Raw genomic sequence first — 98,644 nt, 5'->3', positions numbered from 1 at the left:
CCCGTCCGCTCCGCCACTTATATAGAAACCTCGCTAAGGCGAGGTTTTTTCGAATCTACAATTTGCAAGATTCTACAGGGGTGTAGCTCCAATTGGCAGAGCAGCGGATTCCAAATCCGCGTGTTGGGAGTTCGAATCTCTCCACCCCTGCCATCTTCAAGGCCTCAGTCTTTCGACTGAGGCCTTTTTGCTTCCACCAGTAATACAATATTGAGTCCTGGCAAGGCAGCGGATTCCACTGATATTCAAAGAAAGCACGTGCTAAGAGTTAGAATTTCTTCATATCTATCATTAACAAGTTATGTGCAGTTTTGCGTTAGTGTCGCTTGTTGAGAATTATTCTTACCAATCTGTTACAGTGAGTTACTTATTCACTTAATTTAATTGCCTTCAGTTTTTATGGAAATCTCTCGTCGTCATTTCGTTAAATCGGGGTTAGCGCTGTCAGCGCTTAGCATATTGCCAGCTTGTACTTTGACTCGTAAGGGCAAATGGACCTACGAACTTACCGCACAGCCTGCTAGCGCCGAATTGGTACCTGGCTATAAAACAGATGTTCTTGGTTTCAATGGTGAGATTCCTGCACCGACGATCCGTTGCCGTCAAGGGCAGGAAGTCATTATAAGATTCACCAATAAGCTCGCCGAACCAACCACCATCCATTGGCATGGTCTTAGAATTCCGATTGAAATGGATGGCGTACCATTTTTGAGTCAAGCTCCTATTATGCCGGGTGAAACTTTCGAGTATCGCTTTACCCCACCAGACGCAGGAACATTTTGGTATCACCCACATATGAACAGCGTCAAGCAACTGGGAGTGGGGCTAGTTGGTTTGATCATAGTTGAAGAAGCGAATCCTGTAGAGTTTGATGAGGAACACTCGTTGATGCTCAAACATTGGCATCTTGACAAGCAAGGTCAGTGGAAGGACTTAATGATTCCTCGCCTGAGTGCTCGCATGGGCACTCCCGGCGAGTGGAGTAGTGTCAATGGTATCCACGAGCCCAAATATCAACTGAAAGAAAATGCGACTACTCGTTTACGTATTGCGAATGTAGACAACACGATAACCTATCCGATTACAGTTGAAGGTGCAGATGCGTGGGTTGTAGCTATTGATGGTAATCCAATTAAAACGCCCTATCAGCTATCTCAACACAAAATTGGCCCCGGAATGAGGGTTGATATTGCTCTAATTGCTCCAAAGCAAGGAGAGCGTGTTTATGTTCGTTATATGAAGGGTAGATTTCCATTTCCTCTGTGCGAATTTGAGGTGATCGGCTCAGATCTTAACGATCAGCGAGCGATCCCCAAGTTACCGTTAAATCCAATTTCAGCACTTGATTTGCGTAATGCAGAAAATATTGATTTTGTCTTCGAATGGGAAGGGGCGGTCACGCCAGCAGCTAAAGATGGGAAAGCCGTACCTAAGTTCTGGTTAACCAATAAACGCGCTTGGGAGGGAATGACAAAGGAGAGTATTCCTGCACCACTGGCTTCGCTAGAACTAGGTAAAACCTATATATTCACTTTAAGGAATGTTACTCAATATCATCACCCGATTCATATTCATGGTCACACCTTTACTGTACTCGAGCTTGACGGTAAAAAGGTTGAACAACCATTCCATACTGATACCGTTTTACTAGGCAAAAATGGCACAGCGAAGGCGGCGTTTGTCGCTGACAATCCTGGCCGCTGGATGTACCACTGCCATGTGATTGAGCATATGAAGACTGGCTTAATGGGCTATATAGAGGTTAAGTGACAGCTGTAACTTTTAAAATCTAAAACTTTGATTGAGGTAAGTTCACTGAATTATTATCGAAAATCTAGTGTTAAAAGTTACAATAGAAGTAGTTATACAATTGGGGGAATCATGGGGCAACTTTCTATTCTCGGATTTATTGCACTCGGCGGGGCATTTGGTGCATGCTCTCGTTATCTTGTATCTGAACTGTGTGTTGCTTTGCTTGGGCGAGGGTTTCCATATGGTACGTTAACAGTTAACGTCGTTGGCTCATTTATTATGGGGCTGCTCATTGCCGCGTTTGAAAATGAAATTCTAGCTACAGAGCCCTGGCGACAAATCGTCGGTTTAGGTTTTTTGGGTGCTTTGACTACATTTTCTACCTTCTCAATGGATAATGTACTTCTTATGCAGCAGGGTGCATTTTTTAAGATGGGGTTGAACGTTTTGCTCAATGTCGTATTGAGTATCTCCGCTGCATGGATTGGCTTTCAATTACTAGTCAAAAGTTAACTTTGGATAGAATTTAGCTAAATAATATGCAATGCGGCTTGGTTTCACCAAGCCGTTTTTATATACTGATTTCACTTGTCGGAGTGCCATAAGGCTGAGACCGTTAATTCGGGATCCGTTGAACCTGATCAGATTAGTATCTGCGAAGGGAACAAGAGAAGATATCTACACCAGAATCTAATCTGGTTTACCTATCAAATAGTCGAATGTCGTTGTAGACCCATAGCATCAGCTTATCCGTCCATAATTCGATTCCTCTTGTCGCATCTTTCCGCCAAGCATTTTTATTACTTTTTATCTTAGAATAACAAAGCAAGGAAAAATGCTATGTCGAGTCGCAAGCAAGCGAGACTGGAAGCAAAACACTTTATTGATACCCTCTCGGTACAAGCCTACCCAAATTCAAACAAAGTTTATGTCGTGGGATCACGCCCTGATATTCGGGTGTCTATGCGTGAAATTTCACTGGCAGATAGCCTTGTTGGCGGTAGCAAAGATAGTCCCATTTTCGAGCCCAATCAACCTGTGCGAGTGTACGATACCTCTGGAGTATATACAGACCCTGAGCACACAATTGACCTCTACAACGGTTTACCTAAACTACGAGAAGCGTGGATTGAGGAGCGCAGTGATACCGAGCGATTAGATGATGTTAGTTCGGTGTACACCAAACAGCGCCTTGAAGACGACACGCTCAATGATCTACGTTATGGCAATTTGCCACGTATTAGACGTGCAAAAGAGGGTCGGTGCGTCACCCAGTTACACTATGCCCGCCAAGGTATCATCACTCCTGAGATGGAATATATTGCGCTGCGTGAAAACATGGGCCGTGCAAGATATCGTGACGATGTTTTAAATCAGCAGCATCCAGGTCAAAGCTTTGGCGCAAATTTGCCTAAAGACATTACCCCTGAATTTGTGCGTAAAGAAGTTGCCGAGGGCCGTGCAATTATTCCCTCAAATATCAACCATCCAGAGTCTGAGCCGATGGTCATTGGCCGCAATTTTCTCGTTAAAGTTAACGCCAACATTGGTAACTCTTCTGTCACTTCGTCAATTGAAGAAGAGGTCGAAAAGTTGGTGTGGGCGACTCGTTGGGGGGGAGACACTGTCATGGATCTCTCTACTGGCCGCAATATTCACGAAACCCGCGAATGGATTCTACGTAATAGCCCAGTTCCGATTGGTACTGTGCCAATGTATCAGGCGCTAGAAAAAGTCAATGGCATCGCTGAAGCACTCAATTGGGAAGTGATGCGAGATACCCTGATTGAGCAAGCAGAGCAAGGGGTTGATTACTTCACTATTCACGCAGGCTTGCTTCTGCGCTACGTCCCGATGACGGCGAAACGCGTCACTGGCATTGTCTCTCGCGGCGGGTCAATCATCGCTAAATGGTGTTTGGCGCATCATCAAGAAAGCTTCCTATATACGCACTTTCGTGAGATTTGTGAAATCTGCGCCAAATACGATGTGGCGCTTTCTCTAGGTGATGGGCTTCGACCGGGCTCTGTTGCCGATGCCAATGATGAAGCTCAGTTTGCTGAACTACGCACCCTTGGTGAGCTGACCAAGATCGCATGGGAATATGACGTACAGGTTATCATTGAAGGGCCTGGGCACGTACCTATGCACATGATCAAAGAGAATATGGAAGAACAACTAGAGCATTGTCATGAAGCGCCGTTCTACACACTAGGTCCACTAACAACAGATATTGCACCTGGTTACGACCACATAACCTCTGGCATTGGTGCTGCAATGATTGGTTGGTATGGTTGCGCGATGCTTTGCTACGTAACACCCAAAGAGCACCTTGGCTTACCCAATAAAGAAGACGTTAAGACAGGGCTTATCACCTACAAACTTGCCGCACATGCGGCTGATTTAGCCAAAGGGCATCCGGGAGCTCAGGTACGCGATAATGCAATATCTAAAGCTCGTTTCGAATTCCGTTGGCAAGACCAGTTCAACTTGTCACTTGATCCAGATACCACTCGTGCTTTTCATGACGAAACACTTCCTCAAGAGTCTGGTAAGGTCGCGCACTTTTGTTCTATGTGCGGACCTAAGTTCTGTTCAATGAAGATCTCTCAAGAGGTTCGTGAGTATGCGAAAGATACTGAGCAAGTTGCAGCAGACCAGGCTATTTCGATAAAAATGTTAGACGATCCACTGGAAGGGATGCGCCAAAAGTCTCAAGAGTTTAGAGCATCAGGATCTGAGTTGTACCATCCTGCGGCACATGCAGAGGCGAGTGAACAATGAGTAAAATATTAATCCCTTCGTCATTGATGGAATTAACCGGGTTAGTTCAACAATGTTTGTTGCTGGCGAAAGAACAGGGCTTTAGCATCGAAGAAGTTGAGTTAGGGGTTAGCGCAACACAATCTATTCAGCTTGTGGGTGACCAACAAGCTATTGAGATTGGTACCGACTTAATCGACGGATATAACGAACTATCTACCTATAGTTTTGCGCTTTTGTACCAAAGTGAAATATCACCAACGCAGTTTGAAAAACACTCATCACAGTCGATATTTGTCGGCATTGCTGACAATCAGATTGTCGATGGTAACGGCAATATTGGCCAGCTTGATATCTGGCGCCACCCGTTTAGCAATGAGATACGCGCGCTTTCTATCAAAACTGAGTTTACAACCACGTTTGTTCCGCAGCAGCATCTTGCTTGGGTCATGTGTTTGTTGGCTTTAGATTTCCCAATTGAAGATGCTTTAACGCTTGCCCGAGCTATGACAAATCAGCAGGCGCATGTTTCACGTGAAACACATTTTCCAGGAAATTGCGATTCACAACATTCAACCTTATTGGCATGTCAGTATACAGATTTCCCTACGCCTGTACTTGAAGACAAGCGTTTAGGTATTCAAGTGGGTTGGTCTGCGCAGGGTGAAACTGTCAGCTTTCCAACGTTACCTAAGCATAGTCTTGGTCTTTATCCAGTAGTTGATGATGTGAGTTGGATCGAACGTCTATTACCGCTTGGAATTAACACTATACAGTTGCGGATCAAGAACCCACATCAAGAAGATTTAGAGCAGCAAATCATGCGGGCGATTGAGCTTGGCCGACAATATAAGGCGCAAGTATTCATCAATGACTATTGGCAGCTAGCGATCAAACACGGTGCTTACGGCGTTCATCTTGGCCAAGAAGATATTGAGGAGTCAAACCTTGCTCAACTGAGTAAAGAAGGTATTCGCTTAGGGCTTTCAACCCACGGCTATTATGAGTTACTGCGTATTGTGCAAATTCATCCTAGCTATATTGCGTTGGGGCATATCTTCCCAACCACGACCAAACAGATGCCTTCTAAGCCGCAGGGATTAGTTCGTTTGGCTCTCTATCAAAAGCTCATCGATAGCATCCCTTATAGCCCAGTGCAAAACGGCGATCTGAAAAGTCGTTGCGTACTTGGTTATCCAACAGTTGCTATCGGTGGGATTGATCAAATAAATGCTGACCAAGTTTGGCAGACCGGGGTATCAAGCTTGGCGGTGGTGAGAGCCATTACATTGGCAACATCACCTCAAACTGTGATTGAGTATTTCTCACACTTAATGCAACCACGACGACTGGAGTTCATCGACGCAAACAGAAACTCAGCAGAGATTGTGAGAGGTGAGCATGTTGTCGGATAAAGCGTTTCTTCGTTACCAGCGCCAGATAGCGTTAGCTGACATTGGCGAACGTGGCCAAGATAAGCTTGGTAAATCGCATGTGTTGCTTATTGGTTGTGGTGGGCTAGGCAGCGCAGCGAGTTTGTACTTAGCAGCTGCAGGTGTCGGTAAGCTCGTCGTTGTTGATGACGATGAAGTTGATAGCAGCAACTTACAACGGCAGGTGATTTATCGTGAATCAGATCTACAGACTGAGAAAGTTTCAGCCACGGCGAAGCAACTCTTGCAGCTCAACCCTATGGTCCAAGTGCGTGCTCTGAACAAGCGATTGGACAAAGCTCAGTTGCAACTTGAAGTCATGCTGGCAGATGTGGTGCTGGACTGTAGCGACAACATGCCAACGCGTCAGCTAATTAATCAAGTCTGCTTCGAGCAAAGCACAGCGCTGATTTCTGCGGCGGCGATAGGGTGGCAAGGGCAGTTCGCTGTTTTTGATTACTACAAATCGCTAGACGGCAAAGGCTGCTATCGTTGCTTGTATCCCTTTGATGAAGTGGAGCAGAGACAAAAGTGCAGTGAGAGCGGCGTTGTTGGCCCAGTGGTCGGCACGCTTGGGAATTATCAGGCACTTGCGGCGATTCAAAAGCTGGCGTCAGGCAAATTCCATGTCGAGACAGGAAAGCTACATCTATTTGATGGCTTAAGCATGCAGTGGCAAATCATGGGAATAAGTCAAGATAAACAGTGCCAAGTTTGTGCTCTCAGCGAGAAGTAGAGTTTAGCCAGCAAGGTTAAGCAAATAACTGAAATAAACGTCGAATTAACAGAGTTGAAGCAATGACATTATCAGAGCAGCAAACATCACAACAACTTGTGACAGAGAAAGATGTCGTCACCATAGTCATTAATGAACAATCACATCAAGTCGAGTTCCAGTCGAATCTACAGCAAATTATTCGCCAATTTGATCTGCCTGAAATCGGCTGTGTGTTCGCGATTAACAACAATGTCGTACCGCGCAGCGAGTGGGCAAACACAATACTTTCACAGGGAGATAGCATCTCTTTGTTTCAAGCTATCGCAGGGGGATAAGAGCAATGCTAACCATTGGTGATAAACAATTTCAGTCAAGGCTATTCACGGGAACAGGTAAATTTTCCAACAGTCGCTTGATGGCACAGTCGATTCAAGCATCAGGTTCTCAATTAGCGACCATGGCCTTGAAGCGCGTTGATGTGAATAATCAACAAGATGATATCTTACAACCTTTAGTTCAAGCTGGGATTAATTTACTGCCCAATACATCGGGTGCCAAGAACGCCAAAGATGCCGTATTTGCAGCGCAGCTTGCTCGCGAAGCATTAGGCACAAACTGGCTAAAATTGGAAATTCATCCAGACCCTAAATACTTAATGCCCGACCCCATCGAAACCTTGGCCGCAGCCGAGCAGCTAGTCCGACAAGGATTTATTGTGCTGCCATATTGTCATGCTGACCCGGTTTTGTGTAAACGCCTCGAAGAAGTGGGGTGTGCTTCGGTAATGCCATTGGGTGCACCGATTGGCTCGAATAAAGGTATAGCATCTCATGACTTTCTAGAAATCATCATCGACCAAGCAAACGTACCTGTGATTGTGGATGCGGGTATTGGCGCACCTTCACATGCCGCGCGAGCGATGGAAATGGGTGCGGATGCCGTGCTGGTTAATACGGCGATTGCTGCTGCAAGCAACCCCGTCGCGATGGCAAAAGCATTTAAGATGGCAGTTGAGTCAGGGCGTATGGCATACGAGTCAGGACTTGCCGGTAAAGTTTCGCATGCAGTTGCATCGAGTCCGCTAACGTCGTTTTTAGATGAGTTATAAGCGCGAAGGGGGTAAGCATGAGTTTTGTTGAGCAATTCAGGCATCTCAATTGGGATGATATCTCTATGTCGATTTATGCCAAAACTAGCCAAGATGTTGAGCGTGCACTTAGCAAGCCGAAGCGCGATCTGGAAGATTTCAAAGCCTTGATATCTCCTGCCGCAGAGGCTTATTTAGAGCAGATGGCGAAGTTGTCATATTCGGCAACCCGTAAGCGCTTTGGCAACACCATGTCACTGTACATCCCGCTGTATCTTTCTAACCTGTGCGCTAATGCGTGTACCTATTGTGGTTTTTCTATGGAGAACCGTATTAAACGCCGCACGCTTAACAAGCAAGAAGTCGCAGCGGAAGTCGAGGCTATTAAACGGATGAAATTCGATAGTATCTTGCTGGTAACGGGTGAACACGAAACCAAGGTGGGCATGAATTACTTCCGTGACATGGTGCCGATGATCAAACAGAAATTCAACTATCTGGCTATGGAAGTTCAGCCGCTTGACCAAGATGAATATGCCGAATTAAAAATCTTAGGTTTAGATGCGGTGATGGTTTATCAAGAGACCTATCACCCGTCGACCTACGCAGAACATCATTTGCGTGGCAACAAAATGGACTTTGAATATCGATTGGACACGCCGGATCGTTTAGCGAAAGCGGGCATCGATAAGATTGGGATTGGCGCGCTAATCGGGCTAGAAGAGTGGCGCACAGATTGTTTCTATGTTGCAGCACATTTGGACTATTTAGAGCGCACTTACTGGCAAACGCGCTACTCGATTTCTTTCCCGCGCCTGCGTCCTTGCGAGGGGGCGCTTCAGCCAAAATCTGTAATGACGGATAAGCAACTGGTGCAATTAATCTGTGCATATCGCTTGTTGAACCCTGAGGTTGAGTTGTCGCTCTCAACTAGGGAGGCCCCTAAGCTTAGAGACAATGTTCTACCGCTGGGTATCACAAGTATGTCTGCTGCGTCTAAAACCCAACCTGGGGGGTATGCAATGGATGATGTTGAACTAGAGCAATTTGAAATCAGTGATGAGAGAAGTGCAGCATCGGTCGAGGAGATGATTAGAGCAAAAGGGTTTGACCCTGTATGGCGTGATTGGCACTCGGCATATTCGGGATAGAGTTAATCCTCAAAATGTGTTTCACGTGAAACACTGCGAAGAACATGTAGTAAGTTTTGAACTAACGTAAGGTTAGGCGAAATGAAATGGCTCTCCATCAGAGAGCCATTTTTATATAAGTAAACAAGTCGAAGGGTTATGAATGTGCGACTGGTGTTGTTGCTGCGCGAAGCCACTCTTTAACTTCACCTTCTACCAATGGGCCAATTTCGTCCCATACTTTTTGGTGGTAGTTATTCAGCCACGCGAGCTCAGGACGAGTCAGCATATCAAGGTTGATATTGCGCTTATCAATTGGACAGCGAGTTAACGATTCAAATGATAAAACAGGGAAGTCACCATTAGTTGGAGTTTCCACGACTAGTTCTAGGTTCTCAATACGAATACCAAATGCATCTGCACGGTAATAGCCGGGCTCATTTGAGAGTACCATCCCTTGTACAAGAGGCACATCAATCAGCCTTTTCGAAATGCTTGCTGGCCCCTCATGTACATTAAGGAAGTGGCCCACACCGTGACCAGTACCATGATCGTAATCATAACCTTCGGCCCATAAATGTTGTCGAGCTAATGTGTCGATTTGGAAACCACGTGTACCTTTCGGGAAACGTGCACGCGCTACGCCGATATGCCCTTTGAGCGCTAATGTAAACTGCTTGATCATTTCATCGGAAGGCTGCCCAATTGCGATTGTACGAGTGATGTCTGTTGTACCATCTAAGTATTGACCGCCTGAATCCACCAAGTAAAGCGTATTGAGCTCAAGCTTGCCAGGTTCTGGTTGGTTTTCATGGCTGTAGTGGCACATTGCTGCGTTGCTACCAGCGGCTGATATGGTATCGAAGCTCAAATCCATTAGAGTTGGATCTTCAGAGCGGAACGCTTCCAGTCTGTCTGATAGCGTGGCTTCGTCGTGTAGATTCCCTAAAGCAACTTCACTATCCAGCCAGCACAAGAATTTAGCCATCGCCACACCATCGCGGATATGACAAGCTTTCATCCCTGCAATTTCTACGTCATTTTTCGCGGCTTTGGGCATTAGACATGGGTCGGCTTTGCTTACCACTGAAGCGCCCGAATTTTGTAGCACCAGCTTAAACCATGCATTGCTGGTTGCTGGGTCAACTAAGACTTTTTTACCTGTCAGCGCTTCTAATCGAGCTCGCAGTGCGTCTGGGTGGTGGACGGTTACACCTACGCCAACATGCTCATCAAACTGAGCTGGCAGGCGAGCAGGGTCAAGGAAATACTCAACGCTTGAATCTGAATGGACAATCGCATGTGAGAGCAAAACTGGTAGGCGAGATACGTCGAGACCACGAACATTGAGTAGCCAACAGATTGAATCTAGCGCTGTGATCACTGCGCTGTCTGCGCCCGCTTGTTGGATTAAGTTGGCGATTTCTTGGCGTTTGTCAGCGCTCGATTGACCCACCGATTCGGTCGCCATCAGGAGAACGTCAGAAACCACAGGAGCAGGGCGATCATGCCAAAGCTTATCAATTGGGTTACTGTCAAGAATCTTGAGTTCAAGTGAGCCAGCAAGTTTAGCTTGTGCCATGTCTAGCCAAGCTGAACTGTGCATACGAGGGTCAATGGCCACAGATGCACCTTTTGCAAGATGGTCTTTAATCCAACCTAAAGCGGGTTCTTCAATTAGGTGACGGTATTCGAACAGTTCTGCTGGAACTTGTTTGGTCACTTGCACCGTATAACGACCATCAACGAAGATGGCGGCTTTGTCTTTAGTAATGACGGCGGCGCCTGCAGAACCGGTAAAACCTGTTAGCCAAAGTAAACGTTCGTTGTGGGCGGGTACGTATTCACCCAAGTACTCATCTTCATGTGGGATAAGTAGGGCGTCAATATTGTGTTGCGCTAACCATTGGCGAATGGCTGTTAGGCGCTGCTCTGTCGTTGTAAGCATCTAGGCTGATCCTTCAATTATTATGGTGTCCATGTCGATGAAATGACTTTTGGAGGACGTTGCGAATAAGCTACTCTTTTTACCTTCAGCCTGCAAATTATCTCAGTGAAGTGGTCTTATCGAGAATAATTTGTCGTAGCCAGGACAATGCTGGGTCATTCTCTCTATCTCTATGCCAAAACAAGGTATACGCCATTGGCGGAAATTCCAGTGGTAGCGGTAGAACGGTTAGATCAAGTTGTTTTGAGGCTAACTTGACGAAATGACTCGGTGCGGTAAAAACAAAATCGGTGTAGGAACACAGACTCGCGGCGCTGTTAAAGTCGGGTACGGTAATAGCGATGTCTCGCTCTTTGCCTATATCGGCAAGCCGGTAATCGAGCAGCCAACGTTCATTGCCATCGCATCTAACTTGCACGTGTCGTTGGGACAAATAGTTATCCAAATCCCAATTTTGACTCAGCGCAGGGTGTTGTTTACGCACCAAGCACATCTGTTCATCTCGATATATTTCCTGCTCACAAACATCGGATGGTGGCAGCAGGGTCAATTTGGCATCGTTGATATCTATGTCTTTGCCGGTAATACCAAGGTCGATTTCACCGCGTTGTAATTGCTTGAACGTTTCTTCCGCCCAGGCATGGGTGCTGATTGTTACCCCTGGTGCGCGTTTGAATATCTCGGGTAAAAAATGGGGCAGTATCAAAGGATATACGCTTTCAACCGCGGCGATTTGATAGCGATAGTCACTGGAACTGGGCGAAAACTGCTCAGGTTGAGTCAGCTGTTCGAGCTGATTAATTAGGATTTCCAGCTTTGGCTTTAAAAACAAAGCTTTTGGTGTCGGTTTTAGCCCGTGAGCGTGGCGTACAAAAAGTGGGTCATCAAACTGCATTCTGAGCTTAGCTAAACTTTTACTCACTGCCGATTGGCTTAAGCAAAGGCGATGTGCCGCACGCGTTACGTTTAGCTCTTCAATCAAGACGCGCAGACACACCAATAGGTTAAGGTCGATACGTGCTAACTTTTCTATGTTCATTTAGAAATTCTCATATGGAATAACATTGATGAGTATATGTCATTGGTTGGCATATCTAGTTTAGCTTAGTATGTCGCCAATTTCATCAATGCATCGGAGTCAAACGTGCAAGTGGCTAACACAATTCATCCTCGTAAATCACAATTAGTGTTACTTACACTATTGGTTCTGTTTAGCCCTCTGGCGATAGATATTTATTTGCCTGCACTTCCAATGATCTCTACTACGTTCCACGTGGAACACGCATTGGCGCAAGATACAATTACATGGTTTTTGTTTGCTATGGGTGTTGGCCAACTATTTGCTGGACCTTTAGCGGACAAATTTGGACGTCGAGCTGTTGCATTGGGAGGCGTGAGCATTTATGCATTGAGTGCTTTATTGGCGTGGAGTGCTCAAAACATTGAATGGATGCTTGTTTCTCGTTTGCTACAAGGCTTAGGTGCGTGTGCGACATCGGTAGCGGCCTTTGCAACAGTTCGCGATATTTTTGGTCCACAGAAAAGCGGGAAAATGATCAGCTACTTAAATGGAGCGATATGTTTTATACCTGCTTTGGCGCCAATTCTTGGTAGCTGGCTAACGCAACAGTTTGGTTGGCGTGCAAACTTTAGCTTTATGGCCGGATTTGCAGCGCTAGTTTTTGTTCTGTTATGGTCTGGTTTAAAAGAAACTAATCCTGCGTTAAGTAAGGAGCCTGTGTTTAAGCTCAATCGATATCTTGATGTGGTAAAAACGCCTTCATTCTTATTTCATGCGACGTTGTGCATGTTAGCGATGGCTGTGATTTTAGGATATGTAACGTCGGCACCTGTCGTGTTAATGGAAAACTTGGGTTTATCAATGGATCAGTTCACCTTCTGGTTCGGCATCAATGCTGTCATCAACATTGTCGCCTGTTTGAGCGCACCTAAGTTTATGGATAAGTACGGTACCCATAAAGCTCTCTCGGTAGGTATCATTACTCTCGCCATTGCTGGGGTAACTATGCTCGCACTGAGGGGGCAATCAACCGCTTTTGCATTTATGCTGCCTATCTTTATGTCGTCGATCGGTTTTGCTTGGATCTTAGGTGCTGCCGCTGGTAAGGCGTTGGCTCCATTTGGTGACAAAGCTGGGACTGCGGCTGCGCTTCTTGGCCTGTTTCAAATGAGTGGCTCTGGTTTGGTCGTTGGTACGGTGCAGCGCCTGAATATGGAACCTCAGATCATGATCGCGACCTTGATGTTAATCGTTATTCCGGCACTTGTTATCTTATGGTCTAAAGCAGGAAAAACTTGGCATCATGCAATGGCTTAGCGTGATTGCTAAGCCTTGATAATCTATAAAAACGCTGTATATTTGACCTTCCTACTTCGGGTTCCGCGGATTAAACATAGCGATGTCAATGACAACATACGAGATGGCTCGTGTATTGGAGCAGTTGGAAGACACTCCAGAAAAGATCATGTTTGGTAAACTCCTAAGTGAGTTAGGTAGCCAGAGCGGTGAGCGTATCCGCAGTGCTGCAAAGCAAGTACCGTTACCAGTGTTGCGTGATATGGTTTATCAGTTTCAGCAAGTGATTGATTCACGCAAAGGGGAGCTGGTTGAGTCTCTGGCAAAAGAGATTGCTGAGCAAGGCATTTCCGTTGATGACCTAAAGACGTATTTAGAATCGAAGTAGCGGTTTAATACTGCTGATAAATAACTCGCTGCGGCGAGTTTTTTTATGGGTTTACGTTACGATTAATCGGGTTTTGCAAAGAGATTAAGGTTTCCGTTGACTGAACTTCATCAATAGCTTGCAGCTTATCAATCAACACATATTGTAGCTCTTCAATTGAACGGCACATCAGTTTGACAAAAATGTTGTATGCGCCAGTGGTGTAGTATGCCTCGACGACTTCTTCCAGCGCGTTGAGTTTCTCAAGAGCAGAGTGATAATCACGAGCCGCATTAAGATTAATGCCGATAAAGCAGCACACATCGTAACCTAGCTTTTTGGTATCAACGATAACTTCAGTACCTTGAATAATGTCGGCTGACTTCATTTTTTCAATACGCACGTGGATGGTCGCAGGGCTAACCTCAAATTGTTTGGCCATTTCCGCGTAGGGTGTGCGAGCATCTTCCATGAGAGTCTTTAATATCGCCTTGTCTAAGTCGTCGAGTTTGATACCGTGTGCTTGCATGTCAGTCCTTGTAAATCAGCTTAACTTTGTTGATTAAGTACAAATTATCACCAGTAGTGATACAATTATATTCATACTTCCTTGATTTAGAGACTATTTTAGTGCGTTTTTGTCTCCTCCTTCTAGCCTTTATCATCAGTTTTTCTGCCCTTGCGGACGAGAAAGACGTGCTAGTTGTGCACTCATACCATCAAGGTTTGTTTTGGACAGACTCCTTTCAAGATGGCCTCGAAAAGCAGCTTAAAAGTGCTGATGTTGCTACCATTCGGGTTGTATATCTCGATACCAAACGGACACAAAGCGATGCTTACTTTGATCAGCTCTATTCTTTGTACAAAACGAAGTTTGAGCAAGAGCGTTTTAGGGCGGTAGTCGTCAGTGATAACAATGCGTTAAGCCTGATGAATCGCTTGGCCCCAGAACTTGGTAATACGCCAATCATTTTTGGTGGTATCAACGACTATGACCCTGCAATGTATCGCGCTCTCAATGCAACAGGAGTAACGGAAGATCTCGATTTATACAGCAATATTTCACTTATCGAGCGTATTCAGCCACATGTGAAATCCATCTATGTCATTACTGACCATTCTGTGACTGGTGAAGCTGGTCGTTCACTGGTGAAAAAATTTCTTGTACGTTACCCCCAGTATCAAGGCCGCGTCATTGCCTACACGCCAGATAAGTCTGAAGATCTTATTCAGTTTGTTGAGCAACTTGATGCGACGGCAAGCTTGTTGTTTGGCATGTATTATCGCGACAAAGATGGCTTGATCGGTAGTCAAAAGGATCAGTGGGAGCGCTTAAATACGATCTCTAAAGCGCCGATCTATATGGTTCATGATCTCGGTTTTGGCTACGGTGCCGTGGGAGGTGTTCTTCAGAGCGGTTATCAGCAAGGTCAACAGGCAGCACAGCTCTTATTGCGCGTGTTGGAAAACCCGACAGCGCCACTGCCAGAGGTAGAAGTTGGCAATCCGGAGATTCAGCTCGACTATCAAGCGGTTGTGAAATGGGGACTGGGCATTGAAGAGGAAGCCACATCTGTCGTCTTCAATCAGCCCCAGTCTTTTTCTGACCGCTATCAACAAGAGATTAAGCTTGTCGGCGGGTTAGTGGTACTGCTGTCATTTATTATCTTGGGGCTGATTTACTATCTGAGGCGTATCAAGCGCAGCGAGCAACAGGCCAGAGAGAGTCAAACCTTAATCGAAATGGTGTTTGACCAAAGTTATCATTTCATCGGTGTGCTTGATGGTGAGGGTTATATTGTTTCAAGTAACCGTAAACTGCACGACCTACTTTATGATCAAAACTTTAGTATTGAACGTCCAATATGGCAGCATCGTCATTGGGAGCAAAGAGCATCAGAGCAGCTCAAGCAGTTCTTTTCTGCGCAGCAGAATGATGCAATGGCACAGTTTGAAGCAGAGATTTGGCATGCTGATCAGGGCGCGATGATCCTAGAGCTATCGCTACGATTGATTCCAATGCTCAACGGCGAGAAGCAGTATTTGCTAGAAGCTCGTGATATTACTTCTCGTAAACTCACCGAAGAGCGATTGTTTCAACGTGAGGCCAATCTGAGCCATTACTATGATCAACAACCGGTGATGATGGTGACCCTTGATGAGCGCAATCGCATTCAGCAAGTAAACCAATTTGCCGAGCAGTTGCTTGGTTATCGCTCAGACCAAGTATTGGGTCATAGATTAAGTGAATTCTATTTTCACGATACGTCACTGGCACCGAGACAGGTATTACTGCAGCCGAAGCAGGCTATGAAAGGCGTATGGCGGCGTGAGATAGAATATCGACATGCGGACGGACACATCGTTTGGGTGCGTGAAAATATTCGCCCGTTAGCTGAGTCAGGCCACTTACTTATCGTCGGCGAGGATGTGACGGAGACGAAAACCCTCTCTGAACAATTACAGTATCAGGCAGAGCATGATTTGCTAACGGGAGCGTACAACCGTAACTACTTTGAAGCCCAGCTTGATAAAGCACTTCGTGAAGTTGAGAGTTATACCCGAACTCATGCCATGCTCTATATCGATCTCGACCAGCTCAAAGTTCTCAATGATACTGCAGGGCACGAGGCAGGGGATGCGGCAATTCAATTCTCAGCCAGCATGTTGGAAGAAATTCTGCCATACAATACGATTCTCGCCCGCATGGGAGGTGACGAGTTCGCTATTTTACTCAAGGATTGCACCGAACTCGATGCCAAGAAACTGGCGGCGACCATCATCAAAACGCTCAGTGAACACGCATTTGTCTGGGAAGAGATTAGCATCAACTTAAACTGCTCGATCGGTATTCGTCTGATTGACCACACGGCTTCTTCGCCACAAATGGTTCATGCGCAAGCTGATACAGCTTGTCATGTGGCGAAAGAAGAAGGGCGCAATCGCTACAGTATGTATTGTCTAGACGACAAAGAATTGCGTCGTCGTGAGCAAGAGATGGAGAGCGTCAATTTAGTCCACAACGCACTAGCCAACCAACGCATTGAACTTTTCGCTCAGCAGATTCTTGATCTGACGGGTGAAGAGCAGGGCATGCACTTTGAGATATTGATTCGAATTAAAAGCGCGGCTGGGGAATACATCTCGCCGGGGATCTTTATGCCAGCCTCCGAGCGTTACAACATTGCCCACTTGCTTGATAAGCAGGTGGTACATCAAACCTTAACTTGGTTTGAACAGCACCCACAGGCTTTGGCACAACTAGGCCTGTGCGCAATCAACTTGTCTGGTCACTCGATGGGCAACAAAGAGTTCATCGCTTATCTATTAGACAAACTCGAACAGAGCCCTGTACCATGCAACAAAATCTGCCTTGAGATCACCGAAACTGCCGCGATGAGCAATATGAATCAATCGATAGAGTTCTTCAGCCAACTCAAATCCCTTGGTTGCCGAATCGCACTGGATGATTTTGGCTCGGGTCTCTCCTCGTTTGGCTATTTGAAAAAGCTCCCAGTTGATATTGTTAAGATTGATGGGCTTTTTGTTCGCGATATTGATGTCAATGAAATGGACCATCTGATGGTACGTTCAATTAATGATCTCGCCAAACAGATGGGCAAACAAACGGTCGCTGAGTTTGTTGAAAATGCGCAAATTCTTGAGCAATTGATGGAGTTGGGTGTCGACTATGCTCAGGGGTATGTCATCGGCAAGCCGAAACCTCTGGCCGAGTTAGTGGCTGAACTTTCCCTCGCACAGAATGCTTAGTGAAGTGGCTCAAAATCCAGTACACTGCGGCGCAAAACTACGACCACTTTTAGGAGCACTGCGTGCAACTACAACTGCTTTGTGAAGACCAAACCCAAACGGAACGCTTTCTACAGCTGACACAGCGTTGGGGGTTAACTCATTGCGATGAGAGTGTGTTTGCTCTGGTACTGACAGAGCAACGCCTAGAACTTCGCAAGCTAGATGAACCCAAATTGGGCGCAATATTTGTCGATCTGGCTGGTGGTGCGGTGGCGCATAGACGCAAGTTTGGTGGTGGCAAAGGTCAGGCGATTGCCAAAGCAGCAGGGTTGAACAAAGGTGCGACACCAACCATTTTGGATGGTACGGCAGGGTTAGGGCGAGATGCGTTTGTCCTTGCGTCTCTAGGGTGTAAGGTGCAGATGGTTGAACGACATCCGGTTGTGGCGGCATTACTTGATGATGGTTTGGAGAGAGCGAAAGGCGACTCTGAGATTGGAGATTGGGTTACGGAGCGCATGTCGTTGATTCACGCCTCTAGCCACAATGCGCTTAATCAGCTTGCTCAAGATTCCGAATTTGTTAAACCCGATGTAGTGTATCTCGATCCCATGTACCCACATCCAGAGAATAAGAAAAAAAGCGCGTTGGTTAAGAAAGAGATGCGTGTATTTCAGTCTTTGGTCGGCGCAGATCTTGATGCCGATGGGCTGTTGGAACCTGCTTTAGCCCTTGCGGGTAAAAGAGTAGTAGTGAAAAGGCCAGATTACGCTGGCTGGCTTGATGAGCAAAAGCCAACGATGGCGATTGAGACGAAAAAGAATCGTTTTGATGTTTATGTTAATGCATCAATGACTTAGAAATTGTAGCTGTACTAGACTCAGTTTTATTCTTGCTAATTAGTCTTTGAACGGGTATATCTTACTAAGAACTATTCGTATTCTTAGCTGGAGTGGTCGTGTGGCTAAACGTTTTTGTAAGATGAACCGTAAACAGATTGCGGATAATTTGGGCGAGATTCATCGTTTGGTGGTTGAGCCTAAATACATCTGTCGTTCGTGTGCTCGTTCATCCGCTTCGAAAAATTCATTATGTAAGCCTGCTGCTATCCCTCCTCAAGTTTGCCAAGATAAACCTGCCGAGCTACAACAAAACTCTGCACTACTCGCGGAAGCACTGCCTGCAGCAACTTCGATTGCTGAACAACAGAAAGCGCTAGCGGTACGACGTGTGATAGACAGAGTCAAGCAACGAGCACAGCAGCAAAAAGGCGAACTCATGTTGAGCCAAGTCCCGCAAATAACGATAGACGCCGTTGATTTAGCAGATAAAAAATCACTTAAGCAGGCGAAAAAAGCGCTTAAGAAGCACTATAAGCAACAGAAAAAGCTCATTAAACTGGCGAAGAAACAGAACAAATTGATGCAAAAGCAGAAGAAACTTGAAGCTAAGGTTGAGCGAATTAACCTAAGTTCCGAGGGGGGAGAGCTGCAATTGACTAGCAACCTACACTAGCAATACTTACCAAAACCATGCCTTCACCAACCGAAAGCATGGTTTGGAAAGGCACTACCTTGTTGATGTCTGGTAGCTCTGTTCAACCTTACGCTTGACCCAAGTTTCGTTTACCCACAAAGAGAGCAAAATAATCGCTCCACCAATCGCTAACTGAGTAATATCGACATCTCGGTTCCAAATCACAATGTTGACGATAAGGCCTGCTGGTACCAAGGCGTTGTTCATGACGGCAAGCGCACCAGCATTGACCATAGTTGCGCCTTTGTTCCAAGCAAAATAGCCCAAGCCTGATGCAATAAGCCCAAGATAGATCAATACGCCCCATTGAGTGTTGGTTGTTGGCATCTTGTCTATGTTACCCATTAAGGCGAAAGCAACCGTTGCGACGCACAGTGCACCCAAGTAGAAGTAACCAAAGATAGCGTGCTGAGGCAAATCAACCTGATATTTCTCCATAAGATACTTGTAGCCAACCTGGCCGATCGCGAAACAGATATTTGCCCCTTGTACCACTAAGAAGCCGACAATGAAGTTATCATTGATGCCAGCAAATTTGATAAATGCAGCGCCTGCAACCGCAATGACAGCGGTCACCAAATACCAAGGGGAAAAACGACGCTTAAGCAAATCGTAGATCAGAGTGACATAGATAGGTGTAAAGACGGTGAACAGAAGCACTTCCGGTACCGAAAGCAGAAGGAAAGATTGGTAGTAGAAGCAGTACATCAAGCCGAGCTGGAAGCCACCTACCACCATTAATTTGGCAATCAACCCTTTATCGACTCCTTTAAATTTAAGGAATGGCAGGAAAACCACGCTCGCCAATGCGACACGCATCAGGACTGAGAACCAAGAATCAACCTGACCAGCAAGATAAACACCGATCAGGCTAAACGAGAACGCCCACAACAAGGTGACCGCAGATAAATACCCCATGATTAAGACTCATTATCAAAAACTATTGGGGCAGTGTATACCAAAGTTAGCGATCAATCAGTCTTTGAGTGGTACTACCAACATATCGACGGGTGAGCAGTTGATCAATTGGCGCGTTGAAGAGAGCAATTTGCTCCAAAAATCTTGATGATGACCACACACCACTAGATCGATATTGAATTCGTTAATCGTGTCACACAGCTCATTGCTTAAATCACCACTGCCAACCAGCGTATGTTTAATCGGGTAATCAGCATGGTCAGCGAGATCTTGCAGCTGTTTCTGTGACGCTTCAATCGCCTGATGTTGTGTTTCGGCTAGATTGATATCGATCAGCCCTGTGTAAAGCTCGGCGTAATTGACATCAATGTGGACAAAAGAGACAGAGGCATCCAGTGGTTTCGCCAACGATACCGCTTTCTCAACCAGTAATCTGCTGTCTTCTGAAAGGTCGATGGCCACCAAAATATGTTGATAACTCATAGTGCTATCTCCTGATATGGGTTCTAATTAAAGATTAGCACCTTGCATGAATAAATTTTGCTGAAGTGATCTCAGATCCACATTTGGTATACAAAGTGTTATGGTGATAAGCAGATGGTCAATTTAACTTCATAGACTTAGTAGGAGTAGTAGATGCTTTCTCAAGCAATGGTCGATCAATTGAATGAGCAAATTAATCTCGAATTTTTCTCATCCAATCTATACTTACAAATGAGTGCTTGGTGTGAAGACAAAGGTTTCGACGGTGCCGCGGAATTTTTACGCAAACATGCCGTAGAAGAGATGGAGCACATGCAGCGTCTTTTCACATACGTGAGCGAGACAGGTGCAATGCCAATCTTAGGCGCCATTGAAGCACCTAAGCACGAATTTAATAGTCTGGGCGATGTCTTCCGCGAGACATTTGAACATGAGCAGATGATTACTGAAAAAATCAACAAACTTGCCCATGTCGCGTTTACATCACAAGATTATTCTACTTTCAACTTCTTGCAGTGGTACGTTGCAGAGCAGCACGAGGAAGAGAAGTTATTTAAAGGGATCTTAGATAAGTTAGATCTAGTTGGCGAAGACGGCAAAGCGCTGTTCTTTATCGACAAAGATTTAGCAGCTTTGGCAAAAGAAGGTTCATCTTCGATCATGGATGCCCCAGCTGGATAATGTTCAGCAATAAGACACTCTAAGTAGATCGTCTTTTTCTCCGGGCATGCGCGAAGATGTAGGGAGGAAAAGATGATCAACGCTGACACAATTCTATTTGCGCTAATGATGGTGACGCTAGTAAATATGGCGCGCTACCTGACGGCGCTGCGTTCTCTGATTTACATCATGCGTGAAGCCCACCCGTTGCTTTATCAGCAAGTAGACGGCAACGGTTTCTTTACCACTCACGGCAACGTTACTAAGCAAGTGCGCCTATTTCACTACATCAAGAGTAAGGAATACCATCATCACCATGATGAAGTCTTTACCGGAAAGTGCGACAGGGTGAGAGAGTTATTTATTCTATCGACTTCGCTTCTCGCGGTTACCTTGCTGGCTGCGATGATTCTTTAGCTCAATTGGCATTCGGCATAAATGTCGTTAAAATAGCCGCGAAAATTGCTAAGGATGTGCACCACGCACATCCTTTTTTATTGGTTTTGGTTGAGTAGTTGTTCATGACAGAAAAGTTTGATGTCGTCATTATTGGCGCAGGTGCCGCTGGACTCATGTGTGCCGCACAGGCGGGTAAGCGTGGTCGTAAAGTCTTGGTGCTGGAGCACGGCAAAAAACCAGGGCGAAAAATCCTGATTGCCGGTGGTGGTCGATGTAATTTCACTAACTATGACGTGTCGGCAAACAATTTCTTATGTCAAAACCCTCACTTCGTTAAATCTGCGCTTTCTCAGTACACCAACTGGGACTTTATCGCTATGGTCAGCAAGCATGGTATTGAGTTTGAAGAGCGCGATCATGGTCAGCTATTTTGTGTCGGTGACTACAATTCCAAAGACATCGTCAAGATGTTGCTGGCTGAGTGTGACTTACCAACGGTAACGCAACGCTACCAGCAAGACGTCCACCATATTGAAAAAACCACGACAGGATTCGTGCTGCACTCAAACACCGATGTGATTGAGTGTGACTCCTTGGTGGTGGCAACGGGAGGGCTTTCCATGCCTAAACTCGGTGCGACGCCATTTGGTTACAAGATTGCAGAGCAATTTGATTTAAACGTGGTACCCACCAGTGCAGGCTTAGTGCCATTTACGCTCCACAAGGAAGACAAAGAGGCGTTTGCCGAATTGTCGGGCATCGCCATACCCGCAGAAATAACAGCCCAAGACGGCACAGTATTTAAAGAGGCGTTGCTGTTTACTCATCGTGGTTTGTCGGGGCCTTCCGTGTTACAAATTTCGTCGTTCTGGAAAGCGGGTCAAGCGGTTACCATTAACCTAGTTCCTGAAGTGGATGTTGATGAATTACTGCAACGTTCATTAGAGAAGCACCCCAATCAGAGTTTAAAAAACACCTTGGCGAAAGTGCTACCTAAGCGTTTAGTTGAGGTGCTAATCGAGCGTAAAATCTTCGAAGACAAGCCACTTAAACAATTTAATTCCAAGCAGCTCAGCGCCATAACGAGCCAACTAGAGAACTGGCAAATTGCACCCAATGGCACCGAGGGTTACCGCACCGCGGAAGTAACACTAGGTGGTGTGGATACTCAGCACATCTCTTCAAAAACCATGGAATGCAATCAAGTGCAAGGCTTGTATTTCATTGGCGAAGTTATGGATGTCACTGGCTGGTTAGGTGGATATAACTTCCAATGGTGTTGGAGTTCTGGTTTCGTGGCCGGGCAGTGGGTGTAATTTTCATCAAGGAATTGTGATTAGAGTTTATTCATTAGTACTACACTTATCTTATAAAAAAGTGAAGGGCATCTAAGGAGTAAACTCTATGAGTCAACAAGCACTGATCTCACGTATTAACGAGCTACCACGTATCGAAAGTGTTCTCCAAGAATTGCTTGAGATGGTAAACCGAGATTCAATCAATTTTGGCGAGCTAGCCCATAAAATGGCAATGGATCAGGTACTGTTGGCCAGAGTGCTAAGAATGGCTAACTCGGCACAATTTGGTGGGGTTAAAGGAGTAGCCAACATTAATGATGCAATTGTGCGCATCGGGATTGGTGCGATTCGCAATCTTATCTCTTCATCAATTCTCGCTTCAAGTTTCCCCAAAATTGAAACCCTCAACATTAAAGATTATTGGGCAGCGACATTTGAAATCGCCACCATCGCCAGCACAATCGCTAAAGATATTAAGCTAGACCCCAACGAAGCCTTTACTACCGGTATATTGCACAACATCGGCGAGTTAATGATCCACACGCTCGAACCGGAAAAAGCCATTTTAATTAGTCAGCGCGTCGCGAGCGGCGAAAATCCGGCTCAGGTTCAGCGCGAAGTACTGGGTGTCGATGCTCAACAGCTAGGCGCAGTGTTAGCAGAAAGTTGGAAATTCCCGACAGAGCTGGTGGATGCGATCGCCAATGTGAATCACCCCGGCAAAGCGGTTGAGTCAAAGCGCTTGGCGTGTTTAATGTATTTAGCCCGAGATGCTCACCAGCGCTGGGATATGATGTTCGATGAGAGCGAAAAGCAGGCGTATTTAGCGCGCAGCAAGGCGGCGGTGGCATTGCATGTTTCTCCGCAATTGGCGGTAAAAATTGATGCGGTACGTGGTCAAGGTAGTGAGCTAGCCTATCAACTGTTTTAGCTAGGCCAGCTTATGTTACGAGTTTGTTATGCTGACTGTTTGGTGAGATCTTTTTTGCCAAATTTGATCTGCTGGATCACTAACCCAGTAATAATCAACACTAAGCCGACAAGCGTAGATGAATGAATCTGCTCGCCAATAATGGTCGCCAGTAGCATCAGTGAAATAAACGGAGAGGCAAAGATCAGATTGCTTAGGCGCGACGTGTTCTGAGTGAGTTTCAGAGCGCTTAACCACAGCACGAAGGTGATACCCATCTCAAACAAGCCGACATAGCTCACTGCAAGCCAGCCTTGTAATGTAATCTGACTAAAACTCTCACCCTCATAGATGGTTAAGCCAAGGGCAAACGGAATCGCGACCAGAAAACCAAGTAAGACACCAACAACCGGATCGGCTTTGTTTTTGGTGTTAAGGATCCAATAGCTTGCCCACAATAAAGTGGAAAACAACGCCAATCCTACCCCAAGCGGGCTCTCAAAGTTGAGGCCGAGAATATCACCTTGCGTGGCGATAACAATCACACCTAAATAACTGAACGAGCACGCCGCCCAATCTTGCTTACGAATCTTCTGCCCTAAGAAAACCGCCGCCATCAACGTAAGAGTAATGGCCCAACTGTAATTGATTGCCTGCGCTTGGGAGGCAGGCAGCAGCTCATAGGCTTTAAATAAAATCACGTAGTACGCAAGCGGATTGATCAGACCCAGCAGGAGGTAATAGCCGGGGTTAGAGATAAAAGTCGTCGGCAGAGTTTTCAGTTTGCCTTGTGCAGCACAGATGACTAATAAGGCCAGAGCAGAGACGACACTAGCCACGGTGAGCATTTGAATGGGAGAAAACTCCGCGAGAGTAATTTTGAAAGCTGTGGCGACTGTTGACCAGAGTAAAACCGCTGATAAACCTAAGCCCAAAGCACGGCGCTCGTTCATGATCGTCCTTTAATAATGCCAACCCGTTTGCCAACTGGTGACGAGTTTGTCGTAGGGATAAAGCGCCTAGTCTAGCTGTTCGATATTACACCGACAAACTGGACATTTATCCAGTGCTAAAATACCATTGAAAGTATCTTATTCTGAATAGTTAAATCATTATTATGCAATGGATTCTTGAGCATCAAGGCATATTGATCAGCACCTTGGCCGGGGCAGTGACAAGCGGTGTCGCTGTTGGATGGTGGGTCAAACAAAAAATGCGTTTTGACAATCAGCTCCTTGAACAACAGTTAGAATCAAACCAGCAGTTGGCAAGTAATCAAATTAACCAGCTACAACAAGCGCTTAATGACGCACAACAAGAATTAGATCAACTGGATAGTGAGCGCGACAAAGCGGCGTATGAGATAAAACAGTCTCACGGTAAGCTCATGGCGGTGTTAGAAAAGTTACGCTATTTCGATGCGGTAAAACAGGAGCGCCAGCAATATGCACAAGACCTTAATCAGGCGCGCGAACAAAAGTCTCAGCTAGAAGCGCAGTTGCGTGAGCAAGAAGCGCGTCACGAACAACAAAACAAAGCTAATCAAGAAAAGTTGCAGTTACTCGAGCAAGCGGAAGAGCGTCTTAAGCAGCAATTTGAGCAGTTGGCTAATCAGCTATTTGAGGCGAAAACCGCTAAGGTCGATCAGCAGAATCGCCAAAGCCTAGACATTTTGTTGTCTCCGCTCAAAGAGCAGTTAGAAGGGTTTAAAAAGCAGGTCAATGACAGCTTTAACCAAGAGGCAAAAGAGCGCCACACCTTAGTGCATGAACTTAAAAACCTGCAGCGCCTCAATGAACAGATGACCAAGGAAGCGCTTAACTTAACCCAAGCGTTAAAAGGCGACAACAAACAGCAAGGCAATTGGGGCGAGGTTGTACTTGCTCGTGTCTTAGCTGAATCAGGCTTGCGTGAAGGGCATGAATATCAAACCCAAGTTAGCTTACAGAACGAGGCGGGTAAGCGCTATCAACCCGATGTGATTGTTCATTTACCGCAAGAAAAGCAGGTGGTGGTGGACTCTAAGATGGCGTTAGTCGCGTATGAAAGATACTTTAATGCAGAAACCGACGCACAGCGTGACAAGGCACTAAGTGACCACTTGCTTGCTCTTCGTGCTCATATTAAAGGGCTTTCACAGAAGGATTACCATCAACTCAAAGGGATTCAGAGCTTAGACTATGTGCTGATGTTTATTCCGGTTGAGCCCGCATTCCAAGTGGCGATTCAAGCGGATCCAAGTTTGGTCAAAGACGCGATGGAGCAGAACATCATTTTAGTCAGCCCGACGACCTTGCTGGTGGCGCTACGTACCATTGATAACTTGTGGCGCAATGATCGCCAGAACCAAAACGCTAAGTTGATAGCTGAGCGAGCAAGCAAGCTTTACGACAAACTACGCTTGTTTGTTGATGATATGGAAAATTTAGGTGGAGCCTTGGATCGCGCTAATCAAAGCTATCAAGGGGCGATGAATAAACTCGCCACAGGCCGAGGGAATGTTATTCGCCAAGCCGAAAGCTTTAAACAGCTCGGTGTAGAGGTGAAAAAGCCAATTTCAAGCGATCTAGCACAGCTTGCCCAACATGACCAAATCACAGAAAAGCCGCTGCTAGACAAAAATGACTCTTTCGCCCAAAGACATCCGGATGAGGATAAAGTAAACTAATCGCCCGCAGTGCTAGGCCTGTTGAATTACAGCACTGCTCGAAGAGGAATCATCATGACGGATACAAGCGTGCAATCGAATACAGCTTTAGAATCAAATGAAACCACGCATTTTGGTTTCACCACCGTAGCCAAAGAAGAGAAAGTGGCTAAGGTCGCTCAAGTGTTTCACTCTGTGGCGGCTAAATACGACATTATGAATGACCTGATGTCGGGTGGTATTCATCGCTTATGGAAGCGTTTTACTATCGACTGCAGTGGTGTTCGTCCTGGTCAGCGCGTGCTTGACCTTGGTGGTGGTACGGGTGACCTAACGGCAAAATTCTCGCGCATTGTCGGTGAGAAAGGTCACGTGGTACTCGCCGATATCAATAACTCAATGCTTAATGTCGGTCGCGACAAGCTGCGTGATAACGGTATCGTTGGCAATGTGCATTACGTGCAAGCCAACGCAGAAGAGTTGCCGTTCCCTGATGACTATTTTGATGCTATCACCATCAGCTTCTGTTTACGTAACGTGACCGATAAAGATAAAGCGCTGCGCTCGATGTTCCGTGTTCTGAAGCCGGGTGGTCGTTTGTTGGTGCTTGAATTTTCTAAGCCAGTGTTAGAGCCACTATCAAAAATTTACGATACTTACTCATTCCACCTTTTGCCAAAGATGGGCGAGTTGGTTGCCAATGATGCCGAAAGTTACCGCTATCTTGCTGAGTCGATTCGCATGCACCCTGACCAAGAAACGTTGAAAGGCATGATGGATCAAGCTGGTTTTGAACAGACTAGTTATTACAACCTCACAGGTGGCATAGTTGCGCTGCACCGTGGTTACAAGTTTTAAGGTTGGTTGATATGCCCTTTGAGCCTCTTGTGACCGCTGTCATTGAAACAACACTCAACACTCTGATTAACGATGACCCTGAATTGGGTCGTCGTCTTGCCAGACTTAAAGGCCAGGTTATTCAAGTTCACTTTAAAGAGCTGGATAAAACGCTGACTTTCATCTTTAGTCAGCAGATCGATGTGTTGGCCAATTATGAAGGCCAACCTGACTGTTACTTATCTCTCAACCTTTCGATCTTGCCTGAGTTACGTGAACAATCGAACATCACCAAATTGATTAAGCAAGACAAGTTGGTGTTAGAAGGGGATATTCAGTTAGCGCAGAAGTTTTCTCAGCTTATGACCGACTGTAAACCTGATGTCGAAGAGTGGCTGTCGCGAGTTACCGGCGATGTTGTCGCTCATACCGTGGTTCAAGGCGTTGCGAATGTCGGTCAGTTTCTGAAATCTCAAGCTCAAAAGCATCAAAGCCATATGGCTCAAGTGTTAACGGAAGAGTGGCAGATCGCCCCTGCGCCATTAGAAGTGGCGCATTTCTGTGACCAGGTGGATGAGGTGAAAAGCCAAGCATCACGTATTGAAGCTAAATTGAATCAATTGCTGGAGCGTGCATGACCCCAACAGAGCTGCGTCGCTTATATCATATCGTTCGAGTCCAGCTTGAATATGGGCTTGATGAATTACTGCCAACCCATCAACTGACCAAAGCGCCCCTGCTGGCGAGAAAAAGCCTCTTTTGGATTAAGAATCAACACCCAGATAAGCCACTAGGTGATAGGTTGCGCCTCGCCCTGCAAGAACTTGGTCCGGTATGGATTAAGTTTGGTCAGATGATGTCGACTCGCCGCGACCTTTTCCCACCGCAGATTGCCGACCCATTGGCACTCCTTCAAGATCAGGTATCACCATTTGATGGTCACTTAGCTAAGCAGCAAATCGAGAAGGCACTCGGTGGCCCACTGGAAACTTGGTTCGATGACTTTGCCATTAAGCCACTGGCTTCGGCTTCGATTGCACAGGTGCATACAGCGACGCTGAAATCGACTAACCAAGAAGTGGTATTAAAGGTTATTCGCCCAGATATTCGTCCGGTCATTGATGCAGATCTAAAACTCATGTATCGCATGGCGCGTATAGTCGCCAAAGCGCTGCCTGAAGCACGTCGTTTAAAACCAGTTGAAGTGGTGCGTGAGTATGAAAAAACGCTGCTTGATGAGTTAGACCTGCGCCGTGAAGCGGCCAACGCCATTCAGCTCAGACGTAACTTTGAAGGCAGTGAAGAACTCTACGTTCCTGAAGTTATTACTGATTTCAGTAATGAAACTGTCATGGTTTCTGAGCGAATATATGGCATCCAAGTTTCTGATATTGAAGGCTTGAAAGCCAACGGCACCAATATGAAGCTGTTGGCAGAGCGCGGTGTGAGCGTTTTCTTCACTCAGGTTTTCCGCGACAGCTTCTTCCATGCAGATATGCACCCTGGTAACGTTTTTGTCGAGCCTGAACACCCAGAAAACCCACGTTGGATTGGGCTAGATTGCGGTATTGTTGGTACGTTAAATAGTGAAGATAAGCGCTATTTAGCCGAAAACTTTCTCGCTTTCTTTAACCGTGATTATCGACGTGTTGCGGAATTGCATGTTGAATCAGGTTGGGTTCCACGTGAAACCAATATTGATGAATTTGAATTCGCGATACGCATCGTGTGTGAACCGATTTTTGCCAAACCGTTGTGCGAAATTTCATTTGGCCATGTGTTGTTGAACCTCTTTAACACCGCACGTCGCTTCAATATGGAAGTTCAACCACAGTTAGTGCTGCTGCAAAAAACACTGCTTTATGTCGAAGGTTTGGGTCGCCAGTTGTATCCACAACTCGATCTGTGGGAAACCGCAAAGCCTTTCTTAGAAGAGTGGATGATGAATCAAGTTGGGCCTAAAGCGGTGATTAATGCGGTTAAAGATCGTGCGCCGTTTTGGGCCGAGAAACTCCCTGAGTTACCTGAGTTGCTTTATGACAGCTTACGTCAAGGCAAGATGATGAATCAGAGAATGGACCAGCTTTATCAAGGCTATCGCTCAAGCAAAAGGCAGCAGGCAACTGGTAAATTTTTATTTGGTGTTGGAGCCACATTAGTCGTATGCTCGGCAATATTGGTTAACAGCACATATGAGCAGCTTTCGCTGGCCAGCGCCCTAGGTGGGGTCACATTTTGGCTGCTTAGTTGGCGAGCTTATCGTCAATAGACGCTAAACTCTTGAATTAAATTTGTTTAATAAGACCCGAGGTAAAAAGAATGGGTGGTATTAGTATTTGGCAACTTCTGATTATTGCTGTCATCGTCGTTCTACTATTTGGTACTAAAAAGCTACGTGGCATCGGTGGCGACCTAGGTGGTGCGGTAAAAGGCTTTAAAAAAGCGATGAGCGAAGATGAGTCTGACAAGAAAAAAGACGCAGACTTCGAACAGAAAGCGGTAGAGCAGCAGAAAACAGACGCGACTGCTGAAACTAAGAAAGACAAAGAGCAGGCGTAAATCGTGTTTGATATCGGTTTTTGGGAACTGGTATTGATATCTGTCGTCGGGTTGGTGGTTCTAGGGCCTGAGCGTTTACCTCATGCAATTCGCAGTGTGTCAAAGTTTATTGGTGCGGCGAAAAACATGGCGAATAGCGTCAAAGATGAACTCTCACATGAGTTAAAGGTGCAAGAACTGCAAGAAAACTTGCGTAAAGCTGAGCAAATGGGGATGGAAGATTTGTCGCCAGAGCTGAAGTCTTCAGTTGAACAACTCAAGCAAGCGGCGCAAGATGTGCAACGCCCTTATGCGAAGAAAAGTGATTCAGGCGACGCCACCAATAGTGATGTGGTTAATGTAGCGTCTGAATCCGTGCAAAACACTCATGACTCGCAAGGCGCGGTGGAAAGTATTACCACTCAAACTGCGCCACAGGCAGATAAAAAAGCCGAATAGTCTCACGTTTATAGGAGCTGCTATTAAGTGGCTCCTTTTCGATCTTATTGAATTGAGGTTTCCATGTCTTCTGTCGAGCAGACACAGCCTTTGATCAGCCATTTGCTTGAGCTGAGGAATCGCCTGTTACGCGCACTTGTCGCGGTGTTGGTGGTTTTTCTTGGTCTGATCTATTTTGCAAACGACATCTATGAGTTTGTCTCTGCGCCTTTGGTAGAACGCCTACCAGAAGGGGCGACTATGATTGCAACCGATGTCGCATCTCCATTTTTTACACCACTTAAACTGACCTTAATCGCGTCAATTTTTGTTGCGGTTCCGTTTATTCTTTATCAGGTATGGGCCTTTGTCGCACCGGGCTTGTACAAGCATGAACGACGTTTAATTATGCCACTTATGTTTTCAAGTTCGCTGTTGTTTTACTGCGGCGTTGCTTTTGCCTACTTTGTGGTTTTCCCATTGGTATTTGGCTTTTTTACCGCGATCTCATTAGGCGGTGTTGAGTTTGCCACTGATATTTCGAGTTATCTTGATTTTGTCTTGGCGCTATTTTTGGCGTTCGGTATTGCGTTTGAAGTCCCTGTGGCGATTATCTTGCTTTGTTGGACGGGGGCGACAGACCCTCAGAGTCTGAGTCAGAAGCGACCTTACATCGTAGTGGGTGCTTTCGTGGTGGGCATGATGCTAACGCCGCCAGATATGATCTCACAAACGCTACTTGCGATTCCTATGTGTTTACTGTTTGAGGTAGGGCTGTTCTTTGCGCGTTTCTATGTGCGTAAAGACAAGGACATTGAAGAATAAAAACTGTTGTGATTGAAAAAGAGCGGGAACTATCCCGCTCTTTTTTTGCTATTTACCAATTCTCTCAGCGAGAGGTTTGGCGGTAATACCATGTAATACCAAACTAAGGATGACCGTGCAGGTCACCGTCAGGGCGATAAACTTTCCACCCGGTAAATCGGCATCTAATACTATGATGGTGAAAACGATACTGGCTAACCCGCGCGGCCCAAACCAACCCATAAACCAGCGATGTCCTGCTGAGACAGACGTTCCTAAGAAAGATAGATAGATAGGTAGTATGCGAACCACAGTCAGGCTGACCAGTGCGTATATGATCATGTTGGCAGAGAAAAGACCGATCACTTGACCAATCACCGCAGCGCCAAACAATATCCAGGTTAGCATCGCTAATAGCTCGGCAATACTTTCGGTGGTTAATACCAACTGGTGTTTATGACGTGACGCTAAATGGCCGAATAGCAGGCCACCTGTAAAGGCGGCGATATAGCCACTGCCGTGTAGGGTTTGTGCTAAACCGAAGCTACAGAGGGCGATTGCTCCAACGGTAAGTTGTGCCCACACTTCACTTAACCAATCTTTACTTGCGCTCCATTGCAGTAGTTTGGCGCCGATAAAGGCCAGACTTAGCCCGACAATTGCACCAATACCCAGCTCCTCAACAAACACCATTAACGCATGGCTGGTGGTCAGTTCTGCATCGGAAGAACTGGTTGCGACGGCGATAAGAAGAAGTAATACAGGTACGCATAAGCCGTCATTGAGGCCACTTTCTACATTTAAGCCTTCACTCACAGGGGCGGGCACCTTAGGGTTAGAGATGACCGCTTTACCTAATGCTGCATCGGTTGCGGCTAACATAGTGGCGAGAATGGCCGCTTCGACAAAAGACAAAACATCCAATAACACCACCGCCGCAAGCGTGCCCAAAACAATCGCACCAGGCAGACCAAGCAGCAGCATTCTGATTGGGTACATGGCCTTTTGCTTTAATACTGCGAGATTGGAGTTGGCCGCGTCTGAGAATAGAATCAAGGCAAGGGTTAAGTCGGCAAACAGTCGTATCTCATTGGCTTGCGCTGAGCCGCCAATGACACCAAATCCATATTCACCCAGCAGTAAACCTAAACAGACATAGACAATCGGGCCAGAAATACCTGAATTCTCGATCCGCTTTGCTATCAGAGTGTAGAAAAACACAATTCCAGCGATCAGGCTCATTACGGCGTATATGTATTCCAGATCCATCGTCACTTCCTTATTTGATGGGCTTGGTGTGGCTAAAGATTGTTTAAGTTAAACAATATTTGAGCATTCTTGGTCGTTTGTTTATCAAGATCGGCAATGCTTGTTTCACGCAATTGAGCAATGCGTTCGGCAACCAACCAAGTATAAGCAGGTTCATTGCGCTTACCACGATGCGGCACAGGTGCTAGGTAAGGGCAGTCAGTCTCAAGGATGACGTAGTTCATATCTAAATGAGGGATAACCTTATCCATACCGCCATTTTTAAAAGTTGATACCCCACCGAGACCAAGATGAAAGCCAAGCCCATTGATCGCCTGCGCTTCTTCGAGACTGCCACCAAAACAGTGAAACACACCAGAGAGTGAACCATCTTGTTCTTGGCGCAATAGGGTAAGTGTTTCTTCAATCGAGTCGCGCGTGTGGATCACGACTGGAAGTTTCAGCTCTTTCGCCCAATTAAGCTGAGTAATAAACGCCATCTCTTGCTCTGCTTTAAAGGTTTTATCCCAATATAAATCAATACCAATTTCACCTACGGCGATAAAGTTATGCTTCTCAAACCATGAATGGATGATCGCTAGGCTTTGTTTAACGTCGCCATCAACATAGCAAGGGTGCAGACCCATCATAGAGCGGCAAACATCAGGATATTGAGCTTCGGTTTGCAGCATGGGAGCGATGGAATCTAAATCAATATTTGGCAAAAGAATCTTATCAATACCTTGTGCCAACGCACGCTGGACGACTTGGTCACGGTCAATATCAAACTCGGTGGCATAAATGTGTGCGTGGGTATCAATCATCATTTTTCTCGCTATCTGCTGTTGCTGAGAGTATACGGCAGTGTGAGCGTTTGGTCATTTCTTGCATTTTTCTGGGCTGACTCTGGCGTCATGATTTGGGAATGATATGATGCAAACCAAGCACTTTCACCACACAAGGAGAATAGAGTGTCAGTTTCGATTCAAGGCCAATTCCCTGGCCGTCGTATGCGCCGCCTGCGCAAGCATGACTTTAGCCGCCGTTTAATGGCCGAAAACCAATTGTCTGTAAACGATTTGATTTATCCTATGTTTATTCTGATGGGTAAAGATCGCCGCGAAACCGTGGAGTCGATGCCAGGTATCGAACGTCTATCGATTGACTTGATGCTTGAAGAGGCGCAATACCTCGCGCAGCTTGGTGTGCCAGCGATAGCGCTCTTCCCTGTGGTGAATCAAGATGCCAAAAGCTTGTGCGCAGCAGAAGCGTATAACCCAGAAGGCTTAGTTCAGCGTGCGGTGCGCTCACTCAAAGAACATGTGCCGGAAATCGGCGTGATCACGGATGTCGCACTTGACCCATTTACCACTCATGGTCAAGACGGCATCATTGATGAAGAGGGTTACGTACTGAATGACGAAACAACCAAGGTTCTAGTCAAGCAAGCGCTATCGCATGCTGAAGCTGGAGCTGATGTTGTTGCTCCGTCAGATATGATGGATGGCCGCATTGGTGAAATTCGTAAAGCGTTAGAGCAGGCTGGTCATATAAATACTCAAATCATGGCTTACTCTGCTAAATATGCATCGTGCTACTATGGCCCATTCCGTGATGCAGTTGGCAGTGCAAGTAACCTCAAAGGTGGCAACAAGAAAAACTACCAAATGGATCCGGCCAACAGCGATGAAGCGATCCATGAAGTGGCAATGGATGTCAATGAAGGGGCTGACATGGTGATGGTTAAGCCAGGTATGCCATATCTTGACGTTGTACGCCGTGTTAAATCTGAGCTTGAAGTGCCCACTTTTGCTTACCAAGTGTCTGGAGAGTACGCGATGCACAAAGCCGCATTTGCTAATGGTTGGCTAAAAGAGCGTGAAACGGTAATGGAGTCATTATTGTGTTTTAAGCGTGCTGGGGCAGATGGCATTTTGACTTATTTTGCTAAAGACGTCGCAGAGTGGCTAGCAGAAGAAAATGCCCAAGCGGCTACTTTCTTAAAAGACAGCTAACTACCAACACCGCAAAGACTTTAAAGGTTGGCCGTTGTCAGCCTTTTTTCGTTTTGGAGACCATTATGAGTGTGACTTATCGCTTAGGTACATTAGCAGAGTGCGTACAAGTGGTAGAGCAGATTACTGAATTTGCTCACAAAGAAACGGTTGAGAGCTTGTCGGCACGCTTAGCGGAAAAAGATCGCTCTCTGATTCAGATCGCACAACAAGGTGAACATTTACTCGGCTTTAAGATTGGCTATCAGATCGATTCGTCGACATTTTATAGCTGGTTTGGTGGCGTAACGCCTCTCGCCCGTAAAAAAGGTGTTGCGCAAAAACTATTAGACATTCAAGAAGCTTGGGCATTAGAGCAGGGCTGTAAACAGCTCAAAGTGAAATCGCGTAATCAATTTCCTGCCATGCTGAGTTTGTTGATAAAGAATGGTTATATCATTGAAAATTATGAAAAAAAAGAACCATTGATCGACAGTCGCATCCACTTTGTTAAGCCGCTTGAGCAGTGCCATAAAAATTAAATGATATTTATTCTTATTTAACTGTTGACGGATTAAATGAGAATGGTTATTATTTGTCTCGTCTTAGGGAATGAGAGAAGTTCACAAGGACGTGCTATTACCCAATTCATACTTGGAGCAGGTAATGACACCGAACTTAATTGAACTTGTACAAGTTCTTTTTGACACGACATTGCTCACATTGCTTCCAGTGTAATTTATAGCTTTATGGCAAAGCACCTCATTCACCTGAATTGCTTTGACCCCTTTTTGCTAGGCGACATCGAAAGATGTCGCTTTTTTTATGCCTGCTATTTTTCAGTGAACAAAAGGACACCAACAGTCTTTTCCACAATCAAAGATCGTCTTTAGATCGATCTTGGTACGATCGATCTAATTATTATCTTTTTTATTACAGTAGCTTATGTTGAATGACTGGTTGTTTTTAGCCATCTTTATATCCTGTGGGTAAATAATATAAACAGAGTTATCCACAGTCGTGGGGTTGGTGTGGTAAAGGAATAACCAAATGTGTGAGTCGAGATCAAAGAGTTAAAATGGATTCGCTGCAGCAGTCATGGCATCCTAAGCAGATCTTTTTGCATTTTCTTTGGATACGTAAAGACTATGGCTCACATTCCTGATAATCCGTTAATTCTAATCGACGGCTCTTCTTATTTATATCGCGCATTCCATGCTTACCCAGAAACCATGAGTAATGGCGAGATTCCGACCAATGCGGTATACGGTGTAGTCAATATGTTGCGCAGCATGATGCGTCAGTTTGCTTCAGACCGAATTGCCGTTGTGTTTGATGCGAAAGGTAAAACCTTCCGTGATGATATGTATCCAGAGTACAAAGCCAATCGCCCACCCATGCCTGATGATCTTCGTTGTCAGATCGAGCCACTGCATAATGTGATTCGAGCAATGGGGTTGCCATTGATCTGTGTTCCAGGGGTTGAAGCTGATGATGTGATCGGCACATTAGCTTATCAAGCCTCACAAGCCGGTATGCCTGTATTGATCAGCACCGGTGATAAAGATATGGCTCAGTTAGTGGATGATAACGTCACCTTAATTAACACCATGACCAATGTTGTCATGGATCGTGAGGGTGTGGTTGAAAAATTTGGTATTCCTCCTGAACTTATCATCGACTACCTGGCTTTAATGGGAGACAAAGTCGATAACATTCCTGGTGTTCCTGGAGTTGGGGATAAAACGGCCACTGCCTTGTTGCAAGGAATTGGCAGTTTAGAAAAGATCTACTCTAACCTTGATGATATCGCGCCACTTGGCTTCCGTGGTTCGAAAACCATGGCGAAGAAGTTAGTTGAAAACAAAGAAAATGCCATGCTTTCCTATGAGTTAGCAACCATAAAGCTAGATGTCGAGTTGGAAGAGAAATTCGACACATTAACCAAGAGCCTGCCGAACACGGATGAACTGGTTAAACTCTATGGTGGACTGGTATTCAAATCTTGGCTAAACGAGCTACTCGATGGCGGCACTGGTGTGGTTGAAGCCGATGAAAAATCAGGCGCGGCACGTCATTCCGCTGCAAGTGAAAAGGCTCCAGAGTTGAATGTCTCAGCGGTGAATATCGATCGCAGTCAGTACCAAACCATCCTCGATCAAGATAGCTTCAATACTTGGCTAGAAAAGCTTAAGGCCGCTGAGGTGTTTGCCTTTGATACCGAGACAGACAGCCTAGATTATATGGTGGCGAATCTGGTCGGTTTGTCATTTGCGACCGAAGAGGGGGTTGCTGCTTACGTCCCTGTAGCGCATGACTACCTTGACGCGCCACAGCAGTTAGATCGTGACTGGGTTCTTGCCCAACTCAAACCCATTTTGCAAGATGATACTCAAGCTAAGGTTGGGCAAAACCTCAAGTATGATGCCAGTGTACTCGCTCGCTATGGCATTGAAATGAAGGGCATTAAGCACGATACCATGCTGGCTTCCTATGTATATAACAGTGTTGGCGGCAAGCACGACATGGATAGCCTAGCACTGCGTTTCTTGCAACATAGCTGTATCTCATTTGAGCAAATTGCAGGTAAAGGTAAAAATCAGCTGACATTCAACCAAATCTCCCTCGATGAAGCGTCTCCTTATGCGGCCGAGGACGCAGATGTTACCTTGCGCCTACATAACCGTTTAATGGAAAACATTGAACAAGATGAAAAGCTTAAATCGATTTACCAAGATATCGAAGTGCCATTGGTGCCAGTGTTATCTCGCATCGAACGAACGGGCGTGTTGATTGATGATATGAAGTTGTCGGCACAGTCTCAAGAGATCGCTCAGCGCCTTGATGAGCTAGAGCAAAAAGCGTATGAGATTGCCGAGCAAGAGTTCAATATGAACTCGCCTAAGCAGTTACAAGCATTGTTATTTGAGAAGATGGGTTTACCTGTTATTAAGAAGACACCATCAGGCACGCCATCGACCAATGAAGAAGTGCTGCAAGAGCTTGCTCTTGATTACCCGTTGCCCAAATTGATTCTTGAGTATCGAGGCTTGGCAAAGCTCAAATCAACTTACACAGATAAACTGCCTAAAATGATTAACGCTGAAACGGGTCGAGTGCATACCTCCTATCATCAAGCGGTGACGGCGACAGGGCGTCTGTCGTCAACTGATCCAAACTTGCAAAATATCCCTATCCGTAACGAAGAAGGGCGTCGTATTCGTCAGGCATTTATCGCACCACATGGCTACAAGATCATGGCTGTCGACTACTCTCAGATTGAGCTACGTATTATGGCGCATCTGTCCGGTGATAAAGCGCTGCTGGAAGCCTTCCAACAGGGTAAAGATATCCACGCGGCGACTGCGGCCGAAATCATGGGCACCAGCATAGATCAAGTGACTTCAGAGCAACGCCGTCGTGCCAAAGCCGTTAACTTTGGTCTCATCTACGGTATGAGCGCATTTGGTCTAGCGAAACAACTGGGCATTCCACGTGGTGAAGCACAAGACTATATGAACAAATACTTCGAGCGTTACCCTGGTGTAATGCAGTATATGGAAGACACACGCAGTGCTGCCGCCGAGCAGGGGTATGTCGAAACTATCTATGGTCGACGTTTGCACCTTCCTGAGATCAAATCGCGTAACGCAATGCGCCGAAAAGCAGCAGAGCGTGCAGCGATCAATGCACCAATGCAGGGCACTGCTGCGGACATCATTAAAAAGGCAATGCTAGTGGTGGACGAGTGGATTCAAAATGAAGGCCAAGGTCGAGTTAAGTTATTGATGCAAGTGCATGATGAACTTGTATTTGAAGTGCAAGAGTCAGCTTTAGCCGAAATTGAAAGTAAAGTACAACAATTGATGGAATCGGCTGCCCAATTAGATGTCCCCTTAATCGCCGAAACAGGGCATGGTGACAACTGGGATCAGGCACACTAAGCATTATTTGCACTAAACTGGTGAAATAAGTTGAGTCAGCGCACAAACGCTGGCTTTTTTTTATCTCTAAATAAGATTCGGCATGGTAGGGCCAAATGTTGTTTAACAAAACTTTAATGAAAAAAAATTACAAAAAAGGGTTTTTCTTTCTGACCAATTGTTGTACATTAACAGGCGTAGGGTACAGAGGTAAGATGTTCTATCTTTCAGACCTTTTGTTTCACGTTATTGGATTAGGCTGATTCAGCCGCCCCAGTCAGTTTTTGACTGGGGCGTTTTTTATTGGGCGAAAGAAAAAATCCATAGCTATCAAATTATTATCTATATTCTCTCGTTTTCCTTAGCTTGCCTTTATTTATTCTCCACCACTTATTGTAAGTTTGCCGACCGCACGGTGAGCTGTAATCCAACGAAAATTTGTAAATTAATACCAATCACAGTTTGGTTATTTTGATAAAAAAACCAAATCTCAGAATTTATACTCTAATTTTTGATTAATCTTTTTATTTCAACTGGTTAGTCTGGGTTTTGTTTTCGGCAAGTGTTGAGGCGGCTAGATTTTAAGTGATTGATTTATAGCGTGGGATACATAATGCTTAACGCATAATAATCAATAACGACTATTTCTCTCCCGTTGCCCCGCCAGGATGGTGGGGCTTTTATTTTTTGATGGCGATAAAAAGCCCCGCCGTAATTAGGGCAGGGCCTTTGAGAGGAAACGAGGCGAGTTTACTCTTGTTCGCTATCGAGCTTCTCTTCTTCAGCAATCTCTTCGCTAATCGACTCTGCTAACGCTGGAGCAAACCATTGATCCAATTTATTACGTAGCGTATCCACGCCAATCCCTTTTAAGGACGAAAAAGCCGCAACGCTAACGTCGCCACCAAAACCTACCGCATCCTTCTTGATTTTCAGCACTTGCGCATTGCGAGCGCCACTCTTGAGTTTATCCGCTTTGGTTAATAGCACTTGAACGGGAATACCGCTATCAACGGCCCAGAAGATCAATTGTTGGTCGAGATCTTTCATTGGATGACGAATGTCCATCAGAACCACCAAGCCTTTAAGGCATTGGCGCTTTTGCAGATACTCACCTAAAGACTTTTGCCACTTCTTTTTCATTTCTAGAGGCACTTGGGCAAACCCGTACCCCGGCAGATCGACGATATGACATCCGTCAGTGACTTTAAAAAGGTTAATAAGTTGTGTACGCCCTGGTGTCTTACTGGTTTTCGCCAGACTGCGTTGGTTAGTTAAGCGATTTAACGAACTAGACTTACCCGCATTGGAGCGTCCTGCAAACGCAACTTCGATACCTTCATCTTCAGGCATATGACGAATATCAGGTGCGCTGGTGATGAAATGGGTGTTTTGATAATGAATTTTTACGCTCACTGTTAACTCCATCTCGACTTTGTGTAGTCGATTGATTACTTTTTTGTGAAATTGTGTAAAATAACCGTGCTCGGCATAAGGTCGCCTATTGTACCATGAGTGGCAACGCAGAGTGGTACCGGAAGCTTGATAATTATAATGGAATGTCATGAAGAAATTAGCGCTAATCTTGAGTCTTTTAGCCAGCTGCTCCGTGTGGGCCCAAGGTAACATTGAAGCTGGTAAAGCAAAATCCCAAACCTGTGTTGCCTGCCATGGTGCTGATGGCAACAGTCAACTTGCTATGTATCCTAAACTTGCAGGTCAGCATGCGAAGTATATCGAAAAGCAGCTGAAAGACCTCAAGCTAGGTATGTCTAGCAATGGTAAGCAAGGTCGTTATGACCCAGTGATGAGTGGTATGGCTATGCCGCTGTCAGAGCAAGATATGCAAGACCTTGCAGCTTACTACGCCTCTCTGCCTATTTCTAGCAATTCAACGCCAGAAAACGTGGTAGCGAAAGGCAAATCTCTTTATTCAGCAGGTGATGCAGAGCGTGGTTTAACCGCTTGTATCGCTTGTCATGGTCCACGTGGTAACGGCACTGAGCTTTCAGGTTTCCCTAAAATCTCTGGCCAGCACGCTGACTACATCAAAGCTCAGTTAGAAAAGTTCCGTGACGATAAGCGCGCGAATGATATGAATGAGATGATGCGCGATATCGCTAAGAAGCTGACTGATGATGATATCGATACTCTGTCTAAATACGTCGGTGGCCTACACTAAGCCCTACTGATTTGTTCGAGCATAAAGTGGTATTGAAAAGGTCCAGGCAGTTGTCTGGACTTTTTCGTTTGCGCAGGATCACAGTGTACAAAACGGGCTAAGGGTCATTATTTCCCTGACATTTGTAAGAGATCGACCATGCCTGTTGTCGTGAATCGCCAATGACTTGTTTTAAATTATTGAAATATAGAATGGGAAAATTGGAAGATAAAAAAAGTGACTTTTTTTATCTTGAGTGGATTGCCCCATTTTACCAACGCGCTAAAGTGTGTTCATCGGCGGGACGCTGATAAAGGATTCAAGACGAGGACGTCTCCACGGATGCAAGTAACGGACGCTTGGCAGTTGTTGGATGGATTCAAGGTAGGTAGGAAACCTATTTGATAGGGATGGTCGACTTGTCTAATGGTTTAAGACAGTGAAACGGATCAGGCTAAGGATTAGCCCAGACAGCAGGAAGTAAACGGAAAGCCAAAATTCACCAGGATGGTGGCAAACAACACTTTTGGCAGGGAAAGCACTAAAAACAAATGGAATATTGGTGCGCTGAATTCAGTGCCACACAGTTTTGCCGTCAGGCATTTAGAAAGCGATAGATAACTCTATCGCTTTTTTTATTGTTATTTTTTACGAATTGATGATTATTTGCGCAATAGTGCTCCACTCTAAGGCGACTTTCTGGTATGTTGCGCATCCCCGATTGAGGATAAGTTTAACGCACCCAATATGCACAGTTGCCCCCTTTGTCAAAGCTTGGAGACTCAGCACTACCATCAAGACAAACGTCGTGAGTATCTTCAGTGCCAACAATGTGAGCTTGTTTTTGTTAATCCAGAGCAACGCTTGGATGCAAAATCAGAAAAAGCCCACTACGATTTGCATGAGAATGACCCAAGCGATCAAGGGTATCGACGCTTTTTATCTCGGGTCGCCGACCCCATATTAGCGCGTATTGAGCCAAATTCTCACGGGTTAGATTTTGGTTGTGGCCCAGGTCCGACATTGTCTTTGATGTTGGAAGAGCAGGGACACACCATGAGTTTGTACGATATCTACTATCATCCAGAAGCCTCTGTGTTAGAGAGATCGTATGACTTTTTGACTGCCACGGAAGTGATTGAGCACCTTTATGAGCCCAATACGGTGTGGCAGCAATGGTTGAATTTAGTTAAGCCAGGTGGCTGGATTGGTTTAATGACCAAGTTAGTCATCGATGCTGAAGCGTTTGCCTCGTGGCACTACAAAAACGATCACACCCATGTGGTGTTCTTTAGTCGTAACACGTTTCGCTATTTGGCAGAGCGGGATCAGCTCAAGCTTGAATTTATTGGTAATGATGTAATTTTACTGAGGAAAGTCCAGTAATGAGCCGTAGTAAGAAATCTAGATCCGGTGGCAATGGCGATATTGTCGTTGTTCGCAACCGTAGTCAATCAGACGTTGAAGGACGTCTGCGTAAAAAAGAGAAAAAGCGCAAAGGTCTTAAGACAGGCGGGCGTAACTCTGAATCGAAAGAGCAGCAGCAACGTAGCGCTGGTCAAAAGCGAGATCCGCGCTTAGGCAGTAAAAAGAAAATTCCGCTGATTGTTGAAACAGCGAAGAAGCCATCTAAGGCTGAGCGTCGTGTCAGCGCCGAGAAAGAGCTGGAAATGCTAGAAAATGACGCGCAGCTTAATGTGTTGCTCGATCGTTTAGACAATGGCGACAATTTAGGTGCTGGTCTGCAAAAGTACGTCGATGAAAAACTTGCGCGTATCGAAGTGTTGATGAAGCAGTTAGGTATCTACGAGGATGAGCCTGAAGAAGAGCTTGAGCCAGAGATCGTTGAGCCTGTTGCTAAGAAGAAGCCAAAGCAGAAAGCGGAGTCAGATGATGAGCTTCTTTCTCAATTTGAAGACTTAGACTTGGACCAATTTAAAGGATAAGTGAGCACAATGAATGTAACCTTGTTAGCCATTGTTGGTGGAGCCATTATTCTGGGCTTAGCATCTTATGCGGGTTACCTTCTGCTCCAGCTAAAAAAGCAAAAGGAATTGCAGTTACAGCATCAGAAGTTGGCAATTGAAAAGCGCAATGCCAATATTTTTGAAAGCGTAAACGTCCTTTGTTTAGCGGGCATTCAGGAGCAGTGTGACCTGTCTGAAATCAGCATTCGCCTATACAACATCATGGATTATGTCCAAGGTGATGATCGTGTTGATTTTGAAAAAGAATTTCCAGCGACATCAGAGCTGTTCCATATTGTCACAGACATGGCTCGCGGTGAAGAGCGGCAAAAGCTCGCTAAGCAAGAGCGCATGAAGCAAAATCTTGAACGCCATAAAGCAGAGTCTCGTCTGCAAGAGGCGATCACTGAAGAGCTGAAACGACTGCAGAAAAAAGTTCAACCGCTCAACAATCAGATCAATATCCAAATGATCTAGATGGTGACTTTAGCTCGGTCACTTATCCTTTAGTGGGAGTGATCGAGTTATCAATTCTGAATTTTGCTACTCAAAAAGCAGTTTGTCCCACAACCAGTGTTAGCGAGGTGTGGCAAAATAGCCTGCTAACCATAATGGCTCATGTAGCCCAACAAAGTATTACAGCCCAAACGGAAATACCATCATGTCGCAGCATGTCGCAAGCCAGCAAATAGTCTGGGATCAAGCTATTCTTGATAAGTACAACTATTCGGGGCCTCGTTACACATCATACCCAACGGCTTTAGAGTTCCATGAAGCGTTCACCGTTGCTGATTACGACATGGCATGCACTCAGTATCCAGAAAGGCCACTGTCGCTTTATATCCATATCCCATTTTGCCATAAGCTTTGCTACTACTGTGGTTGTAACAAGGTGATCACGCGCCATGCGCACAAAGCTGATGAGTATTTGGATGTATTAGAGTTAGAAATCCGTACTCGTGCTGCATTGTTGCATGGGCGCGAAGTGACTCAACTGCATTTTGGTGGTGGTACGCCGACGTTTTTGACTAAAGCGCAAATCAGTCGTGTGATGACTATCCTCCGTGATGAGTTTAACTTCACGGGTGAGGCTGAAATTAGTATCGAAGTTGATCCACGTGAAATCGAACTGGATATGTTGGATCACCTACGTGAAGAAGGCTTTAATCGCTTAAGTATTGGTGTTCAGGATTTCAACAAAGAAGTGCAAAAGCTGGTTAACCGCGAGCAAGATGAGGCGTTTATCTTTGCTATGGTTGAGCGTGCTAAGCAGCTTGGATTCCGTTCGACTAACCTTGACCTTATTTACGGTTTACCAAAACAGAACAAAGACTCTTTTGCTCAAACGTTAAAGCAAGTGCTGCAAATGGAGCCGGGCCGTTTGTCGGTGTTTAACTATGCCCATATGCCTCAACTGTTTGCTGCGCAACGTAAAATCAAAGATGAAGATTTGCCATTGGCAGATGAGAAGATGGCCATTCTGCAAGATACCATCGCTACACTGACAGGGGCGGGTTATCAGTTTATCGGTATGGATCACTTTGCTTTGCCAGATGATGAGTTGGCTGTCGCGCAGCGTAATGGCGTTTTGCACCGCAACTTCCAAGGTTACACAACGCAAGGTGAAGCCGATCTGGTTGGCTTCGGCGTGTCGGCGATTTCCATGATTGGAGATGCTTACGCACAAAACCAAAAAGAGCTTAAGAAGTATTACGAGCAAGTGAATGACCTGCGTCATGCATTATGGAAAGGTGTTGCATTAGATAGTGATGACTTACTTCGTCGTGAAGTGATCAAGCAGCTAATCTGCAACTTTAAGTTGGATAAAACCCAGATTGAGTCAGAATTTAAAGTGACATTTAATGATTACTTTAAACAAGACCTGCAACTGCTTCAGACTTTTATCAACGATGAGTTGGTGCAAGTGGATGACAAACAAATCTGCGTGACCTTGCGTGGCCGCCTGCTGATTCGAAACATCTGTATGTGTTTTGATAAGTATTTAAGAGCGAAAGCAAGGCAGCAGCAGTTCTCTCGCGTTATCTAAATCTCGCCATTTATGAAAATATATTAAGCCACCTTAATCGGTGGCTTTGTTGTATCAGATACAAGGTTATGGTGCGATATAGGTGTCGTGCGCCATTTCCCATAACGCTTTGACCAATGGATTATCGAGTTGAGAGCGTTTGCAGCATACACCGAGCTTGAAAGGTTTAATAGAAGCCACTTTTAAACGCTCTATTTTCTCTTTGACCGGACTATTGTTGATCACCACATCCGGTGCGATACCAACTCCGCAACCTAGCGCAACCATACTAACGATAGCTTCATGCCCTGAAACTTGTGCATAAATATTAGGTTTGATCTTCATTGCTTTAAACCAAGCATTGGCTCGTTCTCGGGCCGTGCCAGATTCGGGTACGATAAATGGAATCAACGACCAATCGGGCTTATCTTTTTGCAACTCTTGGGCAAAATTGCTCACACCAACTGGCGCAATCACTGAAAGCGGGATTTCACTGATGGTTTCAAACTCAATTCGGGCAGGCAGTTGCTCTGGTTGGGCGGAAATGGCGATATCCACTTCATCGCTCAATACCTTATCGATCGCCTGAGCCGGATCGCCTGTGGAGAGTTTAAATTCGATAAACGGATGCTGAAGACGAAACTCAGACAGTAAGTCGGGGAGATGGCTATAGCTGGCGGTGACCGAGCAAAACAAGCGTATTTCACCTCTGAGCTCTTGTTCATGACCTTTTAACTGCGCATTGTAGTTTTGCCATTCACCAAGAATGTTTAATGCGACAGGCAGAAGCTTTTTGGCTGCTGGTGTCAATTCTACACTGCGGTTATCACGTACAAACAGCACCTGACCAGTGTCGTTTTCCAGCTTCTGGATTTGCCGACTTAGCGCGGAAGGGCTGATGTGCATGGCAGACGCGGTTTTTGCGAAGCTCTTACTATCACACAAATGAATGAATAGCTGCAGACATTTAATGTTCATGAAACAGTTATATCCTTGTTGCATTAATTGCAATTACTAATTGTGAATATATCACTTTAAGCAATTAAATGCCTGTTTTAGTATGAACTCATTCGGTCCACAAGCGACCGACCTCAACGGAAAAATTCTTTAAAGGAGCGCCCTGATGGCTAACTATTTCAACACTTTAAACCTACGCGAGCAGCTAGACCAACTAGGTCGTTGTCGTTTTATGGATCGCAGCGAGTTTGCAACAGAAGCGGATTACCTTAAAGGTAAAAAAGTAGTTATTGTTGGTTGTGGTGCTCAAGGCCTTAACCAAGGTCTAAACATGCGTGATTCGGGTCTTAATGTAGCATACGCACTACGTCAGGCGGCCATTGACGAGCAGCGTCAATCATACAAGAACGCAAAAGAGAACGGTTTTGAAGTCGCAAGCTACGAAACGCTAATCCCTGAAGCTGACTTAGTGATCAACCTGACTCCAGACAAGCAGCACACTAACGTGGTTGAAACGGTAATGCCACTCATGAAAGAAGGTGCTGCGCTGGGTTACTCACACGGTTTCAACGTGGTTGAAGAGGGCATGCAGATCCGTAAAGACCTAACCGTTGTTATGGTTGCACCTAAGTGTCCTGGTACGGAAGTTCGTGAAGAGTACAAGCGTGGTTTCGGCGTGCCAACACTTATCGCAGTTCACCCAGAAAACGATCCAAAAGGTGAAGGCTGGGATATCGCCAAAGCATGGGCTGCAGGGACTGGTGGTCACCGCGCAGGCTGTCTAGAGTCGTCATTTGTTGCAGAAGTAAAATCTGACCTGATGGGTGAGCAAACTATTCTTTGTGGCATGTTGCAAGCGGGCTCAATCGTTTCTTACGAGAAGATGGTTGCAGAAGGTATTGACCCAAGCTACGCAGGTAAACTTCTACAATATGGTTGGGAAACCATCACAGAAGCGCTGAAGTTCGGTGGCATCACGCACATGATGGATCGCCTATCAAACCCAGCGAAAATCAAAGCATTTGAGCTTTCAGAAGAGCTAAAAGAGCTAATGCGTCCACTATACAACAAGCACATGGATGACATCATCACTGGTCACTTCTCAAGCACTATGATGGCAGATTGGGCTAACGACGATGTGAACCTACTAGGTTGGCGCGCAGAAACGGGTGAAACGGCTTTTGAAAATTACCCAGCGGGTGATGTAGAAATTTCTGAGCAAGAGTACTTCGACAACGGCATCTTACTTGTTGCTATGGTTCGCGCTGGTGTTGAGCTAGCATTCGAAGCAATGACTGCATCAGGCATCATCGATGAGTCTGCGTACTACGAATCACTACACGAGCTACCATTGATCGCAAATACTGTTGCACGTAAGCGCCTATACGAAATGAACGTTGTTATCTCTGATACTGCAGAATACGGTAACTACCTGTTTGCTAACGTAGCAACTCCGCTACTGCGCGAGAAGTTCATGCCATCAGTAGGTACTGACGTTATCGGTAAAGGTCTAGGTGAGACTTCAAACCAAGTTGACAATGCGACGCTAATCGCAGTCAACGATGCAATCCGTAACCACCCAGTAGAATACATTGGTGAAGAGCTACGTTCTTACATGAGTGACATGAAAAGAATTGCTGTTGGCGGTTAATGCAATAACTCCAGGCAGACTGGAGTAATAAATACAAAATAAAACACAACATCTAATTAAAAGGCTTGGTCTCCGTTGACCAAGCCTTTTTGTTTTAGCGGGTGTTTGTGGCTAACTATGATAAAAAAGGCTGGCACCTAAATGCCAGCCTTTTTGAGCTCTGTTGGCGCTGTGACTTATTTGTCTGCTAGCTTAGTTTCAAGCTCGGCCAGTTTTGCTTCCATTTCGGTCAGCTTTTGACGAGTGCGCAGTAAGACTTGAGTTTGAACGTCAAACTCTTCACGGCTTACTACGTCTAGTTTGTTAAGTTGGCCTTGGATAACTTGGCGAACTTTCTGATCAACGTCTGCACCTAGCTCTTTCACTGGTGTCGGCATTGAATCATGAATTTGCTTAGCAATTTGCTCTAGTTTCTTTGGGTCAAACATGGTGACTAAAACTCCTATTTATTTGCCCTCATTCTATGTAATTGAACGCTGAAAGTCGCTAGGTAGAAGGTAAAAATTCGATCCTGTCAGCCCTAAATGACAGAGACAAAAAAGGCCACCGAAGTGGCCTTTAGTTTATCAACGGGTTACTTGTTCTCCGCCAATCCGCGACATGCTGCTTTCGCTTCATCAATGCGGGCAAGTTTCTCTAACTCTGTTTCTTCAACAAACACAGGTAAAGGCTTGTGTTTCTCAGCTAGGTAGCTGTAAATCACAGGCAGTACAAACAGGGTAAAGAGAGTACCAATCGCAAGACCTGCAACGATAACGATACCAATACTAAAGCGCTGCGCTGCACCGGCACCCGTTGCGTACATCAGCGGGATAAGACCTGCGATCATCGCCGCCGTCGTCATTAGGATAGGGCGTAGACGTACTTTTGCCGCCTCCATTACCGCTTCTGTCTTGCTCAGTTTATTGTGCAGTTGCTCTTCTTTGGCTACCTCACAGATCAAGATACCGTGTTTGGTAATAAGGCCAACCAGGGTAATCAAACCCACCTGAGAGTAGATATTCATTGAAGCTGCGCCCCATGCGAGCGCAATCAAAGCGCCACAGATAGCCAGAGGTACAGAAACCATAATAACCAATGGATCTTTCAATGATTCGAACTGAATCGCTAAAACCAAGAAGATGATCGCCAGTGCTAAGCCGAACGTTGCGTACAGAGCGCTGCCTTCGGTGACATACTGACGGGCTTCGCCCATGTAATCATGGCTATAGCCGCTAGGCAGTTTGTTGGTTGCGATATCTTCAAACCATGCGATCGCATCACCCATCGCCGTACCCGGTGAAGGAACCGCGCCAACGGTCGCTGAGTTGAGCTGGTTAAAGTGAGGTAGAGAACGAGGTTCTGCCACTACATCGATACTGATCAAGCTCCCCAGTGGGACAGCTTTGCCATCGGCACTACGAACATAATAGTTGTTCATTGATTCAGGGTTTAGGCGCCATTTACGTTCAACCTGAGGAATCACTTCATAAGAACGACCATTTAAGTCGATACGGTTAACATAACCATCCGCCATCATGGTACCCAAGGTGATACCAATATCTTGCATGGTTACACCGTATGCCCCCGCTTTATCCTTGTCGATGTTGATTTTCATGGTTGCTGAGTCGTAGTTCAAATCTAGGTTTGAGTAGACGAACATCGGGCTCGCTTGAGCTTCAGTAAAGACATCGGTAGCAATGGAGAATAAGCTCTCAAATGCGTTCGGGGTTGTGATAACAAATTGAATTGGCAGACCAGAACCTGCACCCGGAAGCTCCGGCATCTGGAATGCCGTCACGGCCATACCGGGGACGTTACCAACAAGTCCACCGACGCGGTTGGCGACTTCAGACTGGCTAGCTTCACGTTCACTCCAAGGCACCATTGATGCAATACCAAAGGCTTGGTTCGAGTTCGGTACACCGGTAAACACCTGCGCGTAGGCAACCTCTGGCTGATCAGACAGAATCTGGTTGACGTCGTTCATGGTATTTTGCATGAAGTCCAAGTTCGAGTTTGATGGCGCGGTACCTAGTAGCATGATTACGCCTTTATCTTCAGAAGGAGCCAGCTCACTCGGGATAAACTTAAACAACATAGGCAGGCTGCCGAACACTATGATGGCAAAAGCAATCACCACAGGACGGTGTTGCATAACAGCGTTAAGCATTTTGGCATAGCGGTTAGTCATACCATCCAACACGTGATGCACTTTTTGCTCAAACTTGCTTGGTTCTTCATTGGCCTTGAGCATTTTTGAACACATCATTGGCGATAGCGTCAGTGCCACGATACCCGATACAAATACCGAACCTGCCAGAGTTAAGGCGAACTCTTTAAATAGCGAGCCAGTAATACCGCCCATTAGTGCTATCGGCGCGTATACCGCACCCAGCGTTAGTGTCATGGCAATAACAGGCACGGCGATTTCTCGTGTGCCTATAATTGCAGCGCGGAACGGGGATTCACCCAATTTAATGTGGCGGTCAACGTTCTCGAGTACCACAATCGCATCATCGACCACGAGACCGATGGCCAATACCATTGCCAGTAGCGTCATCAGGTTCCATGAGAAGCCCATCGCCTGCATCACCATAGCAACACCAATCAAAGAAAGCGGGATAGTGATGATAGGAATGAGTACCGCACGGAACGAACCAAGGAATAGGGTAATAACGACAAGTACGATCAACGCAGCTTCAACGATGGTCTTGATAACTTCGTTGATAGACTCATTGATGGCGATCGTCGAGTCGTACATGACGTTCATCTTGATGGTGCTTGGTAGGTTGCGCTCTAGCTGAGGCAAGAGTTCAAGTACATCAGCTGCAATATTGATTGGGTTAGCACTTGGCGCGGCGTTGATAGCTGCAACAACAGCTTCCTGACCATTGGCGCTGGCACGGTAGATGTCGTGACTCTTCTCTAGCGAGACTTTAGCAATGTCGCTCAGGCGCGTGATATCACCTTCGTCTGAACTCACAACAAGGTTTTCTAGCTCGGAAACGTTTGAGACCTGAGTATCAGCGCTGCCGTTATAAAGCACGAACTCACCAATCGCCTGACCTGTCGCGGATTGGTAGTTATTGGCGTTAAGAACGCTCATCACATCCGTTGCCGTTAAACCTAACGCTGCCATTTTGGCGGGATCAAGCCAAATACGTAGTGCGTATTTCATACCACCGTAGAGATCAACCTTAGATACACCGCTGACAGTAAACAACTGAGGGTTGATTACACGCTCAAGGTAATCGGTAATTTGGCTCGATGATAATTCATCACTGGTGAAACCTATGTAAAGAACCGCCGTGGTGGAACCAGTAGACATAGTAACGGTCGGGTCTTCGGCTTCTTTTGGTAGCTGAGAGCGAACCGAGTTGGTTTTGGCTAAAATGTCAGACAGCGCCGCGTTAGGGTCGGTGTTTAACTTCATGTTGACGGTAATGGTTGAACTACCGAGAACGGAAGACGATGTCATGTAGTCGATATTATCGGCTTGTGCGACGGCTTGTTCTAAAGGCTGGGTAATAAAGCCTTGGATCAAATCGGCACTGGCACCGTAGTAACTTGTGGTGACTGTTACTACGGTATTCGTCATTTCAGGGTATTCACGAACCTGCATCTTGAACACAGCTTGGAGACCAAGCAGTGCGATTAAGAAACTGATCGATACCGCTAAAACTGGACGTTTGATAAAAACATCAGTAAAGCGCATGAGGCCTCCAATTACAGCATTGGTGTTTCAGCTGGTGGAGTAGTCGCATTGCTTTCTACTACACGTACTTTAGCGTGGTTGCTTAAGCGCACTTGCCCAGAAGTGACAACGACGTCGCCGGCTTTGACACCTTCTAAGATATGAGCAATATCGTTAGTGCGTTCGCCAACTTTAACCACTTGCTGTTTAACGCGCTTTTCACCATCTTCTTCACTGACGATGTAGACGTTGTCGCCGTACAAAGTGAAGGTGATAGCGGTTTGCGGCAAGGTAACCTGATTTTCCAGTTTAGGTAGGATGATGTTGGCACGAGCAAACATACCGCTACGTAGCTTACCGTCACTATTTGGAATGTCGGCTTGAACTTGGATTAAACCACTTTGAATGTTAACCGCAGGTTCAATAGCTGAAATAGAGCCTTTGAATGGGATTTCAGGGTAAGCATCGACAAAAATATCCACTTCTTGAGCAAGCGAGATACGTGAAATGTCGGTTTGCGGCACGGTGAAACGGAGACGCATTACGCTCGTGTCTTCAAGGCGGACAATATCGGTACCTGACTGCAGGTATTGTCCAAGGTAGACGTTACGAATACCGACTACGCCCGCAAAAGGCGCTTTGATTTCGCGGCGGTCAATGGAAGCTTTCAAGCTTTCAATATCGGCTTTAAGCGAAAAGTAGTTCGCTTCAGCTTCATCGTAGGCTTCTTTCGAAATAGAGCCTTTGGTGTAAAGCCCTTGGTAACGTTTGTATTTCGCTTCTGCGGCAGGCAATCTAGCTTGTGAGCTTTTTAGATTGGCTTTTTCTACTTCTGAATCAAGCAGTACTAAAGGCTGACCTTCTTCAACCTGAGTACCTGACTCGAAAGCAATTTTGTCAATCATGCCACTGGTTTCGTTAGCCACAGTGACGCCTTGGTTAGGTTCGATAAAACCAATAGCCTCAATGACAGGTACCCAATCGACAGATTGCACTTCTGTCACGGTAACCGGGAACTCGGGTTCAGGGCGGTTCGCCAAGTATTCAGCGATTTTCTGTTGTTTGAATAGATTGAAACCTATCACACTGCCGAAAAGCAGTATCGCAATAAGTAACATAAAGAAAGTCCACTTTTTCATTCTGATTAGAACTCCAAATTAGTGTTTTATAATCGCATCCCAACTGGCCTCAATCGCCGCGTCAATGGCATCTTGATCCAAGTGGTAATATCCGAGAGATTGTTTGCGTGCCAAAGCGACACTGACTTCTAAACTAAGTGCAGCCAACACTGGGTTATCTAAGGGTTTAAATATTCCTTGTTCCCGCCCTTCCGTGAAAAGTTGATCCACTTTACTGAACATTTTTCGTTCTATTTCTTTCGTCTCATGACTTTGAGCACAAGGTAAAGAGTCGTACTGAGCGCGATTCTTTAAGTTGCCGATGTTAGACCCAGAGAGATCGAAAATGTTTAACCACATCTTGCGAAATCTTTGTTTTAAGGTCATTGAATCTTCGACACCAGCTTGAACGACTTCAGCACTACGTTGTACGACGGCTAATCGAACTTGGAGCAATAGATCTTCTTTGTCAGAGAAATAGCGGTATATGGTTCCTGCTGCGACCCCAGCTTCCTTGGCCAACTTATGCATTGAGAAACCTTGAAAGCCTGACTCTGCGATCAGTTTTTCAGCGGCATCTATAATTTGTTGTCTTTTATCTACCATAGGATAAGAACCAGACAGCCTACATAGGGTGGGTTGTGAATGAACGTTCATTCATTATAGCCTAATAAGTCGGCGTATATGCAACAACTATTGCATGATTTATAAAAAAAAAGTCAATCACATGGCAGGTGTAAGCTTAAGCACGACGACGATAGGGTATAAACATAGCAATCTGCCTGTTGCACTATTATTATATGCGCCACCTTTTTCTGTTGCTGAGATGAACATGAAGCTGAACCCCAACCAAGATGAAGCCGTTAAATACGTCTCCGGACCGTGTTTAGTGCTAGCGGGCGCTGGCTCAGGTAAGACGCGTGTAATTACCAATAAAATCGCTTATCTGGTTCAGCAATGTGGCTACAAGGCACGTAATATTGCTGCGGTAACCTTTACCAACAAGGCCGCTCGGGAAATGAAAGAACGTGTTGGCCAGACATTAGGTAAGAACGAGTCAAAAGGCTTGATGGTATCGACGTTCCATACATTGGGATTAAACATCATTAAACGCGAGTATAAATCCTTGGGTTTGAAGTCTGGCTTTTCTCTGTTTGATGACCAAGACCAGATGGCGCTATTGAAAGAGTTGACGGAAAAGCAGCTCGATGGTGATAAAGATCTGTTGCGTCAGCTGCTGAGTACCATTTCCAATTGGAAAAACGATATGCTCACACCAGAGCAAGCCAAAGCTCGGGCACAGGGTGAGCAACAACAACTGTTCGCGTTCTGTTTTGAAATGTACCAAAAGCAGATGAAGGCCTATAACGCGCTGGACTTTGACGACTTAATTTCACTGCCCGTGTTGCTGCTCAAAACCAATCAAGAAGTCCGTCAGCGCTGGCAAAATCGAATTCGCTACTTACTCGTCGACGAATACCAAGACACCAATACCAGTCAGTATGATTTGGTAAAGTTGATCGTGGGTGAGCGTGGTCGCTTAACTGTTGTTGGTGATGATGACCAATCAATCTATTCTTGGCGTGGCGCTAAACCACAAAACTTGGTCTTGTTAGGTGAAGATTATCCCAATTTACGTCTAATCAAACTTGAGCAAAACTATCGCTCCACGAGCCGCATTTTGCGCGCCGCCAATATTCTTATCGCCAACAATCCTCACGTGTATGAAAAGTCGCTGTTTTCAGAGATTCCTGACGGAGAAAAACTGAAAGTTCTGCTGGCGAAAAATGAAGAGCATGAAGCTGAGCGCGTTACTGGTGAGTTAATCGCGCATAAGTTCCTCAATCGAACCGACTATAAAGACTATGCCATTTTATATCGTGGTAACCACCAGTCACGATTGATAGAAAAATCGTTAATGCAAAACCGGGTTCCTTACAAATTATCTGGCGGAACATCCTTCTTTGCGCGAGCGGAAATTAAAGACATCATGGCCTACTTGAGGGTGTTGGTGAATCCCGACGACGACAATGCATTTTTGCGTATCGTGAATACACCCAGACGTGAAATTGGCCCTGTCACATTAGAAAAATTGGGTAGTTACGCCAATATGCGTGGTAAAAGCCTGTTTGAAGCCAGTTTTGAATTGGGACTTGAGCAATCTTTGTCTGGGCGTGGGTTGGAAAACTTGCGTCGTTTTACCGCGTGGTTGGTAAAAATCGCTGATCAAGCTGAGCGAGGAGACACAGTCGAAGCGGTGCGTTCACTTGTGCGTGATATCAACTACGAAGATTGGTTGTACGAAACTTCGTCAAGCCCCAAAGCGGCGGAGATGCGAATGAAGAACGTATCGGATCTCTACTCTTGGATAGTGGCAGACCTTGAAGGTGATAACTACGACCAAGAAAAAAAGAGCATTAAAGAGGTGGTTCAGCGCCTAACTCTGCGCGACATGATGGAGCGTGGAGAAGAAGACGATGACAGTGATGCGGTGCAATTGATGACATTACATGCATCGAAAGGTCTCGAGTTTCCATATGTTTATCTGATAGGCAGTGAAGAGGGGATCTTGCCCCATCAAACTAGCATTGATGAAGACAACGTCGAAGAAGAACGGCGCTTGATGTATGTAGGTATTACTCGTGCTCAACGCGAACTGACATTTACTATGTGTAAAGAACGTCGCCAATATGGCGAACTGATCAAGCCAACTCAAAGCCGCTTCCTCGATGAATTGCCTTTTGATGATGTGGAGTGGGAGCAAACCAAGAAGCCTGTGACGCAAGAAGAGCGCATGGCGAAAGGTCAGGCGCACATTGCAAACTTAAGGTCGATGTTTAATAAGAAGTAACAATAGGCGCTATCCACAAGAAATAAAAAAGGCTTGGTCAACGCCAAGCCTTTCTATATATAAGAGGACTCTCTAAAGGCCCGCAATCATATGCTCAATAGCGGCAACGATTTCATCGTCCGAACAGTCCATACATGAACCTCTCGCAGGCATCGCATTAAAGCCATTGATCGCATGGTTTTTCAACACGTCTTTGCCTTGTGCAATTCGTGGTGACCAATCACCTGCGTTGCCCATTTTAGGTGCGCCGCTCACCCCTGATGCGTGACATGCAATACAGAAAGTACCGTAGACAGTTGCGCCATCACGTGGACCAGTAGGTTCTGCTTTGACTGGTTCGGCGCCTGCTAGGTAAACATCACCTACAGGTTTGATACGTTCTGCAATTGCATCATATTCTTCTTGGCTTACATTAGCTGCAAAAGTGGCGCTAGAAAAAGTGATCGCAGCGACCAAAGCGGTTAACATTTTTCGAGACATATCCATTAAACTCACTTTACATTCCTGAAGGTAAATTCGTGCTTACCTATTATTAGAGTGGGGCTTGACCAACAGACATACGCTGCTTTAAAGCGTGCTTAGCTGTTAAATCAATGTAAATAATGGGTGATTATATCCTGTTAAGTTGTTGCAATAAACAACAAGTTACCTGCTTTATAGCGGGTATCTAATGGGAAATAGGGGTTTATCACACTTTATTTGCCGAAAAAGGCACCAAACGATAAAAAAAGTTGAAAAAGTACTAGACGGCATAGTGTGATATACGTATTATTCCACTCCGCCGATAGGGCATGCGCCCGTAGCTCAGTTGGATAGAGCGTTGGCCTCCGGAGCCAAAGGTCGAAGGTTCGAATCCTTTCGGGCGTGCCATGCGCCTAAAGGTATATCGGTAAAAATCAGTGGTGGCTATAGCTCAGTTGGTAGAGCCCTGGATTGTGATTCCAGTTGTCGCGGGTTCAAGTCCCGTTAGCCACCCCATTTATTCTGGTAGCACAGCTTCCAATCTTGATAAATTATCAGGATAAAACAGCTTGTCGGTGAATAGCGCAGCTTGGTAGCGCATCTGGTTTGGGACCAGAGGGTCGGGGGTTCGAATCCCTCTTCACCGACCACTATTTCGTTTTTCGCTATAGCGATGAACACTACAATTTGATGGTGGCTATAGCTCAGTTGGTAGAGCCCTGGATTGTGATTCCAGTTGTCGCGGGTTCAAGTCCCGTTAGCCACCCCATTGTTTAGGTAACTTCGGTTTCCTGTCCTGTTTAATTCAGGACAAAATACAAGTCGGTGAATAGCGCAGCTTGGTAGCGCATCTGGTTTGGGACCAGAGGGTCGGGGGTTCGAATCCCTCTTCACCGACCACTATTAGAAAAGCCGTAGCAGAAATACTACGGCTTTTTTACTTTCTGTGTATTTAGGGTTTGATTCGAATCCTGAGTGGGGTTCGCCTGACGTTCAAGGAATAGCTCTTCACCAACCACTATTGAAGCCCTAGTCGAAAGACTAGGGCTTTTTACTATTTGAAATATAACAAGGTTCGAACCCAAGGCGGGGTTCGTCTGATGTCCAAGGAATGTCTCTTCACCGATAACTATTGGGAAGCCTCGTCAGAAATGACGAGGCTTTTTTCGTTCTGATTGTAGTTATATGAACCTTGGGTGGGGTCCGCCTGCAGTTCAAATAAGGCCCCTTACTGACCGCTGTCAATCATAGCGACCTTTGCTAAATTTCCCTTATCTATATACGCTAATAGTTAATCAATTATGCGTTTAAATTATGCGTTCGTTATTGCTAGATAATTAAGTTTATCTATAAGAGGTTTGTGGTGTTTTATTTTTGTTATTTGCTTATATTGCAGTTTAAATAACTGGTTTTATGTTTTTAAACTGGATTGGTGTTTTTATTTTGTTAATTTGTCGCGCGTGCTTTTGTTGAATTAGTATTCATTTATGCTTGTGGCCAAAATAAATAACAAATGACCAAACTCCTCTTTTTCATTGCTCTCTGACCCATTTGTCTCTCAGGTATGACCAATCGAAGATATAGATTGATTGCATATTTATTTTGCGATACTGCTTGGTTTTTGTTCTATTTCAACTTTTTATCCTATCTTTGTTGCTTTTCTGTGAATTTTTTGCCAAATTGATGGCCTTGTAAATAGCCAGAACGTTATTCTGGTATGAATGGATTCACTTTCAGACAGGGCAGAAAACTGCCGAAGCAGTAGAGGTCTGGTAATGTCACTTTTAGAAGTTAAAAACCTTCGAATTGAGTACCCTTCGCGTCATGGTGTACATGCCGCAGTTAAATCACTCTCCTTTAATATCGAGCGTGGAGAAATCGTCGGCGTTGTTGGCGAATCAGGCGCAGGTAAATCAACGGTTGGTAACGCAGTTATCGATCTTCTTAGCCCCCCAGGTCGTATTGCTAGTGGCGATGTCTACCTTGACGGTGAGCTTATTTCTGGTTTAACGCCAGAGCAAATGCGTACGGTTCGTGGCTCTAAAATTGGATTTATCTTCCAAGATCCAATGACATCTCTAAACCCTCTGTTTACCGTTGAACATCAACTGAAAGAAACAATTCATGCCAATATGAAGGTTTCTGACCAAGAGGCGTACCAAAGAGCGCTCTCTTTAATGGAACAGGTGGGTATCCCACAACCTGAAAATCGATTAAAACAATATCCACACCAATTTTCTGGTGGTATGCGTCAGCGCGTAGTTATCGCCATTGCCCTTGCGGGTGAACCTGATCTGATTATTGCCGATGAACCCACGACGGCATTGGATGTATCGATTCAAGATCAAATTCTTAGTCTTATTCGAGAGTTGTGTATAAAGAACAACGTTGGCTGTATGTTGGTTACCCATGATATGGGCGTAGTTTCCAACGTTACAGACCGCGTGGCGGTAATGTACCGTGGCGACTTAGTTGAGTTCGGTCCAACGGCGAAAGTGCTTGGCGATCCTGACCACTCATACACACGTAGTCTTATTTCTGCTGTCCCTCGCTCTGATATGAAATTGGATCGTTTTCCTTTGGTTTCATACATCGAAGAAGCACACGAGATGGAGCCTCTGGATGTGAAAAATCATTGGTTGGGTCAAAGCCAGGATCATCGAGAGTACACAGGTTCACTACTCACAGTAGAAAACGTTAATCTACGTTTCGTGACCAAAGATTCTTTGTTTGAAAGTCGCCGTGAATATGTCCAGGCTTCAAATAATGTCAGTTTTGAAGTGTTCGAGGGTGAAACTTTCGGTTTGGTTGGCGAGTCCGGCTCGGGCAAATCAACTATCGCGCGTGTGATTGCTGGTCTTTACGCCCCCAACTCAGGCAAAGTGACCTTTGAAGGTGTTGATCTAACAGCGTTGAAGTCAGAGAAAGAACGCCGCCCGATGCGTCGCCAAATGCAGATGGTGTTCCAAAACCCATATACTTCAATGAACCCGCGGATGAAGATTTTCGACATCATCGCAGAGCCTATCCGATTCCATAAACTGACCAACAGTGAAGCGGAAACAAGACAGATCGTTAATGACCTGCTTGAGCATGTTGGTCTGGGTAAGATGGCAGGGGTGAAATACCCGCACGAATTCTCTGGTGGTCAACGCCAGCGTATCTCGATTGCGCGTGCACTGGCAACTCGCCCTCGTTTATTGATTTGTGACGAACCTACCTCAGCTCTTGATGTGTCGGTACAGGCGCAAATCCTTAACCTACTTAAAGATTTACAAGATGAGCTAAATCTAACCATGCTATTTATCAGTCACGATTTACCCGTTATTCGTCAGATGTGTGACCGAGTGGGTGTGATGCAGATGGGCACATTATTGGAAGTTGCCCCAACAGAACAGCTATTTAGAACACCTCAACACGAATACAGTAAGCAACTGATTTCATTAATGCCTGAATTCACAGGCTTAAGAGAAGAAGTAAAAACGGCATAAAGTCGTAAATCTTTCCCGTCGTCGTTATGTCGACGGGGTATAAACAGAAGCAAATACAACAACTAGGGATGAATCCCGCATGAAGGAGTTATGCATGAAAACCATGAAAAGCAAACTAGCAGTGGCTTTAATGGCAGCAGGCTTGAGCTTTAGCGCAGCTGCAGCAGATATTACCGTCGCTTATGACGCAGACCCAGTATCACTTGACCCGCATGAGCAGCTTTCTGGCGGCACACTGCAAATGTCTCACATGGTGTTTGATCCACTAGTTCGTTACACACAGAAGTTAGATTTTGAACCTCGCCTTGCAGAGAAATGGGAACGTGTTGATGATACAACATTCCGCTTCAAACTGCGTGAAGGTGTGAAGTTCCACTCTGGTAACGAACTAACCGCTGATGATGTAGTTTGGACGTTTGACCGTCTGAAAGACTCTCCAGACTTTAAAGCGATCTTTGAACCGTACGAGAAGATGGTTAAAGTTGATGATTACACGGTAGAGCTTGTTTCTAAAGGCGCATACCCGCTGGTTCTTCAAACCGCGACTTACATCTTCCCAATGGACAGCAAGTTCTACTCAGGCACAACGGCTGATGGCAAAGACAAGGGCGAAGTGGTTAAGCACGGTAACTCTTTTGCTTCAACCAACGTATCAGGTACTGGCCCATTCGTTGTTACTTCTCGTGAGCAAGGTGTAAAAGTAGAATTTGAACGTTTTGACGGTTACTGGGACAAGAACACTGGTAACGTAGACAAACTAACACTAGTACCAATCAAAGAAGACGCAACTCGCGTTGCAGCACTTCTTTCTGGCGATGTTGATATGATTGCGCCAGTGGCTCCAAACGACCACAAGCGTGTACAAGATGCGAAGAATGTCGATCTGGTTACTCTACCAGGTACTCGTATCATCACGTTCCAAATGAACCAAAGCAGCAACGAAGCACTTAAAGATGTTCGCGTTCGTCAGGCGATTGTTCACGCAATCAACAACGAAGGTATCGTTAAGAAGATCATGAAAGACTTCGCTACAGCAGCGGGTCAGCAAGGCCCTGCAGGCTATGCAGGTTACAGCGCAGATCTTGTTCCTCGTTACGATCTGAAGAAAGCTAAAGCTCTGATGAAAGAAGCAGGTTACGAGAACGGCTTTACGCTAACTATGATGGCGCCAAACAACCGTTACGTGAACGATGCGAAGATTGCTCAGGCAGCTGCAGCAATGCTATCTAAGATTGGTATCAAAGTTGATCTTAAGACTATGCCTAAAGCGCAATACTGGCCTGAGTTCGACCTATGTGCAGCAGATATGCTGATGATTGGTTGGCACTCAGATACAGAAGATTCAGCGAACTTCTCTGAGTTCCTAACTATGACTCGTAACGAAGAAACGGGTAAAGGTCAGTACAACTGTGGTCACTACTCAAATGCAGAAGTGGACAAGCTAGTAATGGATTCAAACGTAGAAACGGATCCTGCTAAGCGTGCACAGATGCTACAACAAGTAGAAACGACGCTGTACAACGAAGCTGCGTTTGTTCCTCTACACTGGCAGAACCTCGCATGGGGCGCAAAATCTAACGTAGATATCGCTCCAATCGTTAACGCGATGAACTTCCCTTACTTCGGCGATCTAGTGGTTAAATAATTAGGTTGAAGTAAGTTGGGCATCTGCATGATGCAGGTGCCCACTAATTTTTTGGTACTTAACTTTGTTTCAGTCGGGTTAGGTGCCATTTTTAAGACTGAAGATTGCGACCAAAGACTCTTTGGCTTCGCAGGCTGAAATCTATGGAAAGTTAAGGGGCAAGGAATGTTTTCGTTTCTGGTCAAGCGCCTGTTTCAGGCACTGATAGTGATGTTTGTGATCAGTCTAGTGGCGTTTGCCATTCAGGATAACTTAGGTGACCCATTGCGTGAGCTGGTAGGTCAGTCGGTTTCAGAAGCCGAACGACAAGCTCTGCGTGACGAACTAGGTCTGAATGATCCCTTCATTACAAAATACACTCGCTTTGTAAGCTCTGCGATACAAGGTGATCTTGGTACATCCTATTTCTTCAAGCGCCCAGCGGTTGAGGTGATTCTTGATAAATTGGTCGCGACATTAGAATTGGTTTTCGGTGCCACTCTGATCATTGTCGTTTGTTCGATTCCGCTTGGCGTCTACTCGGCTATTCACCCCAAAAGTTTCTTCACCAAACTAGTGATGGCGGGAAGTAGTATCGGGATTTCGATTCCTGTCTTCTTGACGGCCATTATGCTGATGTATGTGTTCTCTATTGAGCTAGGTTGGCTACCTTCTTATGGTCGCGGCGAAACAGCCAACCTATTGGGTTGGGAGTCAGGCTATTTCACGCTGGATGGCTTAGCACATTTAATTTTGCCATGTATCGCTCTTGCGTCGATTATGTTGCCTTTGTTCATTCGCTTAGTTCGTTCTGAAATGCTCGAAGTACTGAGCTCTGAATACATCAAGTTTGGTAAAGCGAAAGGTCTCGCACTGAACAAAATTTACTACCAGCATGCATTGAAAAACACTATGTTGCCTGTTCTTACCGTTGGTGGTGTGCAAATCGGTACTATGGTTGCTTACACCATATTGACTGAAACTGTTTTCCAATGGCCGGGTACTGGCTTCCTTTTCCTTGAAGCGATCAACCGCGTCGATACGCCGCTAATCACGGCTTACGTCATCTTCGTGGGTTTAATTTTCGTTGTGACCAACACAATTGTTGACTTGCTTTACGGCATCATCAACCCAACGGTCGATCTAACAGGTAAAGGAGCATAACCATGAGTCAAACAGCAGCTGCTCCTTCACGTTGGGAGCGATTCAAACAATCGGATTTCTTGTATTACTTTAAACGCGATAAAGTCGCTATGGCGAGTTTTACTGTGTTCATGATGTTTTTGGTGATGGCGCTGGCTGCACCAATTCTGTCTCCAACCGATCCATACGATCTGGCGTCAATTGATATTATGGATTCAGAGCTACCTCCATCATGGATGGAAGGTGGTGATGAGCGTTTTGTCCTAGGTACAGATGAACAGGGTCGCGATATCCTATCGACTATTCTTTATGGCTCACGTCTGTCTCTAAGCATTGGTTTCTTAGCGGTAGGCTTACAGCTTGTGCTAGGGATTGTGATTGGTCTGTCAGCGGGTTACTTCGGTGGCCGTATTGATAGCTTCCTAATGCGCTTTGCTGATGTTCAGTTGTCATTTTCAACCATGATGGTGGCGATCATTGTGTCGGCGATTTTTAAAGCCAGCTTTGGTAGTGATTTCTACAGTCAGTATGCGGTTGTTATGCTGGTAGTCATTATCGGCGTTGCGGAATGGCCTCAGTATGCTCGTACTATTCGTGCTTCAGTGTTGGCAGAGAAGAAGAAAGAGTATGTTGAAGCGGCACGCGTAATGGGCTTTAAAGCACCGCGCATTATGTTCCGCCATATCCTGCCAAATTGTCTATCGCCAATCCTTGTTATCTCAACCGTACAGGTGGCAAACGCCATCATGTCAGAAGCGGCACTTTCTTTCCTAGGCCTAGGTTTGCCAGTAGACCAACCTTCGTTGGGTGCGCTCATTAGTATTGGATTTAACTACATTTTCTCAGGTGCGTGGTGGATTACTGCGTTCCCAGGCGTTGTATTGGTAACATTGGTGTTGGTTATCAATTTGCTTGGTGACTGGTTACGTGATGTATTTAACCCTAAAATTTATAAAGGGTGATCCAAGCCTAAGATTTGATTATAAAAATCTCACTACACTAAGAGCCGTAAGTCATTACGGCTCTTTTTTTGCATTCTCAATATCAGGGCGGTGAAACGCCAATAAAGTCACTATAGTGATCGACCAAAGTGGCTAAACTTGACGTTAAGTGTAAAGGGTATGGATATCAATATGGCCGCAAAGCCAAAACAAACATTTTGCAAGTGTTGGACTCTTGTCGCAGCATTGGCTTTACCTCTGTTTTCAGCACCAATCTTAGCTGACGAGTTTCTATGTGATGCGACTCAGGCATCGACTAACGAGTTACCATTGCTAGATAAGACCTGTCCTGTTGGACAAGGATTGTGGGGCAAATCTCAACCGCGTGGGCAAGAGTCAACGTTCTGGATTCAGTGTGGTGTCTTCAGTCAGCCACTGCCTGTGGCAAAAGCGAAAAAACTTTATCAACATATCTCAACGGACGTTTGGGCAAAGCCTGAAGACAAGGCTTACCGCTGCTTGATTGGTCCCTACCAAGATTTCTCCCAAGCTAAGCAAGATTTAGCTAGAGTGAAAACGGAGCCGGGTTATAAAGAAGCGTTCATTCGCGAAGTGGTGAAAGGGGCACCACTGAAAAAAGCGGCGGTCAAACCACAGCCCAAACCTAAGCCGAGTAGCAAAACAAAACCTCAAGCGACCACTGTGATTCCTGCACCCGTAATGGCTCAGCCAGAACCTATTGCCAGTGAGGTGGTAGCTGATGCGCCGCAGCCGAATCAATCAGACGTTGCCATTCGTTTAACGGCATCGGTATCAGGCGTGGAGTATAAAGTGCCATACAGCATGTTTAGCAATGATCAGTTTTATATGGAGCACAACTTGCCTTGGAATCGACTTGACTACGAGGGAGCATATAAAACCTGTTACCGATTAGGAATGCGCTTAGCCAGCTCTGAGGAGTGGCAGGCTTTACTCGATTCTGATGTCATGAAGCAAGATAACTGGCCGATGCACTTGCCTTATTGGGGCGCAGAAAAAACAGGGCTATTTACCAGTGGTAAAGTCAATCAGTTAAAAGGCACATCGTTATTGAATGTTGTGTGCGTCAAGTAACCGTATGAATCATTAGCGTTGCGCTATTGATTTTGCTGTTCGGCCTCTTGGAGTAACTCGAGGTATTTCTTTTCTACAAACTCTTTTTCTTTACTCATATGGGCAAGCTGCTGCTTGGAGGTTTCTAGTTCTGCCGCCAAGCCTTTTGTATCTCCTGCCGAGGCGAGCTTCTGTTTGTATGCTTCGATCTGGTCTTGCAGCTGCTTTTTCTCTTGCTGAAATTGCTTGGCTAAATTTTCCGTGCCACCAGACTCGCTGATTTGGATATATTCCTGCTCTAGCTGTTCAAATTGCTTCTCTAACTGCTGGTTTTCTATCTGTAGACTTTCTACCGTATCACTCTGTTTCAATAGTCGGCTTTTCGCTTTCTGTAGCCCGCGGACACTTTTGTCTAAATCTCCTTTTAGCTTTTTGATTAGGCGGTGCGATTTACTCAGTTTCTGGTTTAGCTCATCAATAGATTCTTGCTCCTGTGCACTCAATTCACCATTAGCGGCCTTTATTTGTGATACCTGACTTTCTAGTGCTTGTTGGATGATGATTAAGTCATTGAGCGTGGCATTGTTATCATCGGTGTAGTTGAGGGCGTTGTCGACAGACTGTTGGCACAACTCATAGGTATTGTTGTCCATATCGCGTCCTGTGACGATTTGGCGGGCAAAGTGGCGAAACTCACGTAGGATTAAAAGCAAAATGACAAACCATACCAGCAGGATAAGCAACCCAAAATCGACGGCGAGAGCCAGTAGGTTTTCTGAAGTTAATAGTGGCGTTAAATCCATCTCTTACCACGCAAGTTAAGCTATTCATGGTTTGTAAGTTTAGTTGCTTGAAGGAAATGTGCCTATAATTTAGACAGTTTAGTAGGGTAGGTGGCGAAAAGCGGTGAAAATTCTGATCGTGGATGACAGTAAAGCGACATTGGAAATAGTCAGGCGGGGTTTAGAGAGCTTTGGCTATTGCCGTTTATCGATTGAAAAAACCTGTAGTGCGACCCAGGCACTAGATATAGCGAAACAGTGGCAACCAGAGATAGTGCTGACCGATTGGTATATGCCTGATATGACTGGACTGACGTTGACCCAAGAGCTGATGAAGCTTGACCAAGGCATTAAGGTAGGGATGATTACCACGGTCGATGATCCTAACCAAATCAATCAAGCGAAAGGAGCAGGAGCGAGTTTTGTGCTAACGAAGCCCTTTGAAGACGATGAGTTACATCGTTACTTGCTGCCGCTGGTGCAGGGGGCGGAGGAGAGCAAAAAAGCGTTAGATTCGATTAGCGAGGTGCAAAAAGAGTTGGCGCTGCCCAAATTATCTCAACTAGAAAAGCTCCTGCAGCGAGAGTTAGGTAGCAGTTTGACGCTGTCGAGTATTCCTCCTCAGACTTTTGATGAGAGTAAGATACCTTGTTTGTTAGCCGTGTATGAAGATAGTGCAACTCAACGACCAAGGGCGGTTGCCATGCTTGATTTAGATGCGATTTGTGTTTTATCTCAAGCAGGGGCGTCCATCTCACAAGCTGAAATTGAGCAAGTGCTTAAAAGCCAGCTCGCGAGCAAAGGTGTATTAGATGCTTGTCATCGTGTCTTAGATCGTTCAGCGCTGGCCTTTTTAGATAGCCAAACGCGCAAAAGTCTACGTTTGAAAAACATCAGTTTTGTTCCGAGTGCCTTCGATAAACTGCAGACCTTATATGAAAAAGAAGCCGACAAACGGGTTGATTTCAGCTGCGCATTGAATGAATCATTGACTGGCAAAGTCACTTTAGTTGGCTTCTAAATACTAGACAGCATAAGGACGTGTCGCCCTTATGCTTGAATATCACAGCCAACAGCGCACGACGCGCTGCTATCAGTTAAATTTACTTTTCATCATCAGCATTAAAAAGTACCCACTGCCAATAATGGCAACTAAGGTTCCCGCTGCGATTTGACTTGGATAGACCGCTATTTGACCGAGCCAGTCAGCCCAAATCATCAGAGCGGCACCGACTAAGCCTCCCACTACCAACTGCTGCTTTATACTGCGTGCACCGAGCATCATTGCCATGTGCGGGGCGACTAAGCCAACAAAAGAGATCGGCCCCACCGTGGCGGTGGAGAGGGCACATAACAGCGCGACCACAGTCAACAGCAAGGTGTTGGCCGTCATAGGACTCAGGCCACGAGCGTGAGAGAATGCACGGCCGATGGAGATCAGAGTCAGCCAGCGGGAAATGGCAAACACAGCCATAACCAAAATCACAACCGAGGCGGCAAGCCACAACGCCGTTGAACCAGTGACTCGATAAGTTGAACCGGTTAGCCATAGCAGGATGTCATAACTGTCCCCAGAGCCTTGAGCTAAGGCAAATTGCACTAATGCTTCTAATAGTGCAGTTAAGGCAATACCAGACAAAACAAAATTGGATGGGTTGAACTGACTGCGCTTACCAATTAACAGGAGTAACATCAACACCGCGAGACTACCCATAAAGGCAATACCCCAGTTAAATGCCGCAAGCGTCGAACCTAACACAACCCCAGTCACAATAATCGCGAAGGTTGCTCCCGATGAAACACCGAGAATGTCTGGGCTAGCCAATGGGTTATAAACAATGCGCTGTAAGATAATGCCTGCGACAGAAAGGGCAACGCCCACTGATACCGCAGTAAGTGCTCTTGGCCAGCGTAGCTGCCATTGAAATTCACCTGGGGTGGCGACTTGGATCCCAGAAGGGCCATGAGTAATAAAGGTGTAGGCCAATACACCGACGAAGATTAAGCTGGCAATGCCCGCCATTGTTAGCCGAGAGAGGTGACGCGTCCCTCGGTTCATCGAAAGATTGAGCTGGTCGGTTGCGGAAAGCTTTTTACGCGTAAACCATATCAGCGCTGGTGCACCTATTGCAGCGGCTGTTACTCCGCTTGGAATGGTCTCTTCAAGCCATAAACTCAGTACCACCGCGACTGAATCGGTGACCAATAACAGAATCGCTCCGAGCAGCAGGCTGCTAATGAGTTCATCACGTGGCGTTCTTGCGCCTAATGCTCTGGCGATATTGGGTGTCAGCAGGCCGATAAAGCTAATAATACCCACAGCAGTAATTGAGGCGGAAACGAGCCATATAGCGAGTAACATCAGACCAGCAAATGCCGGCATCACGGAAAGGCCGCGTGCGGTTGCTCCTTCTTGGCCGAGCTTAAGCACAGTAAGAATTCTTGGTGCCACGATAAGGATAATCACAGCAACGGCAGTTCGAGGCAATAACCATATAAACCACTGCCAACTGTACTGGGTGAGGTTACCAGCGCCCCACATAAAGATATTTTGCGCAAACTGGGCATTCAAAATAATGATGGCAGTGGCGACCGAGCCGAGCAAAATATTGATCACCATACCTGACACCACTAGGGGTAACCCGGTCATATTGCGCACACCAGCAATAGAGACGATCAAACCAAATGCCACCAGCGCACCTACCATGGCGGCCAACGCAGAGTAATCGGCTACCCAGTCGACAAACCAGATATTCACGATAACTAACGCCAACCAAGCGCCTGATGAGGTGCCGAGTGTCAGTGGTGACGTGAGATTGTTTTGCGTTAACTGTTGCATCAAGCTGCCGGTTAGACCAAGCATAGCGCCCACTAGCAGCGTGATACATAAGCGAGGGAGCTGAGCTTGGACAAAGAAGACATCGCGAAAATCATTCGCTGCCTCGGGTTGTACAACAAGTTGCCATTGAGAGGACAAGGATAAACGGGTATCGATTTGCAAACTGACGACACCAAGCAGAATCATCAGTGTGAGGTAGGCAAAATAATGTAGAATTTTCATTGCGTTGCAGCCAATTCAATTAAACTGTCAGTGATGGCTTGGGCGGTATAGTGCAAAGACATTGCGCCTCCATAGGCCCACACGGTGCGAACTGAGTTTACCTGTTTGCGTTTTACGAACGGCATCGCCTGCCACAAAGGAGAGTCCTTAAGCTTGCTCTCTTGTGGAAACGGCAACACATACAACACGTAACTGTCAGATAAATCTTGCAAGCGATTGATGCGCTCTTGCTTTATGCCCCAAGCCCGAGCAGAGACAGAAATGGGATTGGTTAGGCCAAGCTGCTCAACAACATAGTGCGTCGTTGAGTTTTCAGTAGCAAGGAACACGGTATTGGGTGTCGAAAACCGAATCACCAGTACGCTGAGAGGTTGAGAGTAACTCTGCGCGATTTGCTTGCGCATGTGAGCCAATGAGGCATCAAGCTGCGCCAACTTTTGCTCTGCCAATGACTGTTTGTTAAACAATTTTCCTAGGGTACGGAAGTGTTTAATTGCGGTTTCAGCGGCAGCCTCATTTTCAGAAAAGTTCGGTAAATAAATTACGGGTGCGATCTGTTTGAGCAACGGGATCAAATCACGTTGTGGTGAAGCGGCAAGAATGACATCGGGCTTTAAGTTAGCAATTTTCTCTAGGTTGGGTTCAGAGCGTGTGCCGATATCTTCAATCGAATCCGGTGCCAAAGGGTTGACCACCCAAGTGCGGTATCCCGTTAGGTTGGGTGCCGCAACGGGGATCACCTCAAGCGCAAGAACTTGCTCCAGAACATCCCAGTTAAGTGCAACGACTCGCTCAGGCGCTTGTTCAAATCTATGTGTGCCATAGGTATCTTGAATCTCAATCGCAGCGTGAGCAATGGTCGAAAAAAGAACCAAACACATCAACACGTTAAGCCACAAGAGAGTATTTCGAATCACTATGCGCATACGACGGCGACCTTTTGGCTGGCAACAGTGTCTGCAGGCGTTGGGTGATCGATCAGCTTGATTGGTGATTGATAAAGCGCCGATAGCCTCTCTTCATTGAGCAGTATTTCGGCACTGCCTTCAAAGGCAATCTGGCCTTGTTTTAACGCGACAATATGAGTGGCATAGCGCAAGGCTAAATTTAAGTCGTGTAGTATCACGATAATGCCCACGTTTTCCGTTCGGTTTAGCTCTGACAATAAACCCATCAATTGAAATTGATGGTGCACATCCAGTGCTGATGTTGGTTCATCTAGGATTAAAATCGGAGACTGCTGGGCCAACAACATGGATACCCAAGCGCGTTGACGTTCGCCACCGGAAAGGTCATCGGCTAAGGATTTAGCAAAGGGTGTCACGCCCGTACGCAGCATTGCGTCACTGATAATCTGTTTATCCTCGGCATTCCAGCGACCCAACGCACCACGCCAAGGAAAGCGTCCTAAACGGACTAACTCTTCGACCGTCAAGCCTGCTGAAGCCGGTAGCTTTTGCGGTAAATAGGCAATTTGCTTTGCCAGTGCTTTGGTTTTAAAGCTCGCGAGGGGTGTTTTATTGAGCGCGACGCTGCCACTGTCGGGAGCCATTTGCCCGGAAAGTAGGTTAACCAGCGTTGATTTTCCCGAGCCGTTGTGACCTAACACGACGGTCAGCTCATTGGTTGGAATCGAAAGGCTGTCAATGCTGAGGATCGGGCGTCCACCGCGAACAACCTGAATATTAGAGAGTTGATACATGGAAGGATCTGCAAAGAAGACTCCCCTCGAGTGAGGGGAGTGGATATTAATTACCAGCGGTAGTTTGCGTTTAGCATTACCGTACGTGACTGGCCGTAGTAACAGTTGTAGTTGCACACAGAAACATATTCTTTATCAAGCAAGTTGTTGATGTTCAACTGAGCTTGCCATTGTGAAGTGATGTCATAAGTGGCAGCTGCATCCCAAAGGGTCACACCCGGAACGGTCGCCGCCGTGTTATCTGGGCTGTCTTTAGACTCGCCGATATAACGTAGACCGGACGCAATAGTTAGCCCATCAACTAAGGAGTATGCATCGTAGTCAAGCCAAAGTGTCGCTAGGTGTTTTGGATAAACAGCGGCTTGCTTAAACTCGTTGCTGTTAGTGACATTGGTTTTGACGCTGTTGTAGGTGTAGCTTGCTGATACTTTGACCGTATCGGTTACTTTACTAACAGCTTCAACTTCAAAGCCTTCAGAGTGAGTTTCACCCGATTGCGTGGTTAAACTACCTTGAGTTTGCAGGGCATTTTTCTGGGTAATATCAAATAGTGCGACATTGATGTAACCATCGATGATTGATGGTGTGTATTTGACACCTAGCTCGTACTGCTCACCTTCGAGTGGCTTATACGGCTTTTTAGTCACTGGGTCGATCGTACCAAGAACTTCAAATGACTCAGAGTAGCTAATGTACGGTGAAAGCCCATTATCTGCTAAGTACATTAAGCCAAGGTTCATCGACAGTTGGCTTTCGTCTACGGAATCTTTCGTTGAGCTGGTTAGGTTTTTGTTATCGACTGAAACCCAATCGTAGCGAGCACCAATATTGGCAATCCAGCGTTGTTGGAAGTTCAAATTGTATTGCGAGTAGAGACCAACCTGAGATTTATTGATTTCTCGATCTACGTTGTTCGCAGGATCCAACGGAGTGTAGTTGCCATACACTGGGTTCATCGCATCGATTTGGCTAAACCCATAGTTGTCTTGCTCGGCACCCTCAGTCTTACTGTACTGGAGGTCTAGGCCCGTTAGGACAGTATGTTCTGCACTATCAGTAAACCAGTTAGCAACCGCATTGTTATCAAACGCGAGGCTTTGGTTTTTTCCATCACGGAATACGACGCCACGGTATAACTGGTCAGAGTCTGGTGTGTAGTTAGTAAACGCATAAACGCTGCGTAAGAATAATTCGTTGTAGCCGTAATTAAAGTTTTGATTCAGTGTCCAAGTGTCGTTTAAGTAGTGCTTTAACTGGTAACCAAACGAAATCTGCGTACGTTCATACTTATCGTAGTCCGGCTCACCATAATTGGTGGATGGGTCAATTTTGCCAAAGTCTGATTCGAGCAAAGTGCCGTAAATCGGGAAGAACGGGTTGGTTGGTATACCATCGTCTTGGAGATAAGTGGCGAGTAACGTCAACTCAGTTTTTTCTGATACATCAATCTCAAGGCTTGGTGCAAGGTAGATGCGATCGGTTTCCGTATGGTCTAGCTCACCGTCTGTAGAGCGAAACTTACTGACAAGGCGGTAACGAACAGAACCATCGTCATTGGCATCACCAGAAGCATCGACAGCAACGGCTTGATGATTTTTGTTCCCCAGCTCAAGGCGAAGTTCGTTGCTTTGAGCTGAACTCGGTTTTTTCTGAACGGCATTGACAATACCGCCTGGCGCCGACTCACCATAAAGAATCGCGGAAGGGCCTTTAATGACTTCTACGGCTTCTAAGCCATATGGTTCAAGTAACCAAGTGTAGTACCCATCGCGGAATAGACGGTTGCCGTCGAGGTAGGTGGCCGCTTCAAAACCACGAATACCTATCCAATCCGTATCGTTGTCAGCACCGTATGGCTGTGCAGTGACGCCCGACGTGTAACGCAACGCTTCATCCAGTTTTTGCGGAGCGCGTTGACGCAGTTCGTCTTCACTGACAATCGACACCGATTTTGGTGTTTCTGCTGCTGGTGTTTCTACTTTCAATGCCTGAGCCGTTACTGTGATGGTTTCCATCTGAGTAACGTCTTCGTCAGCGTGAACAGTCAGCGCAACCACTGCAGCTGCTGGGGTTACAGCATAGACGATTGCATTTCTAATCGCCGCTGTAAGCATGTGAGTTTTTATCATGATTGTATTCCCGACAGTCATATCTAAATAGTAAGCTTAATGGTAATTGTTATCGTTTCTTCTTTTATTTTTGACATTGTACTGACTTTTCTGTCAAAAGATAGTACAAGGGGCACAAATTTATTTTCCAGACTTGAATTACCACTATGTTTAATTGGTTTGAAAAACTGACCCAACCCTTTCCTAAAATAGAGACGGCTAAGCCGCCGAAAACCCTATTCGGCTTTTGTCGCTTCTACACTCGGGGCTTTGAGCTGCCTTTGGCTGTGATGGCGGTGTTGAGCGCCTTGATCGCCATTACCGAAGTAACGCTGTTGCGATACATGGGGGAGTTGGTTGATATCTTAGCCAACCAAGAACGCGCTACGTTCTGGCAAGATCAGGGCGATCGCATGTTGATGATGATGGGCTTGGTTGTGGTTGTTATGCCGCTGCTTGGTATATTGCACTCCATGATCATGCACCAGTCGCTGCTGGGTAACTACCCAATGTCGATTCGCTGGATGATTCACCGTTATTTGCTCAAGCAAGCGGTGGGCTTTTTCCAGCGCGACTTTGCTGGTCGCGTGGCGACTAAGGTCATGCAGAGTGCGCTTGCCGTTCGAGAAACCGTCATGAAGCTGGTGGATGTGCTGGTTTATATCACGGTTTATTTCCTGTCGATGATCTGGATGGTCGGGGAATCGGACATTCTGTTGATGCTGCCAATTGTGGTATGGCTGTGCTTGTACATAGTGATCCAGTTCTATTTCATCCCTAAAATGAAGCAAGTGGCGACTGACCAAGCCGATGCGCGTTCGGTGATGACAGGGCGTATTGTTGACTCATACACCAACATTTCTACCGTCAAATTGTTTGCTCACTCTCAGCGTGAGTTGGATTATGCCGAAAGTAGCATGAAGCAGTTTTTGCAGACCGTATATCGCCAGATGCGCATGGTTACCTGCTTACTGTTGAGTGTGGATGTATTGAACTACGTACTATTGCTTTCTATTAGCGTGTTGTCCGTTTTACTGTGGCTGGATGCAGCAGTGACCATTGGGGGTATCGCGGTGGGTATCAGTATCGCTTTGCGCGTTCAGGGGATGTCGAAGTGGATCATGTGGGAAGTGAGCGCACTGTTTGAGAATATAGGTACCGTTGTTGATGGTATCAACACCATTTCAAATGATGTCGAAGTCAAAGATGTGCCCAATGCCAAGCCAATGCAAATCACCCAAGGCGACATTCACTTTGATCAGGTTGGCTTCAATTACAATGACGAGAAGGCGGTGTTCGAGAAGCTGGATTTGAACATCAAACCGGGTGAGAAAGTTGGTATTGTTGGCCGCTCTGGTGCCGGTAAGTCAACCTTGGTTAACCTGCTGCTGCGTTTTTATGATGTTAACAGCGGAACGATTCGTATTGATGGGCAAGATATTTCTCAAGTCGAGCAAGAGTCATTGCGCCAGCACATAGGCATGATCACCCAAGACACCTCATTGCTGCATCGCTCTATTAAAGAGAACATCTTGTATGGCAACCCAGATGCGTCAATGGAAGCTGTGATTGAAGCCGCGCAAAAAGCTCACGCGCACGAGTTTATTGCTGAGTTGAAAGATGAGCAGGGTAACTCTGGCTATGACGTTGAAGTTGGGGAGCGAGGAGTCAAGCTGTCTGGTGGTCAACGCCAACGTGTCGCTATTGCCCGAGTACTACTGAAAAATGCGCCAATACTTATCATGGATGAGGCGACATCAGCCCTAGACTCTGAAGTTGAGTCAGCGATTCAAGAGAATCTAGATGTTCTGATGCAAGGTAAAACCGTCATTGCGATTGCTCACCGCCTGTCAACGATCGCGGCGATGGATCGCTTAATCGTTATGGACCAAGGTAAAATCATCGAGCAAGGCTCACATCAACAGCTACTTGAACTCGGTGGGGTTTACGCCCAGCTATGGCAGCATCAGACGGGTGGGTTTATTCACTGATTGTGACTTAGCCACTTGTGCCAGAAGGATGTAAACCTTGGGGCGAAATAAAAATAAGGGCGATACCTAGGTATCGCCCTTATCTATTTTGATTACGTTATATTCAATGTGAAAACTTAAATAAGGTTCTGAATATAAATGAGTTTATCTCATGGTAACGAACTCTTCGCTGCCCGTTGGGTGGATTGCCACTACAGAGTCGAAGTCTGCTTTGGTTGCGCCCATCTTCATCGCAACGCCAAAACCTTGAATCATTTCATCGACGGTGAAACCAATACCGTGCAAGCCCACAACCGTCTCTTCTTCACCTGCACAAACCAGTTTCATTTTACATGGCTGACGGTGCTTAGTTACAGCCGTGTACATCGCGGTAAAGCCAGAGGTATAGACTTTGATATTGTCTTTACCGTACTTCTCTTCCGCTTCTTGAGTCGTTAGGCCAATAGTACCGATAGGTGGGTGGCTGAATACCACAGTTGGAACTAGGTTGTAATCCATTTTTGCGTTTGGCTTGTTATTAAACAAACGCTCAGACAGTTGACGACCTGCTTTAACCGCGACAGGAGTCAGCTCAATGCCGCCTTCCATGATGTCGCCAACACAGTAGATACCAGACACATTCGTTTGTTGGAACTCATCAACTTTGATATAGCCTTTGTCATTGGTTGCTACGCCAGTTGACGCTAGGTTGATCGCATCCGTTGCAGGGTGACGACCGATCGCCCAGATTAGCTGGTCAACGTTTTGGCTCTCGCCGTTTTCTAGATGCAGAGTCAGGCTGCCGTCTGCTTCTTTAACGATTTCTTTTGGTACAGAATGGGTGTGCAGTTTTGGCCCTTCTGCATCCATTACCTCAACTAACGTCTCGATGATCATTGGGTCAAAGCTGCGTAGCGGGGACTCTTTACGCACAAATAGGTGCGTTTCTGTACCTAGCGCATGCAGTACGCCAGCGATTTCTACTGCGATGTAGCCCGCGCCAACAACGGCTACGCGTTTTGGTTGCTCGGCGAGATCGAAGAAGCCGTTTGAGTCAATACCGTACTCAGCGCCAGGAATATTAGGGATAGTTGGACGACCACCCACGGCGATCAGGATGTGATCAGCTGTGTAGTGTTCACCATTGACTTCGACGGTTTTCTCATCGACAAACTTGGCAAAGCCGCGAATCACATTGACCTTGTTATTGCCAAGAACGCGATCATAAGATTGGTGGATGCGACCAATGTAAGCCTGACGACTCTCGACCAATTTGCCCCAATCGAAACCTTTTACATCTACATCGAAGCCGTAATCTTCAGCGTATAGATTCATTGCTTCAGCGATTTGCGCGCCGTGCCACATGACCTTTTTCGGTACACAACCGACGTTGACACAAGTGCCGCCTAGGTCTTGAGCTTCAATCAGTGCTACTTTTGCGCCATACATAGCAGCGCGGTTAGCTGATGCGATACCGCCGCTGCCGCCGCCAATACAGATGTAATCAAAATGAGTCGCCATTACTTTCTCCGAGCTTATTAATTTATTGATCGCTACATGAGTATATAGGGATGAATTCGTGCGAACTCAATCCATACCTCACAGCTGTCCTTGTCGTCTATCATAAATCGACTCTGAACGATTTCCCAATGAGAAAAAGTGAGCAGGGTTATGACAAATAGCGATAAAGCAGAGTCGCAGGCCTCTGCTTTATCTCGGATGGTTTATTCGGGAACAATCCATTCCACTTTAAAGTGACCGGTTGCCGGCGCAATCGCTTGTTTTAAAAACGGAAGAATTTCGTTCATCTGGCTTTCAAGCTTCCATGGCGGGTTGATGACAATCATGCCTGATGCTGTCATTCCGCGTTCATTGGTATCGGGGGCAACACCGAGCTCTATTTGCAGAATCTTACTAATGCCAAGGCCTTGCAGCCCTTCAATCATGTCTTCAATATCGTAGCGATTAACCACAGGGTACCAAATTGCGTAGATCCCAGTTGCCCAGCGCTTGTAGCTTTGATAGATGGCCTGAACCACGTCACGGTACTCTTTGGCTAATTCGTAAGGCGGATCGATGAGGACTAAACCACGGCGCTCTTGCGGCGGTAAGCTCGCTTTGAGGCGCTTAAAGCCATCTTCTTTAAAGATGCTGACTTGACGATCACGGTGGAATTCTTGTTCGAGTAAGGGGTAATCACTCGGATGCAGCTCCGTCAGCACCATGCGATCCTGTGGGCGTAAGTGAGCACGTGCTACGCGTGGAGAACCAGGGTAGTAACGTAATGAATCACCGTTATTGAGGACTTTTATCGCGTCTAAGTAACTTTGAATTTCTGCAGGAATTTCATTTTGTTGCCAGACACGAGCGATACCTTGTTTGTACTCGCTGGTCTTTTCTGACCATTCATGGGTCAAATCATAGCGACCAACACCAGAGTGTGTATCGTGGTAAACAAACGGTTTCTCTTTCTGTTTAAGAGAGTTAAGAATAAGGCTTTGAACGATGTGTTTAATCACGTCGGCATGGTTGCCCGCGTGAAAACTGTGGCGGTAACTTAACAAAATGACTCTCTCGAAATGGTGTTTAAACCATATTGAAGTTAGGACGAACAATTCGCTGATTATATACCCAGTGGCAAAGCGATGCTCGCATTTAGCGACAACTTAGCCACCGTCTTCTATTGAAATATCCAGATCGAACCTATATTTAGTCTATAAGACGTTGAATATACGAAACAGACGAACCCGCTAGTTCGCTTGCCAACAAAAGGAATGATTTATGTCCAACCCACTGCTTAGCTTTACCGATTTGCCCCCGTTTTCAGATATCAAACCGGAGCACGTTGAGCCAGCTGTCGAGCAGGTGATCGCCGATTGCCGCGCTAAGATTGATTCTGTGTTAGAAGGTAATACGCAACCGTCATGGCAAAACGTAGTTGCTCCGATAGAAGAAGTGGATGATAGATTAAGCCGTATCTGGTCTCCGGTCAGCCATTTGAATTCGGTGATGAACAGTGATGAGTTGCGCGAAGCGTATGAAAGTTGCTTACCGCTATTATCAGAATATGGCACTTGGGTTGGCCAGCACAAAGGCTTGTTTGATGCCTACAAAGCAATCAAAGCGAGCAAGGAGTTTGATTGTTTGAGTCAGGCGCAGAAGAAAACCATCACCGACTCGTTACGTGATTTTGAACTGTCGGGCATTGGTCTTCCTGCTGATCAACAGCATCGTTACGGCGAGATCAGTAAGCGTATGTCGGAGCTCGGCTCTAAATTCTCCAACAACGTCCTAGATGCGACTATGGGTTGGAGCAAGCATGTCACCGACGAGAAAGATTTGGCGGGCATGCCAGAGTCTGCATTGGCGGCGGCGAAAGCAGCAGCACAAGCGAAAGAGCTTGATGGCTACTTGTTAACACTGGATATCCCATCCTACTTACCTGTGATGACATACTGCGATAACCAAGAACTGCGTAAAGAGCTTTACGAAGCGTATGTGACTCGAGCATCTGATCGTGGTCCAAAAGCTGGTGAATGGGACAATACCGAGATCATCAACGAACAGCTTAAACTGCGCCATGAAATCGCACGTATGCTCGGTTTCAACACCTACAGTGAAAAATCTCTGGCGACTAAGATGGCAGAGAACCCTTCTCAGGTCTTGAGTTTCCTTAATGATTTAGCCAATAAAGCAAAACCACAAGGTGAGCGTGAAGTTGAAGAGCTGCGCCAGTTTGCGCAAAGTGAATTTGGTGTTGAAGCGCTAAATTTATGGGATATCGCTTACTACAGCGAGAAACAAAAGCAGCACTTGTTCCAGATCTCTGATGAAGAGCTGCGTCCTTATTTCCCTGAAGCGAAAGCGGTCAGTGGTCTGTTTGAGGTGCTAAAGCGCGTGTTTGGCATGACAGTACAAGAGCGCGAAGGCGTTGATACTTGGCATGAGTCCGTGCGCTTCTTTGACATTTTTGATGGCGACAACACTCTGCGTGGCAGCTTCTATCTTGATTTGTACGCTCGTGAACATAAACGTGGCGGGGCGTGGATGGATGAATGCCGTGTACGCCGTATTAATGCTAATGGCGAGCTGCAAACGCCAGTGGCGTACCTAACCTGTAACTTCAACCGCCCAGTGGGTGATAAACCCGCGTTATTTACCCATGATGAAGTCGTGACTCTGTTCCACGAGTTCGGTCATGGCATTCACCATATGTTAACTCAAGTGGATACCGGGGCGGTGTCGGGTATCAACGGTGTGCCTTGGGATGCGGTAGAGTTGCCAAGTCAGTTCTTAGAAAACTGGTGTTGGGAAGAAGAAGCGCTGGCGTTTATTTCTGGTCACTATGAAACCGGAGAGCCGCTACCAAAAGAGATGCTAGAGAAAATGCTCGCGGCGAAAAACTTCCAGTCGGCGATGTTTATTTTGCGTCAGTTAGAGTTTGGCTTGTTTGACTTTACTCTCCACACTGAGTTTGACCCAGAGGTTGGACCACGAGTATTAGAAACTTTAGCCGAGGTGAAATCTAAGGTAGCGGTGTTGCCAAGCCTAGAATGGAATCGTTTCTCACATAGCTTCAGCCATATCTTTGCTGGAGGTTACAGCGCGGGTTACTACAGCTACTTATGGGCTGAAGTCCTCTCTTCTGATGCGTTCTCACGTTTTGAAGAAGAAGGCATCTTTAATACCGAAACCGGACAAAGCTTCTTAAACAATATTCTTGAAATGGGTGGCAGCGAAGAGCCGATGGAACTGTTCAAGCGCTTCCGTGGTCGTGAACCACAGATTGATGCTTTGCTGCGTCACTCGGGAATTGCAGCTTAACTTAGGTCATAGTTTTGCTAATTCGAAACCGCCGCACTGATACAGTGAGGCGGTTTTTGTTATTATGCCAACCATTAAGCACGCGGAGGTTTTTATGCTGATGAAAAGAGTTTTACTGGTTGCGGGTTTGCTCATAGTTGTCGCGGGGTGCGCTGAGCTTAAGCAGGCAGGTACAGAAGTGGGGCACGCAACTCGCGATGTTACCACGGCGATTGGCCATGCGACGCGCGATACGACGAAAGCCATCGGACACGCTTCACGAGATGCGGTCAACTCAGTCAAAGATGATTTGAGCGAAGACTAAACCAATTTGTCGCGCAGAAGTTTATCTAGCGACAAACTGCCAGCTCCCCAAACACAAACGATAAATAGCATTAGCCCCCACAACTGATGGTCGTAAAAGCCTTTTTCCCACAACGCCGGGTAGGATACGACGGCGAAAATATTGAACACAAACAGCATCGCAGCCATCGGACGTGTCATTAAGCCGATAGCGAGAAAAACGGGCAGAGCGAGTTCTGCGCCAGTACCAAGATAGGCGGCCAACTCCCACGGCAGGATCGGTACCTGATATTCGTATTCAAACAGAAACAAGGTACTGTCCCACGAAGCAATTTTTGTCAGCCCGGAATTAAAAAATACCCATGCCACCCAAAGTCGGCAAAACAGCAAAAGTAGTGGCACTACACCCATTTGCAGTGTGTTGACCCAGTTATCGTAGCTAGCGAGCATATTGTTGATCACACGCGACATCATATTATTCCCCTAATTCGGTCAGCGTAAAACCAGCCAGCAATTGATGCTGAGTTAACCAATCCAAATGACCCAGTAGTGACGGTGGAATTTCACCAAGCGTCTTGCCTGATTGCAGATGCTCGATGAGCTGAAAAGGGGCTTCATCTAGGGCTAATGTCCACACGCCACTTTGTGCTGAACTCACCACAATACCCTGTTCTGCTTGCTCTAGATTTAAATCGTCGAAGTTGTTGGTGTTAATGGCTTCTTGTAGCGAAAACAGCGCGTAACACGACTGAAAAGTGGTCACGCCAGGTTTGAATAACAGTTGGATGCGCGCTTGATCTTGAGGTGAAACGTGGGCTAGTTGATCGAGTGGACGTAGATCGCTAGCTTGATCTTGCTGATTGCTCAACTGCCTAGCTAGGTCGATTTGCCACTCATAACGAGCGACTTCAAGACTATAAGGTGCCGCTTCAACCACGGCAGGGAAGCGTTTGATGGTCTTATCAAAATATTGGCCATAATGGCTGACATCACCGTTTTCTAACGGGTTGCTGAGCACATGCTGACGCGCGACTTGCGCAAAACATTCTTCTCCCCACAATGCATGCAGCATAGGGTAACTCGCTTGCAGGACTTCGCTGAGGCCAATAATGAAATTATTGCGGTAAATCTGCATGCGTTGATCTGCGGTGAAATTGCCGCTGTGAATGTCGCAATCCTCACCGGTCGCTTGGTAGTGCAAGGCTCTAGCAAAGGTGTTTTGTAGCTCAGCAAGAGACGGAGCGCAGTCTAGTGTCATGAGACCTTCCTCCGCGAGCCTTGATTTTGCTCAAGGTAATGGCTTGCTTTTGCAGCTTCGCCGAGTAACACCTCAGGAGACGGGATGTCTAAATCCCACTCGATCAGTGTGTGTCTTTCACCGTAGTTTTCTAGCCAGTATTGGTACAGTTGCCACACTTCATCGCTGACTGGACGACTGTGAGTGTCAATCCAGATCTCCCCCTCATCAAGCTGTTTAACGGTAAAGCCTGCCAAATGAATTTCATCCACGGCATGAGAGGGAATCGCATCGAGATAGTGTCGGCTGTCAAATTCATGGTTGAACGCCGAAACATGTATATTGTTTAAATCCAGCAGTAAACGACACTCGGTACGCTGTTGCACTTCAGTCAAAAAATCCCATTCGTTGATGGTGGAATGGTTGAACTTGACGTAACTGGAAGGGTTTTCGATCAGGATTGGGCGTTGTAGCGTGTCTTGCACTTCCAAGACATTACGACAAAAAACCGCTAAGGCTTCTTCGGTATAAGGCAGCGGCAATAGGTCATTGAAATAGTGGCCGCCATTTTCGCTCCAACTTAAGTGGTCAGAGACCAAAAAGGGTTCGAGCTCGTTAATCATGCTTTGCAGGTGTTTAAGATGGTCGCGATTGACACGTGCCACGCTACCAAGGGAGAGACCAATCCCATGACAGCTGATCTGATAGTCGTTGGCTATCTGGCGTAGTGTTTGACGCTCAGCCGAATAGGGCTGAAAGTAATTCTCACTGTGCACTTCAAGCCAAGCAAGCGCAGGTTTATGCTGGCTAAAATAATCAAGGTGTGGTGAGCGTAACCCCACCCCGACTTTATGATGAAAATGATCGGTGTTCACAGTATGTTCCTTGAGTATCAAAGCGGAAAAAGTAAGGCGGCTTGTTGAGCATTAAGCCGCCCAAACTCGATTAAGACGACTGAGTGCTACCACCCGCCAACTTACCGCATAGTCCTTTTGGTACCACGACGAAAGCGTCGGTTTGGTTGTCTTCTTTTGATGTGCCTGCACACGAACTTGCTTTTGTTGCACAGTCATTTTTGCCTGCTTTTGCGACGCCATAGCATTTTTCTTTTTCTGCCGCGACGGCTGGTGCTGCTGTGAGCATAGTGCCACCAAGCGCGATTAAACCAGTGACAGCAGCAGTAACAGCAAGATTAGACTTTTTCATAGTAATTTCCTCAGACTTATTCCTTTACTTAGGGTAGGCAAGCGAATCATGAAGCAATTCATCAACTTGCTTAGTTAAGAGGAAAGAATAGGTGTTGAAAAACTTTCAAAAATTTATAAAAAGTTGGTTTTTTATTTGTTGTGCTTATTTAAATGCTTGATTTAACCGCAATTTGACTGGATGAATTTTTTCTCTTTTGTGCCAGCACTACAGCAAGGGCACTTGGCAAAGTTTCGCTTGCCCAGCTCTGCTCCTAGCATCTTGAAGTCACTCGGGTATAATGCCATTTCATGTATAGATAACCAGTAGCTGAGCACCCAATGGATCCTTCATTACTTCTCGATGGCCTGAATGACAAACAGCGTGAAGCCGTTGCCGCCCCCCTAGAAAACTTACTTGTGCTAGCGGGCGCAGGGAGTGGTAAAACACGTGTGCTAGTCCATCGCATCGCGTGGTTAATGTCGGTTGAGCAAGCGTCACCGTTTTCGATTATGTCGGTTACCTTTACCAATAAAGCCGCAGCAGAAATGCGCGGACGTATTGAAGAGCTGATGATGGGCAGCGCGTCAGGCATGTGGAATGGGACTTTCCATGGTATCTGCCATCGAATTCTGCGCGCTCACTACCTAGATGCTAAGTTACCGGATGATTTCCAGATCATCGACAGCGATGATCAACAGCGCTTGCTGCGTCGTTTAATTAAGGCGCAAAACCTTGACGAGAAGCAGTGGCCTGCTCGTCAAGTGAGCTGGTGGATCAATGGCAAAAAAGATGAAGGTTTGCGCCCTAAGCATATTGATGCCTACCATGACCCAGTCACCAAAACCTACCTTCAGCTCTATAGCGCCTATCAAGAAGCGTGTGATCGCGCCGGTTTGGTCGATTTTGCTGAAATTCTTCTTCGGGCTCACGAGCTACTGCGTGACAATAAGTTTGTTCGCGAACACTACCAAGCACGCTTTAAGCATATTCTGGTCGACGAGTTCCAAGATACCAACAACATTCAGTACGCTTGGCTACGTATGATGGCTGGCCCGGATTCACACGTGATGATCGTTGGTGATGATGACCAGTCTATCTATGGTTGGCGCGGGGCAAAAATTGAGAATATCGAGAAGTTTACCCGTGAGTTCCCAAGTGTGAACACCATCCGTCTTGAGCAAAATTATCGCTCGACCAAGACCATCCTTGAAGCTTCTAACACTCTAATTGCCAATAATACCGAGCGTATGGGGAAAGAGTTGTGGACCGATGGCGCTGAAGGTGAACCTATCTCCGTTTATTCAGCCTACAACGAATTAGATGAAGCCCGTTTTGCCGTTAACAAGATCAAAGAGTGGCAAGATAAAGGCGGTGCTCTGAATGATGCTGCGATGCTGTATCGCAACAATGCTCAGTCACGTGTATTGGAAGAAGCCTTGATTCAAGCGGGGCTGCCGTATCGAATTTACGGTGGCATGCGCTTCTTCGAACGCCAAGAAATTAAAGATGCGCTGAGTTACTTGCGCTTAATGTCGAATCGCAACGATGACTCTGCGTTTGAACGCGTGGTGAACACACCAACGCGTGGTTTAGGCGACAAAACGTTAGAGACCATTCGTTTCGCTGCGCGTGATCGTGGTTGCACCATGTGGCAGGCGAGTGTGGCCTTGATCGAAGAAAAGGTTTTACCTGGTCGTGCCGCTGGCGCGTTGAGCCGCTTTGTTGAGCTGATTAACGCACTTGAAGATGATACGTATGAACTCTCTTTGCATGAGCAAACTGACCACGTGATCAAGTACTCCGGTTTGTTTGCTATGTACGAGCAGGAAAAAGGCGAAAAGTCTAAGGCACGTATTGAGAACTTAGAAGAGCTGGTAACGGCGACTCGTCAGTTTGAAAAACCGGAAGAAGCCGAAGAGATGCCACTGCTGACGGCCTTTTTGACTCATGCTGCGCTGGAAGCGGGCGAAGGCCAAGCGGACGAGTTTGAAGATGCGGTTCAACTAATGACACTCCATAGTGCTAAAGGTTTGGAGTTCCCGTTGGTATTTATGGTTGGGGTTGAAGAGGGGATGTTCCCAAGCCAGATGTCGGCGGAAGAAGCGGGGCGTTTGGAAGAAGAGCGCCGTCTTTGTTATGTCGGTATGACACGGGCGATGGAAAAACTCTACATAACCTATGCAGAGATGCGTCGCTTGTATGGCCAAGATAAGTACCACAAACCATCGCGTTTCATTCGTGAACTCCCTGAAACCTGTTTAGATGAAGTGCGAATGAAAGCTCAGGTGAGTCGGCCTGCCAGCTCTGGCCGTTTTAGCCAAACTGTGGTGAAAGAGAGCTTCAATGAAACCGGGTTCAGTTTAGGTTCTCGTGTGATGCATCCTAAGTTTGGTGAAGGCACCATCATTAACTTTGAGGGCAGTGGCCCACAAAGCCGAGTACAAGTGGCGTTTAACGGTGAAGGCATTAAATGGCTAGTGACCGCATACGCTAAGCTTGAAAAGATCTAGTTTTATTCGCCAGACACAGCGAACAAAAAGCGCCAACAGTAGTTGGCGCTTTTCGTTAATAGGTGTAGTCGTTGCGCTCACTAGGTTGGGTCGAGAAGTATTCAATAAATTCGAACTGAACATTATTCCCTTCTACATAATACGCACTTTGTCTATGTGGGTGCTCTCCCCCAAAGTGATCGACTTCATAACTCTGTTGACGCAATCTTTCTATGAGGGGGGGAGTGCTGGGACAACAATGCCAAGGTGTTTTACGCCCGTCCACTGGCCAGTCCATTCTTTTGCTCGACCATCGCCACCAGACTGAACGGTAATGTAGTTTTCATCATCACCAACATGAAACCAGTCGACGGTTTGCCCAGTGGGAGCATCCCATTCGCCAGTACCACGAATTTTCCAGTCAGGAATGGCAGTCAGTAAAAATTTAACGGTATCTTGAGCGTCGACGACGCTAAGGTTGGCGTGTTCTAAGTAGTATTTCATAGTTACATCCTTGTTGAGTTGTTGAGTTGTTGAGTTGTTGAGTTGTTGGGATGTAATGACTGTAAAATCTCAAGCTTAGTTGAGGTCAAGCCATGATATGAAATTAATTGAAATTTTGATTCGATGAATAAAGAAAAACCCCGAGGGCCAAAGCCCATCGGGGTTATAGTCTTACTCGCAGCAATCCGGCTACTATAGGTGCTCCATGCATCTAATCCTTGATAGTATGCTGACGTCCTTCAGCTTAGTCCATTCATCGCCATCCTAGCGGTGTCCTTGACCCTATCCTGGTCTGCTAACAATCCTCGTTAGCTCACTTCGCTTGTTCCTTGAGCGGTGTCCTTTTCATCATCCTGATGATAAGTCCTTTCCTCGTCCAGAGGTGTCCATTTCCCATCCTTAGTAGCAACCATCCTAGTTACTATTGCGTCCGTTCAATGTCCAATTCGCTTTCCGTGCCGATTACTCATCCTAAGCAACCGTATCTTCTTCCTGAAGATTACCAAATCCGTGGTAATTTCCTGTTCCGTGTCAGCATCCTTCCGACACAATCCATATTACGCGTTTAACGATATTGAGCAATATGACGCAAACGATTTTCTACATAAAAATTCGATTATTTTGTATACGTATTTATGCTAAACAATCACTTACGAAAAGTGGTTCTCATTTTTCTCAGCAAAAAAGCTATATTTACTCACTTGCTTGTGCGAGATCTCGCACAAGCAAGTGAGGCGATCGACGCATACCCATTTCAAACCTTTGTTCAATTTAGAACCGTTGTGCGATTGCTAAGAGTGATTGCCAGAGAATAGTCACGCCAATCACAGTAAATAACAGGCCACATAACAGGTTGATATACACGGCCATGGCTTTGATTTTGTTCTGCATACGCTGAGTGGAGAGCACCCACGCCAGAAACGAGAACCATAGTAACGACAAGCTCCAGAGAATCACCAGTGCTATGCCTTTGCCACTGAGCGACATTGAAGCAGGAACTAGGCTCGACATCAGGCTAACGAAAAATACCAGTGCTTTCGGGTTGAGAATATTGGTGGCAAAGCCGCGTGAAAATGCCTCACGCCTATTGCTCAGCAGCAGGCTTGGTTGTGCAGCCTCCGTATGATTGATCTTAGGCTGACGCAGACTCGACCAGCTAGCCTTGAGGGCACCATAGCCAAGGTAAGAGAGATAGCTACCGCCTGCCAGTTGCAATAGAGCAAACACGATCGGCTGCTGATGAACCAGATAACTGATGCCAGTTAAGCTGAGGATCGAGTGCAGCAGGATTCCACAGGAGAGTCCAAGTGCAATGTACAGGCCGGTTTGGCGTCCGTAGCGAGTGGCATTTTGCACCACAAGCGCAAAGTCTGGGCCGGGGCTCATTAGTGCGACAAAGTGAACCACTGCCAGAGTGGTTAAGATAGTAAGTTCGTTCATCAGGCTCGTCTATTTATGGAAGATGGTATGAGTATGCCAGCTTTACCAAGCCGAGATTGTAAAAAACTGACACTAATTAACTTGTGATGGATTGACACCATAGGTCGATTTAAAGGCTTTGCTAAAGTGGGCTTGATCATAAAACCCGACTTGGTGCGCCACCTCTGTGCCACTGATACCTAGTTTTAACAGTTTCATTCCTTGTTCCATCCGCAGTCGGCTTAACCATGCGTAGGGTGTTAAACCAACTTTGGCTTTAAAGTGGCGTTGAAATTGGGTTGGACTGAGTTGGCACAGTTGCGAAAGTTGTTCCAACCTGACTGGTTGGTCGAGGTTGTGGAGCAAATATTCTTTCAAACTTTCCATCGACTGATTGCCGAGCGGGACAGCACGCTTTTGTTCTAAGCCCACGTAGTGGCTAAATAAACGTTCAAAGCCTTCATAGGGTAAACAGTCTTTCGCCAACTGGCTGACATGATTGGTCGCAAGTAACTGGTGCAACTGGCTTAAGGGTTGAAAGACTTGTTGGTCCGAAATAATCAACTGCTTGAAATGAACTTGGCTGGTCGATTGTTTTAACTGGGCGAGTTCACTTAGCCAAGTTGGGTCTATCTCGAACACGCGAGTTTGGTAGCCTGAATCAAGCATCGATTGGCCGTCATGTAGCTCATCGGGTGGCATGAGCACTAATTGCCCTTGCCCCACATAATGACTCGCGCCTTGGTAATGGAATTTTTGTTGGCCAGCAGTGATAAGCCCAATATGAAAATCAAGATGATAGTGGCGTGAGAAAGCAAACGACTGATAGTTCGCTTCAATCAAGCTGATCTCTTTGTTTTCTGTTGAGTGGTAATTGACCTTATCCATACAAATAAAAAAGCTTGGTGATTATTTCACCAAGCTTATCTTTAGCTGTCGCGAATGTCTTGTAAAAAACGATCAGTGACTTTTTAGTGCTTGCTTAGATTGTCGATTGTTGCGTAGACCATCAAAGCTGAACAACACCAACGCGCCCCAAATAAAGGTAAAGGTGATGGCTTTATCGAGTGTGAAGGACTCGCCATACACCAAGACCGCAAGTAAAAACATCAAGCTTGGTCCGATATATTGAAAGAAGCCTAAGGTTGAAAGCTTTAGCCTTGTCGCTGCGCCCGTAAAGCACAATAAAGGCAGCGTTGTCACAATGCCCGCTGCTATCAACAGCAGATTTAGGTTGAGTGAATTGTGCATGAACTCGGAGGTTGGCGAGTCAGCAATCCACAGCAGATAAATCGCAGAGGCAGGCAGCAAGACCAAGGTCTCGATAAACAAACCGGTTTGAGCTTCTAGGCTGACCTTTTTGCGCAATAGCCCATATAGGCCAAAGCTAAATGCAAGTGCCATCGCGACGATAGGAATCGAGCCAAACACAAACAGCTGAACTAAAACACCACAAGCGGCGAGGGCGACCGCGAACCACTGCAGTTTACGCAGTCGTTCACCGAGAAATAGCATCCCGAGCACAACGTTAATTAATGGATTGATATAATAGCCAAGACTGGCATCAAGCATGTGGTCAGCGTTGACCGCCCAGATAAAAATAAGCCAGTTTGCGCCAACCAAAATCGCTGTGGTGATCAAATACGTGAGTTTTTTCTTTGAGGTGATTACATCACGAACATTGCGCCAGCGGCGACCAAAGTGGAGTAATGCGGCCAGTAGGAAGAAAGACCACACCACACGGTGACTCAAGATCTCTAATGGAGATACCTCTGCTAAGGCTTTGAAATAAATAGGGGCGACGCCCCACATGGTGTAGGCCCCAATAGCAAGAAAGACACCTTGTTTTGCTCGCTGTTGTTCTTCTGGAGTCATTTAGCTTTTCTCGATCATAAATTTTACAAATTGAAACATGCAGTATAAGGAGCATATTCCGAATCACCTAACAATTTGCAGTTTTATTCACCGTTAAACCCCACTACAATGTGCCCCTTACGTTTTATGCGTATCTGCCCTGCAACCCTACCGAGATAGTTCATGACCTCAACACTTTTAGCTCAACAACCTTCAGCCAATTTGCCAGCGCCGCAAAGTATTCTGGAAGATGTCTTTGGCTATCAGAGCTTTCGTGATGGTCAGCAAGAGGTGATTGAGTCAGCGCTATCAGGACAAGACAGTTTGGTGATCATGCCAACGGGTGGTGGGAAGTCGTTGTGCTATCAGATCCCTGCTTTAGCTCGCGAAGGGTTAACCTTAGTAATCTCACCATTGATTTCGTTGATGAAGGATCAGGTTGACCAGCTCAAGGCCAACGGTGTCTTGGCTGAGTGCGTCAATTCGACTATGCCACGAGAAGAGCTGATTTCGGTTTATAACCGCATGAATTCCGGCGCTTTAAAGCTGGTCTATGTCTCTCCTGAACGTGTGTTAATGAGAGACTTTATCGAACGCTTAGAAAATATTTCATTGTCTATGATTGCCGTCGATGAGGCGCACTGTATTTCTCAATGGGGGCATGACTTTAGACCTGAGTACGCTTCTTTAGGTCAGCTCAAACAGAACTTCCCGCATGTTCCGGTGATGGCGCTGACTGCAACCGCTGATGATGCGACGCGCAGCGACATTATGCAGCGTTTACAACTGCATGAACCGCATACCTATTTGGGCAGCTTTGACCGACCCAATATTCGCTATACCTTAGTAGAAAAACATAAACCGATATCTCAGGTGGTCCGTTTTCTTGAAAGTCAACGTGGCAATTGCGGCATCATTTATTGTGGCAGCCGAAAAAAAGTCGAAATGGTGACGGAAAAACTGTGCAATAACGGTCTTCGTGCGGCGAGCTATCATGCTGGACTTGAGGCCGACGAACGCGCCTACGTTCAGGAAGCCTTTCAGCGCGATGATATTCAGATTGTCGTGGCGACTGTCGCATTTGGTATGGGTATTAATAAGCCCAACGTACGCTTTGTTGTTCATTTTGATATTCCGCGCAACATCGAATCTTACTATCAGGAGACGGGGCGTGCAGGACGAGATGGTTTACCTGCCGAAGCCATGATGTTGTACGATCCGGCGGACATCAGTTGGCTGCGCCGTATGCTGGATGAAAAAGACGAAGGCCCACAAAAGCAAGTTGAAGCGCACAAGCTCAATGCAATGAGCGCCTTTGCTGAAGCGCAAACTTGTCGTCGCCAAGTACTGCTTAACTATTTTGGTGAGTATCGTGAAAAGCCTTGTGGCAACTGCGATATCTGTTTAGATCCCCCTAAGCATTTCGACGCGACCGAACAAGCACAAAAGGCGCTCTCTTGCGTTTATCGTGTGAACCAAAGCTTTGGCATGGGCTACGTGGTTGAAGTTTTACGTGGGATGCAAAATATTCGTATTCGAGAAAATGGTCATGACAAACTATCAACTTATGGGCTTGGGCGTGAAAACAGCCACGATTACTGGGTGAGTGTTTTTCGTCAGCTTATTCATAAGGGATTGTTATTCCAAAATATTACCCGCAACTCTACCTTGCAACTGACGGAAGAGGCTCGGCCATTGCTGCGCGGTGACATGTCGTTACAACTGGCGGTGCCGCGCTTGGATACGGCCGCGCGCGCGGCGAAGTCGGACAAACTGTCGAGCAAGAATTACGATAAAAAGCTGTTTGCCAAACTACGCAAGCTGCGTAAGTCTATTGCGGATGAAGATGGATTGCCGCCCTATGTCGTATTCAGTGACGCGACGCTGATTGATATGGCTGAGATATTGCCGACCTCCTATGGCGAAATGCTTGCCGTTAATGGCGTTGGCCAACGCAAGCTTGAAAAATACGCGGATCCTTTCTTAGATTTAATTCAGGAGCACTTAACTCATCATGGCTGATACACACACAGAGTTTGGCTTAGTGGAATACCACGCTCAAGAGGGACGCCTCATCATTCGCACGCCGCGCTTTGATTTTGATAGCTTTCCCCAACTTGCGGATAAGTTGGTTGCTTTGTTGTCTGCCTCGGTTGTGGAAAAGCAGTGGGATGCGGATATTCACTCTTGGCTGATTGATTTTGAAGGCTGTCAACTGTTCTTAAAATCAGAGCATTACAGCGAAAGTGTCTGGTTTGAAGCGCTGATGATTGAAGAGTCTCAACAAGAACTCGATTTTTTAGCTGCGTTACTTAAGCGCGGTTTTTAAGCCCAGTTCGCTCCGCCAACGATTGCTTAATGCTAACCAGTTGCAGCTAAGATTGGTTAATGTATAATCGCCCGCCGCGATATTCATCACAGTAAATTATCGCGGAAAATTTCATTTAACATTGTTGGTAAGAATCTTTCCTTGGCTTGGAATAGGTTCGATTTGGGTTCCCTCAACCCCAAACCAAACTAAAAAGGTAACGCATGAGTAACTTTACCCCTGCGCAGCAGCGCAAAGCCCTTTTTCTATTAGTTCTGTTCCACCTGATCATCATTGCATCAAGCAATTATCTGGTTCAGATTCCTTTCACTGTTTTCGGTTTCCACACCACGTGGGGCGCATTTACGTTTCCATTTATCTTTTTGGCAACGGATCTGACAGTGCGTATTTTCGGTGCCCAGCTTGCCCGTCGGATTATTTTCTTGGTCATGCTTCCAGCATTGGTGGTTTCCTACGCTTTATCCGTGCTGTTTTATGAAGGTGCATTCCAAGGTCTCAGTCAGCTCGGCGAGTTCAATCTGTTCGTAGCGCGAATTGCGATCGCCAGTTTTATGGCCTATTTGCTTGGTCAGATATTGGATGTGCAAGTGTTTAATCGTCTACGTCAGCTCAAGCAGTGGTGGGTCGCGCCAACTTGTTCGACCCTGTTTGGTAACGCGCTTGATACAATCGCTTTCTTTGCGATTGCTTTTTACCAAAGCCCAGATCCATTTATGGCACAGCATTGGACGGAAATTGCCTTGGTCGATTATGGTTTTAAGCTGGTGATTAGCTTAGGCTTGTTTGTCCCTATGTATGGGGTGTTACTTAACTACTTAGTGAGAAAACTCACTGCAGTGAACCCAGAATTCAAGATCATTGGCGCGAACTAGTTTTGGTACAAATAGAAAGCCCGAGGGATGTTATCTCTCGGGCTTTTTTGTATTCATTGAGTCTGTCGCTAACGGATTAGTATTCAACAATCGATAGTGGCCAACCAATATCACTTTGGCGGTTAGCTTCGATTTCAAGCTCGGCCGCGGTGAGTGGATTCGCTTTAAGCCATGCGGCCTTGAGTGTTAGCGTGATTTTGTCATCGTTTGAGCTGATGGTGATATGTGGCTCAAGGTCTGAATTACGCCTGTGTGTGAGCAATACGGCCAAACGTAACAGGCGTAGGACACGTTTCGCACTAGTACTGGATAGAGCATGTTGCTCAGGCAGAGAAGTCAGTTGTTCACGATAACGGCGAGTAAGCTCGCCCAGCAGATGTTTCTGCGCACGGGTATAACCCGGTAAATCGAGATTCTGCAGCAGATAGGCACTGTGTTCGCCGCCTTTCTTGAAATCAATGGTTAATCCGATTTCATGCAGTTGCGCGGCGGTTTCCAGTAGCACCCCAGCGTGAGGTTCTGCTATCCAGTCTGGCTGGCAGTCACTCAGTAGTTTAGCTGCCATATCAGCGACTTGCTGGGCGTATGCCACATCCATCTGGTAACGAGTCTGGACGCTGGCAATGGTTCGGGCGCGAATGTCGTCTTGCTTTAGCTCATCGACCATTTCGTACACCAAGCCCTCACGTAATGCCCCTCCAGCGAGTGTCATTGACTCAATCTCAAGTAGTTCAAAGATCGCAATAAGAATAGATAGACCACTCGGGAACACTAATGCGCGCTCTAAAGTGAGTCCTTCAATATCGAGCTCTTCGAGGTGATCCGCCAGCATGGCTTGCTTTTGCAGACGCTTCAATTTGCTGTGGGTAATCACCTCGTCCATACCTTGCGCGAGCATTATCTCTTGCAAAGCTTGAACGGTGCCCGATGCCCCAACACAGACATCCCAGCCGAGTTGAGTGTATTGCTCTAGTATAGGTTCGAGTGTTTGTTTGGCCGCTTGAATCGCGTTGTTGAAATTGGTTGCGGTTAACTGACGATCTTTAAAGTGATGTTCCAGCCAGGTTACACAGCCCATCTTAAGGCTAGTCAGCGCTTTAGCTTCAAATCCTTCACCAATGATAAGCTCAGTACTGGCACCCCCGATATCAACCACCAAACGACGACCACTACCTCCCGAGGTGTGTGCGACCCCTCGATAGATGGTCGCAGCTTCTTCTTCGCCACAGATCACTTCAATTTTATGCCCGAGGATCTGATTCGCCTTTGCAAGAAAAACATCAACATTGGTTGCGGTGCGAAGTGTCGCAGTACCGACGATGCGAATGTTTTCTTTAGGAATATCTTGCAGTCGTTCTGCAAATAGACTCAAGCAGTCCCACCCGCGTTGCATAGCTTCTAGGCTGAGTGCATTGTGTGCATCTAAACCTGCCGCAAGACGAACTTTGCGTTTAATTTTAGCCATCGTTTGTACGCTGCCATCAATGTGACGCACAACGAGCATATGAAAACTGTTCGACCCGAGGTCGATGGCAGCATAAAGCGGAGATGAAACGGCTTGGCTCATAGACGACTTACGAATCCTTTTGTTGACGTGGACGAGAGCGGTTGTTGTTACGACGATTGCCTGAGCGTGAACCACCAGTGTTAGTACGACGCTGTTGCGGACGGTTAGAACGCATACGAATCGGTGCCGGTAGATCTTCAATCAAAGCACTTGGGTCGTAGTCTGACACGGGAATTGCGTGCTCAATATACTCTTCAATCGGCGGTAGGTTAATTGCGTAGTCTTCACAAGCAAAGCTAATTGAATGACCACTTGCGCCAGCACGACCTGTACGACCAATACGGTGTACGTAGTCTTCACAGTCGTCAGGAAGATCAAAGTTAAACACGTGAGTCACTTGTGGAATGTGCAGGCCACGTGCTGCAACGTCCGTCGCGACAAGCAAATCAACATCACCTTTAGTGAATTGCTCTAAAATGCGTTCGCGTTTTTTCTGTGGAACATCGCCCGTCAGTAGACCTACGCGATGACCATCTGCCGCGAGATGCCCCCAAATCGACTCACACTTGTGTTTGGTGTTGGCAAAAATAATCGCACGTTCTGGCCATTCTTCTTCAATAAGCGTTTGCAGCAGCGCCATCTTGTGTTCATTCGATGGATAGAAGAGTTCTTCTTGGATGCGGTGTCCTGTTTTCACCTCCGGCTCAACAACAACGTGTTCTGGGTTGTGCATGTGCTCGAAGGCCAGTTCCTGTACGCGGTAAGATAGAGTCGCGGAGAACAGCATGTTCAGACGCTCTTTTGGTTCAGGCATTCGGCGGAACAAGAAACGGATGTCTTTAATGAAGCCGAGATCGAACATACGGTCAGCTTCATCAAGCACAACCGCTTGAATGTGGTTAAGGTTAAATACCTTCTGTTTGTAGAAATCGATAATACGGCCAGTGGTGCCAATGAGAACATCGACTCCTTCTTCTAGTTTGGCAAGCTGCTTATCATAGCTCTCACCACCGTAAGCCAGCCCTGCTTTAATACCCGTGCTAGCAATCAGTGGTTCAGCATCGTTGTAGATCTGAATCGCTAATTCACGCGTTGGCGCCATGATGATGGCACGCGGCTGTGATGGCTTACGTCCTTCGTGTTCTGGCGTAGTCAGTAAGTGGTTAAAAGTAGCAGTCAGGAAAGCGAGTGTTTTACCCGTACCCGTTTGGGCCTGGCCTGCGATGTCTTGGCCGGTGAGCAGGACCGGCAACGCCAAAGCTTGGATCGGGGTACAAAATTCGAACCCTTTTTTAACCAAACCTTCAGTAACTTGGGGGTGTAATCCCAAATCGGCGAACTTTTGCTCTGTGATATGCGTCTTTTTCATTGTTATAGAATATCAGCTAAAGCTTGCAATACGAAAGTAAATACATTCCAATAGGGCATCTATTTACTGGTTATCATCCAACCAGTTTCAGAAAAACACATTGGAGTGGAAGATGAGTGACAAGATTTTGCAGCTGACTGATGACGGTTTTGAAAACGATGTAATCAATGCTGCAGGCCCGGTACTAGTGGATTTTTGGGCAGAATGGTGTGGTCCTTGTAAGATGATTGCGCCTATCCTGGACGAAATTGCCGACGAGTACGAAGGCAAACTCACTATCGGTAAACTAAATATCGACCATAACGCAGGTACTCCACCTAAGTTTGGTATTCGCGGTATTCCAACGTTACTACTTTTCAAAGACGGTAACGTAGCAGCAACAAAAGTTGGTGCGTTGTCTAAAACTCAACTTAAAGAGTTTCTAGACGCGAATCTATAATCGCAGATGAAATGAGACCGTGCATTTTAACCCATGCACGGTTTTGTTTTTTGAACACCAACAAAATCTAGACTAGGCTAGTATTTAGTGCTAATTTATCGCACGTTAAATAAACAAGTTTCTCTTCTTGGTCGATCCTGTGACCAAATTCATCTTAATTAAATAACAGATCCTATTTTGACTAAAAAAGTATCCACCACCATGAATCTAACAGAACTGAAGAATAGACCTGTGTCTGATCTTGTCAAACTTGGCGAAAGCTTGGGCCTTGAAAACCTAGCTCGTTTAAGAAAACAAGACATCATCTTCGCTATCTTAAAAGCTCACGCGAAAAGCGGCGAAGACATTTTTGGCGACGGGGTTCTGGAAATACTTCAAGACGGTTTTGGTTTCTTGCGCAGTGCAGACAGTTCTTACTTGGCAGGCCCAGATGACATCTATGTATCTCCAAGTCAGATCCGCCGTTTCAACCTACGTACGGGTGACTCGATTGCCGGTAAGATTCGTCCACCTAAAGACGGTGAGCGATACTTTGCTCTATTAAAAGTCAATACAGTTAACGATGATAAACCTGATAACGCGCGTAACAAGATTCTATTTGAAAACTTGACGCCGCTGCACGCCAACGAGCGTATGGTGATGGAGCGTGGTAATGGTTCGACTGAAGATATTACAGCCCGTGTCCTAGACCTTGCTTCACCGATTGGTAAAGGTCAGCGTGGTCTGATTGTTGCGCCGCCAAAAGCGGGTAAAACAATGCTGCTGCAAAACATTGCTCAGAGCATTGCTTACAATCACCCAGAATGTGAACTTATGGTACTTCTTATCGACGAACGTCCAGAAGAAGTTACAGAAATGCAGCGCCTAGTAAAAGGCGAAGTGATTGCTTCGACTTTTGATGAGCCTGCATCTCGCCACGTTCAAGTTGCTGAGATGGTGATTGAAAAAGCGAAACGTCTTGTAGAACACAAGAAAGACGTCGTTATCTTGCTTGACTCTATCACTCGTCTTGCTCGTGCATACAACACGGTTGTTCCTTCATCGGGTAAAGTACTTACTGGTGGTGTTGATGCCAATGCTCTGCACCGTCCTAAGCGTTTCTTCGGCGCAGCACGTAACGTAGAAGAGGGCGGTAGCCTGACAATTCTGGCGACTGCACTGGTCGATACAGGCTCTAAGATGGATGAAGTTATCTACGAAGAGTTTAAAGGTACAGGTAACATGGAAATTCACCTGAACCGTAAAATTGCCGAGAAGCGAGTCTTCCCAGCTATCGACTTCAACCGCTCAGGTACGCGTCGTGAAGAGCTGTTGACTAAGAACGAAGAACTGCAGAAGATGTGGATCCTACGTAAGATTGTTCATCCTATGGGTGAAATCGATGCGATGGAGTTTCTAATCGACAAGCTTGCAATGACCAAAACTAACGATGAATTCTTTGATGCGATGCGTCGTCAGTAGTCAATAAATGTATTTATAAACGCCACCGATTTCGGTGGCGTTTTTGTTTGCATTATCTATTGATAGCGAGCACAATGGTGCAATATGTTACAAGGAGGTTAACATGCAACAAGGAATGTTGTCGTCGGTACTCCTGTCTATCGCACTTCTTACCGGAGTACCCGCCGCCGCAACTGAGATGGATCCTCAGCGTGTCGAGCAATGGCTACAAGAGCCCCAAGTTCACGATAAAGTCGCGGAGCTGCTTCAGTATGCCATCGAAGATGATACTGATGGTCTCAATTTTGCCCTGCAAAGGCTGGCACTGCCCGTGCAAGAGGCATCTCGCTATTTACTGCTGAAGAAAGTCGAAGAGCAAAATCTGATTTTGACTCCGAAAATGGCGATCTTTGTTGAAGAGCAGCAATCTATGGTGCCGACTTACCAAGTATTAGAGCGCGGGGATGGCTACGAGTTTTCTATTCCGGCTTTTAATTACCCCGCAATTGCAAATCGTTTACTTAAACAGTGGCGACAAGATCAATCGACTTTGACATTTATACTCGATGCTGAACGTGGTGAGCTGATTCTAAAACAGTGGTTATCGGGAAGTGATTATCAAATTCAGGCACGTGAAGCACTTTTGATTCGAGAGCTAGATAGTTTATCCCCGCAAGCTGTAGATAAATTAGCCAAGCAACTGACCCAAGCTGCGGTGGTCAGTTGGCTTCCCTCTTCACAGGTGATGGTTAGACTGGCTCAAGTGAGTGAAGATCCCGAGGTTTATAAATTACTGTGGCTGATGAAAGCGGATTTTCAAAGCGAGTCAGAGTTAGTCCGTCTCGCTCAAGTGGCGGATAAGTTCTCTATCGAGCAAGTGATGCGAGCGTCAACTAACCCGAGCTTACAAGCACGAGCCATCACTGAACTGACCAAAGTGAAACCAATGTCGGGTGAGGTAAAAGAGTTTTTGATCGCGCGGATGGCTTCGTCAGACGACGCGAAATTTATTGCTGGAGAGTTGGCTCGTCAAGGTTATCACTCTTGGCTCGAAGAGTTGGCAAGCAACAATCAAAAAGTAAATAGTCGCGCTATATTAAGTGTACTGAGCCAGTAATATTACGACATATAACCACATCAAAAAGAGGGACCGAAAGGTCCCTCTTTTTGTTATACTGCCTGCAAATTAACCAGCCATTATTAGGTCTATGAGTTTTAAGGATTTACGCGACTTTGTCGCTCACTTAGAAAAGCAGGGGAAGCTAAAACGCATCTCCCACCCGGTTGACCCCGATTATGAAATGACGGAAATCAGCGACCGAACTCTAAGGGCTGGTGGACCAGCTCTGCTGTTTGAAAACCCTATCGGCTATAGCATGCCAGTATTGACCAACTTGTTTGGTACTCCTGAGCGCGTGGCTATTGGTATGGGACGTAAAGACGTCAAAGAACTGCGTGAGGTCGGTAAGTTGCTGGCGTACTTAAAAGAACCTGAGCCACCTAAAGGGTTTAAAGACGCGCTCGATAAGCTGCCAGTTTTTAAGCAAGTGCTGAATATGCCAGCGAAACGGCTACGTAAAGCAGCGTGTCAAGAGATTGTCTGGCAAGGTGAAGAGGTCGATTTAGATAAAGTTCCGGTTATGAGCTGTTGGCAAGGCGATGTCGCGCCACTACTCACTTGGGGATTGACAGTAACTAAGGGGCCAAATAAGAAGCGCCAGAACCTCGGAATCTATCGCCAGCAAAAAATCGCGAACAATAAAATCATTATGCGCTGGTTGGCCCATCGTGGTGGAGCTCTAGATTTACGTGACTGGATGGAAACTCATCCAGGCAAGCCTTTCCCTGTTTCCGTCGCTTTTGGTGCTGACCCTGCTACTATTCTTGGTGCGGTAACACCGGTTCCAGATACCTTATCCGAGTATGCTTTTGCAGGATTGCTTCGCGGTAAGAAAACAGAAGTTGTTAAGTCTGTCAGCAACGATCTTGACGTACCGGCCAGTGCAGAAATCGTCATGGAAGGTTATATCGACCCAACCGAGTTTGCTGATGAAGGCCCTTATGGTGATCACACTGGCTACTACAATGAGAAAGAGAAGCACCATGTGTTTACTATTACTCATATCACTATGCGTAAAGAGCCTATCTATCACAGTACCTACACTGGACGCCCACCCGATGAGCCAGCGGTTCTTGGCGTTGCTCTCAACGAAGTTTTTGTCCCGATTCTGCAAAAGCAGTTTCCTGAAATAGAAGACTTTTATCTGCCGCCAGAAGGTTGCTCGTATCGAATGGCCGTCGTCACCATGAAGAAGCAGTACCCTGGTCATGCTAAACGGGTCATGATGGGCGTTTGGTCTTTCTTACGTCAATTTATGTACACTAAGTTTGTTGTGGTGTGTGATGAAAAGGTTAACGCGCGAGATTGGAATCAAGTCGTAGCAGCCATGACAGAGCATATGGATCCGGTTAAGGACACCTTGTTTATCGACAATACGCCAATTGACTCGCTCGATTTTGCATCGCCAGTGGTCGGCTTAGGATCTAAGATGGGCTTGGATGCAACAGTGAAGTGGGATGCTGAGCTGGTCGGCGTACCGTCATGCGAGAAAACCGACGCTCAGTTGACTCATTCAGAGCTAACTTCTTTCATTGAGCGAAACCCAGCCGTTATCGATATCTATATTCCGCCAACCGCAATCAACAATAGCTTTGCCGTCGTTACCCTAAACAAACAAATTGCCGGCCAGTCACTACAAATAGCGGAAAAGGTAGAGCAACTACTGCTAGAGCGTGGAACACCTAAATTTATCGTGTTGTGTGACGAAGATGTTGATGCCAAAGATTGGAATGACATTATTTGGGCGATCACCACTCGTATGGACCCTGCGCGTGATACTAAGCAAATTGAGGCCAAAGAGAATCGAGGATCTTGTCTGGTTTTAGATGCAACCAATAAAATTGAAGGTGAGGAAGTCGCTCGCGAGTGGGGGACACCGATCAAGAAAGATCCACAACTTGTAGCAAAAATCGATGCGATGTGGGATAAGTTGGGTATCCTATGAAGCATTCCGTCATCTTGTTGCCTGAAAACATCCAATTCGAAGTGCAAGATGGACAAACGGTGTTGCAAGCGGCGCTCAACAATAATATCCGCTTTCCCCACCGATGCCAGGTAGGTGCATGCGCTGCCTGTTTATGTCGTAAACTAGAAGGGACAGTCTCGTATCACCTTGAACCTATGCTCACTGAGAAAGAGCAACAACAAGGTTGGATATTTGCTTGCCAAGCCTTCGCAGAAAGTAAATTAGTACTTACTTTTGATGAGTAAGTAAGAGGAACACCATGACTATTCAATGTAAAGTAAAGTCAATCCAGCCTTTGGCTTGCAATACTTATCAAGTTCTATTGCACCCAGAAAGCCCGGTTAGTTTCAAAGCCGGTCAGTATCTTATGGTCGTAATGGGTGAAAAAGACAAAAGACCATTTTCGATTGCAAGTAGCCCTTGTCGCCATGAAGGTGAGTTGGAGCTGCATATTGGTGCAGCGGAGCAAAATGCTTACGCCCACGAAGTTGTGGAAGCAATGAAAGCGGCACTAGAACAAGGTGGCGATATCACCATTGACGCTCCTCATGGTGAAGCTTGGGTCAAAGAAGAGAGCGAACGTCCAATCCTGCTGATTGCGGGTGGGACAGGTTTTAGCTATGTGCGTTCGATTCTTGATCACTGTATTGCACAAAATATTACCAACCCTATCCATTTATACTGGGGCGGCAGAGACGAGCAACAACTTTATGCAAAACAAGAGTTGGTACAAATTGCCGATGCTCACCGTAACGTTACCTTTGTGCCTGTTTTAGAAAATGCGCCAGCAGATTGGCAAGGCAAGGTGGGAAATGTTCTGCAAGCAATCGATCAAGATTTTGATTCGCTGGCAGAGTACGATATCTATATTGCTGGGCGTTTTGAAATGGCAGGGGCTGCGCGTGAGCAGTTTACTCTAAACAAGAATGCGCAAGCTGACAGAATGTATGCGGATGCTTACGCATTTATATAAAGCGTAAGAAAATTGGTCAAAAAGGGAGCGATCTGCTCCCTTTTTTGGGGCTTTTGCATACAAACTCACCAAACAGTCACTTTTTTCTATTTTATTTGCAAAAGAGCTTGCGCTTAAATCTCAACTTCCTATAATGCGCATCCACTGA

At 46.1% G+C, this 98,644-nt stretch carries 85 protein-coding genes, 6 tRNA genes, 1 pseudogene and 1 riboswitch; of the genes and pseudogenes, 60 read left to right on the top strand and 32 right to left on the bottom strand.

The window, feature by feature from the left end:
* Positions 1–76 precede the first annotated feature (76 nt).
* The 9 genes from TW81_RS04430 to thiH all read left to right on the top strand — a co-directional run bounded on the left by TW81_RS04430 (position 77) and on the right by thiH (position 8,904).
* Positions 77–153 (top strand) — tRNA-Trp (locus TW81_RS04430).
* A 246-nt stretch (positions 154–399) separates the two neighbouring features.
* Positions 400–1,770, top strand: a complete 1,371-nt coding sequence (locus TW81_RS04425; protein ID WP_045954523.1) for a multicopper oxidase family protein — start codon at positions 400–402, stop codon at positions 1,768–1,770.
* 111 nt (positions 1,771–1,881) lie between these two features.
* On the top strand, positions 1,882–2,265 hold the full coding sequence (gene crcB / locus TW81_RS04420) for a fluoride efflux transporter CrcB (protein ID WP_045954522.1): 384 nt from the start codon (positions 1,882–1,884) through the stop codon (positions 2,263–2,265).
* Between the two features lie 69 nt (positions 2,266–2,334).
* A riboswitch (TPP riboswitch) is annotated at positions 2,335–2,433 on the top strand.
* A 159-nt stretch (positions 2,434–2,592) separates the two neighbouring features.
* Positions 2,593–4,536 (top strand): phosphomethylpyrimidine synthase ThiC, encoded by a 1,944-nt coding sequence (gene thiC / locus TW81_RS04415; protein WP_045954521.1) that lies wholly within the window; start codon positions 2,593–2,595, stop codon positions 4,534–4,536.
* On the top strand, positions 4,533–5,930 hold the full coding sequence (locus TW81_RS04410) for a thiamine phosphate synthase (RefSeq protein ID WP_045954520.1): 1,398 nt from the start codon (positions 4,533–4,535) through the stop codon (positions 5,928–5,930). Before thiC ends, TW81_RS04410 begins: the two co-directional genes overlap by 4 nt.
* Complete coding sequence (locus TW81_RS04405; protein WP_045954519.1) at positions 5,917–6,684, top strand: HesA/MoeB/ThiF family protein; 768 nt, start codon at positions 5,917–5,919, stop codon at positions 6,682–6,684. Before TW81_RS04410 ends, TW81_RS04405 begins: the two co-directional genes overlap by 14 nt.
* A gap of 62 nt (positions 6,685–6,746) precedes the next feature.
* Complete coding sequence (thiS, locus tag TW81_RS04400; RefSeq protein WP_045954518.1) at positions 6,747–7,001, top strand: sulfur carrier protein ThiS; 255 nt, start codon at positions 6,747–6,749, stop codon at positions 6,999–7,001.
* A gap of 5 nt (positions 7,002–7,006) precedes the next feature.
* Positions 7,007–7,774, top strand: coding sequence for a thiazole synthase (locus tag TW81_RS04395; RefSeq protein WP_045954517.1), 768 nt, complete (start codon positions 7,007–7,009; stop codon positions 7,772–7,774).
* 17 nt (positions 7,775–7,791) lie between these two features.
* Complete coding sequence (thiH, locus tag TW81_RS04390) at positions 7,792–8,904, top strand: 2-iminoacetate synthase ThiH (RefSeq protein WP_045954516.1); 1,113 nt, start codon at positions 7,792–7,794, stop codon at positions 8,902–8,904.
* Positions 8,905–9,040: 136 nt separating this feature from the next.
* Here the strand turns inward: thiH and TW81_RS04385 are convergent, their stop codons facing one another.
* Positions 9,041–10,831, bottom strand: a complete 1,791-nt coding sequence (locus tag TW81_RS04385; protein WP_045954515.1) for an aminopeptidase P family protein — start codon at positions 10,829–10,831, stop codon at positions 9,041–9,043.
* Positions 10,832–10,928: 97 nt separating this feature from the next.
* Positions 10,929–11,870 carry a LysR family transcriptional regulator gene (locus TW81_RS04380; protein WP_045954514.1) on the bottom strand — a complete coding sequence of 314 codons (942 nt, stop codon included), beginning with the start codon at positions 11,868–11,870 and terminating at the stop codon, positions 10,929–10,931.
* A 105-nt stretch (positions 11,871–11,975) separates the two neighbouring features.
* On the opposite strand from TW81_RS04380, the gene TW81_RS04375 reads away from it, so the two are divergent.
* Both TW81_RS04375 and tsrA read left to right on the top strand, forming a co-directional pair.
* On the top strand, positions 11,976–13,169 hold the full coding sequence (locus TW81_RS04375; RefSeq protein ID WP_045954513.1) for a multidrug effflux MFS transporter: 1,194 nt from the start codon (positions 11,976–11,978) through the stop codon (positions 13,167–13,169).
* Between the two features lie 82 nt (positions 13,170–13,251).
* Positions 13,252–13,536: an H-NS-like global regulator TsrA gene (tsrA, locus tag TW81_RS04370; RefSeq protein WP_045954512.1), complete on the top strand. Its 285-nt coding sequence runs from the start codon at positions 13,252–13,254 to the stop codon at positions 13,534–13,536.
* Between the two features lie 43 nt (positions 13,537–13,579).
* On the opposite strand, the gene asnC is transcribed toward tsrA, so the two are convergent.
* Positions 13,580–14,044, bottom strand: coding sequence for a transcriptional regulator AsnC (gene asnC, locus TW81_RS04365; protein ID WP_045954511.1), 465 nt, complete (start codon positions 14,042–14,044; stop codon positions 13,580–13,582).
* Between the two features lie 101 nt (positions 14,045–14,145).
* On the opposite strand from asnC, the gene TW81_RS04360 reads away from it, so the two are divergent.
* From TW81_RS04360 to TW81_RS04350, 3 genes are all read left to right on the top strand, one after another.
* Positions 14,146–17,286, top strand: coding sequence for an ABC transporter substrate binding protein (locus tag TW81_RS04360; RefSeq protein ID WP_045954510.1), 3,141 nt, complete (start codon positions 14,146–14,148; stop codon positions 17,284–17,286).
* 62 nt (positions 17,287–17,348) lie between these two features.
* A complete protein-coding gene (locus TW81_RS04355) occupies positions 17,349–18,128 on the top strand; it encodes a class I SAM-dependent methyltransferase (protein ID WP_045954509.1) in 780 nt (259 codons plus the stop codon).
* Positions 18,129–18,228: 100 nt separating this feature from the next.
* Positions 18,229–18,783, top strand: coding sequence for a hypothetical protein (locus tag TW81_RS04350; RefSeq protein WP_045954508.1), 555 nt, complete (start codon positions 18,229–18,231; stop codon positions 18,781–18,783).
* Between the two features lie 54 nt (positions 18,784–18,837).
* Here the strand turns inward: TW81_RS04350 and TW81_RS04345 are convergent, their stop codons facing one another.
* Both TW81_RS04345 and uspA read right to left on the bottom strand, forming a co-directional pair.
* Complete coding sequence (locus TW81_RS04345; RefSeq protein ID WP_045954507.1) at positions 18,838–19,722, bottom strand: carboxylate/amino acid/amine transporter; 885 nt, start codon at positions 19,720–19,722, stop codon at positions 18,838–18,840.
* A 57-nt stretch (positions 19,723–19,779) separates the two neighbouring features.
* Positions 19,780–20,205, bottom strand: a complete 426-nt coding sequence (uspA, locus tag TW81_RS04340; protein ID WP_045954506.1) for a universal stress protein UspA — start codon at positions 20,203–20,205, stop codon at positions 19,780–19,782.
* Between the two features lie 153 nt (positions 20,206–20,358).
* On the opposite strand from uspA, the gene ftnA reads away from it, so the two are divergent.
* From ftnA to TW81_RS04320, 4 genes are all read left to right on the top strand, one after another.
* Positions 20,359–20,886, top strand: coding sequence for a non-heme ferritin (gene ftnA / locus TW81_RS04335; RefSeq protein WP_045954505.1), 528 nt, complete (start codon positions 20,359–20,361; stop codon positions 20,884–20,886).
* 72 nt (positions 20,887–20,958) lie between these two features.
* On the top strand, positions 20,959–21,282 hold the full coding sequence (uspB, locus tag TW81_RS04330; RefSeq protein WP_045954504.1) for a universal stress protein UspB: 324 nt from the start codon (positions 20,959–20,961) through the stop codon (positions 21,280–21,282).
* A 104-nt stretch (positions 21,283–21,386) separates the two neighbouring features.
* Entirely contained in the window at positions 21,387–22,580 is a 1,194-nt protein-coding gene (locus TW81_RS04325) for a BaiN/RdsA family NAD(P)/FAD-dependent oxidoreductase (RefSeq protein ID WP_045954503.1), read from the top strand.
* Positions 22,581–22,668: 88 nt separating this feature from the next.
* Positions 22,669–23,493: an HDOD domain-containing protein gene (locus TW81_RS04320; RefSeq protein WP_045954502.1), complete on the top strand. Its 825-nt coding sequence runs from the start codon at positions 22,669–22,671 to the stop codon at positions 23,491–23,493.
* A 26-nt stretch (positions 23,494–23,519) separates the two neighbouring features.
* On the opposite strand, the gene TW81_RS04315 is transcribed toward TW81_RS04320, so the two are convergent.
* Entirely contained in the window at positions 23,520–24,425 is a 906-nt protein-coding gene (locus TW81_RS04315) for a DMT family transporter (protein ID WP_045954501.1), read from the bottom strand.
* Between the two features lie 164 nt (positions 24,426–24,589).
* On the opposite strand from TW81_RS04315, the gene rmuC reads away from it, so the two are divergent.
* The 7 genes from rmuC to tatC all read left to right on the top strand — a co-directional run bounded on the left by rmuC (position 24,590) and on the right by tatC (position 30,757).
* Positions 24,590–26,140: a DNA recombination protein RmuC gene (gene rmuC, locus TW81_RS04310; RefSeq protein WP_045954500.1), complete on the top strand. Its 1,551-nt coding sequence runs from the start codon at positions 24,590–24,592 to the stop codon at positions 26,138–26,140.
* A gap of 54 nt (positions 26,141–26,194) precedes the next feature.
* Complete coding sequence (ubiE, locus tag TW81_RS04305) at positions 26,195–26,977, top strand: bifunctional demethylmenaquinone methyltransferase/2-methoxy-6-polyprenyl-1,4-benzoquinol methylase UbiE (RefSeq protein ID WP_045954499.1); 783 nt, start codon at positions 26,195–26,197, stop codon at positions 26,975–26,977.
* A gap of 11 nt (positions 26,978–26,988) precedes the next feature.
* The gene (locus tag TW81_RS04300) at positions 26,989–27,594 is read left to right on the top strand and encodes a ubiquinone biosynthesis accessory factor UbiJ (protein WP_045954498.1); all 606 of its coding nucleotides are present in this window, start codon (positions 26,989–26,991) and stop codon (positions 27,592–27,594) included.
* On the top strand, positions 27,591–29,225 hold the full coding sequence (ubiB, locus tag TW81_RS04295) for a ubiquinone biosynthesis regulatory protein kinase UbiB (RefSeq protein WP_045954497.1): 1,635 nt from the start codon (positions 27,591–27,593) through the stop codon (positions 29,223–29,225). The genes TW81_RS04300 and ubiB overlap by 4 nt, the downstream gene beginning before the upstream one ends.
* 50 nt (positions 29,226–29,275) lie before the next feature.
* On the top strand, positions 29,276–29,515 hold the full coding sequence (tatA, locus tag TW81_RS04290; RefSeq protein ID WP_045954496.1) for a Sec-independent protein translocase subunit TatA: 240 nt from the start codon (positions 29,276–29,278) through the stop codon (positions 29,513–29,515).
* Positions 29,516–29,518: 3 nt separating this feature from the next.
* Positions 29,519–29,953 carry a Sec-independent protein translocase protein TatB gene (gene tatB, locus TW81_RS04285; RefSeq protein ID WP_045954495.1) on the top strand — a complete coding sequence of 145 codons (435 nt, stop codon included), beginning with the start codon at positions 29,519–29,521 and terminating at the stop codon, positions 29,951–29,953.
* A 63-nt stretch (positions 29,954–30,016) separates the two neighbouring features.
* Positions 30,017–30,757, top strand: coding sequence for a twin-arginine translocase subunit TatC (gene tatC / locus TW81_RS04280; RefSeq protein ID WP_045954494.1), 741 nt, complete (start codon positions 30,017–30,019; stop codon positions 30,755–30,757).
* 48 nt (positions 30,758–30,805) lie between these two features.
* Here the strand turns inward: tatC and TW81_RS04275 are convergent, their stop codons facing one another.
* Both TW81_RS04275 and TW81_RS04270 read right to left on the bottom strand, forming a co-directional pair.
* The gene (locus tag TW81_RS04275) at positions 30,806–32,005 is read right to left on the bottom strand and encodes a cation:proton antiporter (RefSeq protein WP_045954493.1); all 1,200 of its coding nucleotides are present in this window, start codon (positions 32,003–32,005) and stop codon (positions 30,806–30,808) included.
* Positions 32,006–32,037: 32 nt separating this feature from the next.
* The gene (locus TW81_RS04270) at positions 32,038–32,808 is read right to left on the bottom strand and encodes a TatD family hydrolase (protein ID WP_045954527.1); all 771 of its coding nucleotides are present in this window, start codon (positions 32,806–32,808) and stop codon (positions 32,038–32,040) included.
* A gap of 147 nt (positions 32,809–32,955) precedes the next feature.
* Here TW81_RS04270 and hemB point away from each other — a divergent pair, with 147 nt between their 5' ends.
* The 4 genes from hemB (at position 32,956) to spfP (ending at position 38,164) form a co-directional block, all read left to right on the top strand.
* On the top strand, positions 32,956–33,999 hold the full coding sequence (gene hemB, locus TW81_RS04265) for a porphobilinogen synthase (protein ID WP_045954492.1): 1,044 nt from the start codon (positions 32,956–32,958) through the stop codon (positions 33,997–33,999).
* A 65-nt stretch (positions 34,000–34,064) separates the two neighbouring features.
* Positions 34,065–34,520: a GNAT family N-acetyltransferase gene (locus TW81_RS04260; protein ID WP_045954491.1), complete on the top strand. Its 456-nt coding sequence runs from the start codon at positions 34,065–34,067 to the stop codon at positions 34,518–34,520.
* Positions 34,521–35,126: 606 nt separating this feature from the next.
* The gene (polA, locus tag TW81_RS04255; RefSeq protein ID WP_045954490.1) at positions 35,127–37,922 is read left to right on the top strand and encodes a DNA polymerase I; all 2,796 of its coding nucleotides are present in this window, start codon (positions 35,127–35,129) and stop codon (positions 37,920–37,922) included.
* A 194-nt stretch (positions 37,923–38,116) separates the two neighbouring features.
* Positions 38,117–38,164: a small protein SpfP gene (gene spfP / locus TW81_RS19710; RefSeq protein WP_438356636.1), complete on the top strand. Its 48-nt coding sequence runs from the start codon at positions 38,117–38,119 to the stop codon at positions 38,162–38,164.
* Between the two features lie 487 nt (positions 38,165–38,651).
* On the opposite strand, the gene yihA is transcribed toward spfP, so the two are convergent.
* On the bottom strand, positions 38,652–39,317 hold the full coding sequence (yihA, locus tag TW81_RS04250; RefSeq protein ID WP_045954489.1) for a ribosome biogenesis GTP-binding protein YihA/YsxC: 666 nt from the start codon (positions 39,315–39,317) through the stop codon (positions 38,652–38,654).
* A gap of 148 nt (positions 39,318–39,465) precedes the next feature.
* On the opposite strand from yihA, the gene TW81_RS04245 reads away from it, so the two are divergent.
* The 5 genes from TW81_RS04245 (at position 39,466) to hemN (ending at position 44,076) form a co-directional block, all read left to right on the top strand.
* Complete coding sequence (locus tag TW81_RS04245; protein ID WP_045954488.1) at positions 39,466–40,083, top strand: c-type cytochrome; 618 nt, start codon at positions 39,466–39,468, stop codon at positions 40,081–40,083.
* Between the two features lie 726 nt (positions 40,084–40,809).
* Positions 40,810–41,448 (top strand): class I SAM-dependent methyltransferase, encoded by a 639-nt coding sequence (locus TW81_RS04240; RefSeq protein ID WP_045954487.1) that lies wholly within the window; start codon positions 40,810–40,812, stop codon positions 41,446–41,448.
* Entirely contained in the window at positions 41,448–42,008 is a 561-nt protein-coding gene (yihI, locus tag TW81_RS04235; RefSeq protein WP_045954486.1) for a Der GTPase-activating protein YihI, read from the top strand. Before TW81_RS04240 ends, yihI begins: the two co-directional genes overlap by 1 nt.
* Before the next feature lie 9 nt (positions 42,009–42,017).
* A complete protein-coding gene (locus TW81_RS04230; protein WP_045954485.1) occupies positions 42,018–42,506 on the top strand; it encodes a DUF2489 domain-containing protein in 489 nt (162 codons plus the stop codon).
* 184 nt (positions 42,507–42,690) lie between these two features.
* The gene (gene hemN / locus TW81_RS04225; RefSeq protein WP_045954484.1) at positions 42,691–44,076 is read left to right on the top strand and encodes an oxygen-independent coproporphyrinogen III oxidase; all 1,386 of its coding nucleotides are present in this window, start codon (positions 42,691–42,693) and stop codon (positions 44,074–44,076) included.
* A gap of 66 nt (positions 44,077–44,142) precedes the next feature.
* On the opposite strand, the gene ilvY is transcribed toward hemN, so the two are convergent.
* Entirely contained in the window at positions 44,143–45,033 is an 891-nt protein-coding gene (gene ilvY / locus TW81_RS04220) for an HTH-type transcriptional activator IlvY (RefSeq protein ID WP_045954483.1), read from the bottom strand.
* Positions 45,034–45,178: 145 nt separating this feature from the next.
* Here ilvY and ilvC point away from each other — a divergent pair, with 145 nt between their 5' ends.
* Positions 45,179–46,663, top strand: a complete 1,485-nt coding sequence (gene ilvC / locus TW81_RS04215) for a ketol-acid reductoisomerase (RefSeq protein ID WP_045954482.1) — start codon at positions 45,179–45,181, stop codon at positions 46,661–46,663.
* Between the two features lie 176 nt (positions 46,664–46,839).
* Here ilvC and ubiK read toward each other — a convergent pair whose 3' ends face one another.
* The 4 genes from ubiK to TW81_RS04195 form a co-directional block, all read right to left on the bottom strand.
* A complete protein-coding gene (ubiK, locus tag TW81_RS04210; protein WP_045954481.1) occupies positions 46,840–47,091 on the bottom strand; it encodes a ubiquinone biosynthesis accessory factor UbiK in 252 nt (83 codons plus the stop codon).
* A 146-nt stretch (positions 47,092–47,237) separates the two neighbouring features.
* Entirely contained in the window at positions 47,238–50,360 is a 3,123-nt protein-coding gene (locus tag TW81_RS04205) for a multidrug efflux RND transporter permease subunit (RefSeq protein WP_045954480.1), read from the bottom strand.
* A gap of 11 nt (positions 50,361–50,371) precedes the next feature.
* On the bottom strand, positions 50,372–51,478 hold the full coding sequence (locus TW81_RS04200; RefSeq protein WP_045954479.1) for an efflux RND transporter periplasmic adaptor subunit: 1,107 nt from the start codon (positions 51,476–51,478) through the stop codon (positions 50,372–50,374).
* Positions 51,479–51,496: 18 nt separating this feature from the next.
* A complete protein-coding gene (locus TW81_RS04195) occupies positions 51,497–52,114 on the bottom strand; it encodes a TetR/AcrR family transcriptional regulator (RefSeq protein WP_045954478.1) in 618 nt (205 codons plus the stop codon).
* Positions 52,115–52,289: 175 nt separating this feature from the next.
* Between TW81_RS04195 and rep the strand changes: the two genes are divergently transcribed.
* A complete protein-coding gene (gene rep, locus TW81_RS04190; protein ID WP_045954526.1) occupies positions 52,290–54,308 on the top strand; it encodes a DNA helicase Rep in 2,019 nt (672 codons plus the stop codon).
* A gap of 72 nt (positions 54,309–54,380) precedes the next feature.
* On the opposite strand, the gene TW81_RS04185 is transcribed toward rep, so the two are convergent.
* Entirely contained in the window at positions 54,381–54,794 is a 414-nt protein-coding gene (locus TW81_RS04185) for a c-type cytochrome (protein ID WP_045954477.1), read from the bottom strand.
* Positions 54,795–55,101: 307 nt separating this feature from the next.
* On the opposite strand from TW81_RS04185, the gene TW81_RS04180 reads away from it, so the two are divergent.
* From TW81_RS04180 to TW81_RS04135, 10 genes are all read left to right on the top strand, one after another.
* Positions 55,102–55,178 (top strand) — tRNA-Arg (locus tag TW81_RS04180).
* A gap of 32 nt (positions 55,179–55,210) precedes the next feature.
* Positions 55,211–55,286 (top strand) — tRNA-His (locus tag TW81_RS04175).
* A 57-nt stretch (positions 55,287–55,343) separates the two neighbouring features.
* Positions 55,344–55,420: transfer RNA gene (locus tag TW81_RS04170), tRNA-Pro, on the top strand.
* Between the two features lie 43 nt (positions 55,421–55,463).
* Positions 55,464–55,539 (top strand) — tRNA-His (locus tag TW81_RS04165).
* Between the two features lie 54 nt (positions 55,540–55,593).
* Positions 55,594–55,670 (top strand) — tRNA-Pro (locus TW81_RS04160).
* Positions 55,671–56,545: 875 nt separating this feature from the next.
* Positions 56,546–58,261 (top strand): dipeptide ABC transporter ATP-binding protein, encoded by a 1,716-nt coding sequence (locus tag TW81_RS04155; protein WP_045954476.1) that lies wholly within the window; start codon positions 56,546–56,548, stop codon positions 58,259–58,261.
* A gap of 94 nt (positions 58,262–58,355) precedes the next feature.
* Positions 58,356–59,906 (top strand): ABC transporter substrate-binding protein, encoded by a 1,551-nt coding sequence (locus tag TW81_RS04150; RefSeq protein ID WP_045954475.1) that lies wholly within the window; start codon positions 58,356–58,358, stop codon positions 59,904–59,906.
* 165 nt (positions 59,907–60,071) lie between these two features.
* A complete protein-coding gene (locus TW81_RS04145; RefSeq protein WP_045954474.1) occupies positions 60,072–61,049 on the top strand; it encodes an ABC transporter permease in 978 nt (325 codons plus the stop codon).
* A 2-nt stretch (positions 61,050–61,051) separates the two neighbouring features.
* Positions 61,052–61,990, top strand: a complete 939-nt coding sequence (locus TW81_RS04140; RefSeq protein ID WP_045954473.1) for an ABC transporter permease — start codon at positions 61,052–61,054, stop codon at positions 61,988–61,990.
* 171 nt (positions 61,991–62,161) lie between these two features.
* The gene (locus TW81_RS04135) at positions 62,162–63,082 is read left to right on the top strand and encodes an SPOR domain-containing protein (RefSeq protein WP_084715802.1); all 921 of its coding nucleotides are present in this window, start codon (positions 62,162–62,164) and stop codon (positions 63,080–63,082) included.
* Positions 63,083–63,105: 23 nt separating this feature from the next.
* Here TW81_RS04135 and TW81_RS04130 read toward each other — a convergent pair whose 3' ends face one another.
* Positions 63,106–63,864, bottom strand: a complete 759-nt coding sequence (locus TW81_RS04130; RefSeq protein WP_045954471.1) for a hypothetical protein — start codon at positions 63,862–63,864, stop codon at positions 63,106–63,108.
* A gap of 103 nt (positions 63,865–63,967) precedes the next feature.
* On the opposite strand from TW81_RS04130, the gene TW81_RS04125 reads away from it, so the two are divergent.
* Positions 63,968–64,864 carry a response regulator gene (locus TW81_RS04125; RefSeq protein WP_045954470.1) on the top strand — a complete coding sequence of 299 codons (897 nt, stop codon included), beginning with the start codon at positions 63,968–63,970 and terminating at the stop codon, positions 64,862–64,864.
* Between the two features lie 72 nt (positions 64,865–64,936).
* Here the strand turns inward: TW81_RS04125 and fhuB are convergent, their stop codons facing one another.
* The 4 genes from fhuB to TW81_RS04105 are packed head-to-tail and all read right to left on the bottom strand — an operon-like array spanning position 64,937 to position 70,735.
* Positions 64,937–66,904, bottom strand: coding sequence for a Fe(3+)-hydroxamate ABC transporter permease FhuB (gene fhuB, locus TW81_RS04120; protein WP_045954469.1), 1,968 nt, complete (start codon positions 66,902–66,904; stop codon positions 64,937–64,939).
* Positions 66,901–67,830, bottom strand: coding sequence for an iron-siderophore ABC transporter substrate-binding protein (locus TW81_RS04115; RefSeq protein WP_045954468.1), 930 nt, complete (start codon positions 67,828–67,830; stop codon positions 66,901–66,903). The genes fhuB and TW81_RS04115 overlap by 4 nt, the downstream gene beginning before the upstream one ends.
* Entirely contained in the window at positions 67,821–68,606 is a 786-nt protein-coding gene (locus tag TW81_RS04110) for an ABC transporter ATP-binding protein (protein WP_045954467.1), read from the bottom strand. The genes TW81_RS04115 and TW81_RS04110 overlap by 10 nt, the downstream gene beginning before the upstream one ends.
* A gap of 50 nt (positions 68,607–68,656) precedes the next feature.
* Positions 68,657–70,735, bottom strand: coding sequence for a TonB-dependent siderophore receptor (locus tag TW81_RS04105; protein WP_045954466.1), 2,079 nt, complete (start codon positions 70,733–70,735; stop codon positions 68,657–68,659).
* Between the two features lie 146 nt (positions 70,736–70,881).
* Between TW81_RS04105 and TW81_RS04100 the strand changes: the two genes are divergently transcribed.
* Positions 70,882–72,705: an ABC transporter ATP-binding protein gene (locus TW81_RS04100; RefSeq protein WP_045954465.1), complete on the top strand. Its 1,824-nt coding sequence runs from the start codon at positions 70,882–70,884 to the stop codon at positions 72,703–72,705.
* Between the two features lie 144 nt (positions 72,706–72,849).
* On the opposite strand, the gene gorA is transcribed toward TW81_RS04100, so the two are convergent.
* Both gorA and TW81_RS04090 read right to left on the bottom strand, forming a co-directional pair.
* On the bottom strand, positions 72,850–74,205 hold the full coding sequence (gene gorA, locus TW81_RS04095) for a glutathione-disulfide reductase (protein ID WP_045954464.1): 1,356 nt from the start codon (positions 74,203–74,205) through the stop codon (positions 72,850–72,852).
* Between the two features lie 203 nt (positions 74,206–74,408).
* Complete coding sequence (locus TW81_RS04090; RefSeq protein WP_045954463.1) at positions 74,409–75,248, bottom strand: 23S rRNA (adenine(2030)-N(6))-methyltransferase RlmJ; 840 nt, start codon at positions 75,246–75,248, stop codon at positions 74,409–74,411.
* Between the two features lie 217 nt (positions 75,249–75,465).
* Between TW81_RS04090 and prlC the strand changes: the two genes are divergently transcribed.
* Together prlC and TW81_RS04080 are read left to right on the top strand one after the other, a co-directional pair.
* Positions 75,466–77,508, top strand: a complete 2,043-nt coding sequence (prlC, locus tag TW81_RS04085; protein WP_045954462.1) for an oligopeptidase A — start codon at positions 75,466–75,468, stop codon at positions 77,506–77,508.
* A gap of 100 nt (positions 77,509–77,608) precedes the next feature.
* Entirely contained in the window at positions 77,609–77,812 is a 204-nt protein-coding gene (locus TW81_RS04080) for a lipoprotein (protein WP_045954525.1), read from the top strand.
* Here TW81_RS04080 and TW81_RS04075 read toward each other — a convergent pair.
* From TW81_RS04075 to TW81_RS04060, 4 genes are all read right to left on the bottom strand, one after another.
* Complete coding sequence (locus TW81_RS04075) at positions 77,809–78,261, bottom strand: DoxX family protein (protein WP_045954524.1); 453 nt, start codon at positions 78,259–78,261, stop codon at positions 77,809–77,811. The genes TW81_RS04080 and TW81_RS04075 overlap by 4 nt on opposite strands.
* A gap of 4 nt (positions 78,262–78,265) precedes the next feature.
* A complete protein-coding gene (locus tag TW81_RS04070) occupies positions 78,266–79,048 on the bottom strand; it encodes an HvfC/BufC N-terminal domain-containing protein (protein WP_045954461.1) in 783 nt (260 codons plus the stop codon).
* Entirely contained in the window at positions 79,045–79,902 is an 858-nt protein-coding gene (gene bufB / locus TW81_RS04065; RefSeq protein ID WP_045954460.1) for an MNIO family bufferin maturase, read from the bottom strand. Before bufB ends, TW81_RS04070 begins: the two co-directional genes overlap by 4 nt.
* A gap of 70 nt (positions 79,903–79,972) precedes the next feature.
* Positions 79,973–80,233, bottom strand: a complete 261-nt coding sequence (locus TW81_RS04060) for a BufA1 family periplasmic bufferin-type metallophore (RefSeq protein ID WP_045954459.1) — start codon at positions 80,231–80,233, stop codon at positions 79,973–79,975.
* A gap of 320 nt (positions 80,234–80,553) precedes the next feature.
* On the opposite strand from TW81_RS04060, the gene uvrD reads away from it, so the two are divergent.
* The gene (uvrD, locus tag TW81_RS04055; protein WP_045954458.1) at positions 80,554–82,725 is read left to right on the top strand and encodes a DNA helicase II; all 2,172 of its coding nucleotides are present in this window, start codon (positions 80,554–80,556) and stop codon (positions 82,723–82,725) included.
* Positions 82,726–82,780: 55 nt separating this feature from the next.
* Here the strand turns inward: uvrD and TW81_RS04050 are convergent.
* The 4 genes and pseudogenes from TW81_RS04050 to rarD all read right to left on the bottom strand — a co-directional run bounded on the left by TW81_RS04050 (position 82,781) and on the right by rarD (position 86,502).
* Positions 82,781–83,208 (bottom strand): annotated as a pseudogene (locus TW81_RS04050) (VOC family protein).
* Between the two features lie 771 nt (positions 83,209–83,979).
* Positions 83,980–84,648, bottom strand: coding sequence for a LysE family translocator (locus TW81_RS04045; RefSeq protein WP_045954457.1), 669 nt, complete (start codon positions 84,646–84,648; stop codon positions 83,980–83,982).
* Between the two features lie 72 nt (positions 84,649–84,720).
* On the bottom strand, positions 84,721–85,515 hold the full coding sequence (locus tag TW81_RS04040) for an AraC family transcriptional regulator (protein WP_045954456.1): 795 nt from the start codon (positions 85,513–85,515) through the stop codon (positions 84,721–84,723).
* Positions 85,516–85,587: 72 nt separating this feature from the next.
* Positions 85,588–86,502 carry an EamA family transporter RarD gene (gene rarD, locus TW81_RS04035; protein WP_045954455.1) on the bottom strand — a complete coding sequence of 305 codons (915 nt, stop codon included), beginning with the start codon at positions 86,500–86,502 and terminating at the stop codon, positions 85,588–85,590.
* Between the two features lie 162 nt (positions 86,503–86,664).
* Between rarD and recQ the strand changes: the two genes are divergently transcribed.
* The 3 genes from recQ to TW81_RS04020 all read left to right on the top strand — a co-directional run bounded on the left by recQ (position 86,665) and on the right by TW81_RS04020 (position 89,682).
* Positions 86,665–88,503 carry an ATP-dependent DNA helicase RecQ gene (gene recQ / locus TW81_RS04030; RefSeq protein WP_045954454.1) on the top strand — a complete coding sequence of 613 codons (1,839 nt, stop codon included), beginning with the start codon at positions 86,665–86,667 and terminating at the stop codon, positions 88,501–88,503.
* Complete coding sequence (locus TW81_RS04025) at positions 88,496–88,810, top strand: DUF3630 family protein (RefSeq protein ID WP_045954453.1); 315 nt, start codon at positions 88,496–88,498, stop codon at positions 88,808–88,810. Before recQ ends, TW81_RS04025 begins: the two co-directional genes overlap by 8 nt.
* Before the next feature lie 203 nt (positions 88,811–89,013).
* Positions 89,014–89,682, top strand: coding sequence for a 7-cyano-7-deazaguanine/7-aminomethyl-7-deazaguanine transporter (locus TW81_RS04020; RefSeq protein WP_045954452.1), 669 nt, complete (start codon positions 89,014–89,016; stop codon positions 89,680–89,682).
* A 76-nt stretch (positions 89,683–89,758) separates the two neighbouring features.
* On the opposite strand, the gene gppA is transcribed toward TW81_RS04020, so the two are convergent.
* Both gppA and rhlB read right to left on the bottom strand, forming a co-directional pair.
* Positions 89,759–91,249 (bottom strand): guanosine-5'-triphosphate,3'-diphosphate diphosphatase, encoded by a 1,491-nt coding sequence (gene gppA / locus TW81_RS04015; RefSeq protein WP_045954451.1) that lies wholly within the window; start codon positions 91,247–91,249, stop codon positions 89,759–89,761.
* Positions 91,250–91,256: 7 nt separating this feature from the next.
* Positions 91,257–92,558, bottom strand: a complete 1,302-nt coding sequence (gene rhlB / locus TW81_RS04010; RefSeq protein WP_045954450.1) for an ATP-dependent RNA helicase RhlB — start codon at positions 92,556–92,558, stop codon at positions 91,257–91,259.
* 112 nt (positions 92,559–92,670) lie between these two features.
* Between rhlB and trxA the strand changes: the two genes are divergently transcribed.
* The 6 genes from trxA (at position 92,671) to fre (ending at position 98,496) form a co-directional block, all read left to right on the top strand.
* Positions 92,671–92,997 (top strand): thioredoxin TrxA, encoded by a 327-nt coding sequence (gene trxA, locus TW81_RS04005; protein WP_004745500.1) that lies wholly within the window; start codon positions 92,671–92,673, stop codon positions 92,995–92,997.
* 201 nt (positions 92,998–93,198) lie between these two features.
* Complete coding sequence (gene rho / locus TW81_RS04000; protein WP_045954449.1) at positions 93,199–94,458, top strand: transcription termination factor Rho; 1,260 nt, start codon at positions 93,199–93,201, stop codon at positions 94,456–94,458.
* Between the two features lie 103 nt (positions 94,459–94,561).
* Positions 94,562–95,554: a hypothetical protein gene (locus tag TW81_RS03995; RefSeq protein ID WP_045954448.1), complete on the top strand. Its 993-nt coding sequence runs from the start codon at positions 94,562–94,564 to the stop codon at positions 95,552–95,554.
* Positions 95,555–95,645: 91 nt separating this feature from the next.
* Positions 95,646–97,502 carry a 4-hydroxy-3-polyprenylbenzoate decarboxylase gene (gene ubiD, locus TW81_RS03990; protein ID WP_045954447.1) on the top strand — a complete coding sequence of 619 codons (1,857 nt, stop codon included), beginning with the start codon at positions 95,646–95,648 and terminating at the stop codon, positions 97,500–97,502.
* Complete coding sequence (locus tag TW81_RS03985; RefSeq protein WP_045954446.1) at positions 97,499–97,768, top strand: 2Fe-2S iron-sulfur cluster-binding protein; 270 nt, start codon at positions 97,499–97,501, stop codon at positions 97,766–97,768. The genes ubiD and TW81_RS03985 overlap by 4 nt, the downstream gene beginning before the upstream one ends.
* 14 nt (positions 97,769–97,782) lie before the next feature.
* A complete protein-coding gene (gene fre, locus TW81_RS03980) occupies positions 97,783–98,496 on the top strand; it encodes an NAD(P)H-flavin reductase (RefSeq protein WP_045954445.1) in 714 nt (237 codons plus the stop codon).
* The last annotated feature ends 148 nt before the right edge of the window (positions 98,497–98,644 follow it).

This window comes from Vibrio galatheae (genome assembly GCF_000967545.1).
GTDB lineage: Bacteria > Pseudomonadota > Gammaproteobacteria > Enterobacterales > Vibrionaceae > Vibrio > Vibrio galatheae.
Note: the sequence above shows the minus strand (reverse complement) of the source record. Positions and strands in the feature narration are given on the sequence as shown.

Excerpts from the sequence above, each read along its gene's own strand:
- TW81_RS04425 (WP_045954523.1), top strand. The coding sequence starts at position 400 with ATGGAAATCTCTCGTCGTCATTTCGTTAAATCGGGGTTAGCGCTGTCA.
- crcB (WP_045954522.1), top strand. The coding sequence starts at position 1,882 with ATGGGGCAACTTTCTATTCTCGGATTTATTGCACTCGGCGGGGCATTT.
- thiC (WP_045954521.1), top strand. The coding sequence starts at position 2,593 with ATGTCGAGTCGCAAGCAAGCGAGACTGGAAGCAAAACACTTTATTGAT.
- TW81_RS04410 (WP_045954520.1), top strand. The coding sequence starts at position 4,533 with ATGAGTAAAATATTAATCCCTTCGTCATTGATGGAATTAACCGGGTTA.
- TW81_RS04405 (WP_045954519.1), top strand. The coding sequence starts at position 5,917 with ATGTTGTCGGATAAAGCGTTTCTTCGTTACCAGCGCCAGATAGCGTTA.
- thiS (WP_045954518.1), top strand. The coding sequence starts at position 6,747 with ATGACATTATCAGAGCAGCAAACATCACAACAACTTGTGACAGAGAAA.
- TW81_RS04395 (WP_045954517.1), top strand. The coding sequence starts at position 7,007 with ATGCTAACCATTGGTGATAAACAATTTCAGTCAAGGCTATTCACGGGA.
- thiH (WP_045954516.1), top strand. The coding sequence starts at position 7,792 with ATGAGTTTTGTTGAGCAATTCAGGCATCTCAATTGGGATGATATCTCT.
- TW81_RS04385 (WP_045954515.1), bottom strand. The coding sequence starts at position 10,831 with ATGCTTACAACGACAGAGCAGCGCCTAACAGCCATTCGCCAATGGTTA.
- TW81_RS04380 (WP_045954514.1), bottom strand. The coding sequence starts at position 11,870 with ATGAACATAGAAAAGTTAGCACGTATCGACCTTAACCTATTGGTGTGT.
- tsrA (WP_045954512.1), top strand. The coding sequence starts at position 13,252 with ATGTCAATGACAACATACGAGATGGCTCGTGTATTGGAGCAGTTGGAA.
- asnC (WP_045954511.1), bottom strand. The coding sequence starts at position 14,044 with ATGCAAGCACACGGTATCAAACTCGACGACTTAGACAAGGCGATATTA.
- TW81_RS04345 (WP_045954507.1), bottom strand. The coding sequence starts at position 19,722 with ATGGGGTATTTATCTGCGGTCACCTTGTTGTGGGCGTTCTCGTTTAGC.
- uspA (WP_045954506.1), bottom strand. The coding sequence starts at position 20,205 with ATGAGTTATCAACATATTTTGGTGGCCATCGACCTTTCAGAAGACAGC.
- ftnA (WP_045954505.1), top strand. The coding sequence starts at position 20,359 with ATGCTTTCTCAAGCAATGGTCGATCAATTGAATGAGCAAATTAATCTC.
- uspB (WP_045954504.1), top strand. The coding sequence starts at position 20,959 with ATGATCAACGCTGACACAATTCTATTTGCGCTAATGATGGTGACGCTA.
- TW81_RS04325 (WP_045954503.1), top strand. The coding sequence starts at position 21,387 with ATGACAGAAAAGTTTGATGTCGTCATTATTGGCGCAGGTGCCGCTGGA.
- TW81_RS04320 (WP_045954502.1), top strand. The coding sequence starts at position 22,669 with ATGAGTCAACAAGCACTGATCTCACGTATTAACGAGCTACCACGTATC.
- TW81_RS04315 (WP_045954501.1), bottom strand. The coding sequence starts at position 24,425 with ATGAACGAGCGCCGTGCTTTGGGCTTAGGTTTATCAGCGGTTTTACTC.
- rmuC (WP_045954500.1), top strand. The coding sequence starts at position 24,590 with ATGCAATGGATTCTTGAGCATCAAGGCATATTGATCAGCACCTTGGCC.
- ubiE (WP_045954499.1), top strand. The coding sequence starts at position 26,195 with ATGACGGATACAAGCGTGCAATCGAATACAGCTTTAGAATCAAATGAA.
- TW81_RS04300 (WP_045954498.1), top strand. The coding sequence starts at position 26,989 with ATGCCCTTTGAGCCTCTTGTGACCGCTGTCATTGAAACAACACTCAAC.
- ubiB (WP_045954497.1), top strand. The coding sequence starts at position 27,591 with ATGACCCCAACAGAGCTGCGTCGCTTATATCATATCGTTCGAGTCCAG.
- tatA (WP_045954496.1), top strand. The coding sequence starts at position 29,276 with ATGGGTGGTATTAGTATTTGGCAACTTCTGATTATTGCTGTCATCGTC.
- tatC (WP_045954494.1), top strand. The coding sequence starts at position 30,017 with ATGTCTTCTGTCGAGCAGACACAGCCTTTGATCAGCCATTTGCTTGAG.
- TW81_RS04275 (WP_045954493.1), bottom strand. The coding sequence starts at position 32,005 with ATGGATCTGGAATACATATACGCCGTAATGAGCCTGATCGCTGGAATT.
- TW81_RS04270 (WP_045954527.1), bottom strand. The coding sequence starts at position 32,808 with ATGATTGATACCCACGCACACATTTATGCCACCGAGTTTGATATTGAC.
- TW81_RS04260 (WP_045954491.1), top strand. The coding sequence starts at position 34,065 with ATGAGTGTGACTTATCGCTTAGGTACATTAGCAGAGTGCGTACAAGTG.
- polA (WP_045954490.1), top strand. The coding sequence starts at position 35,127 with ATGGCTCACATTCCTGATAATCCGTTAATTCTAATCGACGGCTCTTCT.
- TW81_RS04245 (WP_045954488.1), top strand. The coding sequence starts at position 39,466 with ATGAAGAAATTAGCGCTAATCTTGAGTCTTTTAGCCAGCTGCTCCGTG.
- TW81_RS04240 (WP_045954487.1), top strand. The coding sequence starts at position 40,810 with ATGCACAGTTGCCCCCTTTGTCAAAGCTTGGAGACTCAGCACTACCAT.
- yihI (WP_045954486.1), top strand. The coding sequence starts at position 41,448 with ATGAGCCGTAGTAAGAAATCTAGATCCGGTGGCAATGGCGATATTGTC.
- TW81_RS04230 (WP_045954485.1), top strand. The coding sequence starts at position 42,018 with ATGAATGTAACCTTGTTAGCCATTGTTGGTGGAGCCATTATTCTGGGC.
- hemN (WP_045954484.1), top strand. The coding sequence starts at position 42,691 with ATGTCGCAGCATGTCGCAAGCCAGCAAATAGTCTGGGATCAAGCTATT.
- ilvY (WP_045954483.1), bottom strand. The coding sequence starts at position 45,033 with ATGAACATTAAATGTCTGCAGCTATTCATTCATTTGTGTGATAGTAAG.
- ilvC (WP_045954482.1), top strand. The coding sequence starts at position 45,179 with ATGGCTAACTATTTCAACACTTTAAACCTACGCGAGCAGCTAGACCAA.
- ubiK (WP_045954481.1), bottom strand. The coding sequence starts at position 47,091 with ATGTTTGACCCAAAGAAACTAGAGCAAATTGCTAAGCAAATTCATGAT.
- TW81_RS04205 (WP_045954480.1), bottom strand. The coding sequence starts at position 50,360 with ATGCGCTTTACTGATGTTTTTATCAAACGTCCAGTTTTAGCGGTATCG.
- TW81_RS04200 (WP_045954479.1), bottom strand. The coding sequence starts at position 51,478 with ATGAAAAAGTGGACTTTCTTTATGTTACTTATTGCGATACTGCTTTTC.
- TW81_RS04195 (WP_045954478.1), bottom strand. The coding sequence starts at position 52,114 with ATGAACGTTCATTCACAACCCACCCTATGTAGGCTGTCTGGTTCTTAT.
- rep (WP_045954526.1), top strand. The coding sequence starts at position 52,290 with ATGAAGCTGAACCCCAACCAAGATGAAGCCGTTAAATACGTCTCCGGA.
- TW81_RS04185 (WP_045954477.1), bottom strand. The coding sequence starts at position 54,794 with ATGGATATGTCTCGAAAAATGTTAACCGCTTTGGTCGCTGCGATCACT.
- TW81_RS04155 (WP_045954476.1), top strand. The coding sequence starts at position 56,546 with ATGTCACTTTTAGAAGTTAAAAACCTTCGAATTGAGTACCCTTCGCGT.
- TW81_RS04150 (WP_045954475.1), top strand. The coding sequence starts at position 58,356 with ATGAAAACCATGAAAAGCAAACTAGCAGTGGCTTTAATGGCAGCAGGC.
- TW81_RS04145 (WP_045954474.1), top strand. The coding sequence starts at position 60,072 with ATGTTTTCGTTTCTGGTCAAGCGCCTGTTTCAGGCACTGATAGTGATG.
- TW81_RS04140 (WP_045954473.1), top strand. The coding sequence starts at position 61,052 with ATGAGTCAAACAGCAGCTGCTCCTTCACGTTGGGAGCGATTCAAACAA.
- TW81_RS04135 (WP_084715802.1), top strand. The coding sequence starts at position 62,162 with ATGGCCGCAAAGCCAAAACAAACATTTTGCAAGTGTTGGACTCTTGTC.
- TW81_RS04130 (WP_045954471.1), bottom strand. The coding sequence starts at position 63,864 with ATGGATTTAACGCCACTATTAACTTCAGAAAACCTACTGGCTCTCGCC.
- fhuB (WP_045954469.1), bottom strand. The coding sequence starts at position 66,904 with ATGAAAATTCTACATTATTTTGCCTACCTCACACTGATGATTCTGCTT.
- TW81_RS04115 (WP_045954468.1), bottom strand. The coding sequence starts at position 67,830 with ATGCGCATAGTGATTCGAAATACTCTCTTGTGGCTTAACGTGTTGATG.
- TW81_RS04110 (WP_045954467.1), bottom strand. The coding sequence starts at position 68,606 with ATGTATCAACTCTCTAATATTCAGGTTGTTCGCGGTGGACGCCCGATC.
- TW81_RS04105 (WP_045954466.1), bottom strand. The coding sequence starts at position 70,735 with ATGATAAAAACTCACATGCTTACAGCGGCGATTAGAAATGCAATCGTC.
- TW81_RS04100 (WP_045954465.1), top strand. The coding sequence starts at position 70,882 with ATGTTTAATTGGTTTGAAAAACTGACCCAACCCTTTCCTAAAATAGAG.
- gorA (WP_045954464.1), bottom strand. The coding sequence starts at position 74,205 with ATGGCGACTCATTTTGATTACATCTGTATTGGCGGCGGCAGCGGCGGT.
- prlC (WP_045954462.1), top strand. The coding sequence starts at position 75,466 with ATGTCCAACCCACTGCTTAGCTTTACCGATTTGCCCCCGTTTTCAGAT.
- TW81_RS04080 (WP_045954525.1), top strand. The coding sequence starts at position 77,609 with ATGAAAAGAGTTTTACTGGTTGCGGGTTTGCTCATAGTTGTCGCGGGG.
- TW81_RS04075 (WP_045954524.1), bottom strand. The coding sequence starts at position 78,261 with ATGTCGCGTGTGATCAACAATATGCTCGCTAGCTACGATAACTGGGTC.
- TW81_RS04070 (WP_045954461.1), bottom strand. The coding sequence starts at position 79,048 with ATGACACTAGACTGCGCTCCGTCTCTTGCTGAGCTACAAAACACCTTT.
- TW81_RS04060 (WP_045954459.1), bottom strand. The coding sequence starts at position 80,233 with ATGAAAAAGTCTAATCTTGCTGTTACTGCTGCTGTCACTGGTTTAATC.
- uvrD (WP_045954458.1), top strand. The coding sequence starts at position 80,554 with ATGGATCCTTCATTACTTCTCGATGGCCTGAATGACAAACAGCGTGAA.
- TW81_RS04045 (WP_045954457.1), bottom strand. The coding sequence starts at position 84,648 with ATGAACGAACTTACTATCTTAACCACTCTGGCAGTGGTTCACTTTGTC.
- TW81_RS04040 (WP_045954456.1), bottom strand. The coding sequence starts at position 85,515 with ATGGATAAGGTCAATTACCACTCAACAGAAAACAAAGAGATCAGCTTG.
- rarD (WP_045954455.1), bottom strand. The coding sequence starts at position 86,502 with ATGACTCCAGAAGAACAACAGCGAGCAAAACAAGGTGTCTTTCTTGCT.
- recQ (WP_045954454.1), top strand. The coding sequence starts at position 86,665 with ATGACCTCAACACTTTTAGCTCAACAACCTTCAGCCAATTTGCCAGCG.
- TW81_RS04025 (WP_045954453.1), top strand. The coding sequence starts at position 88,496 with ATGGCTGATACACACACAGAGTTTGGCTTAGTGGAATACCACGCTCAA.
- TW81_RS04020 (WP_045954452.1), top strand. The coding sequence starts at position 89,014 with ATGAGTAACTTTACCCCTGCGCAGCAGCGCAAAGCCCTTTTTCTATTA.
- gppA (WP_045954451.1), bottom strand. The coding sequence starts at position 91,249 with ATGAGCCAAGCCGTTTCATCTCCGCTTTATGCTGCCATCGACCTCGGG.
- rhlB (WP_045954450.1), bottom strand. The coding sequence starts at position 92,558 with ATGAAAAAGACGCATATCACAGAGCAAAAGTTCGCCGATTTGGGATTA.
- trxA (WP_004745500.1), top strand. The coding sequence starts at position 92,671 with ATGAGTGACAAGATTTTGCAGCTGACTGATGACGGTTTTGAAAACGAT.
- rho (WP_045954449.1), top strand. The coding sequence starts at position 93,199 with ATGAATCTAACAGAACTGAAGAATAGACCTGTGTCTGATCTTGTCAAA.
- TW81_RS03995 (WP_045954448.1), top strand. The coding sequence starts at position 94,562 with ATGCAACAAGGAATGTTGTCGTCGGTACTCCTGTCTATCGCACTTCTT.
- ubiD (WP_045954447.1), top strand. The coding sequence starts at position 95,646 with ATGAGTTTTAAGGATTTACGCGACTTTGTCGCTCACTTAGAAAAGCAG.
- TW81_RS03985 (WP_045954446.1), top strand. The coding sequence starts at position 97,499 with ATGAAGCATTCCGTCATCTTGTTGCCTGAAAACATCCAATTCGAAGTG.
- fre (WP_045954445.1), top strand. The coding sequence starts at position 97,783 with ATGACTATTCAATGTAAAGTAAAGTCAATCCAGCCTTTGGCTTGCAAT.